The organism is Stagnihabitans sp. (genome assembly GCF_964946895.1).
This window is the reverse complement of the sequence record NZ_CBBQHX010000003.1, coordinates 113571-226033: the sequence shown is the minus strand read 5'-3', so window position 1 is coordinate 226033 and position 112463 is coordinate 113571. Positions and strand designations below refer to the sequence as shown.

Genomic DNA, 112463 nt, shown 5'->3' with positions numbered 1-112463 from the left:
ACTGCAAGTTGGCCTATGTGACACCCAGCCACCAGTTTCCGACCTCGATCACCATGACGCTGGAGCGACGGCTTGCCCTGTTGCGCGCAGCGTCCCAGCGGCGGTTTCTGATCCTTGAAGATGATTACGAAGCTGAAATGGAAAGTGCCGGGCGTCCGTCGCCCACCTTGCGCGCGATCGATACCGAGGGGCGGGTGATCTACGTCGGCAGCATGTCCAAGACCCTGTCGCCGGGTCTGCGCCTTGGTTTCATTGTGGCGCATCGCACCATAATCCGCGAGGCCCGGGCGATCCGCCGGGCCATGCTGCGGCACGCGCCGACCCTCTTGCAGGAAACCTTGGCGCTGTTCTTGCAGCTTGGGTATTACGACACCCATTTGCGTAAGCTGGTTCGGCGCAGGCAAGACCGCTGGCTGCGGATGGACACAGCACTTCGGGCGCATTTGCCCGGATTTGACGTGCAATCCAGCGGCGGCACCTCGTTTTGGCTGACCGGCAAGCCGGAGTTTGACGCCACCGTATTTTGCCAGAACCTGCTGAAGCGCGGGGTCATCGTCGATGACGGGCGCACGTTTTACATGCAGGGCGATCAGGGTCGATCCTTCCGACTGGCCACGGCCATGGTGGACGGCCCGCAGATCGACGAGGGCGTGCGGTTGATCGGTGCCGAGGCCGCCATCGCGGCCCCCTGATCTTTCTTGGCACCCCAAGCATGGAACCACGGCAGCACTGTATCCCGCCCCGGATGGCTTCCTGCTTAAAGCCGACTCCGTTCGGGGTCGTAGAACGGGGCAAACTGCACCCGTGCCGCGTGGCGATGGCAGGCAATCTCAACCTCCCACTGGCCGTCCCGCAGCCATTCGGCGGTTACGGGATGCGACGCCGCCACATATCCCATCGCCAGCGACAGATCGACTCGGTGGCCCCAAGCCCCCGAGGTGACAGAGCCGACGATCACGCCGTCGCGCAGGATGGGTTCTTCGTGGTACATCAGCGGTGCATCCTCGCCCGTCGTGGCCAGTGCAAGGTTGATCATCCTTTTGCACGGCGCGCCCATTGCCTTCTGGTCAAGGACAGCCCTTCGCCCGATGAAGGAAGGCTTTGCCATCGCCACGGCGAAGCCAAGGCCCGCCTCGGCCGGAGTATCCTCGTCGCCAATATCGTGGCCCCAATGGCGATACCCCTTTTCGATACGGCAGTTGTTCCAGGTGTGGAACCCGGCTGGCGTCAGCCCGTGATCCGCTCCGGCCTTCCACAGCGCGTCAAACACATGCAGGGCGAACTCAGCGGGGATGTAGATCTCATACCCCAACTCGCCCACATAGGTGATGCGGCTTGCGCGGACGCGGGCGTAGCCCAACTCGATTTCACGCGAGCTGCCGAAGGGGAAGGCGGCGTCCGACAGGTCTTCTCCGCTGACCTCCTCCAGCAAGGCGCGCGACTTCGGCCCCATCAGCGCCAGCATCGGCAAGCCCGAGGTGATGTCGGTCGCGATGCACAGGGCTTCCGGCGGGATATGGCGGCGCAGCCACGCGAGGTCGCGGGTCTGACCGCCCGCGCCCGTCACCACCATGAAGCTGGTGGTGTCCAGCCGGGTGACGGTGACGTCCGCCTCGATCCCGCCGCGCTCGTTCAGCCATTGGGTATAGACGATCCGCCCCGGTGCGACGTCAATCTGATTGGCGCAGATGTGGTTCAGAACGGCCAGACTGTCGCGGCCCTGCACCAGAAACTTGGCATAGGACGACAGGTCAAAGAGGGCGCAATCCTTGGCCATGGATTTCGCCTCATGCTCGGCATTCGGCCACCAGTTTTGTCGACCGTAAGAATACTCATAGTCGGGCGTCTGGCCCTTGAGGGCGAACCAGTTCGGGCGTTCCCAACCAAGGAATTCGCCGAAGACTGCGCCCAGATCGGCGAGCCGGTCGTGGAACGGCGACTTGCGGACGTGGCGGGCGGTCTGGTGCTGGCGATAGGGCCAATGCATTGCGTAGACGAGGCCGACCGTCTCGCGGCTGCGGTCGGCCAGGTAGCGGCGGTTGGATTGGAACGGGTGGATGCGGCGGATGTCCATGCCGTTCACGTCCACCGGAGGATGACCGTCGCGAATCCATTGCGACAGGACCAGCCCGGCCCCGCCCGACGACATGATGCCTATCGAGTTGAAGCCAGCCGCCACGAACAGGTTTTGCACTTCGGGCACCTCGCCCAGGTAATACCGCCCGTCAGGGGTGAAGCTCTCCGGCCCGTTGAAGAACAGCGAGATGCCTGCGGTTTCCAGCATCGGCATCCGTTTCACGGCGGATTCGAGAATGGGGACGAAATGGTCAACATCCTCGGGCAAGGTGACGAAGGCATGGTCATCGGCCACACCGGGCTGGCCCCAGGGTTTGGCAACAGGTTCAAACGCACCAATCAGCAACTTGCCCGCATCTTCCTTGTAGTAGGCGTATTCGTCGAACACTCGTACGAAGGGCATGTCGCGTGGCAGGTCCGGCAGCGGTTCCGTCACAGCATAGAAATGCTCCACCGCGTGCAGAGGGATATGAACACCCACGCTGCGCGCCAGTTGCTGTGACCACATGCCAGCCGCGATGACCAGTTTGTCGCAACGGATCGTTCCGGCATCGGTTTCCACCCCCACGGCGCGGCCGCCTTCGACCATAATCCGCCGCACGGTGACGCCTTCGCGCAGGCGCACCCCGGCCTTTCGCGCGCCCGCTGCATAGGCTTGCGTCAGGTCGGTGGGGTTGATCGTGCCATCCTTGGGCAGGAAAATGCCGCCCACAACGCCGTCCATCGCAAAATGCGGCAAGCGGCTGGCCACATCGCCCTTTGACAGCAGGTCCACCTGCAGCCCGAAGTTGCGCCCCATCGAAGCGCCGCGCCGCAACTCCTCCATCCGGGCTTCGGTCAGGGCGATGGAGATGGCCCCATTCTGCCGAAATCCGGTGGCCTGACCGGTCTCTGCCTCCAGCCCGGCGAAAAGCTCGGCCGAATATTGCGCCAGCTCCGTCAAGTTCCGGCTTTGCCGCAACTGGCCGACCAGACCGGCCGCGTGCCACGTCGTGCCGCTGGTCAGTCGGTGACGCTCCAGCAGCACGGTGTCGGTAACGCCGATCTTGCCAAGATGATAGGCGATAGAGGTACCAATCACCCCGCCACCGATGATGACCACGTCGGCATGTTGGGGCAGTGTCATGCCTTGGCCATGGCAAAGGCGCGCTCCAGCGCTTCGACGATCTGCGGCACATCGGACATCTGCACACAAAGCGGCGGGGTCATGCGCAGCACGTTCTTGAAGGTGCCGGATTTGGACATGATCAGCCCGGCGTTGCGGGTTTCCTCGAATATGCGGGCGGTCGCTTCGGGATCGGGTTCTCGTGTCTGGCGATCTTTGACCATCTCCATCGCCATCATGAAGCCCTTGCCCCGCACGTTTCCGATCACTGGGTAACGCTGCATCAGGTCTTCCATGTGGGACTTCAGCACCGCCCCAACACGGGCGGCGTTGGCGATCATATCATCGTCGCGGATCACCTGCAGCACGGCGCGGCCGGCGGCACAAGCCATCGGGTTGGCGCCGTAGGTGTGGAAGATGAACTTCTGCGCCATGTGTTCGGCCACCTCGCGCCGTGCCACGACAGCGCCCAAGGGAATGCCGTTGCCGATGCCCTTGGCCATGACGACGATATCGGGCACCACGCCATGCGCCTCAAACCCCCACATCGCCTCGCCGGTCTTGCCGAAGCCCGATTGCACCTCGTCCACGATCAGCAACCCGCCGCAGGCCCGCACCCGTTCGGCGGCGCCTTTGATGTAACCGTCAGGCAGGACAACGATCCCGCCATAGCCCTGCACCGGTTCAAGGATCATCCCCGCCAGATGGCCCGAGGTGGTATAGGCGATCGTGCGGTCCAGATCATCGAGATAGGCCTGCATGTTGTCGCCAAAGATGCCGCGATAGGTGTTGGGTTCGGCAGCAAAGCTGATGTTGGACAAAAGCCCGGTGTTGTGGCGGAAATTGCGCACCCCCGTCACCGATTGCGCGCCATAGGTGGCCCCGTGATAGGCATTGCGCAGGGCGATCACATCCTGATTGCGCGTAGCGATACGCGCCATCATCAAGGCCAGATCAATCGCCTCGGTGCCCGAGTTGGTGAAATGCACCACCCAGTCATGGCCCTTGGGCATGGTCGCCGCCAATTCCTCGGCCAGAAGGGCGGGCACCGGATGGTGGAACATCGTGGTGCAATGGGTCAGCTGTTCGACCTGCGCCTTCACAGCCTCGACCACCTTCGGATGCGAATGCCCGACCGAGATGCACAGGTTCATACCCAGAAGGTCGGTCAAGCGGTTGCCGTCCTCGTCCCAGACATGCTGCATGAAACCGCGCTTGATGATCAGCGGGTTCTGATAGGGCACAAAGGCGCGCTGCGTGGCCGCAAAATAGGTGTCGCGCTTGGCCAGAATGGTGTCGCGCGACCAGTCGATGGTGTCCGTCATGCTTCGTCCTTTCGCGTTGCCTGCGTATCGGCTCTTTCGGGGATCGCATCCGACTTGGCCTTGTACTTTGCCGCCTGCTTGCGACGGAATGCGTCATCGGCACCGGTCACGTCGAGCCAGTCAATCAGGCGCTCGCGGCGCGCAATCAGAAATCGTAGCATCGGCGCTCTCCACAGGCATGTGCACCACTTGGGTCATGGTCCTGTCAAATGGGAAGGGACAGATTGCCGGAAAATGCGGGACAGTTGGCGGGGCGCAAGCAAACGACACGCTGTCTGCGTTTTCCTTGCCCACTTTGGCAGGCAAGCTTCAGGACGCTCTGGTGGAACTGCCGGCCGAATGGCTTTCGTGAAACCTCATATCCTTCTTGCCGTCGCTGGCTGAAGCAAATGGCGTAGCCCAATCGGACCCTTTGCCTGTTCGTCGGTGGCGGTGCCTTTTCTGGGCGCGATTCAAGTCTCTCGCTCGGCCCATGATCCACATGTTCCGGAAACGTATCCTCAAGCGCCCGGTCGAACCGCTTTCAGTACTGTCCCGGCCGTCTCGGGGTCGCTGCCACGCGCGATCATCAGGGCGCCTGCGGCCATGCAGAAGGTCTGCGTTGCCTTCTGCAGCCGATCTTCCGGCGATCCATCCAGTGTGGCTGCGAGGCTTTCGATCATTTTTCTGACGCCAGTTCCAAAGACCTGCCGCACCGACCCGGTGCTGCGCAGGGCGTCGCCGGACAGGGCCGCCACGGGGCATCCGCCGCCAACATCCCCGACCATCCTTGGCGAGAGATAATGGGACATGAACTGCGGCAGCGCTTCGGCCCGGGGCGTCTGCACAAATCCGTCCTGCATCATGTCAAGCATGTCGGCGAAAGCATCCTCCAAGGCCGCGATCAACAGCGATTCCTTTGAGTCGAAGTGGCGATAAAAGCCGCCATGAGTTTTGTCCGCCGCCTTCATCACATCGCCGACGCTGGTGCTTTCGATGCCGCGTTCGCGGAACAGATGCGATGCGGCCTTGATAACCGTCTGATGAGTCTCGGCTTTAACCTCTCGCGATTGGCGCATCGAACCTCTCCAACGTCTTGCCATTTCAGTTTAGGTGATGATTGACATCTTAGCAATGCGACAATAAGATGATGTACATAATCTTAAATACGGAATCCTGGCCATGAAAACTGCACCCCTGTCACTCTGGAACAGGCTGATCGCTCTCTTTACGGCGCTCGATGCCATTTTGGAGGCGGCCCATGGATCGGTCGAAGGGCGAGTCTCCGGCCTGGAAGCACGGCTGGCGGCATGGGACGCCGGCTCAAATCACATCCCCAAAGAACAGCAGGAGCAGTCATGATGGTCATGCCCAAAATTCTTTTGACCGGCGCGACCGGCGGTGTTGGCGGACCGCTTGCGGCCGAACTTATGGCCAAGGGTCATCCGGTCCGCGCCATGGTGCGGCAACGCGATGCACGCAGCCAGAGGTTGGAAAAACTGGGGGTCGAGGTTGTCACGGGCGACCTTTATGACCCGGATCAAGTGTTAGATGCCCTGAAGGGTACGCAACGCGCCTTCTACCTGCCGCCGATCCGGCCCTATATGATCCAAAGCGCCGTTGCCTTTGCCGTCGCCTCCCGGGAGGCCAAGCTGGAACATATCGTCCAGATGAGCCAATGGACCTCGCATCGCGCCCATCCCGCCTTGATGACACGGCAGACCTGGCTCGTGGATCAAAGCTTTGCGATGATCCCAGGCGTAGCGCATACCATCTTCAACCCCGGCATGTTCGCCCACAACTTCCTGCGCACCATCGACATGGCAGCATTGATGGGTATCTATCCCGTGCTGTCCGGCGATGGCCGTGCAGCGCCTGTGTCAAACGAGGACATGGCACGTGTTGCAGCTGTGCTTCTATCTGAAGGCCCACAGCGCCACGCCGGCAAAAGCTACCGTCCGACGGGTCCGAGGTTGATGGACGCCCGCGACATGGCGGCGATCGTTGCCAAAGTGGTGGGGCACGGGGTCAGACCGGTCAACCTGCCGATCTGGATGATGGGCAAGGTTGCCCGGCAACAAGGCATCGACCCCTATGAAATCAGCGCATTTCGGTTCTACATGCAGGATATGCGTCAGGGTACCTTCGAATTCGAGGGCGGCGTGACCGACGTGGTCGAGGAATTGACGGGTACCTCAGCAGAAAGCTTCGAGACGACGGCCCGGCGTTACGCGGCCATGCCGTTCGCCAAGCAGAGCTTGGGCAACCGCCTCAAGGCCTTTGTCAGCTTCAATGCGACACTGTTCTACCGCGGGTACAACTTCGACAATTGGGATCGCCAGATGGCATTGCCGGTTGCGCAGAACCCGTCCATTTCGATCGAAGATGCGATGTGGCGCAAGGGACACGGGGCCCAGATGGCGGGACGAAGCGGCGTAGCTGCGCCAGAACGGCGCGAATACTCGGCGGCTTGATCCGTCCACCCTCCCCACAGATTCAGCCAAAAGGAATGCATCCGATGGACACACATGCTCAAACCCCCGACCCGTTCTTGCAATTCAAATCCGCTCAGCGCGAGGTTTGGGAAGACTTCGCCCTCAACGAAGGGGCCACGACACAACCGGCAGCGGATCTTGTCAAGTTTGCCGGGGTACAACCCGCGCAGACTGTGCTTGACGTAGGCTGTGGCTCCGGTGTGGTCGCGGTCACCGCAGCGCGACTCGGGGCGAAGGTCAGTGGATTGGACCTAACGCCCGCGCTGCTTGCCCGTGCCCGAGAACACGCCCTGATCGCGAAACTCGACATCACGTTTACCGAAGGAGACGCTGAAGCCCTGCCCTATGCCGACCGTACCTTCGACGTCGTGCTCAGCCAGTTCGGGCACATCTTTGCGCCGCGTCCGGATGTGGCGCTGGCAGAAATGCTGCGAGTGCTGAAGCCTGGTGGGCGCATCGCCTTCTCGACCTGGCCGCCCGAACATGGCACGGGTCAGATGTTTGCAATGCTGGGGAAGTACATGCCCCAACCGCCCGTCGGCGCCCCCACCCCAGCGCCCCCGGTGCTTTGGGGGGATGCGAACATAGTCCGCGCAAGGCTTGGCGATGCGGTCACTGATGTCAGGTTCGGGCGCGGCGTCATGGTGTCTCCGGCGCTAAGCCCAGAGCATGTGCTGGCGTTCATGGAAACCTCCTTCGGGCCCCTGAAGCGCCTTGTTGCCGGGCTTTCGGGTCAGTCCGACAAGCTCGCCCAGTTGCGAGCGGAGGCGGGGGAACTGATCAGCCGATCCTTCTCGGCCAACGCCATGCATCAGGACTTTTTGATGACTCGTGCCGTCAAGCGGGAAACCTGAGATGTCGCTTAGATGGCCGCTTTGGGGTGCGCCGCTTCGCAGCATGTGGCGATGACGACCGGCAGCTTTGGGCCGTCTCTGACTTTTCTGCTTCCGTTGCTTTTAAAGAAAATGCCTGCGCGCTTCGCTTGCGCAGGCATTTTTTCGTCATTTTATGCTTCGGGACACGCTTTGCCCCCACTTGGGACGATAGTGCCCCGATTTGGGAGCATCATTGCCCCTACCTACAACAACCGTCGTCGCGCTTCAGCTGCAGCCGCTCGTGCCGCCGCAGGTGTTGCACTTCATGCAGGTGCCGTTGCGCACCAGCGTGTAGTTGCCGCACTCGCCGCAGGGGTCGCCCTCGTAGCCTTGCATCTTGGCTTTGGTGCGCTGATCCATGCTGACGGTGCCAGAGGCCAGCGCCGTGGCACCAGTGGTGCGGGTGCTTTCCGGGATCAGCATCTGCAAGGCGCTTGCCGTGTCGCCGGCCAGCCCCATGCCGGTGAAGCCGGTCATGCCCATGCCACCCTGCATCACCACCAGATCCTGCGGCACGCGCTTGCGCAGATAGCCGGTCGAAGAGATCTGCTTGATCACCTCAAGGCCCCGGGTCGCCGCCGAGTCAGAGACCTCCGAGATGTTGCGCTTGCCCTCGTCATCGCCGCGGCCCAGATCGTCGAAGCTATGGCCCGTGGGTTTGACATGCGCGAGGTCTGTGCGGTCCAGGTAGCTGATCGCCAGTTCGCGGAAGATGTAGTCCAGGATCGACGTGGCGTTCTTGACCGAGTCGTTGCCCTGCACCATGCCGGCCGGTTCAAAGCGGGTGAAGGTGAAGGCCTCCACATACTCTTCCAAGGGCACGCCATATTGCAGCCCGACAGAGATCGCGATGGCGAAGTTGTTCATCATGGCGCGGAAGCCCGCACCTTCCTTGTGCATGTCGATGAAAATCTCGCCCAGACGCCCGTCGCCATATTCGCCGGTCCGAAGATAGACCTTGTGGCCGCCGACGATGGCCTTTTGCGTGTAGCCCTTGCGACGTTCCGGCAGCTTTTCGCGGTTGGTGCGGATGATTTCCTTGATGATGATCTTCTCGACGATCTTCTCGGCAATCACCGCCGCCTTTTCCTGATTGGAGCCGGAGGTCAGGATTTCTTCGGCTTCCTCATCATCCTCGATCAGCGCCGAGGCCAGCGGTTGGCTCAACTTCGACCCGTCACGGTACAGCGCGTTGGCCTTGATCCCCAAGCTGTGCGACAGTTCATAGGCCGCCAAAGTCTCGGCAATGGTGGCCGAGTTCGGCATGTTGATCGTCTTGGAAATCGCCCCCGAGATGAAGGACTGCGCCGCGGCCATCATGTAGATGTGGCTTTCCACCGACAGATACCGCTTGCCCTTCTTGCCGCAGGGATTGGCGCAATCGAAGACGTTGTAGTGGTGCTGTTTCAGGAACGGCGCACCTTCCAGCGTCATTGTCCCGCAGACGTGGTCGTTGCAGGCGTCGATCTGCGCCTTGGTGAAGCCAAGGTGGCGCAGAAGATCAAAGGTCGGGTCCGACAGCTTGTCCACCGGAATACCCAAGGTGCCCTTGCAGAAATCCTCGCCCAGCGTCCACTGGTTGAAGACGAAGCGGATGTCGAAGGCGGTCGGCAAGGCAGCTTCGATCTTTTCAATCTCACGCGCACCGAAGCCATGCCCCACCAGCGACGTGTGGTTGATTGCTGGCGCCTGCGCGATGGAGCCGTGGCCGACCGCATAGGCCACCATCTCGGCAATTTGATGGCTCGGATACCCAAGGGTCTCCAACGCGCCCGGAACCGACTGGTTGATGATCTTGAAGTAGCCGCCCCCGGCCAGCTTCTTGAACTTGACCAAGGCGAAGTCCGGCTCGATGCCGGTGGTGTCGCAGTCCATCACCAGACCGATGGTGCCGGTTGGCGCAATCACCGTGGTCTGGGCATTGCGGAAGCCATGCGCCTCGCCCAAGGCCAAAGCCTCGTCCCAAGCCGATTTGGCCAAGGCAACCAGCGTCTGGTCAGGGCAGTTGCGGTGATCCAGTGTGACCGGATCGACGTTCAGCCCTTCATAGGCCCCCGTGCCATGCGCCGCCGCCCGGTGGTTGCGGATCACGCGCAGCATATGCTGGGCATTGCGTTGATAGGACGGGAAAGCGCCCAGTTCCTTGGCCATCTCGGCCGAGGTCGCATAGGAAATCCCGGTCATCAGCGCGGTCAAGGCCCCACACAGCGCCCGGCCTTCCTTGGAGTCGTAGCCAAGCCCCATGTTCATCAGCAAACCACCGATGTTGGCATAGCCAAGTCCAAGGGTCCGGAAGTCATAGGACAGTTGCGCGATTTCCTTGGACGGAAACTGCGCCATCATCACCGAGATTTCCAGCGTGATCGTCCACAGACGCGTCGCGTGGATATAGGCTTCCGCGTCAAACTTGGCGTTCTTCTGGAAGGTCAGCAGGTTCATCGAGGCGAGGTTGCAGGCCGTATCGTCAAGGAACATGTATTCCGAGCAGGGGTTCGATCCGCGGATCGGGCCATCCTCCGGGCAGGTGTGCCAGGCGTTGACGGTGTCATGGAACTGGATGCCCGGGTCGGCGCAGGCCCAGGCGGCGTGGCCGATCTGGTCCCAAAGCTCACGGGCGGAAATCGTCTTGGCGACCTTGCCATCCGTGCGGCGGATCAGTTCCCAAGGCAAGTCTTCCTTGACCGCGCGCAGGAAAGCGTCCGTCACGCGGACCGAGTTGTTCGAGTTCTGACCCGACACTGTCATGTAGGCTTCCGAATCCCAGTCTGTGTCGTAGGTCGGGAATTCAATGCTCGTGAAGCCCTGCTTGGCATATTGCAGGATGCGGAAGGTGTAGGTGTCCGGGATCATCGCCTTCTTGGCGGCCTTGATCGCGGCCTTCAGCGCAGGGTTCTTTGCCGGATCGACCGAGTCCTCGGATGAACCGTCCCAAGTCCGGATCGCCGTGAAAATCTCGTTCAGCCGCGCTTCGTGCGACTTGGAGCCTGCGACCAGCGAAGCCACCTTCTGCTCTTCGATCACCTTCCAGTTGATGAAGGCTTCCACATCAGGGTGATCCATATCGCAGATCACCATCTTGGCCGCGCGACGCGTGGTGCCACCCGACTTGATCGCCCCCGCCGCCCGGTCCCCGATCTTCAGGAACCCCATCAGGCCCGACGACTTACCGCCGCCCGACAGCTTCTCCCCCTCGCCACGCAGGCTGGAGAAGTTGGTGCCGGTGCCCGAGCCATACTTGAACAGACGCGCCTCACGGACCCACAGGTCCATGATGCCGCCGTCACCCACCAGATCATCGCGCACCGACTGGATGAAGCAGGCATGCGGCTGCGGGTGTTCATAGGCGGACTCGGACTTGGTCAGCACCTTAGATTGATAATCGACGTAGTAATGGCCCTGCGACGGCCCATCGATGCCGTAAGCCCAGTGCAGCCCGGTGTTGAACCACTGCGGGCTGTTCGGCGCTGCCATCTGACGGGCCAGCATGAAGCGCATCTCGTCGTGATAGGCCTTGGCATCAGCTTCGGTGGTGAAATAGCCACCCTTCCAACCCCAGTATGTCCATGCCCCCGCCAGCCGGTCAAACACCTGCTTGGCCGAGGTTTCACCGACATAGCGCTTGTCAGAGGGCAACTGCTCCAGCGCCTCGACATCCGGCACATGGCGCCACAAGAAGCGCGGCACGCCCTTCTCAGAGACACGCTTGGTCACCGCCGGAATCCCGGCCTTGCGGAAATACTTCTGGGCGAGCACGTCGGCCGCGACCTGGCTCCAGCCCTCGGGGACCTCTACGGCTTCGTTGCGAAAGACAATCTTGCCATCGGGATTGCGGATCTCGGATGTGGTCAATTGAAACGCCAAAGCGCCATAGGCACCGGTGTCCGCCGTCGTGAATTTCCGCTCGATCTTCATGTGCCCCATCGCTCCTTGTTTTTTACGTCCCAAGGCAAGGTCACACCAAAACAGTCGCGCTCCATCCCCGGGCGCGTCCCTCTTCCATGAGGATTTCCGTTCAGCTTGTCCTGTCCCCGTCGGCGCACATCCTGTTTCCCGGCTTGGCCCCGACCCCTGCAAACTGACACCAGAGTTGGGGGCCAGCAACGGAAATTTTACATTTCCACCCTATATTTTGTGCTTGACGCTAAAGGCGTGTCTAGGTGTGGCGTTTTTGCAGTGCGGCATCGGCCTGTGGACAAAGAGGTGGATGAAACCGCGCAGGCTGTGGACACTTGGCTGAATTGCCAAGCGGGGGGCCTATTTGGCAGCAAAGGATAAGTTTGCGTGCGAAGATCACCGCGCAAGGCGGCGTTGATTCTGGCCCGTCACCTCGCCCTGCGGTTGATGAGGATAATCCCCACCGACACAAGCGCCGCCGCCCCGACGAGCGTGAAGGACAGCGACTCACCAAAGACCACATGGCCCAGAAGAATCGACAGGATCGGCGTCAGGAAGGAAAATGACGCCACGGTCGAGGCCGGATAGACCGACAGCAGCCACAGCCAGGTGATAAAGCCCCCCGCGACCACGATCCCGGCCTGAAACAGCAGCCAGACCCCGTCCATCGGGCTGACGTCCCGGATCAGCGGGCCGAAGAATGGCGCCACGGCCAGCAGAATCGGGGCCGACACCAGAACCATCCAGAACAGCTGCGCCTCTGGCCCTGCGTCGCGCAGGCGTGTGGTGCGCGCGATCATCGCGGTCCCCGCCCAGCCCCAAGCCGCGATCAGCGCGCAGAAATCGCCCAGCCAGCTGACCTGCCCCGACCCGCCGCGTGAGGTGATGGCCCAAGCGGTGCCCGCAAAGGCCAAGGTCAGGCCCAGGGCCTTGATCGGTGTGGCGCGCTCGCCGGGCAGGAAAAAATGCGCGGCAATCCCCATCCAGACCGGCATCGAATACATGATCAGCGCCGAATGCCCGACCGAGGTCAGATCGAGCGCGGTGAACAGGCCAAGGAACTCCACCGCAAAGACCGTGCCGATCAGCAGGCCCGGCCCCAGATCGGCCCATTTGATCCGGCCCAGAAGCCCGCGATACCACAACCAGCCGCCGACAAACACCACCGCCAGGGCCGAGCGTGCGCCCGCAAAGAACACCGGTTGCAGGCCCTTGTCGGCCAGCTTGATCACGATCTGGTTGAGCGCCAGAACCCCCGCAACCGCCAAAAGCGTGGCAATCCCCACCCCGTCCAACCTGTCCTTGCGCATCGCAGCCCCCATTTTGCGCCGCCACCCTTTCGCCGCCCGACCGCGATGGTCAAGCCATCAAACCTCTGGCAGGATCAGGCACTATGAAATAAAGCCATTGCGAACATCAGGAGCCGCCATGGCCGACATCATCACCCGCAGCGTGGCCAAGGGCCTGCGCATGACCGACCAGCGCCGCATCGTGGCCCGCGTGGTGGGCGAGGCGGAAGATCACCCCGATGTCGAGGAACTCCACGCCCGCGCCCTCAAGCTGGACCCGCGCATCTCGCTGGCCACCGTCTACCGCACGGTGAAGCTGTTCGAAGAGGCGGGCCTTCTGGACCGGCACGAATTCGGCGACGGCCGGGCGCGCTATGAAGATGCCGAACGTGACCACCACGACCACCTGATCGACGTGAACTCGGGTCAGGTCATCGAATTCGTCGACCCCGAGATTGAAGCCTTGCAAGAAAGGATCGCCGCCCGTCTGGGCTATCGGCTGATCGGCCACCGGCTGGAACTTCTGGGCGTACCGTCGAAAAAATGACCGCAGCCAACAACTTGCGCGGCATCCTTCTGATGGTGGCCTCGATGGCCGCCTTCGCGCTGGAGGATATGTTCATCAAATTCGCAGCCAAGGGCCTGCCAACCGGAGAGATCGTGCTGATCTCGGGCATCTTCGGCGTGCCCTTCTTCGGCTGGCTGGCGGCACGCTCCGGGCGCAGCATCTTCGTGCGCGGCGCCCTGCACCCCGCCGTCCTCTTGCGCGCTGCGGGCGAGATGGTCGGCACCCTCGCCTATATCACCGCACTTGCCTCAGTCCCCTTGCCCACCGTCTCGGCGGTCCTGCAGGTCATGCCCCTCGCGGTGACCTTGGGCGCCGCCTTGTTCCTGAAAGCCCCGGTCGGCTGGCGGCGCTGGACCGCCATCGCCGTGGGCCTTGCTGGCGTCCTGCTGGTGATCCGCCCCGGCTTTGACGGCTTCCGCCCCGCAGCCCTGTGGGTGCTGATCACCGTGGCAGGCCTCGCCGCCCGCGATCTGGCGACACGGGTCATCCCGCCGCATTACAGCGACGCGCAAATCTCGGCCTGGGGCCTGATGGCGGTGACCGCCCTTGGCGCCGGCATGATGATCGTCACCGGCCAGCACACCATGCCCGACGGCTGGCAATCCGCCGGCCTCGCCGCCATGGTCGTGGTCGGCGCCATCGGCTACTGGGCGATCACCGCCGCCAGCCGGACCGGAGAGGTCTCGGTCGTGGCGCCCTTCCGCTACACCCGCCTGGTCTTTGCCATCCTTATCGGCTTCAGCGTCTTTGGCGAACCCATCGACCTCTTCACCGCTCTGGGCGCCACCCTGATCATCGGTTCCGGCCTGTACTCCTTCGCCCGCGAACGCGCCCGCACCCGCAGCCTGACCCGGATGACCGCCCCAGCGGCGTCTTAGGCCGCTCAAATCGCCACAAGTCCCTCACATCTCTTCCCCTTGTTACAAACCCCGGCTAAAGGAGGGGCGAGAGCACCCTTTTGCCATTGGAGCCTTCCATGAGCACGATTATCGACATTCACGCCCGCGAAATCCTTGACAGCCGCGGCAACCCCACCGTCGAGGTGGATGTGGTTCTGGAAAGCGGCGCCTCGGGCCGCGCCGCTGTCCCCTCGGGCGCCTCGACCGGCGCGCACGAAGCGGTCGAACGCCGCGACGGCGACAAGTCCCGCTACATGGGCAAAGGTGTGCTGGAGGCGGTTGAAGCCGTCAACGGCGAACTGGCCGAAGCCATCATCGGCTTTGATGCCACCGAACAGGTCGGCATCGACCTCACCATGATCGAACTGGACGGCACCCCCAACAAGGGCCGCCTCGGCGCCAATGCGATCCTCGGCGTTTCGCTCGCGGTGGCCAAAGCCGCCGCCGAATTCACCGGCCAGCCGCTCTACCGCTACATCGGGGGCACCTCCTCGCGCATCCTGCCGGTGCCGATGATGAACATCATCAACGGCGGCGAACATGCCGACAACCCGATCGACATTCAGGAATTCATGATCCTGCCGGTCGGCGCGGAAAACGTCCGCGAGGCGATCCGCATGGGCTCGGAAGTTTTCCACACCCTGAAGAAAGAGCTGCAGAACGCCGGCCACAATACCGCTGTCGGTGACGAGGGCGGCTTCGCACCCAACCTGAACTCCGCCCGCGACGCGCTTGATTTCATTCTGAAATCCATCGAAAAGGCCGGCTACCGCCCCGGCGAGGACATCTACCTCGGCCTCGACTGCGCCGCGACCGAATACTTCAAAGGCGGCCGGTACGAGATGAAGGGCGAAGGCAAGTCGCTCTCCATCGAAGAAAACGTCGCCTTCCTCGCCGGCCTTGCCGCCGACTACCCGATCATCTCGATTGAAGACGGCTGCTCGGAAGACGATTGGGCCGGCTGGAAGCTGCTGACCGACACCTTGGGCAAGAAGATCCAACTGGTCGGCGACGATCTGTTTGTCACCAACCCCAAGCGTCTGGAAATGGGCATCAAGCAAGGCTGCGCCAACTCCATGCTGGTGAAAGTCAACCAGATCGGCACTCTGACCGAGACGCTGAACGCCGTCGATATGGCCCACCGCGCGGGTTACACCAACGTCATGTCGCACCGCTCGGGCGAAACCGAGGACAGCACGATTGCCGACCTCGCCGTCGCCACCAACTGCGGCCAGATCAAAACCGGATCGCTGTCGCGCTCGGACCGCCTGGCGAAATACAACCAGCTGATCCGCATCGACGAGATGCTGGGCGACATCGGCGAATACGCTGGCCGCTCGATCCTGAAGGCCTGATTTAAAACAAATTTTAGCGGCGCGCCCCGACCCGGCGCGCCGTTTGCGTTTCTGCACCCTCCGGTACAGCTGCACCGTCAGACCCTCAGGCGGGGATATCTGGCGAAGGCGGATGCAAGTATCTACTCTTCCCGCTTCGCATTCTCCAAATATCCCGCGGGGGGTCCGGGGGGCGCGAAGCCCCCCGGCGTGGGGCCTGGGCGCCCCGTTTCAGGCCAAGACGTCATGCCCAAAACCGCCCGGGCCGGAACGGGGCCAGCAGCGGGTCGGCACCCTTCCCCAGAACCTCTGCCGCCAGAAGCTCGGCCACCAGCGGCCCAAGCGTCACGCCCGAATGCATCACGGCCAGCCAAAGCCCCTCCGCCACCTGACCCACCGCCGGCAGCCCATCGCCGGGAACCGGGCGAAACGCCAGGGCCGCCTGATCGGCCATCAGGGCCGGGCCCTGAAACATGGCGTTCAAGCGATCCATTGCCGCCGCCAGCAGGGTTTGCGAGTCTGAAGGGCCGGCCTCTGCCCCGTCGGACTGGTGATGGGCGGCCAAGGGTGCGATCAGGCGGCCTGCCCGGTCCTGCCGCAGGTCGCCCGCTGGTGTGGCCAGAATGTGGTGCAGGCGCCGCGTTGCCGGCAGTGTGGTCAGGATCATCCCGGGCCGCGACAGCATCGGCACGCCGTAGCCTGCAGCGGCCATGAGGCCCGCAGCCCCGGTCCCCGCCGCCACGATGACCTGATCGGCAGCCATCATCACCCCGCCCGCCGTCTGCACGCCGCACACGGCCCCCCCGCGCGCCACCAGCGCCAGCGCGGGCCAACCGCACAGAACCTCTGCCCCCGCCGCCGCAGCCCTCGCCAGCAAGGTCCGCGTCAAGGCCGCTGCATCCACCGCGCCCTCTTGTGGCAGGCGCAGCGCAAGCGCGGGCGGCTGGATCAGCGCCGGCTCCAGCGCCGCGATCTCGGGTCGCGACACCTCTTGCACCGCATAGCCCAGATCGGCCAGGGCCGCCGCCATTGGGGCCAGACCCGCCGCATCCTCCCACCACAGACAGCCCGGCCACTCCCACAGATCGCCGCCAAGATCGCGCTGCAGGCGGTGATGCGCTGCCATCCCCGCCACGCGCAGCCGATGATGCGCCGGGCTGAGGTAAAAACTACCGTTGATCCAGCCAAATGACCGGCCCGAGGCTTGCGACGCCGGGTGCAGCGCCGCCTCCAGCACCGTCACCCGCGCCCCGGCCCGCGACAAATGCCATGCCAAAGCCGCCCCGGTCAGCCCGGCCCCGATGATCACGATACGGTCCATAGGACGAGTTTGGCATGCAGCGCCGGCCCTGTCGATAGGGCAGCGCAAGCTTGCGCATCACATCAGGAAACCAGTGCAACGCATTGCCACATATATGTCTTTCATAGCTCAGTTGCCGACACGCCTCCGCTCGGCCATACTGCGCCCATGGATCACGCCCCAGACCACAAGACCCTGATCGCCGCCCTCCCGGCTGACCTGCGCGACCGGCTGACGCAGCCGTCCACCGCCAAGGGCCTGGGCCATCTGGCGCTGCATCTGGTGGCCATCGCCGTCACCTCGGCCCTGATCTTCAGTCCGCTTTGGCCTTTTGCCCTGCCCCTGCAAGGCATCCTTCTGATCTTCCTGTTCACCCTGGAACACGAAACGACCCATCGCACGCCCTTTGCCTCACCCGCGCTCAACGACTGGATTGGCCGCGCCTGCGGCATGGTCCTGGTGCTGCCGTTCGAGTGGTTCCGCTATTTCCACCTTGCCCATCACCGCCACACCAATCTGCCCGGTCTTGACCCTGAACTGGACGGGCCCAAGCCCGCAACCCTGCGCCAGTGGCTGATCCATGTCTCGGGCATCCCCTACTGGAAAGCCGCTGTCGCGCTGCTGATCAGCCTGTCGCTTGGCCGCAGCCACGCGCCCTATCTGCCCGAGCGCGCCCTGCCCCGGATGCAACACGAGGCGCGGGTCATGCTGGTTCTTTACGCAGGCGCCGCCGTCCTTTTGGGGATGAAGCTGGTCTGGCTTTGGCTGATCCCGGTCGGTCTGGGTCAGCCCTTTCTGCGCCTGTATCTTCTGGCCGAGCATGGCGATTGCCCCTTCGTCGCCAATATGCTGGAAAACACCCGCACCACATTCACCAACCGCATCCTGCGGTTTCTGGCCTGGAACATGCCCTACCATGTCGAACATCACGCCTTCCCGACCGTGCCCTTTCACGCTCTGCCCGCCCTGCACACCGAAATTCGCGACCATCTGAAGGTCACCGCCAAGGGCTATGCCCGCTTCAGCCGCGATTATCTGGTCCGCCGCCTGTAGGCCGATTGTTCCCGTCACAAGTTTGAATTGGAACTGCCGCCCGCAATCCGATAAGCCGCCGCCATGACCTTGCAAGACACCCACCCGGACACATCGCGGGGCTTTGGCTTCGCCCTCTCGGCCTATTTCCTTTGGGGCTTTCTGCCCTTCTTCATGAAGGCCGTCGGCCACATTCCCCCACCCGAGGTCATCGCCCACCGCGTGCTGTGGAGCCTGCCGATCGCCGCTGTGGTCCTTTTGGCACGCGGCGAGTTGCGGGGCCTGCTGCCGATCCTGAAACGGCCTCGGATGCTGCTGATGGGCTGCGCCACGGCGGCGCTGATCTCGGTCAACTGGGGCATCTATGTCTGGGCCATTGGCGCAGGCCATGCGCTGGATGCGGCCTTGGGCTATTACATCAACCCGCTGTTCAGCGTCTTTCTGGGCGCGGTTCTGTTGGGCGAAAAGCTCAACACCCGGCAGATTCTGGCCATCGGTCTGGCCGCCTTCGCCGTGGCCCTGCTGACCGTCGCGGCGGGCAAACTGCCGGTGGTCGCCCTTGGCCTGACGGTCACCTGGGGGTTCTACGCCTACCTCAAGCGCCGCCTGCCCTTGGGCGCCAACGAGGGCTTCCTGCTGGAGATCCTGATCCTCAGCCCCTTCGCGCTGGCCTATCTGATCTGGGTTGGGGCCTCGGGCACCGGCCATTTCGGTGGCACAACCTCGGACACACTGCTTTTGATGTCCTGCGGCCTTGTCACTGCGGTGCCGCTGATGCTTTACGCCAACGGCGCCAAGGGATTGCGGCTGTCGACCATCGGCATCCTGCAATATATCGCCCCCACCATGATCCTGCTGATCGCGGTTCTGGCCTTTGGCGAGACCTTCGGTCTGGCGCAGATCATCGCCTTCCCGCTGATCTGGTCCGCTTTGGCGGTCTATACCTCGGCCCTGTTCGTCAAACGCTGAGGCGAGGGCCAAATAATCCGGCGTGATCCGTGGAAAGTCTTGCGGGCGCGCTGTCAACTTGGGTAGCCTGATCCAAATTGACCGCGAGTATTTTCATGACCCTGATATCCGGCACGAATTCCGCAGACAGCCTGAACGGGACCGATGGCAATGACAGCCTGATCGGCTGGGACGCCACAAACCCGGCGGGCAACACCGGGCCCGATGGCGACAATGGCACGATCCGCGGCGGGGACGGCGACGATTCGATCACCGGCGGGGCGGGCAATGACCTGCTGCTGGGGGGCACCGGCTCTGACTACATCCTCGGCGGGAATGGTGCCGACCTGATCTATGGCGGCACGGGGGCTGATGATCTGCGCTCTGGCGCGGGGGCGGACAGCGTGTATGGCGGCGCAGGAAATGACAACCTGGCCGGGGGCGAGTGGTCACGCGACACGGTTCAGGCCAGCGGGCTTCTGCTGGATGGCGGCTCTGGCATGGACCACATCTACCTCAATCTGCGCGGGGCCCAGTTCCACATCATCCTGTCGCTTGCCGACCCTTCGGTCCTGACCGGCAGCGCCGAGACGCTGCGTCTGGTCAACATTGAAAGCCTGTGGTGCGACTGCGGCGGCAACAGCGACCGTGTGACCGGCGGTGCGCTCAACGATCAGCTTTATGGCAACAACGGCTCGGACAAGCTGACGGGTCTGGCCGGCGACGACATGCTGTACGGCGGGGTTGGCAATGACACGCTCAGCGGTGGCGTGGGCAACGACACGGTGGACGGCGGCAATTCCAATGACCGCATCTACGGCGGTGCTGGCAATGACACCCTGACCGGAGGCCTTGGCCGCGATGCAATTTTTGGCGGCGTCGGCAACGATGACGTCTTCTGCGGCAGCGCCAGTGCCACCAAGGCCGAGAATTCCGCCGATGTGATAACCGGCGGTGCCGGAGCCGACAGCTTCCACTTCACTTTCCGCGCCGCCTATACCGTGACCGTGGCCGACAAGATCACAGACTTCAGCCCTGCGCAGGACAAATTCCTGCTCGATACCGGCGGGCTGGGCGGACTGTCTTCTGGCACCAGCCTGACGGCCGACCAGTTTGCCCTTGGTACCGCGGCGGGCGATGCCAGCGACCGGGTGATTTACGATTCAGCCTCGGGAAACGTCTGGTTCGACCCCGACGGAACCGGGGCTGGCACAGCACAACTGTTCGCGCAAGTCACGCCGGGGCTGACCCTGTCCGCCGGCGATTTCCACATCCTTTAGGACAAAGCGCGCGGCAGCGGCGGCAAGTCCGGCGCCTGCAGGCCGGCGAAGGGGTCGGCCCATGCCGGCAGCGCCATCAGCCTGCCATACCACGCCGCCACCGCCGGATAATCCTGCAGGGGCAGACCTGCCACATCATTATAGGGCAGATACGCCGCCATCCGGAAATCGGCATAGCTCAAACCGCTGTCGAGCAGGAACTCCCGCCCGGCCAGATGGTCCTGCAACTGCGCCGCACTGGCGTGAAAGCGCTGCGTCCCCTCGGCCACGGCCGCCGGGTCCACCGGGCCAAAGCCATAGCGCTGCTTGGTGCCATATTCGAAATGTACCATGTCGATGGCATGCATGAAGTTTGCCTTGGCCCAACTGATCCAGCGGATCATCTCGGGCATCTCGTCGCCCATGCGCCAGAAGTCCGCACCCGCCTGCATCGACAAGCGGCAGGCAATCGCGTCCACCTCCCACAACGGGCGACCGTCCTGCAGCAGGATCGGCAGCAACCGCGTCGGGTTCAGCGCGCGAAAGCGGTCCGACTGGGCCGGATCAAACGGAGCCGCGAATTCGAAGACCACATCAGCGCGCAGATGCCGGGCCACCGCCACACCCAGCCGCGGATTGGGATTGCGCGAGAAATACAGGATGGCGGTCATGGTGGTTCCCTTGATGTGATATCAATTACCGGACGGGCGCTGCATGGTAACAAAAAAGGCACCCCTCAAGGCGCCCCCATTCAGCCCGCTTGGCCCGTAGGGTGGGGTTGAACCCCACCCTACCTTACCCTGCCACCGCGTAGGGTGGGGTTGAACCCCACCCGTCTTAAAGCCCCAACTTCTGCGCCACCAAGGCACCCACCGCCGCCGGATTGGCCTTGCCACCGGTGGCTTTCAGCACCTGACCGGTGAACCAGCCCGCCAGCTTTGCATTCACCTTGGCCTTGGCCACCTGATCGGGGTTGCCCGCAATCAGCGCATCCAGTGCGGCCTCGATGGCCCCCAGGTCGGTGACCTGCTTCATGCCATGCTTGGCGGCCTGCTCTGCCGGATCGCCGCCCTCGGTCCACAGAATCTCGAACAGGTCCTTGGCCATCTTGCCCGAAATCTCGCCCGAGCCGATCAGATCCAGCACGCCGCCCAGCTGCGCGGCCGACAGGGGCGAATCCGTCACCGCCTTGCCTTCCTTGTTCAGCCGCCCAAACAGCTCGTTGATCACCCAGTTCGCCGCCATCTTGCCGTCGCGGCCCTTGGCCACCGCCTCGAAGAACGCCCCCGAATCCAGTTCGGCCGTCAGCACGTTGGCGTCATAGTCGGTCAGACCATAATCGCCCATGAACCGCGCCTTCTTGGCGTCCGGCAGTTCCGGCATCGTGGCCGCAATGTCATCGACCCAATCCTGCTCGATCTCCAGCGGCAGCAAATCGGGGCACGGGAAGTAGCGGTAATCATGCGCCTCTTCCTTGCTGCGCATCGACCGCGTCTCGCCCTTGTCCGGGTCATACAGCCGGGTTTCCTGCGTGACCGAACCACCATCCTCGACAATCGCAATCTGGCGCCGCGCTTCATAATCAATGGCTTGCTGAATGAACCGCAGCGAGTTCATGTTCTTGATCTCGCACCGCGTTCCCAGATGCGAGAAATCCTGAGTCGCCTGATACTTCTCATACTGCCCCGGCCGGCAGACCGACACGTTCACATCCGCCCGCAAATTGCCGTTCTGCATGTTGCCGTCACACGTGCCCAGATACCGCAAGATCTGCCGCAGCTTGGAGACATAGGCCGCAGCCTCCTCCGGCCCACGAAGGTCGGGGCGGCTGACGATCTCCATCAGCGCCACGCCCGTGCGGTTGAAGTCGACGAAGGACATGGCAGGGTCCATGTCGTGAATGCTTTTGCCCGCGTCCTGCTCCAAGTGAATCCGCTCGATCCGCACCAGACGCGCGACACCCGGCCCCATCTCGACCAGCACTTCGCCCTCGCCGACGATGGGATGATACAGTTGCGAAATCTGATAGCCCTGCGGCAGGTCGGGATAGAAATAGTTCTTCCGGTCAAAGGCGGATCGCAGATTGATCGCGGCCTTCAGTCCCAAACCGGTGCGGACCGCCTGTTCCACGCAGAATTCATTGATCACCGGCAGCATGCCCGGCATCGCCGCATCCACGAAGGCCACGTTCGAATTCGGCTCCGCCCCAACCTGCGTCGAGGCCCCCGAAAACAGCTTGGACTGCGAGGCGACCTGGGCGTGGATCTCCATCCCGATCACCAGTTCCCAGTCCGATTTGGCCCCGGCGATGACTTTGGGGGTGGGTGCGGTGTAGGTCAGGTCAAGCATGCAAGCCTCCGAAGGTTCACGGTCTTTTAGGCAGGGCGGGGGGGCGGTTCAAGGGCCATGGCGGCGGAAACCTGCCGACTTGCACAGGTTAGCGGCCGCCAAAGGTTGGCGAATCCGATTCTCACCTGCAAAAGCCACGGGTCGCACACCCCGCGACGGCAAAACCACGGTTCAATGTTACGTTTCGTTTCAATCCTGCTGGCCCTGTCACTGGCTTTCGTCTCGGCTCCGGTCGAGGCCAAGGCCAAGAAAACCGCTCTGCCAGCCATGCGCTGGGACAACGCCCCCAAGGCGTCAGAGTGGACGACGGAAGCACTGCAGCAGGTGGCTGACCATGACACCGAATTGACCGGCACGGTTCCTGACGATATCGCCGTCTATTGCCCGGGTTACGCCAAGGCCAGCAAGGACGAGCGGCGCGCCTTCTGGGTCGGGCTTCTGTCGGCCACCGCCAGCTATGAAAGCGGCTTCAACGCGGCTGCGGTCGGCGGCGCCGGGCGCTATGTCGGGCTGATGCAGATCTCGGTGCCGACGGCGCGGCTTTATGGCTGCGATGCCACCTCGGCCGCCGGCCTCAAGGATGGCTCGGCCAACCTGTCCTGTGCGGTGGATATCGTGGCACCGCATGTCGCGGCGGATGGCATGGTTGCTGGCAAGGGCAACCGGGGCATCGCGCGCGATTGGGGTCCGTGGTCCAAGGCCAAGACGCGCGCCACCATCGCCGCCTGGACCAGCCAGCAGGCCTACTGCCAACCCTGACCACAGCGCCCGGGTGTTTGACCGCCCCGCGGCAGGCAACCGCGGGGGGCCCACGGACCCCCACAGCGTTCATTCAGCCCAGCATCCGCCCCACCATCTCGCCCAGATCACGGCTCAGCCCCGGCGTGGCGGCAATCCGCGCCAGCTCCACCTTGGCCAAGGCCTGCCGCCCCGCATCATAGCGCGTCCACGTCTCGAACGCCGTCGACATCCGCGCCGCCGTTTGCGGGTTCAACGGGTCCAGCTTGATCAACCAATCCGCCAGCAGCCGATACCCCGCGCCCGAGACATGGTGGAACCCCGCATGGTTGCCCGACAGCGCGCCGATGACCGACCGGAAGCGGTTGGGGTTCTTCCAGTCAAACAGCGGATGCCGTGTCAAGGCACCGGTCACTTGCGCGGCCTTGTCAGGGGCAGCGGTGATGATCTGCAGGCCGAACCACTTGTCCATCACCAGCCGCTCGCCCGTCCAGCGCCCTTCGAAGCGGGCGACTTCGGCCGCCCCCGCCCCGTTGTCCAGAAGGATGGCGAGGGTGCCAATCTCCTCGGTCATATTCGTCGCCGCCTGATGCGCCGCCGCCACCGGGCCAAGGTCCAGCCGCGCCAGCAGCCCCAAGGCCACCAGCCGCAACGCCCTTTGCCCGGCCTGCGCCGCATCCGGGCTGAAGGCCCCCGCCACCGGAGCCGCCAACCCGGCCAGATTGGGCGCAAGCCTTTCCGCCAGCGCCCTGTGCAAAGCCCGTCGCGCATCCCTGATCGCCGCAGGGTCCGGCACCCGCCCCGCCGCCACAAGGGTCGCGGCCATGTCGTCATCGGTTGGCATCCGCAGCGTCAGCGCCCGGAAGGCCGGGTCCAGCGTGTCATCCAGCGCCACCCGCGCCAGCCCGTCCAGCAAAGGCGCGGCAGAGGCATTGCCCATCAGCACCTCTTTCGCCAAGGACCGCCCCGCCTCCCACCGATTGAACGGGTCGGTGTCATGCGCCAGAAGAAAGGCGCGTTCGGTGGCCGCAACCTCGCGCTGCAACACCACCGGAGCCGAGAAGCCCCGCAGGATCGAGGCCGTCGGCCGGCTCGCTAGCCCGGTGAAGTCAAACGACTGCTGCGCCTGCGTCAGTTCCAGCACCGTCGTCGGCACCACCTCATCCCCATTCGGGTTCAACAGGCCAACCGCCACCGGGATCACCTTGGCGTCCTTCACCGGCTGTCCCGGCGTCGGCGGATTGTCTTGGCTCAGCGTCAGCCGGAAGGTGCCACTTTCCGCCAGCCACTCTTCAGAGACCGAAACCTTCGGCGTGCCCGCTTGGCTATACCACCGCTTGAACTGCGTCAGGTCGCGCCCGGTGGCGTCTTCAAACACCTTCAGCCAGTCTTCAATCGTCGCCGCATCGCCGTCATGCCGGTCGAAATACAGATCCAGCGCCGCCTTGTAGCCGTCATCCCCCACCAGCCGCTTCAGCATGCCGATGACTTCCGAGCCCTTTTCGTAGACTGTCGCCGTGTAGAAATTGTTAATCTCGACAAAGCTTTCGGGCCGCACCGGATGCGCCAAAGGCCCGCCATCCTCGCGGAACTGCCGGGCGCGGAGCGTCAGCACGTCCTCGATCCGCTTCACCGCCTGAGACCGCATATCCCCGGTGAACTGCTGATCGCGAAACACCGTCAGCCCTTCCTTCAGGCACAGCTGGAACCAATCCCGGCAGGTGATCCGGTTGCCGGTCCAGTTGTGGAAATACTCATGCGCGATGACACCTTCGATCCGGTTGTAATCGTCATCCGTTGCCGTCTCGGGCGAGGCGAGAACCAGCTTCGAGTTGAAGATGTTCAGCCCCTTGTTCTCCATCGCGCCCATGTTGAAGTCATCAACCGCCACGATGTTGAAGATATCCAGATCATATTCCCGGCCATAGACCTCTTCATCCCAGCGCATCGAGCGGATCAGCGAATCCATCGCATAGGCGCAGCGCGTCTCATCCCCGCGCCGGACGTAGATGTTCAATGCGACATCCCGGCCTGACATCGTCGTGAAGCGGTCCGGATGCGCCACCAGATCGCCGGCGACCAAGGCGAACAGATAGGCAGGCTTCGGCCACGGGTCATCCCATTCCGCCCAACCCGCGCCCTGCCCCACCGGGTTGCCGTTCGACAGCAGCACCGGCAGGTCCGATTCAATGCGCACCTTGAAGGGTGCCATCACATCGGGCCGGTCCGGATAGAAGGTAATGTGCCGGAACCCCTGCGCCTCGCACTGCGTGCAGTAAATGCCGCCGGACATATACAGGCCTTCCAAGGCGAAATTCCCCTCCGGGGCAATCTCCACCTCGGTCTCCAGCGTGAAATCGCCCGAGGGCAGCAGCGCCGCCGGAATGGTCAATCCGGTGTCGTCCGGCGTCACGGCCAAGGCCACCCCGCCGATTGACGCCGCGATCAGCCGCAGATCCTCGCCATCCAGCCGCAGATCAAGCCCCGAGCCTCGCGCCGGGTTGGGGGACAAATCCAGCCGCGCCAGCACCCGCGTCGTCTTGGGCGCCAGCCGGAAGGTCAGCGAAACGCCCCTCACGACATGCGTGAAGGGCTGATAGTCGGCAAGGTAAACGGTCTTGGGGCTTTCGGCGTTCATCGGGGCCATCCTTTGTTGTCAGGAAAGCTAGCCCCGCGAACGCCGAAAGAAAAGCAACGCCGACAGAAAAGCGATGCGGTCCGAAAGGTCAGAGCTTCTCGGCAATCGCGGCGAGTTTGCCCAAAGTCTCCAGACCCTTCGCATCGGCTTGATAGCCCATCGCCGCCGTCTTGGCCTCGGCGTTGGGCATGGTGATGGTCTGGCTGATCCGCGTGCCGCCCGGCTCGGGGGCAAGGGTGACCACAACCTGCATCGGCTCGCCGTCCACATCGGAGTCCATCAGGAACTCGATCCGGTCCAGCCGCATCACCTGATAGCGGTGGCGGTTGGCCCAGGTCTGGCCGTGGCCCACCATGTCAAAGCGCCAGATGCCGCCCTCGCGCAGGTCGATCTCTTTGGTCACGCAGGAAAATCCCTCTGGCCCGAACCACTTGGGCAGGATTTCCGGATCGGTCCAGCAGCGCAGCACCGTGGCCGGCGGCGCCTTGATCAGCCGCGAGATGGTGATCTGCCGCGCCTCAAGCTCCTGGGCATAGGCCTCCAACTGGCCGGCCACGGTGCCCCAGCCGTCAAAGAAGCCCATCTTGCGGTGATTCTCGGCGGCCTCCTTGCTGCGGTGCCGCACCACGGCGCGGTAGCGGGTGACGCCGGGTTCCAGGTCCTCGAAGGTGATGATGGCGGTCATGAAAGGTTCAGGCGCGGGCTTCCAGCCGGCGGTGTAGGTGTCGGTGAAGACCAGCTTTTCACCCGGGATCACCTCCAGATAGACGCCGTTGTTCTCCATCAGGGTGCCGTCGATATCGAAGGTCGTGTTGCAGGCGCCCCCCGCCCGGACATCCAGAACGCAGGAGGCGATCTTGTGCGGCTTGGGCACAAACCAGTGCGGCAGATGCTTGGGGTCCGTCCAGCAGGCCCACAAGAGCGCGCGCGGCGCCTTCAGGTCGCGGACCAGTTCCAGGTCAAATTCGGGATCAAGCTCTGTTGTCATGGTCGTCCTCCGCCATCAATTGCGCCACATAGTCTTCCAGGCGATCCGTTCGCGCCTCCCAGATCGCGCGCTGCTCGGCCAGCCATCCCATTGTCGCCTCCAGCGTTGCGGGCACCGCCCGGCAATAGCGCACGCGCCCGGTCTTCTCGGTCGCAATCAACGCCGCCTCTTCCAGCACCGCCAGATGCCGCATCACCGTCGGCAAGGCCAGCCCGGTCGGCCGCGCCAGATCGCTGACCGGCACCGCCCCCTTGCCGATCCGCGCCAGCATCGCACGCCGGGTCGGGTCCGACAGGGCCTGAAAGATCAGCGACAGATCAGGTTCATACTTAGCCATAAGACTAAGTAACAGATCCACGCCGCGCTGAGAAGCCCCTTTTTCTGCCCGCATCCTTGCTGGGAAATACCCCGCGGGGGGCCCGCTTGCGTCGATGGGTGTCAGTCCACCACCGGCAAAGCCTGCGCCTTGGCAAAGGCCGCCAGCACCGCTTCGGCGCCGTGATGTTCGGCCAGCACCATGATCCGGAAACGTATCCGCGCCAGTTGGCGGTAATGGCCCAGCCAGGCGGCGTTCAGCACCGCCCCGCCAATCGCCCCCACCACCGGCACCGCCGAGGCGGCCAGCCGCTGGCCCAGCACCGGCACCAGGCGGGGTGCGGCACGCGCAATCCATCCCGACAGCGTCGGCCCCGCCAGCGCCAGACGCCCCGAGACGAAGGCCGGGTCCAGCACCTCGGCCGCCGCAATCGGCCGCCCGCTGGCCAGAATATCGACAGAGGCCATCCGAACCCCGGCGCGGTCGGGGTCCAGACCAGCGGCCCGCGCCTCCTCGCGGATCGCCTGCAGGAACAGGATCAACGCCAGCGGCATCTCGGCCATAGCACCGGCCAGACCGGCAGCGCCGCCCGCCGCCCCCGAGGCGATCACCAGCCAGCGATGCCCACGCGGACCCAGATCGGGCGCGCGGGCCGCAAGACCCAGCCCGACCAGCAGCGCCTGTCCGACCTGCGCTTCCACCCGTTGGCGGACCTGCACCGGAATGCGGGTCCACTGCGCTTCCAGCCCCGCGCCAAGATGGCGGCTGCGGGCAACCAAAGAGCTTTCCAACCTGGCATGGGCATGGGCCAAGGCAGTGACTTCAAGATCAAGGTCGTGGCCGATCAGGGCGGGAAGCTGGGTCATAGGCTGAATATGGGGGGGCTTGCGGCAAACGCAAAGCCCTCCCCTGCGGGCTGCGTCCGAACTGGCAAAGCTTTGCCCCCGGGGCCAGGTCCTGTCCAAAGGCGCGCGCAAAGCGCGCATTGCCTTTATCTCGCCTCTGGCGTGCCGCCAACCGGCTCGGGTCAAGACGCTCCGCGGGGCGTATTTGGGTAAAGAGCCCGCGAAAGCGCGATCAGGCGCCCGTGCTTTTGCTCACCGGCCCGCGCACCTTGTCCCAGGCCCCGGCCTTCAAGGCCAGACCCAGCACGCGGTCGGGGTTGGTGGGCGGCGGCATCTCGACCGCCTCCAGCTTGCGAAAGCCGAAACGGCGGTAATAGGGCGCATCGCCGACCAGCATCACCCGTTCCCAGCCCAGACGGCGCGCCTCGGCCAGGCTTTCGTTGATCAAAAGGCCGCCCAGACCCTCGCCCTGAAAGGTCGGGTGCACCGCGACCGGCCCCAGAAGCAGGGCATCCTCGCCGCCCACTTCGACCGGCCAATAGCGGATTGCGGCCACCAGAACGCCATCGGCCCGCAGGGTCAGGCACAGCGCGGCCACCGTCGGCACTCCGTCCCGCAGCCGGTAAGACGACAGCGCGGTCCGCCCCGGCGAGAAGCACAGGTCATAAAGCGCCTCTACCTCCCACCAGTCGGCCTCGGTCTCTTCTTCCAGCTGGTACAAGGCGCCTCCAGATCGGGCCGCAGGGGGGAATCATCTGGAAACGCGGGTAACATGGTCACATGTCAGGATCAAATCGGTTCCGCATCGGCCCGGTTGCGCCCGGCGGGCGCCGCCCGGCGGGCGTCACAGCGTGACCACCACCTTGCGCGCCGAAACCCCTTGCCGGTGACGGTCCAGCGCGGACTGAAGGGCGCCCAGACCCTGCCCTGCGATCAGGGGCGCGGGGGCCGGCACGAAGCGGCCCTCGTGCAGCGCCAAGGGCAGAAAGCTGTCGAAGATCACGCGGGCCAGATCGCTGCCCGCCAGTGCCGTGCCATAGATGACCGAGGTCCTGATGCCCAGCCGGCGTCCGCGCAGCCACAATCCGCCACCGCCTTTCAGCATCATCGGCAGCATCCGGGTCAGCAAGGCCCCCAGACCGGGTCGTGCCGGCAGGCTGTCAATGTCGATCGGAAAGGTCGCCAGCGCCAGGCGTCTGGGTCCGGCGCAGCCGCTCAGCACCGTCATGCAGGCAGCGGCCGAGCCTGTGCCCATGGCCAGCGCCCCGGCCAGCCTGCGACCCTGCAAGGCGCGCAGGATGTCCGCCACCACGGTCGGGCTGCGATGGTCAAACACCTCAGCCGCGCCCAGCGCCTGCATCAGGCCAAGGTTTGCCGGTGCGGCCGTCGTCACCACCCGATAGCCCGCCGCCCGCGCCAACTGGATTGCATTGCACCCGACGCTGGTGGATCCGCCCCAGATCAGCACCGTCTGCCCCTGATCCTGTGGCTGGGCCGAGGGCAGGCGCAGCGCCAGTTGGTCCGCGGCAAAAAGCCCGCTCGCCGCCGTGCACAGGCCAAGCGGCAGCACACAGGCCGCCTCGAAGCTGATGTCGTCCGGGATCGGGCTGGCCATCTGCTGCAAGACCACCGTGTACAGCTGGAATGCCCCTTCCGCCGCAAGGTTTCTGGACTTGTCCATCCCGGTCGCCGTGCCCAGCACCCGGTCGCCCGGCGCAAAGCGCGTGACATCAGGGCCAACCGCCACCACCTCGCCCGCCAGATCATAGCCCAGGATCGCCGGATATAGGATCCAGCCGAACATCAGCTTGCCCATCTGCTGCTTGTATCGGTCCACCGGATTGACCGCGACAGCCCGGTTGCGCACCACGATCTGCCCCGGCCCCGCCACCGGATCAGGCGCCGCAGCCACCGTCAACGGATCAAACGGCGTCAGCGCCCAGGCGGCTTGATTGCGGCTCATCGGGTTCTCCTATCAATGATAGGCTTTGACCTATCGTTGATAGGTTGCCAAAGCAAGCCCGAAGCGGCATCCTGCCCGCCATGACAGAGAAACGGCCAGATCTCGTGCAAGCCCCCCCCGTCAAGCCAGGCCGCCGCGAGGCGATCCTTGCCGCCGCCACCACGCTGTTCAGCCGGCACGGCGTGCATGCCGTCACCACGCGGCAGATCGCCGCCGCCGTCGGCATCTCGCAGCCCTCGCTTTACGCGCATTTCCCGTCCGTTCAGGCCATCCAGGCCGAGGTCAGCACCCGCGCCTTCGCCCTGCTTGAACGGCTGTGCACGCCCGAGCCCGGCGCCAGCCCGCAAGACCAGTTGCAGCAGACCGTGGCCAGCTATTTCACCTTCGGCCTCGGCCATCCCGACGCCTACCGCATCGCCTTCATGCTGGAACACCCGAAATCGGTACACCCGAACTCTGAAGGCGGGCTCCGCGAAGCCGCAGGCCTCGCCGCCACCGACCATCCCGGCCCGCGCATCTTCGGCCACCTGTGCCGGATCGTGGCCGCCCTGCGCCCCGATCTGACCGGGCCAGACCTGCTGATCCGCGTGCAAAGCCTGTGGGCCACGCTGCACGGCCTTGTCTCGCTTCTGATCGCCCGCCCCGATTTCCCCTGGGCCGCGCACGACCGGCTGATCGCCGAACACAGCCGCCTTGCCTGCCGCATGATCCTGCCCCAACCCTGAAAGCCCCCGATGTTCTACACCCCTTCCGAAGACCAGCCCCGCAACGGCGGCCTGCCGCATTCGCCCTTCAACGCCATCGTCTCGCCCCGCCCGATCGGCTGGATTTCCACCCGCGGGCCGCTGGGCGACAACCTTGCCCCCTATTCCTTCTTCAACGGCGTGGCCTATACCCCGCCACAGGTGGTCTTCGCCGGCACGCTGAAGGATTCGATCCGCAACATTCAGGACTCGGGCGTCTTCGCCACCAATGTCGTCTCGCGCGCGCTCTGGCTGCAGATGAACGCCACCTCGGCGCACCTGCCCCGCGACGTGGACGAGTTTGCCGCGGCCGGGGTGGAAAAGGCCGAATGCACCACGATCAACTGCCCCCGCGTGGCCCTTGCCCCCGCAACACTCGAATGCCGCCTGCAACAGGTGGTGACGCTGGAAGGCGGCGCGGATTTCCTCGTCATCGGCACCGTGACCGGCATCCACATCCGCGACGAATACCTGACCGAGGGCCGCTTCGACACGGTCAAGGCGCAGGTCATGGCCCGGCTGGGCTATATGGACTACCTGCAAGTCACCGACCTGGTCGAGCTGAAACGCCCCAAGTGATCCGGCTTGCCCTTGTCCTGACCCCGCGGTGCGGCCCCGCCTTGGGCCAATCCGCCGAACCAGACCACACCCCGATGATCAAGCCTGCCCTGCCTGCCGGCTTGCCCCGGGTTGCCCCCCGGCCTGCCGGATCAGTGCCGGCCTTGGTGCGCGCGATCAGGACATCCTGAAACGCGTCGCAGACCGCGGCACGATCCCGCCCGAGGATCAGGCCCGAACGCCGCCCGGCACACTCACCGGGCACATCTTCCGGAACTGCCGTGTGCAGATGACGATCACCGGCCCGGCCTCGCTTGCCCTCCTCGGCACCGATGACGCCGATTGCCCGGGCGCCGCCCATGTCTTCACCCAAGTCAGCCCGCTGCACTTTGACCTCGCCAGCGGTGGCAGGGTCGACCTTTTCACATGACCGCCGCCCGATCTCGCCCCTGGCACACCCGCAGACCCCGGCACCGCGGACGCGCCCCTACGCCCCCGCCCTGCGCACAGCCCTCGCCCAACCTTGCCCCCCCCCGCACCCCCCGTTTCATCTGTTCGCAAATATCCCGGGGTGAGCGCCCCCTTGGGCGCGAGGGGCAGCGCCCCTCTGCCCGGCCAACAAGCTTGAACAAGACATACACAAAAGACACAAAATCATTCTATTTCAGAGTCTTTAATGGACCCGCCCGCCCTTCACGCCCCCGGACGGCCCAGGATCACCGACTTCGCCGCCAGATCGCCGCCGCGCCACAGGTACAGCGCCGCCAGCGGCTCTGCCCCCACCCGCATCGCATGCGGCACCCAGCTGGCATGGTGGATGGCCTGGCCCACCGGAACCGTCACAAAGTCGCCATGGCCCTGTTGCCACGCGGCCGCGCCGTGGATCGGCAGATAGACCTCCTCCGCCTCATGGGCATGGGCGGGATAGACCACGCCCGGCGCCAACAGCAGAACCCCGCAGGCAATCCTTTCGCTGGCCATCGGGCCGCGCAGGCCGATGAACTCGCTCCAGCCATAGCCATTCAGGAAATCAGCCCCGAAATCGCCAGAGCCATAGGTCTGCCGCCACTGCAACTGCGGCGCGGCAGCGCGGATTGCCCCCATGACCCCCTCCGTGCCCATCTGGTCCAGCCAGCGGCACACCGGCAGGCTGACGGGCTCCAATACCCGGTGCCGCCCCAATTGCGGCCATTCCGCCAGGATCGAGGCCGCTTCAGGCACCTCGGCAAAGGCCGCCCGCACGGCCCCCAACAGCTCATCCATTCCCGCCCCCTACATCCTTGCCCAAGCACCCTAGCGCAACCCGCCCGCCCGTCGCAGCGCTTTTTTGACTTGGTCCCCGTCGTGCACACCGGACACGCCCGCCCAAGGATCGGGCGCCAGCAAGCGTCACCCTTCCCCCCGCCGCGCGGCGGCCCCGTCCTCGCGCACCCGTCCTCGCGCACCCGATCCCCGCACATCCTCCAACTCCGCCCGCCCAGAAGGCAGCGCGCCACAGGCTGTCCGCAAGGCCCCAACGCACCGGTTCCCCGCAACCTGCAGCGCAGTCCTGCGCGACGGTCAGGCAACAGGTCTGACGGCAAGGCCACACACCGGCATCCGCCCAGCGCCCAAACGACCAAATCGGCACGGCCCCGCCTCACCCGGCGTCCCGCTGATCCCGCAAGACCCAGCCGCCGCCCGCCTGACCAAATCAACCCGCACCCGCCGCTGGCCGCGCTGACGCTCAGGCCCGCGCCCTCTGCCCCCGCCACAGGCCAGCCCGCTCCGCAGCCGGCCGGCCGGCAATCATGAACAATTCCCTAACAAAATTCATAATATCACGTCCAATCCATAGGTTATCCAAGATTGCACGCGTGCAATCCTCGAATGTCACACCCCGCCCCTTCCCTTTCCAAACGCCTGCACTATCGTTGCGCCATGCCGTACCAATGGTCCCCTCCCGCCCCGCCCGAGGAACCGCAGCGCCTCACGCTGTGGGCCCATCATTCGCTGACCAATCGTGGCCTCGTGACCTTCCTCGGCCTGACCGCCACCCTGTTTCTGTTGCCCCTGCTCAGCCAGATCGGCAACCCGACCCTGTGGGTCCTGCTGCCCTTCCTGCTCTGCGCCCTGGGCGGCGTCTGGTGGGCGCTGGACCGCAACACCCGCGACCGCGCGATCACCGAAACGCTGATGCTGGCCCCCCACCGCATCGCCCTCCTGCGCGAGGGCCCGCACCGCAAACGCCACTCCTGGGAGGCCAATCCCCACTGGGTCCGCCTGTCCTTGCACCCCACTGCCGGGCCCGTGCCCAACTACCTGACCCTCGGCGGCAACGGCCGCGAGGTCGAACTGGGCGCCTTCCTGACCGAAGCCGAGCGCATCGCCCTGAAAGCCGACCTCGAAGCCCGCCTCGCGCAAATCCGCTGAAGACCGCACAGAAATCCGCAAGGCTGCGCCCGCTCCGGCCTGCGGCACACCAGGGCAAGACCAGCAGACCACGCAACGCCGCAGGTCACCTGCGCCCCTCAATTGCTCCTTTGGAAATACTCTCGGGGGGCACGGGGGGCAGACGGCCCCCCGCCGCAGCCCAAGGCGACCGCCGTCCGGACCGGCGCCGCGGCGCGCGATTGATCGCGCGCCGCCGTTGGCCTCAGCCCAGCCGTGCCTTGATCAGCGCGCCGACCGCGCCGAAATCCATGCTGCCGGTATACTTGCCCTTCAGGACCGCCATCACCTTGCCCATGTCCTTGACCGAGCTGGCCCCGACCTCGGCCACCGCCGCCCCGATCGCCGCTTCCACTTCGGCGGCGGTCAGCTGTTTGGGCAGGAATTCTTCAATCACCCGGATCTCGGCCGCTTCCTTGTCGGCCAGATCCGGCCGCGCGCCTTCCAGATAGACCTTCACCGATTCCTGGCGCTGCTTGACCATCTTGGCCAGAACCGCCAGTTCATCGGCATCCGTGCTGTCCTTGCCTTCGCCCCGCAGCGCAATCTCGCGCTCCTTCAATCCGTTCAGCATCAGCCGCAGCGCCGAGAGCCGGTCCGCCGCCTTGGCCTTCATGGCCTCCTTGATTTCCGTCATCAGGTTGTCGCGCAGCGTCATTTCCGTCCCCTTTTTTCCCGTCCTCCGACCATATCCGCACCACGCCCGTCACGCAACCAAGGCGCCAATTTTCAACCCCTTGAATTCTCGCGTTTTTACCAAACACTGCGTCCCTTGACCCGGCCCCCCCCAACCCTTAGGTTCCGCCCGTTTGCCGCCACCCAGGCCTCAAGGGAGTCGCCCCATGTCCAATCCGTCCGAAAAACCCACCGCCTGCCTCGCCTTGGCCGATGGCACGCTGTTCTTCGGCCGCGGCTTTGGCGCCGTGGGCGAGACCGTGGCCGAACTGGTCTTCAACACCGCGATGACCGGCTATCAGGAAATCATGACCGACCCCTCTTACGCCGGTCAGGTCGTGACCTTCACCTTTCCCCACATCGGCAACACCGGCACCACCGCCGAGGATGATGAAACCGCCCTTCCCGTTGCCGCCGGCATGGTGGTGAAATGGGACCCGACCGAACCTTCCAACTGGCGCTCCACCGGCGAGTTGCAGCAGTGGATGGCCGCCAAAGGCCGCATCGGCATCGGCGGCCTTGACACCCGCCGCCTGACCCGCGCCATCCGCCAGCAGGGCGCGCCGCATGTGGCTTTGGCGCATGATCCGTCGGGCAACTTCGACATCGGCGCGCTGGTGGCCAAGGCGCGGGCGTGGAAGGGCCTTGTCGGGCTTGATCTGGCGAAAGACGTGTCATGCACGCAATCCTACCGCTGGGATGAGAAAACCTGGGCCTGGCCCGAGGGTTACACCAAGCGCGAAGGCCCCGGTCTGCGCGTCGTGGCGATCGACTATGGCGCCAAGCGCAACATCCTGCGCTGCCTCGCCTCCTCCGGCTGCGAAGTCACCGTCCTGCCCGCCACAGCCACTGCCGAGGATGTGCTGGCGCTGAACCCCGAAGGCGTCTTTCTGTCGAACGGCCCCGGCGATCCGGCCGCCACCGGCGTCTATGCCGTGCCGATGATCCAGGGCGTGCTGAAGGCTGATCTTCCGCTGTTCGGCATCTGCCTCGGCCACCAGATGCTGGCCCTCGCCCTCGGGGCCACCACGGTGAAGATGAACCACGGCCACCACGGCGCCAACCATCCGGTCAAGGACCTGACCACCGGCAAGGTCGAAATCACCTCGATGAACCACGGCTTCACGGTGGACAGCCAGACCCTGCCCAAGGGCGTGTCCGAAACGCATGTCAGCCTGTTTGACGGCTCCAACTGCGGCATCGCCGTTGATGGCAAGCCGATCTTCTCGGTCCAGTACCACCCCGAAGCCTCGCCCGGCCCGCAGGACAGCTTCTACCTGTTCGAGCGGTTCGCCGCCGCCATCCGCGCCCGCCGCGCCGCCTGACCCGGCGCAGCGATCCGGGATCACGGCGGACTTATCCACACCCGTTGTGGCAAAGTCCGCAATTTGAGCCGTATTGGCGCCGCTGCGTTAATCCGGCCTTAACCTTTCCCCGCCGATCCTGAGCCCCTCAGGATCAAAGGGGATCGGATGTCCGCCGTCGCGCGCAAGATCAAGCTGCAGCCTGTCGGCGCACCCTATGTGCCCGGCCAGCGCGTCCTGCATCCCTACCATCCGCAATCCTACCCCATCGCCGCCCCGCCGCTGCCCGAGGCGGATCAGCGGCTGGCCATCCACCTGCTGCGCGACGGGGTCCTTGCCCCGCATGTGCTGCTGCAAGCCTTGGCCCGGCTGTCCGAACGACCGGACGGCCGGCTGATCGACCTGATGCTCGACCATGGTCTGGTGGCCGAAGACAGGCTCTACGCCGCCCTGCACCGCTTGACCGGCATCGGCCCGGCCGACCTTTCCTTGCCCCCCGACCCCCGGCTGATCGACCGTCTTGATCCCGCCTTCTGCCTGTCGTACCGGCTCTTGCCCCTGCGCAGGGTGGGCGGCGCCACCCTGATCGCCGCCGCCGACCCCGAGGCTTTTGCCCGCCACCGCGATCGTCTGGAACTGACCTTCGGCAGCATTCTGCCCGCCCTCGCCCCCACTGCGCAGATCGAGGCCGCCCTTCTTGGCGCACGCGGCCCGGTTCTGGCGCGGGCGGCGGAAACCATGGTGGCGCTGGACCAAAGTTGCCGCAGCTATCGCAAGGCCAGCCGCACCACGCTGCACGCCCTGATCGCCGCCGCCTGCGTGGCCCTGCTGGCCATCCGCCCCATCCTTGCCCTCCTGACGCTTTGGGCGGTCATTTCGCTTGGCCTTGCCACGGCGATGAAGGCGGCAGCCTTCGTGGCCTCCCTGCGCGCCAAACCGCCAGAGGCGGCCAACCCCGCGCAGCTTGCCCGCCTGCCGGTGGTTTCGGTCATGGTGGCGCTTTACCGCGAAAGCGACATTGCCGCCCGGCTGGTCCGGCGTCTGGGCAAGCTGGATTACCCGCGTGATCTGCTGGACATCGTCCTTGTCGTCGAGGAAGAGGACCACCTGACCCGCAAGGCTCTGGCCCGCGCCGATCTGCCCGGCTGGATGCGCATCGTCGTAACCCCGGCGGGCCGGGTGAAAACCAAGCCGCGGGCGCTGAACTTCGGCCTGACCCAGTGCAAGGGCTCCATCGTCGGCGTCTACGATGCCGAAGACGCGCCCGACCCCGATCAGATCCGCAAGGTCGTCGCCCGCTTCGCGCAACGCGGGCCAGAGGTGGCCTGCCTGCAAGGCGCCCTGGACTTCTACAACCCGACCAAGAACTGGCTCGCCCGCTGCTTTACCATCGAATACGCCTCGTGGTTCCGCGTCGTCCTGCCCGGCCTTGAACGCCTTGGCCTGCCCCTGCCCTTGGGCGGCACCACCCTGTTCTTCCGGCGCGAGGTCCTGGAGGCGCTTGGCGGCTGGGACGCCTATAACGTGACCGAGGACGCCGACCTTGGCATGCGTCTGGCCCGCCACGGCTACCGGACCGAAATTCTGCCCACCACCACGCTGGAGGAAGCCAACTGCCACGGCCTGCCGTGGGTCAAGCAACGCTCGCGCTGGATCAAGGGCTACATGATGACCTACCTCACCCACATGCGCAGCCCCGCAGCCCTTTACCGCGAACTTGGCCCGAAAGCCTTTGCCGGCTTCCAGATCCTGTTCCTCGGCTCGCTTTCGCAAGCCCTGCTCGCGCCGCTCCTCTGGTCGCTGTGGTTCTTCTTTCTGGGGCTTGGCCACCCGCTTGCCGGGATGATCAGCCCGGGCCTGATGACGATCCTGACCGGCTTCTTCATGGGGTGCGAACTGCTGAACATCGCCATAGGCTGCCTTGGCCTCAAACGCGCCGGCCACAAGATGTCAGTGCTCTGGGTTCCGACGCTGACCCTTTATTTCCCGCTGCAGGCCTTCGCCGCCTACAAGGCCGCATGGGAGATGCTGCACAACCCCTTCTACTGGGACAAAACCACCCACGGCGCCTTCCACTGACCTGCCCAATCCCCCGCAGCCCAACCGCATCCCGCGCACCTCCCGGGCTCCCTTAATCCGACGGGCAGACAAGCGCCTGCCCCCCGTTGGAGGGTTTTCAGCGCAGACTGGCGCGGCCCGAGGCGGGCGCGACCCGCCCTGACCAAGCGTGGCGCGGAAGATCCAGATGTTTGGCAGACCAATCCCGGCCGCTCTACCTAACCCGCAACTCCCCGGCATCGACCCGAAGCCGCGTCTCGTAAGCCTTTGAAATATGGGCCTTCAGCGCCTGATAGGCCGCGTCGCCATCCCGGGCCTCGATCGCCGCCACGATCTTGTCATGCTCGGCCAAGGCCGGCCCGTCCCGGCCCTCGGCGGCAAACGACGTGTTGGTCATCAGGGCCATCGACCGATGCACCAGATCCAATTGCTGCACCAAAAACCGGTTGTGGCTGGCCAGATGGATCTGCTTGTGAAACCGCTTGTTGGCGCGCGACAAAGCCCGCGGATCGCCGCCCAGCAGGGTCTTGTCCTCTTCGACCATCGAGCGCAGCACCCGGCATTCTTCGTCCGTCGCATGCCGCGCGGCCAACCGCGCCGCCAGCCCCTCCAACTCGGTGCGCACCGCGTACAACTCTGCCAACTGGTTGTGATCCAGGCTGGCCACGATCAGACTGCGCCCGTCGCGCGTCAGCATGGCCTGCGTCTCCAGCCGCTGCAGCGCTTCGCGCACCGGGGTGCGGCTGACGCCGAAGCGCTCGGCCAGTTCGGATTCCACCAATCGGTCGCCGGGCTTGTAAAGCCCCCCCTCGATCGCTTCCAAAATCAGCGTATAGGCATCCTTGGCCATCTTCACCCCTCATCCCTTGGCCGACCCTACCCCCGCCGCCCCCCATCGACAACCCTCGCCCGCCCCGCTACCCTTGCCCCATGCGCGCACAGTTCCACCACGTCACGACCTGGGTCTTCGACCTCGACAACACGCTCTATCCCCCGCAATTCCGCCTCTTCGACCAGATCGAGGTGAAGATGACCGCTTGGGTCATGCGCGAATTGGGCGTCGGCCGGACCGAGGCGAACCGCCTGCGCCAGCATTACTGGGACACCTACGGCACCACGCTGGCCGGTCTGATGCGCGAACATGGCGCCGACCCCGCCCCCTATCTGGAGGAGGTGCATGACATCGACTTCACCCTCCTGCCGCAGGACCCCGCCTTGGCCGAAGCGATCCGCGCCCTGCCCGGCCGCCGAATCATCTACACCAACGCCTGCGTGCCCTATGCCCAAAAGGTGCTGCAGGCGCGCGGGCTGTCCGGCCTGTTCGATGCGATCTACGGCATTGAAAACGCCGGCTTCCTGCCCAAACCCGAACGTGCCGCGTTCGAGGCGATCTTCGCCGCCGATGGTCTGAACCCCGCACAGGCTGCGATGTTCGAGGATGATCCGCGCAACCTTGCCGCCCCGCATGCCATGGGGATGCGCACCGTGCATGTCGCGCCAAAGCCGCACAAATCCCTGCACATTCACCACCATACCGACGATCTGGCGGGCTTTCTTGCAAAAGTGATCTGACCGCAGCCGCCTGCGACAGACCGTCATGCTGCATCGCGGCGAAATCCTGCTATGACGGCGCCAGAAGGAGCCACCTCATGTCCCAGACCGCCACCTACAGCCAGTTCCCCCTCGTCACCCCGCTCGTCCGCCTTGTCACCCATCGCTTTGCGCCCCTGGCCCTGCTGGTGGTGCTGCTGGTGGTCGCCCTGATCGCCGCCGTGGTCGTCTACGGCCCGGTCGCCCTGACCCTGACCGCCGTCGCGCTGGTCCCGGTGATGTTCGTTGTCCTGATCGGTTTCTCGCTGCCCTAAGCCTGCGACGCTTTAACCCTTCGCTTTGCCAGCCCATCGTCCTACATTTCCGGCAACGGAGGCGATCATGCGCAGCACATCTGACATCCTGATTTCCGGCGGCGGTGTGGCGGGCCTGACCGCCGCAGCAGCATTCGGCGCGGCCGGGTTCACCGTGACCTGCGTCGAGCCCACCCCCCCGGTGACCGAGGCGGCCGCCGCAGGGGCCGATCTGCGCACCACGGCCTTCCTGAACCCCTCCCTCCCGGTGCTGGAGGCGGCGGGCCTATGGCAGCGCCTGTTGCCCCACGCCGCCGCCCTGCAGATCATGCGGATCGTCGATGCCGGCGGCGCCGCGCAAGAACCCCGCCAGATCAAGGACTTCGACGCCGCAGAGCTGTCAGACCAACCCTTTGGCTGGAACCTGCCCAACTGGCTTTTGCGGCGCGAGATGCTGGCGCGTCTGGCCGAATTGCCCAACGTCACCTTCCTGCCGGGCCTGTCGACCACCGCCCTGATGACCCGTCAGGACAGCGCCACCGTCACCCTGTCAGACGGCCGTCAGGTCGAAGCCAAGCTGGTCATCGCCGCCGATGGCCGCAACTCCACCATGCGCGCCGCTGCCGGGATTGGTGTCAAAACCTTCCGCTACGGCCAGAAGGCGCTGACCTTTGCCGTCACCCATGCGCTGCCGCACCAGAACATCTCGACCGAGATTCACCGCACCGGCGGCCCCTTCACCCTCGTCCCCCTGCCCGATCTGGACGGCAAGCCCTGCTCTGCCGTCGTCTGGATGGAGCGCGGAGCCGAGGCGCTCCGCCTGTCCGCCCTGCCGGAGCCAGAGTTCGAGGCCGCGATCAACGCCCGCTCTTGCCAGATCCTCGGGCCGCTGACGCTGGTGTCAAAGCGGCTTCTTTGGCCGATGATCGCGCAACTGGCCCACCGGATGTCCAGCCAGCGTCTGGCCCTGATGGCCGAGGCGGCGCATGTCGTGCCGCCCATCGGCGCGCAGGGCCTGAACATGAGCCTCGCCGACCTGAAATGCCTGCTTGCCCTCGCCCAGACGATGCCCTTGGGCAGCGACCAGATGCTGCAAGCCTACCACCGCCGCCGCCACGCCGAGATCACCGCCCGTGTCTATGGCATAGACGCGCTCAACCGCGCCTCGATGGCCGAAACACCCTTCCTGCGCGACCTGCGCGCGGTCGGGCTGACCGCCCTGCACGCCATCGCCCCGGTGCGCCGCACGCTGATGAAGGCGGGTCTGGGACTGCGCTGACAGCGCTTGGCCTGCCGGCAGAGGCCTCCGGCGGCAGGATTTGGCAAGGCGCAATTGGGCCGCTTGCCGCCCCGCCTTGCCCAACTGCGCCCGGTCCCGCAGCGCGGGCACCGCGACCGCTGATTCGCAGATCATGGTTAACCCTTCGCGAAGGCCGGGCGCGTAGAGACAGAAGGAAGACGCGGGCAAGACAGAAAAAAGACCCCCGGATCCTCGGGGGTCTTTCTGGTTAAGGCAGCGATCTCAGGCGCTTAGGGCGGCATCCAGCCCAGCGGTCAGACGGGCCACGGTGGCGTCTACATCCTTGAGTTTGTCCAGCCCGAACAGGCCCAGCCGGAAGGTGCGGAAATCCGCGCCCTCACCCACCTGCAGCGGCACCCCGGCGGCGATCTGGTAACCCGCAACGCGGAACTTGGCGCCGTTCTGGATCTCGGGGTCCTCGGTATAGCTGACCACGACGCCGGGCGCCTGATAGCCCTCGGCGGCCACCGACGTGATGCCCCGCCCCGCCAGCAAGGCCCTGACCGCCCCCCCCAGAGCCCATTGCGCGGCCTTGGCCTCGGCAAAGCCAAGCGCCTTGGTTTCCAGCATCGCATCGCGCAGCCCGACGATGGCCTCAGTGGGCATCGTGGCATGGTAGGCATGGCCGCCCGCCTCGTAAGTGGCCATGATCGCACGCCATTTCTTCAGATCCAGCGCGAAGGAGTTAGAGTTGGTCTCGGCCAGACGCGCCTCGGCCCGGGGCCCCAGCACCACGATCCCGGCGGCGGGCGAGGCCGACCAGCCTTTCTGCGGCGCCGAAATCAGCACATCAACCCCAGTCGCCGCCATATCGACCCAGACGCAACCGCTGGCGATACAGTCCAGCACGAACAGCGCCCCCACCTCATGTGCAGCGGCGGCAAGTTCGGTAATATACTGATCCGGCAGGATAATTCCCGAGGATGTCTCGACATGCGGCGCGAAAACCGCCTCGGGTTTCACCTCGCGGATCTTGGCCACCACCTCTTCGATCGGCGGTGGCGCAAAAGGGGCCGGGGCGGCATTGCCCGACCGCTTGGCGAGGATCACATGGGTTTCACCGGCAAACCCGCCCGCCTCGAAAATCTGCGTCCAGCGGTAGCTGAACCAGCCGTTCCGCACGATCAGAACCTTGCCCTTGCCGAATTGCCGCGCCACGGCTTCCATGGCGTAGGTGCCACCTCCGGGGATCAGTGCGGTGGCGGTGCCCTTGTAGACCTCTTTCAACAGGCCAGAGACGTCGCGCATAACCCCCTGAAATCGCTGCGACATGTGGTTCAGCGAACGGTCGGTGAACACCACCGAGAATTCCTGCAGGCCCTGCGGGTCGATATGGTCGTGCGGCAATCTCATGCAAACTCTCCCTCGTTTGGGGCAGCCTAGCGCATTCATCCGCGCCCCAAAACCAGAATCCTGCCCAGATCTTGGAGGCAATCGGCCTGGCCCAAAGCCGGCCCGGGTTGAAAAACCACTCGCAATCCTTGACAGAACCGCCCCAAATCCCTCGGCAGCGGTTGCATCGCCGCCCAAAACCGTTAGAACCCCCGCCAAAGCCCGCGATCAGAACCCACGCGGCAGATAACTGCGAAAAAGGAGGATGCGATGCGCGTCTATTATGATCGTGACTGTGACGTAAACCTGATCAAGGAAACCAAGGTCGCCATTCTGGGCTACGGCAGCCAAGGCCACGCCCACGCGCTGAACCTGCGCGATTCGGGTGCCAAGAACCTGGTGATCGCGCTGCGTCCGGGTTCCGCCTCGGCCAAGAAAGCCGAAGCCGAGGGCCTGAAGGTCATGGACATCGCCGCCGCCGCCGCCTGGGCCGACCTGATCATGTTCACCATGCCAGACGAACTGCAGGCCGACACCTACAAGAAATACGTCCACGACAACATCCGTGACGGCGCCGCGATTGCCTTCGCCCACGGTCTGAACATCCACTTCGGCCTGATCGAGCCGAAGCCCGGCGTTGACGTCATCATGATGGCCCCCAAGGGCCCCGGCCACACCGTGCGCGGCGAATATGTCAAAGGCGGCGGCGTGCCCTGCCTCGTGGCCGTCCATCAGGACGCGTCGGGCAAGGCGATGGAGCTGGGTCTGTCCTATTGCTCCGGCATCGGTGGCGGCCGTTCGGGCATCATTGAGACCAACTTCCGTCAGGAATGCGAAACAGACCTCTTCGGCGAGCAAGCCGTTCTGTGCGGTGGTCTGGTCGAACTGATCCGCATGGGCTTCGAAACCCTGGTCGAAGCCGGTTACGAGCCGGAAATGGCCTATTTCGAATGCCTGCACGAAGTGAAGCTGATCGTGGACTTGATCTACGAAGGCGGCATTGCCAACATGAACTACTCGATCTCGAACACCGCCGAATATGGTGAATATGTCTCGGGTCCGCGGATTCTCCCCTATGCCGAAACCAAGGCCCGGATGAAAGCCGTTCTGGAAGACATCCAGTCGGGCAAGTTCGTGTCCGACTTCATGCAAGAAAATCAGGTCGGCCAGCCGTTCTTCAAGGCCACCCGTCGCCGCAATGACGAGCATCAGATCGAAAAGGTCGGTGAAAAGCTGCGCGCCATGATGCCCTGGATTTCCAAGGGCAAGATGGTCGACCGCGCGCGGAACTGATCGCCGGACGGACACCGGTAGGGTGGGGTTCAACCCCACCCTACGAGAACGACGGGCCGGAGGGAAACCTCCGGCCTTTTCCATTCACGGCTTCGTGTCACAAAACCGCAGGTCATTCAGGCAGGTGTCAGGTTCGAAGGTCAGACAGGTGGCAGGCCGGTGACGACGCCGCCGGTGACCGCAAGACCTGAAGCCCAACCAACCGAACCCGGAGTTTCCCATGATTGCCAAGCTTTCCGCCGCAGCCCTTGTTGTGATGCTTGCCGCCCCGGCCTTTGCCGGCACCACCGCCGCAACCGCGACCTGCTCGAAAAACCCCGCTTCGAGCTTCAAGCCCCAGTCGGACCTGACCGCACTGCTGAAGACGCAAGGCCTGACCGTCGTGAAGATCAAGACCGAGAATGGCTGCTATGAAGCCTATACCACGGATGCCAAAGGCAAGAAGGCCACCCTCGGCTTCAATGCCGAAACGCTGGAGCCGGTCGCCAATGCCGAAGCCGGCGAGGGCTGAGCCGCGGGTTTCGGCTGTCCCGGACGCGCATCTCCCCCCCATGATGGTGCGCGTCTGGGACCCTTTGGTGCGGCTGTTCCACTGGAGCCTTGTTCTGGGCTTTGCCGTGGCCTGGTTCAGTGCCAATCGATCCGAGGATCTGCACACCTGGGTCGGCTATGCGGCGGGCGGATTGATCCTGCTGCGGCTGATCTGGGGCATCATCGGCACCCGCTACGCACGTCTGTCCAGCTTCGTGACCGGGCCGGGGACGATCGTCCGCTACCTTGTGGCGATCCTGAAAGGCCGTGAGGCCCGCTATATTGGTCACAATCCCGCTGGTGGGGCGATGGTTCTGGCGCTGATGGCGGGTGTTCTGGGGCTGGGGGTGACCGGCTGGATGCAGTTCACCGATGCCTATTATGGCGAGGATTGGGTGACCAATCTGCATTCCCTGATCGCGCATGGTCTTTTGGTGCTGATCTTAGTGCATCTGGGCGGCGTGGCTCTGGCCAGCTTGCGGCACCACGAAAATCTGGTGCGGGCGATGATCACCGGGCGGAAGCGAAAACCACAAGGCGATGATATCGCATGAAAAAGGGCGCCCCAACCGGGCGCCCTTCAACTGTGACCGGGCCGGGCGGTCAGGTCAGGCTTACGGCCAGCACGACACCACCACCGTCATCCCGCGCGCTGCGGCATTCAAGGCATCCGGCGTGGCCTTGTCAGCCGCAGCCTTGGCGTTCAGCGTCAGGGCGGGGCCTTGGGCATTGGTCAGCGCCTCGGTCAGGTCGGCGGCGGTGGCGGCAAAGGCCACACCGGGTGGCAGTTGCTTGGCCGCAGAGCCATCGGCCGGCAGCAGCATACCGACCACCGCCCCGCTGGCATCCAGCACCGGGCCACCCGCATCACCGGGCAGGGCTTGCAGGGCCAGACGCGCCAGCCCCGTCTCGCCGTTCAGCCCCTGCCCCTCTGCCAGCGTGCCGCGCGTCAAGACTGGCGCAGGCAGGCGGTCTTCGTAGCTGTAGCCCGACACCGCCAGCCCTGCCCCAACCTCGGGCGCGGTGGCGGCGAATTCGGCCACCACCTTGGGCGACAGCGCCACATCCGGCGTCAGCACGGCGATGCCGCGTGCCTTGTCCTCAAACGTCACCTTGGCGGGCAGATTGCGCTCCAGCGTGATCGAGCCGCATTGATCCACGGCTGCCGAGGTCGTCAGCACCGCGCCCTTGGCGTCGATGAAGAAGCCCGAGCGCGAGAGTTTCGGCTTCTTGACCGCAAGCCCTTCCAGCAAGCCCCGCTTGACCGCATCGGCCAAGGGCACCAGACCCGGGTCCATGGCCTGATCGCCGCTGGACCGGAACGAGGCCTGGATCAGCGGCAGGATGCGCTGCATCTGGTCGGACTTGGCCGCATCCCAAGACAGAAGATAGCCCTTCACATTGCTGCCGACGATCTGCGCGTAGACCAGCGTCTCGATCTTGTCGTTGCGGCCCTTGATGGTGAAGGAAGTATCGCCCAAGGCACGTTCGCCGTCGGAAGGAACAATTTCCAGCGACTGCATCACATCATAAAGCCCGGCCAGACTGGCCGTGGTGCCCGGTTCCGAGATCAGCATCGCCGTGACACCGGACCCGTCCTTGCCGCCATAGCGCACGAAGGGCGGGGTGTAGCGGTCGAACTGCAGCATCGCCATCGGCAGCGAGATTTCAATCGCCGCCTCCGGTTCGGTCACGGTTTGCAGGCCAAAGACCGATTCCTCGGACTTGTACCCATCGACAAGGGTCTTGCGCTGACTGGTGGTCAGAACGCCGGTTGCTTCAAGCCCCTGCGCCGTCTGCCATTTGGCCATCGAGGTGCGGGTGGCGCCGCCGATGTTGCCGTCGACCTTGCCGTCATAAAAGCCAAACCAATGCAGTGCTGCCTGCAAATCCTGCCGGCTGGCGCTATCCAATGCCGCTTCGCTGGCTTTGGCCTGCTTGACGGTTTCATCTGGCGGTGCGGCGACAGCGGTCGTCGCGGGTGCCGTGGTGGCCGGCGCTGCGGTCGCGGGCGCAGTTGTGGCTGCCGTGCTGGCGGCGGGCGCCGGTGTGGTGGCACCTTGGGCACCCACCGGCCAGAATTGATCGCCAAAGGTCGACCCGTCCGAGATGTAGCTGTCCGCCGGGATCACGTTCTGCGCCGTCAGACTGGCCAGTTGCTGCACCGCCTGATCCGAGGTGAAGGGACCCAGTGCAATGCCATACCAGCCCGATGCCAGGTGATAGCCCTCGACCTGCGGAAACATCGCGGCATAGGCGCGGGCCCGGTCGGTGGCCGTGTTCAGGTCTGGCTGTGCTTCGATCTGCACCCAGACCTTGTCTTGGGCCACCGCAGGCTCCACAAACCACAGGGTCAGCAGCCCCAGCAGAACCCCCCAAATCCTTATCGAAATCCGCATCGTGAACGACCCTTTTTACCCGCTCTGCACCGGAAAGAGGCTCTGCGGCCCCTGCTCTGGCGTCATCCTGGCCCGACACTAACACGCCGTCCCGCAGATGCACCCCCAAATTGCCAGCCAATTGCGCGGGAAAACCGCGCAAGCTTTGGCTGGCCACATTGACCCTGTGCCCGCCCTTGCCTATGGAGAGGGCCTGTCGCGAAGAGGCTCAGATGACCGTCACCGCCCCCAACCCGCCCCGCAGCTTTCAGGAAATCATCCTGCGCCTGCAGTCCTATTGGGCCGCCCAAGGCTGCGCCGTCCTGCAGCCCTATGACATGGAGGTCGGTGCCGGCACCTTCCACCCGGCGACCACGCTGCGCAGCCTGGGCACCAAGCCTTGGGCCGCCGCCTATGTACAACCCTCGCGCCGCCCGACCGATGGCCGCTATGGGGAAAACCCCAACCGGCTGCAGCACTATTACCAGTATCAGGTCATCATCAAACCCTCGCCCGCCAACCTGCAAGAGCTGTATCTTGGCTCTTTGCGCGCCATCGGCCTTGACCCCGCCCTGCACGACATCCGCTTTGTCGAGGATGACTGGGAAAGCCCGACGCTGGGCGCCTGGGGCCTTGGCTGGGAGATCTGGTGCGACGGCATGGAAGTCTCACAATTCACCTATTTCCAGCAGGTCGGCGGCCATGACTGCCGCCCGGTCTCGGGCGAGTTGACCTATGGGCTGGAACGACTGGCCATGTATGTGCTGGGCATCGACCATGTCATGACCATGCCCTTCAACGATCCGGCCGCGCCCATCCCGCTGACCTATGGCGACATTTTCCGCCAGACCGAAGAAGAGTATTCGCGCCACAACTTCGATGGCGCCGACACCGCCCAACTGCTGCGCCATTTCGAGGATGCCGAGGCCGAATGCCAGCGCCTGCTGGACTTCCCGCCCGAGGACCCGAAATCCGGCAAGCGCATCATCATGGCCCATCCGGCCTATGACCAGACCATCAAGGCCAGCCACCTGTTCAACCTGCTCGATGCGCGCGGCGTCATCTCGGTCACCGAACGCCAAGCCTATATCGGCCGTGTCCGCGCGCTCGCCAAGAAATGTGCCGACGCTTTCCGCCTGACGGAAGCCGGCAAGGACGCAGCCATCGCTGAGACTGGGGTTTCAGCGTGAATGGCAAGCTTGTCGCAGGGTCTATCGTGCTGATCGCGGCCCTCGCGGGCATCGGGGGCTATTGGCTGCAGGAATATGCCTTTTACACCAAGGCCGATTTCACGCCGGGCCAGGAAATCCTGCTGACCCCGGTCGCCTCTGCCACACCTGAAGCGATCCCGGTCAAAGACCTGCAAGGCATCGACGCCTCCTCCTCGCCGCTGCGCTTTCGGGCCTGCTTCACCACGCAACTCAGCCTTGCCACCCTGACCGAGACTTACACGGTCTATTCCGGCCCGACCCCGCTGAACGGCCCCTCGTGGTTTTCCTGCTTCGATGCGGGCAAGATCACCGACGCGCTGGCCTCTGGCGAGGCGGTGGCCTTTCTGGCGCAAGCCAATGTCGTCCCCAATGTCGACAAGGTCGAAGTAGACCGTGTCGTTGCGGTTTTCCCCGATGGCCGGGCCTTTGCCTGGAACCAACTCGCCCCCGGCGTGGAGCAATAGATGCCTGACCTTCTGATCGAACTCTTCTCCGAGGAAATCCCGGCCCGCATGCAGGCCAAGGCCCGCGAGGATTTCAAAAAGCTGGTGACTGACGGTCTGGTCGAAGCTGGCCTGACCTATGCTTCGGCTGGCGTGTTCTCGACGCCCCGCCGCCTTGCACTGTCGATCGACGGCCTGTCGCCCGAAAGCCGCCCCGTGCGCGAAGACCGCAAGGGCCCCCGCGCCGACGCGCCCCCGGCCGCCTTGGAAGGCTTCCTGCGATCCACCGGCCTGACGCTGGAACAGCTGGAACGGCGCGAGGACAAGAAAGGTGGCGTCACCCTCTTCGCCGTCCTTGAAAAGCCCGGCCGCAAGGCACCCGAGATCATCGCCGAGGTGCTGGAAGCCACCATCCGCACCTTCCCCTGGCCCAAATCCATGCGGTGGGGCTCGGGCAATCTGCGCTGGGTCCGCCCGCTGCATTCGATCCTGTGCATTCTGGTGGACGAGGCTGGCGCGCAGATCGTGCCGCTGTCGGTCGACGGCATCGCCTCCACCAACACGACCGAAGGCCACCGCTTCCTCTCGCCGGGCCGCTTCCCGGTCACCTCGTTTGACGACTATGTGGTCAAGCTCAAACGCGCCCATGTCGTGCTGGATTCCGCGGAACGGGAGGCCGCCATCTGGCAAGGTGCCGCAAACCTCGCCTTCGCGGCAGGCTGGCAGGTGGTGGAAGACAAGGTCCTGCTGACCGAAATCGCCGGCCTCGTCGAATGGCCCGTCCCCCTGATGGGCCGCATCGGCGAAGAATTCCTGCACCTGCCGCCCGAGGTCCTGCAAACCTCGATGAAGGAACATCAGAAGTTCTTTTCCGTGCGCAACCCCAAGACCGGCCGGATCGAGGGCTTCATCACCGTCGCCAACACCGAAACCGCCGACCACGGCGCGACCATCCTGAAGGGCAACCAAAAGGTCCTGTCCGCCCGCCTGTCGGACGCCCGCTTCTTCTGGGAAAAAGACCTCCGCGTGGCGCGTGAAGGCATGACCGAATGGCTGGAAGGCCTCAAATCCGTGACCTTCCACAACAAACTTGGGTCCCAACACGCCCGCATCGACCGCATCGCCACCCTCGCCCAGCAAATCGCCCACCTCGTCGACGCCGACCCCGTCCTTGCCAAACAAGCCGCCCTGATCGCCAAAGCCGACCTGCGCTCTGCCATGGTCGGCGAGTTCCCCGAACTCCAGGGCCTGATGGGCATGTACTACGCCAAAGCCGCCGGCCTCCCCGAGGCCGTGGCCAACGCCGCCCGCGACCACTACTCCCCCCTCGGCCCGACCGATACCGTGCCAAGCGACCCGGTTTCCGTCGCGGTTGCGCTGGCCGACAAGATCGACACCCTGACCGGCTTCTGGGCGATTGATGAAAAGCCTACGGGCAGCAAAGACCCCTTCGCCCTGCGGAGAGCGGCCCTTGGGGTTATCCGCTTGGTTCTGAACAACAAACTGCGGATTGACCTGCGCGCCATTCGGATCAGTGCGGATGCGGCATTTCCGGAGTCGATCAAGTCCGGCGAAGAGGTTGCCGAAGGCGGCAAGGCGGGCGACGATAGCCTCCTCTCCTTCTTCCACGACCGCCTCAAAGTCTTCCTCAAAGACCAGGGCATCCGCCACGACCTGATCGACGCCTGCCTTGCCATGCCCGGCAATGACGACCTCACCCTCCTCGTCAAACGGGCCGAGGCATTGGCTGCGTTCCTGAAAACCGAAGACGGCCCGAACCTGCTGCAAGGCTTCAAGCGCGCCACCACCATCCTCGCCCAAGCCGAACAAAAAGATGGCGTCGAATATTCCTACGGCGCTGACATCAAGTTCGCCGAAACGCCAGAAGAACGCGACCTTTTCCTCAAACTCGACATGGCCGAGGCCACCATCGCCCCCGCCGTCGCCCGCGAAGACTTCAACGAGGCGATGTGGGCCATGTCTGCCCTGCGTGCGCCGATCGACGCCTTCTTCACCGCGGTCCAGATCAACACCGACAACGCCATCGTGCGGCGCAACCGCCTGAACCTTCTTCACCGCATCCGGGCCATCTGTTCGGGCGTGGCCGACCTGTCCAAGATCGAAGGCTGACCCCTTCATTCAGGTCCAAATATCCCACGGGGGCGCGGGGGTGTGAAACCCCCGCCGTTTCCGACGCGGGGAGATCGGTCCCCAAGGCCCCAGGGTCGACCGAATAACCTGCCCTCGGTGCTTGCGCCAAACCTCGCAAGGTATATCCTGCAGCCGCAAACACATGGTGCCGCAGTGCAGAATACCGTCCCGTTCCCCATCGACTATGCCGAGATCACGCCAACGACCCAGATGAAGGCCGAGGCGCATGGCTGGCGGGCGAAATGCCTGCAGCGGCTGATCCGGCTGGACCTGCCGGTGCCCAAGACCGTGGCCCTGCCCGCCGCCACCGTACGTGCCATTGCGCAGGGCACGCCCGTCGATACCGCCGCCATCCTCGCCCATTTCGGGCCGAACCCGCTGGTCAGCGTTCGACCCTCGCCAGCCAATCCCAACTGGGGCGGCCCCGGCACGATCCTCAACGTCGGCATGAACGCAGCACGGCACAAGGCCTTGCGCGAAACCCACGGCCAAAGTGCCGCCGACGCCATATATCTGCGCTTCGTTCAGGCCTATGCCACCCATGTCGCCCGGCTTGACCCGGATCTGTTCTCGGCCGGTCTGAACAACTCCGAGGCCCTGCGCGAGGCCTTGCGAACCTACGAGCGGGAGATGGACGAGCCTTTCCCCGAAGACCCTGCCCGTCAGCTGACCGAAGTCCTGCGCTCAATGGCCCGTGCCTGGGAGGGCACCTCGGCCCGCCTGCTGCGGCAGGCCAAGGGCGCGCCCGAGGATGCAGCCCTTGGTCTGGTCGTCCAGCAAATGGCGCAAGGCATCGGGCAAGGCCTGTCGGGCGCGGGCGTCATCCAGTTCGTCGATCCGGTCACCGGTCAGCCCCAGGTCACCGGGCGCTATCTGGGTCAGGCGCAAGGCCGCGCCGCCCTGAAGGAAACCGATGCGCTGTACCTGACCCGCGACAAGCGCGGCCCCTCGCTGGAGGATCTGTCGCCGAAGCTCTTCGCCAATCTGATTGCCTATGGCGCCGCGAGCCGGGCGCGGTTGCGCGAAGAGATGCAGATCGAATTCACCATTGAAGACGGCAGGTTGTCGGTGATCGACGCGATCCGCGTGCCGCGTTCGGCCCGGGCTGGCTTGCGGATCGCCGTGGCTTTGGCCGATGATGGCATCATCTCGCGCAACGATGCCATTTTGCGGGTCGAACCGCGCAGCCTGACCGAACTTCTGCACCCGCAGGTTGACCCGCGCGCCCCGCGCGACGTGGTGGCCAAGGGCATCGCGGCCTCTCCGGGGGCGGCCACCGGGCGGATCGTGTTTTCCTCGGCTGCGGCGCAGGCGTCGCGTTCGCGGGGCGAGGCCTGCATCCTGTGCCGGCGCGAAACCCAGCCCGAAGATATTCGCGGCATGCACTCGTCGGCCGGCGTGTTGACCGAACGCGGCGGCACCACCAGCCACGCGGCGGTGATCGCCCGCGGTCTGGGCGTGCCGTGCGTGGTGGGGGCCTCAGGCCTGCGCGTCGACAGCAAGGACAAGAAGATCACCGCCCCAGACGGCCGCGTCTTTGTCGAGGGCGACCAGATCACCGTCGATGGCACGACCGGAGAAGTGCTGGCCGGCTCTGCCGTGATGCTGGCCGCCGCCCTTGACGATGCGTTCCGCAAGCTCTTGTCGTGGGCCGATGCAGTGCGCGACATCGGGGTGCGCGCCAATGCCGACACGCCCGCCGATGCCGCGACCGCGCGGCGGTTCGAGGCGCAGGGGATTGGCCTTTGCCGGACCGAACACATGTTCTTTGACGAAGACCGGCTTGTGGTGATGCGCGAGATGATCTTCGCCAACACCCCGCAGGATCGCGCCGCAGCATTGGCCCGCCTGCTGCCGATGCAGCGCGCCGACTTCGTGCAACTGTTCTCGATCATGCAGGGCCTTCCCGTCTGCATCCGCCTGTTCGACCCGCCCTTGCACGAATTCCTGCCGCAAAGCCGCGAAGGCCTGCGTGAACTGGCCGAGGCGCTGGACCGCCCGCTGTCCGAAGTGACACGCCGGGCCGAGGCCCTGTCGGAAGCCAACCCGATGTTGGGCATGCGCGGCGTCCGCCTGGGCGTGGTCCTGCCCGAGATCTACGACATGCAGGCCCGCGCGATCTTCGAAGCGACGGTCGAGATCGGCAAGCAAGGCGCCACGGTGGTGCCCGAGATCATGATCCCGCTGGTGTCAGCCCGCCGCGAGGTGGAACTGGTCAAGTCCCACATAGACGCCGTGGCCGCCGCAGTCCGTGCCAAATCCGGTGTGAATTTCGACTACAAGCTGGGCGTCATGGTGGAAACTCCACGCGCCGCCCTACGCGCGGGCGAGATCGCCCAGCACGCGGCCTTCCTGTCCTTCGGCACCAATGACCTGACCCAGATGACCTATGGCCTCAGCCGCGACGATGCTGGACGGTTCATGTCGACCTATGTCCAGCAGGGGGTTTTTCCCGAAGACCCGTTCCATTCGCTGGATGTGGATGGGGTCGGAGAGTTGCTTCACATTGGCGCGGAACGCGGTCGCGCAACGCGCCCGGACTTGACTTTGTCGATCTGCGGCGAGCATGGCGGCAACCCCGAATCAATCGACTTTTGCCGCAAGGCCGGGTTCGATTACGTGTCCTGCAGCCCCTACCGGGTGCCTTTGGCCCGGTTGGCGGCGGCGCATCTGGCTTTGGCCGATCCTGTGGCGGAATGAAATACCACCACAATATCATGGGATTGCCGAAAGCTCCTCATGTAATATCTTAAGATTTTCGGCGGATTTCCGCGCAAATTGACGCAAAATGCGTGATATTTCCGCCACGCGGGTGGACCGACCCGGTTTTCCCAATTAGCCCGTTTGACCGTCGTCTGCTGATGCCCCGAAAAGGCACAGCAGACGGCTTGGAGAAACAACCGGGAACAGTAGACAATGCGCTTGCACCTCTGCCGGACGATGGCCACGATGGCCATGATTGTCCTGACGGGCGCGGCCTTCGCCGATGTGACGGTGAGCCAGTCCAATACGCCGACCAAGGCCATGGGGGCCCAGTTCGCCTCGCTGCTGGAAGCCGAACATGACACCGTGAACGCCCTGCCCGAGGCGCAGTTGGCGCTGCTGGCCAAGGGGCCCGAGGCCCCGGTCGGCGGCACATCCGGCAAGCCGGTGCTGATCGCCTACACCGATGACTGGCTGGCCACCCTGCCCGCACCGACGGGCGATGGCGAATGGGATTGCCTGCGCCGCGCGGTGTACTTTGAAGCCCGGGGCGAAGACATCGACGGGCAGTTCGCCGTGGCCGAAGTGATCCTGAACCGGGTCGATGCGCCGGGCTTTCCCAAGACCGTGTGCGGCGTGATCCATGCCGCAGGCGGCGGGACCTGCGCCTTCTCTTACACCTGCGACAACATCTCGGACGACATGCATGACCCGGTCGCCATCGACCGCGCCGGCCGCATCGCCCGCGCCATGCTGGACGGCGCACCGCGCAGCCTGACGTTGGGGGCCACCTATTTCCACGCCCGCTGGTCACGCCCCGGCTGGGGCCACGTCGTCGAGACGGCGGCGATTGGCGGACATCTGTTTTACCGAATGGCCTCCTAGGGTCGCCTCCCTTGCACAAGCGGTCGGCTTCGGGCATGGCAGCCGCAGGGTCCGGCGCTAGGGTGATCCTGCAGAATTGCCGTCACGACCTTGGGGGAGGGCACCATGACCTCAGACATCCGCCTTGCCTTCGCCCATCCCGAAGAGCGCAGCCTTGCCTCTGCCAGTGCGGACCCGCGTGACAGGATTTCCCTGCGCGATCATGTGGTCGAGGTGGATATCGGCGCTTTCCAGAAGGAACGCGGCCACCGCCAGCGCATCATGTTCAACGTCGTGGTCGAGGTGCGCCCCGCGCCGCAGCCGTTGAACGACGATGTAGACCGCATCCTGTCCTATGACCGCATCACCGAGGCGATTGCCGAGGAACTGGCCGCCGAACGCCTGAACCTGCTGGAGACCCTTGCCGAGCGGGTGGCCGAACGCATCTTGGCCGAGCCGCAATCCATGCGCGTCTTTGTCCGCATCGAAAAGCTGGATATCGGCCCTTATAAACTGGGCGTCGAGATTGTCCGCTCCCGCGCAGAGGCGGCGCTGAAGGTGGTGGGGCAGGATGGCAAGGAATCTGCGGTGCATCCGCTGGTGGTTTTCCTCGACAACTCTGCCATCGCTGCACCCGACCTCGCGGCGCGGCTGGATGTCTTGGTGGCGCGCGGATTGCCAGTGATCCTGACCGTCGGCCTTCCCGACTTGCCCCGTCCCGAGACTGGCCACAAGCCAACGCAGCGCCGGGTGGACCTGCTGGCGATCGAGCAGAACGCCTGGGTCCTGGCCGCCCGCGACCCGCGCTGCGTCGTGATGGAAACCCGGACGGAAATCGATTGGGCGGTCAAGCGCGGCCAGATGATGGTCTGGGCGCCGTCCAAGATGGTTCTGGATGCAACGGATGGCCCGCAATCGCGTGATCCGATGGTGCTGGCCCTTTGGCTGGCCGAGGTCATGGCGGCGGAGCGTTTGATTGTTCACGGAACTGTTGCACTTCCGGCAGGAAGCCGCGTGAAGGTCGAGCAGGCCTGAGCGGCACACTTGCCCCCCCGTCCCTTCCCGCCTAGTCAGACCGCATGAAATATCTGCGCCCCATCGTCCAGTCCGACCCTGCCCGCCCTGCGGACTCCTTGCCTTTGGCCGGTGGGTCGCTGTGGTTCGACCGGGTCGAGGTGCTTAGCCGCACCCAGGCCCCCCGGGTGATTGCCGCCCACAACCTGCCCATTGCAGACCAGCAGCGCCTGTCCGATCCGCGCCCCGATTTCGGAAGCCTGCGCCTGAATACGCCGCGGATCATGGGGATCTTGAACATCACGCCCGACAGCTTTTCCGACGGCGGCCTGTTCTTGAAGCCTGACGCGGCGGTGATGCAGGCCCGCCTGATGGCGGCCGGGGCCGAGATCATCGATATCGGCGGCGAAAGCACCCGTCCCGGCGCGGCGGACGTTGCCGTGGACGAGGAAATCACCCGGACCGCCCCGGTGATCCGCGCGCTGCGCGACGGTGGGCTGGACCTGGCCATTTCCATCGACACCCGCAAGGCCGCCGTGGCAGGTGCCGCATTGGAGGCAGGGGCCTCTTGGGTCAACGACGTGACGGCCCTGCAGTTTGATTCGGACATGGCCGCGCTGGTCGCCGAAAAGGGCGTGCCGGTGATCCTGATGCACTCGATCGCCACCCCCGCGACCATGCAGGACGACCCGCGTTATGACGACGTGCTGCTGGACGTCTATGACGCCCTTGCCACCCGCGTTGCCGAGGCCGAAGCGGCCGGCATCCGGCGCGACAATATCGCCGTCGACCCCGGCATCGGCTTTGGCAAGACACTGAGCCACAACCTCGCCCTTTTGCAGCGCCTCAGCCTGTTTCACAACCTTGGGCTTCCTGTCCTGCTGGGCGCCTCGCGCAAGCGGTTCATCGGCACCATCGGCGCCGAGGCAGAGGCCGCGCGGCGGATGCCCGGCTCGCTGGCGGTGGCGCTGTGGGGCGTGGCGCAGGGAGTGCAGATGATCCGTGTCCATGATGTGGCGGAAACCCGGCAGGCCCTGTCCCTTTGGCAGGCCAGCAGCACAGGAGAAGCGCGATGAGCCGCAAGTTGTTTGGCACCGATGGCGTGCGTGGCCGGGCCAACACCTATCCGATGACCGCCGAAATGGCTTTGCGGCTTGGCGCGGCGGCAGGTCGTTATTTCCGCCGTGATGGCAGTTCGGCCCATCGGGTGGTGATCGGCAAGGACACGCGGCTGTCAGGCTACATGCTGGAAAATGCCCTGACGGCGGGCCTGACCTCGACCGGCATGAACGTCTTGCTGCTCGGCCCGGTGCCGACCCCGGCCGTGGGGTTCCTGACGCGGTCGATGCGGGCGGATCTGGGGGTGATGATCAGCGCCTCGCACAACCCGCACCAGGACAACGGCATCAAGTTCTTCGGCCCCGATGGCTTCAAGCTGTCCGACGAGGCGGAAGCGGAAATTGAAAGCATCGTAGCCGGGGACATCCTTCCGGCCGAGCCCGAAAAGATTGGCCGCGCCCGCCGGATCGAGGATGGCCGGGGCCGCTATCAGGAATTCGTCAAGACCACCTTCCCGGCGGGTTTGACGCTGGATGGCTTGAAGGTTGTGATCGACTGCGCCAATGGCGCAGCCTACAAAGCTGCGCCCGAAGTGCTGTGGGAACTGGGCGCCGAGGTGATCCCTGTGGGGGTCAGCCCAAACGGCACCAACATCAATGACCGCGTCGGCTCCACGCATACCCAGACCGCGGCAGAGGCCGTCGTGGCGCATGGCGCCCATGTCGGCATCTCGCTGGATGGCGACGCCGACCGGGTGATGATCCTGGACGAGACGGGCCACGTGGCGGATGGCGACCAGATCATGGCGCTTCTGGCCGCCCGCTGGGCCGACGAGGGCAAGCTGAAAGGCGGCACACTTGTCGCCACCGTGATGTCCAACCTTGGGCTGGAACGTTTTCTGACCGGACGCGGCTTGCGGCTGGAGCGGACCGCCGTGGGCGACCGCTACGTGGTGGAAGCGATGCGGCGCGGTGGCTGGAACCTGGGCGGCGAGCAGTCGGGCCATATCGTGATGACCGACTATGCCACCACAGGCGACGGACTGATCGCGGGCCTGCAATTTCTGGCCGAGATGGCCCGCACCGGGCGCGTCGCCTCTGAACTGGTCAAGCAGTTCGAGACCGTGCCGCAGCTTCTCAAGAACGTGCGTTTCACCGCCGGTGCCAAGCCGCTGGAGATGGCCTCGGTTCAGACAATCATCGCCAGCAACGCGGAAAGAATAGCCGGCAAGGGCCGCATCCTGATCCGCAAATCCGGCACCGAACCGCTGATCCGCGTCATGGCGGAATGTGAGGACTCGGGCCTGCTGGCCGATGTCGTCAATGAAATCGTTCTGGCCGTTCAGGCCGCCGCCGCGATCTGACGCTGCGATTGCACGCGTGCAATCAGCACATAAAACAACAAAAACAATAGGTTGCGAAATTCTGTCAACCTATTGTTAACCCGCGCCCTTTCCCTTCGCCTTCTGAAAATATCCCCGGGAGGGTCTGGGAGGGCAGGCAGCCCTCCCAGCCTTGGTCGCGCAAACCGCGGCCAGCCGCCCGATCAGACCCCGATCAGCCGACGTGGTACAGCGAGGCGAACAGACGCGGATCCAGGCTTTCGGCGGCAAAGGTCGGACCCTCGGTCAGAACCGAGACCGCGTCATGGCTGTGCAGGCTTTCCTGATGGCTGGCCACGATGCGGAAGTCGCGGATGCGCGCGTCGTTTTGCAGGACAAGGCAGAAGCTGCGGGCCGCATCTTCCACGAAGATCGGGTTTGCGGCATTCAGTTCGGCGAAGGCCTGTTCATCCTCGCGCTTGACCATGACCTGCGTCTCGGTCGGCACGCCCGAGCGGGCGATCTCGATCAGGTCTTCGAACCACAGGATGTCCGAGCCCACCACCTCGACCGAAATCCGCGCGACCGAGCGTTGCGAATGCGGCGTGGCCAGTTGGCCCCGGGTACGGCGGGCATGTTCGGACAGTTCCAACGAGCAGGGGCAGGTCGAGGAATAGACGAAGTCCAGATGCACGATCCGCTTGCGCACCCCGGCTGTGTCGACCAGTTCCAGCGCGATGTCATAATATTGCCAGCCCGACAGGCCCGAGCGCAGGCTTTCCACCTTGACCGGGAAGGAAAACCGCATCTGGATGCGCGCATCGAACGAGCCCAGATCGCGTTTGTAGTCTTCCAAAGCGTGCTCGATCACCTGGAACGAGAAATCGCGTTCGGCATGGGCATAGAACGACCGCATGATGCGGCTCATGTTGATGCCCTTCTTTTCCGCCTCAAGGCTGACGGTGCCGGTGACCGAGGTTTCCAGCATGACATCGCCGGCATCGCGGGTCCGGTAGCGGATCGGCAGGCGGAAGTTGGAGATGCCGACGTGCTGGATGACCTGCTTGGCCCCGACGATCAGGCTGGCGGGGCCGTTCTGCAGGTCCGGCAGGCCGTCCTTGTAGGCGTCATCGACGCGGAAGGCCTGCGGATAGTCGCGGCTCATCACCGGATAGCCGTCGCCGATCAGCGCGCCCACAGAAGGGTCCAGCGCCACGATGTCGGCTTCACTGGCGCGATCCGCCCAAAGACGCAGGGTCGCCAAAGCGGCCAAAGCCTCGGCCCGGCCCGGTTTGCGGTCCAGTTCAGGGTCATGGATGTTCATGGCAGCGCTTCCTTATGCAGTTGGTCGCAGGACAGGGTATATAGGGCTGCGGCCCCGGTTTCCAAATCCTTACCGAAGTTCTACGCCCCAAAGACGACAACGGATCATCGGGCGGGCGGTTTTCTGCCCGTCCGACGCTGTATCTTTTGATACCGCGGGCTGCGATGCCGTCAGATCGCGGCCAGACCGGTCTGCAGATCGGCGATCAGGTCGCCCACGTCCTCCAGCCCGACCGACAGGCGGATCATGCCGGGGGTAATGCCCAGCTTGGTCTTCTGTTCGGGCGAAAGGCGCTGGTGGGTCGTGGTGGTCGGGTGGGTTGCGATGGACTTGGCGTCGCCCAGATTGTTGGAAATCTTGATGATTTCCAACGCGTTCATGAAGCGGAACGCAGCATCCTTGCCACCCTTGAGGTCGAAGGTCACCAGGGTGCCGCCCGAGCCCATCTGGTCCATCGCCAGATCATGCTGCGGGTGGCTGAGAAGTTCGGGATAGATCACCTTGGTGATGCGGGCATCCCCTTCCAGCGCCTTGGCGATGGTCAGCGCGCTCTGCGCCATCGCGCGGCAACGCAAGTCCAGCGTGACCATGCCGTTCAGCATGAGCCAGGCCGAGAAGGGAGAAATCGAGCCGCCGGTGTGCTTCATGTAGGGTTCCAGCACCTTGCGGATGTAGTCCTTGGTGCCGCAGACGACCCCGCCAAGCGCCCTGCCCTGCCCGTCGATGTGCTTGGTGGTGGAATAGACGATGACATCCGCGCCCTGTTCGACGGCCTTGGAAAAGATCGGCGTGGCGAAAACGTTGTCGACGATCACCAGTGCGCCGACCGTGTGGGCGATGTCCGCAACCGCGCGGATGTCGACCAGTGCCAGCGTCGGGTTCGACATCGATTCGAAGAACACCGCCTTGGTGCCGGGGGTGACGGCGGCGCGCCACTGGTCCAGATCGGCACCATCGACGAAGGTCACCTTCACGCCGTAACGGGTCAGGACCTCTTCCAGGATATAAAGGCAGGACCCGAATAATGCGCGGGAGGAGACCACATGGTCGCCCGCCCGCAGCAGCGCGGTCAAAGCGCCCGAAACGGCGGCCATGCCCGAGGCCGTGGCGAAGGCGTCTTCGGTCCCTTCAAGGGCCGCGATACGCTCTTCGAACATGCGGGTGGTGGGGTTGCCGTAGCGGGCATAGATGAATTCGTCGTCGCCGGCTTTGATGAAGCGGGCTTCGGCGGATTCGGCGTCCGGATAGACGAAGCCCTGGGTGAGGAAGATCGCCTCTGCCATCTCGCCATACTGGCTGCGGCGGCTGCCTTCGTGCACAAGTTTCGTGCGGGTGTTCCAGTCTTTGCTCATCGTCCGGCCTCCTCGGCGCAATCAATTCCGAAACCGGAAAGCATGGGGAGTGCACGGGACGCTCTGACCATTTTAGCGGTTTGTTTAACGTGGCCCGCAATCCGGTTACAAATCGCCACGGGACGTGCTTAGCGCGGGCGGGCGGGAAGGTCAACGGCCCCTGCTTGGCAACAATTTCTCTGCGAAAGATTCAAGGCGCGGTTATTCGCAGAAAGATCGTGGCGGTCAGGAGCGGCCGAAGCCCTTGGCGTAGGCCTCGTCCACCGTGCGCACCACTGCCAGCAGCAGACGGTGCAGCAGCGCGGGCAAGAGCCCGAAGTAGATCAGCCAGCCCGCCAGCGAGGCCTGATGGATCAGCGTCTCGTTCAACAGGACCAGCGTCAGATAGCACACCGCCAAAACCCGGCTCATCATCGGGTCTGCGCCGCGCGGACGGTTTCCGGGCAGGAAATGCCGCACCATGGCATGGCGGCCGTCAATCACGTCCAGCAGATAGAGGCAGGCGTTGACGCCGAAATAGACCGACAGGAAACGCTGGCACCACAGGGGCTCGCCCTTCCAGATCAGCACGGCCAGGGCCGCAGGGGCGATCAGCAGGGCAAGGGTCAGCGCACGCCGGTTGGAGATCCGGCCATGCAGGGTCGAGATCGTGCCATCCGCCCGCATCACCACCCGCAGGCCCATCGCCAGCACGAAGGCAGCCATGAAGGCCTCGCGCTCGGGCATGGCGATGCCGCGCAGCACGGCCCAGACAAGTGCCATCACGATCAGCGGCAGCATGATCGTCCAAGGCAGTCTGGTGCCGCGCCGGAACAGGGCGGCAAAGCCCCGCAAGGTCAGAAGGATTTCGTTCAGCATCGCCGCCCCCGCACAAATACCTGCGCAGGGGTGCCACAGGATTTGGGCAAGCTTATGGCAAAACGCCCGGACGTCGCGGCGCTTCAGCCTTTGTCGGCGGGGGGCAGGGCGTATTTTTCCAAGAGCCGGGCCTGGGTCAGCAGGAAGGCGAACATGGCCAGCGTCAGGCCGACCGCCTTGAACATCAGCCAGGTGCCGTCCGAAAAGTTGCGCCAGACCACCTCGTTCACCACGGCGAGGCCGACGAAAAAGAGGGCGATGCGGCGGGTCAGGATCATCCAGCCCTCGGCCTGCATGGGGATCGCATCCTCCATCACCAGTCTGAGGTAGGATTTGCCCTGCAGCAGGCCCCCGCCAAGGGCTGCGGCGAAGAAGACGTAGATGATCGTCGGTTTCATCTTGATGAAGCGCGGGTCGTTGAACCAGACGGTCAGCCCGCCCATGAACAGAACCACGACCAGCGTGATGATCTGCATCGGCGCAATCCGCCCGGTCAGCCGCCAGAGGCCGAAGATCGAGGCCGCGAAGATCACCACGAACACCGCCGTCGAGACGATGAACCCCGAATAGGTGGTGCCCGCGAGGGTCACGCTTTTGTCTTTCAGGAACCAGTAGCCCAGCAGGAACAGGACCAGCGGCCCATATTCCAGCGCCAGTTTCAGCCGGTTGTCATAGGGTCTCGGTCCCCCTGCCTTAGGATCGCTCATCCCGCACCCTCCATCACGATCGCACCCAATGCGATCAATCCCATCAGCGCCACACGCCAGCCGCCTACCTTCTCGCCCAGAACCAGCCAGCCAATCAAGGCGGCAAATAGGGTCGAGGTTTCACGCAGGGCCGCAGCCTCGCCCACCCGATCCAGCCGCGTCGCCATCATCACCGCGCCAAACGAGAAGAAGGCCACGAAAGCACCGAAAATCCCACGTTTGACAAGGGGCGGGATGCGGTCTGCCGACAACGTGATCCAGCGCCGCCAGGTGATGACCGGGATGAAGACCCCGTCGATCATGAAGAACCACGCAAGAAAGGTGAAAGGGTCGGCGGTGGCGCGGATGCCCCACGCGTCATAGGTCGTATAGGCCGCGACAAAGCCCCCGGTCAGGAAGGCAAGACCAAGGGCGGGCAGCAGGCTTGCCGCCTGATTGCCCAAGGTCCACAGCGAATGGCCCGCCAGCCCGAAGATGCCTGCCAGCAAAAGCGCAAGGCCAAGCCACTGCAGCGGCAGGAAATGTTCGCCGAACACCAGTCCGGCAAACAGCACGGTGAAGAAGGGCCCGGTGCCGCGCACCACCGGGTAGACCACGGTGTAGGGCGCCCGGTCGTAGGTCATGGCTTGCGCGATCTTGTAGCCGGCGTGGATCAGGAAGGCGCCGGCGAAGATCGGCCACATGTGCGGCTCGGGCCACGGCACAACGAACAGCGCGAAGGGGGCGGCGATCAGGCCATAGCTGGCGTCAATCGCGGCGCGGGTGATCCAGGGGTCATCGCGGCCCTTTTGCAACGCGCCGAACAGGGCATGCAGGACGGCGGCCAGCAGGGCCAGACCAATGGCCAGCCGGTGGCCTTGCGGCGTGCCGACCTGGGAAAGCAGCCAGGCTGTCATCTGCGCTTAAACGTCGCGGCCGACGAGGGCGTTGGCGAAATCCTGCGGGTCGAAGGGGGACAGATCGTCAATCTGCTCGCCCACACCGATGGCGTGGATCGGCAGGCCGAACTTGTCGGCCAGGGCCACCAACACGCCGCCGCGCGCGGTACCGTCGAGTTTTGTCATCACAAGGCCCGAGACATCGGCGATCTTGCGGAAGATTTCCACTTGCAGCAGGGCGTTCTGGCCCGTCGTGGCATCCAGCACCAGAAGCGTGTTGTGCGGGGCGGAGGGGTCTTTCTTGCGCAGGACGCGGACGATCTTGGCCAGTTCCTCCATCAGGTCGGCGCGGTTCTGCAGCCGGCCCGCCGTGTCGATCAAAAGCAGGTCGGCACCGTCGGCCTGCGCCTTGGTCAGGGCATCGAAGGCAAGGCTGGCGGGATCCGAGCCTTCGGGCGCGGTCAAGACCGGCACGCCGGCGCGCTGACCCCAGATTTGCAACTGTTCCACAGCGGCGGCGCGGAAAGTGTCGCCTGCGGCGATCACCACGGATTTACCGGCGGCCTTGAACTGGCTGGCCAGCTTGCCGATCGTCGTGGTCTTGCCAGAGCCGTTGACCCCCACCACCAGCACAACCTGCGGCTTTTGCGGATAAATCGGCATCGGGCGGGCGACCGGCTCCATGATGCGGGCGATCTCGGTTGCCAGCGCCTCTTTCAGATCGGCGGTCGAGATGCGCTTGCCAAAACGGCCCTCGGCGATGTTGGCGGTGACGCGCAGGGCGGTATCAACGCCCATGTCGGACTGGATCAGCAACTCTTCAAGGCTTTCCAGCATGGCATCGTCGACAAGGCGGCGCGTCTCGTCGCGGCCCAGAAGCCTGCCGATCAGGCCCGGCTTCTCGGGCGGTGTCTGGGCGGCGTCGGCCACCAAGGCCTCCAGCCCCTCGCCGATCTTGTCGGAGGAGCGAAAGAGCTTGTCGCGCAGCTTCTTGAAAAAGGACATGGGCTGGCCCCGGATGGTTTGCCCTCACCTAGGCCGCACGGCGGGCGGATGCAAGCGGGGGGATGGCGGGCGCATTCCCCTTTGGCGCGGCATGCACTAGATTTACGCCATGAAAGCCCTGTCCGTGCCCGCATCCGTGCCACTGTTCGCCCTTGCCGCCATCAGCCCCCTGGGGGTGCTGGTTATGGCCTGCCTGTGGGGCGGGATCTGGGTCTGGATGGCCTTCGTCTCTATGGCGGGCGCCGTGGTGGCGCTGGATGTCGCGGTGCCGATGGTGGCGGGCCCTGCGCAAGAGCGGGAGTTTCCCGCCGCAGACCTGCTGCTGGCGGTTCTGGCGGTGGGGGCGCTGCTGGCCTTGCCGCTGGTGGTCTGGACGGTGGCGGGACCTTCGGGGCTGGGCGCGGGCGCGAGGGTGGCGCTGTTTCTGGCCGGTGGCCTGTGGTTTGGCCAAGTGGCCCATCCGGCGGCGCATGAGTTGATCCACCGCCACGGACGGGTTTTGTACGGGCTGGGCGGTGCGGTGTATACCGCGCTGCTTTTTGGACACCACGCCTCTGCCCATCGGTTGGTGCATCACCGCTTCGTGGCGTCGGGCGCAGACCCCAATTCGGCGCGGGCGGGGGAAGGCTATTACCGCTTCCTGATCCGGGCCTGGGGCGGCAGTCTGCGGGCGGGGTGGGCGGCCGAACAGGCGCTGCGGCAGGGCAAGGGGGGCAATCCCTATTGGGTCTACGGCGCTGGCGCGCTGCTGGCGCTGGCTTTGGGTTATGGCCTTGCCGGCTGGCCGGGGCTGATGGTCTGGGCCGGACTTGGCGGCCATTTTGGTGCGCAGGTGCTGCTGTCGGATTACGTGCAGCATTACGGGCTGAACCGCCGCAGGCTCTCGGGTCGGCTGGAGCCGGTGGCAGGCGCGCACAGCTGGAATGCGCCGCACCTGTTTTCCAGCGTCCTGATGCTGAACGCGCCGCGCCATTCCGATCATCACGCCCATCCGGCGCGGCCCTATCCCGCCCTGCGGCTTGACCCCGGGATGCCGATGCTGCCCTGGCCCCTGCCCCTTGCCTGCAGTCTGGCGCTGTGTCCGCCCCTGTGGCGGCGCGCGATGCGGCCATTGCTGGCGCATTATGCGCCGCAAAAGCCCTGACCTGACCTGACCTGACCTGACCTGACCTGACCGCGGCCGAGCTTCGGCAGGGACCGACGCTCGCCAAGGCGTGACTGGCTTTTGCGCCTGGGTTTTGGCACAATAGCGCCATGAACCGCTTCGCCCTGACCCTCGCGTGCGTTTTACCCCTGCCCGCTTTGGCGGACCCGCCCATGGCGCAACTGGGCGCGCCGCTGTCGGCCTCGCAGTTTGAGGCCTATGCTCTTGGCAAGACCTTGACCTATGGCGCGGGCGGCACGGTCTGGGGGCAAGAAGAATATCTGCCAGGGCGTCAGGTGATCTGGGCTTTCACCGATCAGCCCTGCGAATATGGCACCTGGACCGAGCAGTTGACCGCCGACAAGGCGCCGATGATCTGCTTTGTCTACGCCGACAATCCGGACACCAACTGTTGGCAGTTCTTCAAGGGCAAGACCGGACTGGTCGCCCTGTTCATCGGCGACACCCAGACGGCCCTGTCGGAAGTGGACGAGACGAGCAAACCGATGCAATGCCCGGGGCCAAAGGTCGGGGTTTAGCCGCAGCGCGCTCGGCGGACCCGGCTGGGGGGCATTCTGCCCCCCAGACCCCCCTGAGGATATTTGGGAACACATGAAAGACGTTAGAAAAGCGAACCCTGGACGGGCTTCGGCGGGGGCGCCTTTGGTTTCTTGGCCGAGGATTTCGGGGTCATGCGACCGTCCTGAAACTCGATCTCCAGCACTTGGGCCTTGTCAGCCTGCGCCGCGGTGGTGACGACGGCGCCGTCGCCCCAGACCACGGCGTAGCCGCGCCGCAGGGTTTCGGCATAGCCAAGGGTCTGGCGCGTGCGGTCCAGCGCGTCAAGGCGGGCGGTCAGGTCGGTCAGGCGTTTGGGCACGGCGGCGTCGAGGCGCTGGGTCAGGGCGGCCAACTGGTCGCGGTGCTTGGCGATGTCACGGGCCGAGGTGGCGATCAGGCGTGACAGGGCCGGGGCAAGGCGGGAGGCCCATTTGTCCAAGGCGGTGGCGGCGCGTTCCAGACGCAGGTCGGCGCGGGCGTTCAGGCCGGCGGTCTGCTGGGTCAGGCTGACACGCTGGCGCTGGATCAGGCTGGCGAGGATGGCGGGGCGCAGGGGGGCCGAAAGCGCCTCGAACCTGGAGCGCTTGCGGGAGGTGGCAAGGCTGAGGCCGCCGCCAAGGCGCTGGGTTGCGGCATCAAGGCGCTGACGTGGGGCTGCCAGAAGCGCGTCGAGCCGGGGCAAGGCGCGGGCGAGGTCGCGCAGGCGCTGGTCGCGGCGATCCAGCCCGGTGCGGCTGGCGCGCGACCCTCGGGCCGCAAGGTCGGCGAGGGTCGCCAGCAGGTCGGCGCGGACCGGCACGGCCATCTCGGCGGCGGCGGTGGGGGTGGGCGCGCGCAGGTCGGCGGCGTAGTCGATCAGGGTCGTGTCGGTTTCGTGGCCGACCGCCGAAATCAGCGGAATCTGCGAGGCGGCGGCGGCGCGGACCACGATTTCCTCGTTGAAGCCCCAGAGGTCTTCAAGGCTGCCGCCGCCCCGTGCCACAATGATCAGATCGGGGCGCGGGATCGCGCCGCCGGGGACGATGGCGTTGAAGCCACGAATGGCGGCGGAAACTTCGGCAGCACAGTTTTGTCCCTGCACCGCGACCGGCCAGATCAGGACATGACGCGGGAAGCGGTCGCGCAGGCGGTGCAGGATGTCGCGGATGACGGCACCGGAGGGCGAGGTCACGACGCCGATCACCGTTGGCAGGTAGGGGATGGGTTTCTTGCGGGCAGGATCGAACAGTCCCTCGGCCTGCAGCGCGGCCCTGCGCTTTTCCAGCATGGCCATCAGGGCACCGGCGCCGGCAGGGGCGACATCCTCGACGATCATCTGGTATTTCGACTGGCCGGGGAAGGTGGTCATGCGCCCGGTGGCTATAACCTCCATCCCCTCCTCTGGCCGCACCTGCATCTTGGACAGCTGCCCCTTCCACGAGATGGCGGCGATGACGTTGCGGTCATCTTTCAGGTCGAAATACAGGTGGCCCGAGGCCGGGCGGCTGACGCGGCCCACCTCGCCCCGCACGCGGATCAGGCCGAACTCGCCCTCAATGATGCGTTTGACCGCGCCGGACAGTTCCGAGACGGTGTATTCCGGGGAATTGCCGGGGCGGGCGGGGGGATCGTCGTCTTCGAACAGGGCCATGGGTCCGTTTTGCCTTGGGGCGCAGGGAAAGGCAACCTTGGGTTAGTCGCTGCTGCCGCCGCTGTCGCCCCCACCACCGCCGTCGCCTCCACCTGAATCGCCGCCACCGCCGTCGCCCGCGCCACTGTCGCCACTCCAGTCATTGGCGATGCCGTCGGCAAGTCCGCCGCCGAGGCTGTGGCCGTGGGCGCTGTGCGAGGTGCCACCGGCTTGGCTTCCTGGCCCCACAAGCCAAGTGTCCTGATAGCCGGTGCCCGTTTCGCTGCCCTGCCAGCGCCTGCCGCCGGGGCGGCGCAGCCAGAGCGACAGGGCAAGGCTGCCGACCGCCAAGATCAGGAGGAGACCAAGTCCGGGCCAAAGGCTTGCCACCGTCAGCAGACCGAGGCCTGACAGCGCCCACAGAATTGGGCGCGGGCGGCTGAGCCATGCCCTCGGGCTTTCGCCGCGGCGGGTTCGGGCTTTGCTCATCGGACGACCTCGCACACTTGCCCCTTGGACGGCTTGACCTTATGAGGCCCCTATCCCTTTGCCAAGACGGAGCGCGCCCATGAACATCCTCATCCTTGGAAGCGGCGGGCGGGAACATTCCCTGGCCTGGGCAATCAAGCAGAACCCCAAGACGGATCGTCTTGTGGTGGCGCCGGGCAATGCCGGGATTGCCATGCTGGCAGAGGTGGCGGACTTCGACATTCTGGACGGGGCGGCGGTGGTCGCCTTCTGCGCGGAAAACGCCATAGACTTTCTGGTGGTGGGGCCAGAGGCGCCGCTGGCCGCCGGTGTGGCGGATGCTGCGCGGGCGGCGGGCATCCTGACCTTCGGGCCCAGTGCGCAGGCGGCGCGGCTGGAGGCATCGAAAGCCTTCACCAAGGAAATCTGCGATGCCTGCAAGGCGCCGACGGCGGGCTATGCGCGGTTCACCGAAAGCGGTCCGGCCAAGGCCTATATCGCGGCACGGCGCGCGCCGATCGTGGTCAAGGCCGATGGACTGGCGGCGGGCAAGGGCGTCATCGTGGCGATGACCGAGGCCGAGGCGCTGGACGCCATCGACGACATGTTCGGCGGCGAGTTCGGGGCTGCCGGCGCCGAAGTGGTGATCGAAGAGTTCATGACAGGAGAAGAGGCCAGCTTCTTCATCCTGACGGATGGCACCAACGCCCTGCCCGTCGGCACGGCGCAGGATCACAAGCGGGTGGGCGATGGCGATACCGGGCCGAATACAGGGGGGATGGGGGCCTACTCCCCTGCCCCGGTGCTGAGCGAGGCCATCCAGAAACAGGCGATGGACGAAATCGTGATGCCCACCATCCGCGAGATGGCGCGGCGCGGGACGCCCTATCAGGGTGTGCTTTACGCAGGCCTGATGATCGAGAACGGCCGGGCACGGCTGGTGGAATACAACGCCCGGTTCGGCGATCCGGAATGTCAGGTGCTGATGATGCGGCTGGGGGCGCAAGCGCTGGACTTGCTGCTGGCCTGTGCCGAGGGGCGGCTGGATCAGGCGCGGGTCAACTGGGCCGACGATCATGCCCTGACCGTGGTGATGGCCGCCAAGGGCTATCCGGGGGCCTATCAGAAAGGCTCGATCATCCACGGGCTGAAGCGTTTGCCAGAGGACAGCCGGCATATGTGCTTTCATGCCGGCACGGTCGAGAAGGACGGGCAAATCCTGTCCAACGGCGGACGGGTGCTGAACATCACGGCGCGGGGCGGCTCTTTGGAAGAGGCGCGCAACCGGGCCTACGCGATGCTGGATCATCTGAACTGGCCCGAGGGCTTCTGCCGCAGCGATATCGGCTGGCGGGCGTTGTAAGCGCTGGCCGGCTGACCAGATTTCGACACCTGCGATTGCGCAGGATCGATTGCGGCGGACGGACACGTTCGGTTTGTGGACCACGAACGCCACACCGGGTGTGGCCGGGTGGATAGGGCCGCACTGACGGTCGGCGAGGTCTTGATCAAACCGCACACAAGCCTCTTGATGTCTTGCGTGAGGATGTCAGGGTAAAATTCTGGAAAGGCTGCAATTTTCAGCCGCCTGTCGCGTCTGCGCGGCCCGTCTGGGTCTTTCGCGCGCGGCAGTCCCTGCGATAGTCTTCAAAAGATCACCGTCGGAAAGGAGCCTACCATGATCATCCGCGACAAGCCGGGCCTGATGCAGATCCTGTTCGCCGTGCGTGGGTCGGTGCTGCCACACATCGGGCTGTCGCTGATCACCTTGGCGGCAATTTCCGCCGGGGCTGTGGCCTTTGACCATTGGGTGATCGCCTTGCCGCAATCGGCAGCGACACCCTTTTCGGTGATGGGGGTGGCGCTGTCGCTGTTTCTTGGCTTTCGCAACAACGCCGCCTACGACCGCTGGTGGGAAGCGCGCAAGCTGTGGGGCGGGCTGCTGGTCGATCTGCGCGCCCTGTCGCGCGAGGCCGAACTGTTCCTGCCCAAGGCCGAGGCCCGGCAGGTGCTGCGTCTGGCGCTGGCCTTTGCCCATCTGCACCGCTGCCAGTTGCGCGGATTGCCGCCCGACGCGGCGGCGCGGGCCTGGAGTGGCGAGGTGGCAACCTCGGGTGCGGCCTTGGACGCGATCAATGGGGTGCTGGCGCAGGCGCGGCGCATGGGCGGGCTGGACGGCTTTGGCGCAAGGTCGCTGTCGCAGCGACTGGGCTCGATGGAACTTGGTCAGGCGGGGGGAGAGCGGATTGCGGCGACGCCGCTGCCTTATGTCTATTCCCTGCTGATCTTCCGCACGATCTATTTGTATTGCCTGCTGATCCCCTTGGCGCTGATCGGGTCGGAAGGCTGGATGACCCCGGTCTTTACCGGGCTGATCGCCTATGTGTTTCTGGGTCTGGCCGAGGTGACCGAGGAACTGGCCCATCCTTACGGTGCCACCTCCAACGCGCTGCCTTTGGACGCAATCTGCCGCACGATGGAAATCAGCCTGGCGCCGCATCTGGACATGGAACCGCCCAAACCCTTGGCACCGAAAGATTTCTTCCTCAGCTAGGCCTCTTGCCCGCGCCAGACGCGCAAGGGGCCAAGGCGGGGGCTTTTCTTGGTCTGGTGGCGATCCATCCGGCTGAGGATGTCGCGCAGGAAGGCCACCGCCTCGACCGCGTGGGGGCCCTTGTTCAGCATGACGCATTCGGCGCGCTGGCTCATGGCGGCATCGGTCACCTCGGCGCGGCTGGCTTGGCCGTCGCGCACCATGCCCTCCAGCACCTGCGTGGCCCAGATCACCGGAACCTGGGCGGCTTCGCAGAGCCACAGGATTTCCTCTTGAATTTCCGACAGCCGGTCAAAGCCGATTTCCACGGCCAGATCACCGCGCGCGATCATCACGCCCACCGGCAAGGTGCCACCGGCTTCCAGGATCAGTTCGGGCAGGTTGCGCAGGCCCAAGGGGGTTTCGATCTTCAGGACAATGCCCGGCAGCGTCCGGCCCGGAGGGGTGCGGTCCGTCATGGCGGCGATCAGGGCGCGGACATCCGTCACGGTCTGCACGAAAGAGAACGAGACGACATCGGCGTGGCCGACCACGAAATCCAGCGCCGCCAGATCGTCTGGCGTCAGGGCATCCACGCGCAGATTGGCGCCGGGCAGGTTGACGCCCTTTTCAGGCTTGATCTTGCCGCCCTTTTCCGGCGCCCGCGTCACGGTCAGCACCGCGGCCCCGTCCTTGACGTGATCCACCTTGGCCCAGATCCTGCCGTCGTCGATCGAAACCTCGGCTCCGGGTTCGAGGGCATCGACCAAAGCCTCGTGCGAGAGGGTGGCGCTGAACAGCGCCTTTGGCGCGTGTTTCAGGTCCCGGACGAGGGCGAACTGATCGCCCGGCACAAAAGCATGCTTGGCACCGCCCGCCTTCTTGCCCGCAGAAATCGCCGTCACGCGGAATTTCGGCCCGCCAAGGTCCATCGAGATTGGGAAGTGCCGCCCTGTCGCAGCTTCGATGGCACGCAGATGGGCCACTATGGCGCCCCAGACTTCGGGGCTGTCGTGGGCGCAGTTGATCCGCACGCAGTCCAGACCGGCATTGACAAGCGCAGCGATCAGCGCCCCGCCGTCGGTGCCCGCCTCGGTCGGCAGGGTCACCATGACGCGGGTGCGCGGGTCGCCCGGCTCTTGCGCGCCAAACAGGGCGTCGCGACGGGCGGCCAGCACGCTGTCGCCCTCGGAAAAGGCCTGACGCGGCGGGAAATCGCGCGGCGGGGCGCCAGCGATGCGCGACAGCGCCGCCACCACCGCCTGAACCGAGGCACCGACATGCGCATCCAGCCGCCCCAGCGTCGAGAGGCCCAGCGTGGACAAAGGGCCCTGCAGGCTGGACAGATCGGCGCGGCGCAACGCCAGCCAATCGGCCATGTTGGCCGCCGAGGCGGCAAACTCGGGCCGCCGGATGCGGGGGGTCCATGCCGCAACGCTGGCCGCGGCCTGCGCCTGCATCCGGGTCTGCAACAGGGTCAACTCTGCCAAAAGCGTGCGGGCCAGATCTTGCGGGTCGGTCGAGGTCAGGGTCATCGGGGTCATCCTTGGCAGGGGCTGCCCCGGTCTAGGCCGGCTGGCACAGGTCCGGGTTGCGCCAGATCAAGATCGGATGCGATGTCACGGAAGTTTCACACATCATCATTGCGGTCCGGTCGGGCGCTTGCCCCTGCCCCGGCTTCTGCTATGAAGCAGCCGATTTTGGACGAGACCGCTGCAAGGCGGAACACGGGGCGAAAACATGCCAGTTCTGGTGATGAAATTCGGAGGCACTTCGGTAGCGGACCTGTCGCGCATCGAAAATGCCGCCAAGAAGGTGCAGGCCGAGGTGGCCCGTGGCTATGACGTGATCGTCATCGTCTCGGCCATGTCGGGCAAGACGAATGAACTGGTCGGCTGGGTCGAGGGCACTTCGAAACTGTATGACGCGCGCGAATATGACGCCGTGGTCGCCAGTGGCGAGAATGTCACCGCTGGCCTGATGGCGCTGCGCCTGCAGGAAATGGGTGTGCCGGCCCGGTCCTGGCAAGGTTGGCAAGTGCCGATCAACACGACCTCGGCCCATTCCTCGGCCCGCTTCGTGTCGATCCCGCGCGAGAATATTGACGCGAAATTTGCCGAAGGCTTCAAGGTCGCCGTGGTGGCAGGCTTCCAGGGCGTCAGCGCCGAGGGGCGGATCACCACGCTGGGCCGGGGTGGGTCTGACACCACCGCCGTGGCTTTCGCCGCCGCCTTCGCCGCCGAACGCTGCGACATCTACACCGATGTGGACGGCGTCTACACCACCGACCCGCGCGTGTCCGAAAAGGCCCGCAAGCTGGACAAGATCGCGTTTGAGGAAATGCTGGAACTGGCCTCGCTGGGTGCCAAGGTCCTGCAGACCCGTTCGGTCGAACTGGCGATGCGCTACAATGTGCGCCTGCGGGTGCTGTCCTCATTCGAGGATACTGACGAAACTTCCGGAACTCTGGTCTGCGACGAGGATGAAATCATGGAATCGAAAGTCGTCTCTGGCGTGGCTTTCAGCCGCGATGAAGCGAAAATGACCCTCGTGCGGGTGGAAGACCGGCCCGGAATCGCGGCGGCGATCTTCGGGCCGCTGGCGGATGCCGGCGTGAACGTCGACATGATCGTGCAGAACATCTCGGAGCAGTCCGATCCTTCCGACAAGCGCGCCTACACCGACATGACCTTCTCGTGCCCGACCAATCAGGTCCTGCGCGCCAAGAAAGCCATCGAGGATGCCCAGGCCGAAGGCAAGTTCGCTTATGCGCAGCTGATCACCGACAGCGATGTGTCCAAGGTTTCGGTCGTGGGCATCGGGATGCGCAGCCATGCGGGCGTGGCTGCCAAGATGTTCGCCTCGCTCGCGGCAGAGAATGTCAACATCAAGGTCATCGCCACGTCCGAGATCAAGATCTCGGTCCTGATCGACCGCAAGTACATGGAACTGGCCGTGCAGGCGCTGCACGATGCCTTTGATCTGGACAAGGCGGGCAACTGATCCCGTTCGACAGATCGCAAGGGCCGCAGCCTGTCTGCGGCCCTTTTGCTTTGCCTCAGACCCCGGCAGCCATGGCCTTGTAGGCGGCGCTGCGCTCTTTCGACCCCTCGGCCGAGCGCAACAGGACGACCTTGGTGGCGCTGACGATGGCGGCGGCCTTGGCGTTGACGGCACCGGGATTGGCCACCGGGGTCAGGGCGCGGTGGGAATGGCTTTTGCCGGAACTGACCTTGGCCGCCGGTTTGGCCGCATCCGCGTTCGAGGTGGCCAAGGCGTGCAACTGGGCCGAGGCGTCAAGCAGGGCCTTGCGTGCGGCAGCGTAGCCGCCTTTGGCGGGCAGGGATTTGGCGGCAGTGGCGAATTGGTCGCTTAGGCAATCGGCCTTGAAGCTGGGGTCCGCCGCGCCGCAGAACCGTCTGCCCGAAGACAACGCGTCCGTCACGGTGGCAGTTTCTTCATCGGTGATGTCGATGGCGTCATCGGGAACATCGGCCGTCATGTCCGCCGTATCGGCCGGCGCGGCATCGCCCGCCGAAGGGTCAGCGCCGTCCGATCCGTCATCCTGCACCAGAACAAGGGGCAACATGGACAACCCGTCAGCCCGTTGGCGTCCGACCGGGGCCTGAGCAACAGACGACAGCGGCCAGGCCAGACCTGCGGCCAGACACAGGATCAAAAAGGGCTTGTGCAACATTGATTTTCACCTTGAGCATAAGAACCGGCGTGATGCGACAAAGGGCAAGGCGGAGGAACAGGCAGCGGCGGGGATGATCCCTGCCCGGAAGCTTAAGAGCAGACAGGTCATCACGCAATCGGGCATGGGTTCGGGGCCTGCGGCGACGCTTTTTCCTGCGGCAGACGGCTGGCGTTCCGCCTTCAACAGGGATTTGACGGCGGGCAGGATAAAAACTGTGCCCCGGCCCCTTTCGCAATTGTCAGAAGGCGGCGATAACAGGGTTAATGCTCCGCGGGAATGCCGGGGCGAGGGCAAGGGAACCAGATGGGCGAACGGAAGGAAAGCGACAGCCGCAAGCTTTTGCGCCGTTTGCGCGATGTCCTTGGCACGCCGGCCAAGGGTCAGGACCGACTGGACCGCATCACCCATATCATCGCGGATTCGATGGGGACCGAGGTCTGCTCGATCTACCTGTTCCGCGACGCGGAAACCCTGGAACTCTGTGCCACTGAAGGGCTGAAGAAAGACGCCGTCCACAAGACTCGGATGAAGCTGGGCGAGGGGCTGGTGGGCCGCGTGGCGCGTCTGGGCCAGCCGGTCAACACCGCCAATGCCCCCGCCGAAAAGGGCTTTCGCTTCATGCCGGAAACGGGGGAGGAAATCTATTCCTCGTTCCTGGGGGTGCCGATCCAGCGGGTGGGCGAGAAGCTGGGCGTGCTGGTCCTGCAATCCAAGGACGCACGCAGCTATGCCGAAGAGGACATCGATGCGATCGAGGTCGTGGCGATGGTCCTGGCCGAGATGGCCGAACTTGGCGCATTTGGCAATGACGCCGGTCTGGCCCTGCACCGCCAGCCGATGCTGTTTCGCGGCACCACCGGGCAGGAAGGTGCAGCCGAGGGCCGGGTCTGGCTGCACGAGCCGCGTGTCGTGGTCACCAATCCGGTGGCCGATGACCCCCTGACCGAAATTGACCGCATCCGCGATGCGGTCGGGGTGCTGCGCGTCTCGGTCGATGACCTTCTGGCGGCGGAAAGTCTGGACAAGGAACAAAAGGCCGTGCTGGAGGCCTATCGGATGTTCGCCCATTCGCGCGGCTGGCTGCGCCGGATGGAAGAAGACATCCAGCGCGGCCTTTCGGCTGAGGCTGCAGTGGAAAAGGAACAATCCGCCGCAAGGAACCGGCTGGAGCAGGTCGAGGACGCCTATCTGCGCGAGCGGCTGCATGATCTGGATGATCTGTCCAACCGGCTGTTGCGCATCCTGACGGGTCAGGGCCGCGACACCGGCGCGTCGATGCCGGAAAACCCGGTGCTGGTGGCGCGCAACATCGGGCCGGCGGAACTGATGGACTATGGCCGCAAGCTGAAGGGCCTTGTGCTGGAAGAGGGCTCGGTCGGCTCTCATGCCGCCGTGGTGGCGCGGGCCTTGGCCATTCCGATGGTGATCCATGCCAAGGGCATCATCAGCGAGGCGCTGAACGGCAATGCCATTCTGGTCGATGGCGATCAGGGCATCGTGCATCTGCGGCCCGAAGAAACCATCGCCCGCAGCTTCCGCGACAAGATCGCCATGCAGGCCGAAGCACAGTTGCGCTATGCCAGCTTGCGCGATCTGCCCGCCACCACGCAAGACGGGGTGACGGTGGAACTGCACATGAACGCCGGGCTGATGGCCGATCTGCCCTCGCTCGTCGGGTCTGGGGCCGAGGGGGTGGGTCTGTTCCGCACCGAGTTGCAATTCCTGATCCGCAACAAGATGCCGCAGCGGTCGGAGCTGGCCTCGCTTTACGCCCGCGTGATGGATGCCGCCAAGGGACGCCCCGTGGCTTTCCGCACGCTGGACATCGGGTCCGACAAGGTGCTGCCCTATATGAAGCCCAATGACGAGCCCAACCCGGCCATGGGCTGGCGGGCCATCCGGGTCGGGCTGGACAAGCCGGGCGTCTTGCGGATGCAGGTGCAGGCCCTGCTGCGGGCGGCCAATGGGCGGCCCCTGCAGGTGATGTTCCCCTTCGTCAGCGAGTTTGGCGAGTTCAAGGCGGCGCGCAGCCATGTGCTGCGCGAGATCCACCGCGAGCGCAGTCTGGAGCATGTGGTGCCCGAGGATGTGAAGATCGGTGCCATGCTGGAAATGCCCTCGCTGGCCTATGCGCCCGACGAGTTCTTCCGGCTGGCGGATTTCATCAGCATCGGCGGCAATGACCTGAAGCAGTTCTTCTTCGCAGCGGACCGCGAGAATGAACGGGTGCGCAAGCGCTATGACGTGCTGAACGTGTCGTTCTTGTCCTTCATCGAACATGTGGTGCGCCGCTGCGCGCCCTATGGCACCAAACTGTCGTTCTGCGGCGAGGATGCCGGTCGCCCGATCGAAGCCTTGGCGCTGGCCGCGATGGGCCTGCGGGTGATGTCGATGCGTCCGGCCTCGATCGGCCCGGTCAAGGCGCTGCTGCGCGTGGCTGATCTGGGCGAGGCGCGGGCGGTGATGGATCGGGCGCAGGCGGATGGCGAGGAATCGGTGCGGCCTGCGCTGATGGAATATCTGGCAGGTCTGGATATCTGAGCCTTGCGCTTGCGGCCAGCCGCCGGGGGTTTCACACCCCCGGACCCCCGTGGGATATTTGGACCTGGATGAAGGGGGTTCGCGGAGGGGGATTTTCATCTGCCGCGTGATTGTGCTTCTGGTTTCCGGGCGGCAATCGCCAAGGGGCTTTGCTTGCGGTTTTGTGCGGAACCCTGTCTGATATCCCTGCCCTATCTGGAGATGTGCCATGGCCCGTGTGATCCGTGCTGAGCTTGCGGTGGAAGATGTTCTTGCCCGCTTTGTCGAGGAACAGGCCTTGCCGGGATCTGGGGTGGAGGCTGCGGCGTTCTGGGCCGGCTTCTCGGCGCTGGTGCATGAGATGGGGCCGGTGAACCGCGCCCTGCTGGCCAAGCGCGAGGATTTGCAAGGCAAGATCGACGCCTGGCACATCGCGCACCGGGACCGGCCGCATGATCCGGAGGCCTACGCGGCCTTCCTGCGCGAGATCGGGTACCTGTTGCCGGAAGGCGCGCCGTTCCAGATCGAGACGACCGGGGTGGACCCCGAAATCGCTTCGGTTCCCGGGCCGCAACTGGTGGTGCCGATCACCAACGCCCGCTATGCGCTGAATGCGGCCAATGCGCGCTGGGGCAGCCTGTATGATGCGTTCTATGGCACGGATGCGATGGGCAGCCAGCCGCCGGCGGGCGGCTACGAGCGGGGGCGCGGGGCGCGCGTTGTGGCGCGGGCGCGGGTCTTTCTGGATGAGGCGTTTCCCATTGCCGGGACCAGCCATGCCGATGTGCGGCGCTATCACGTCAAGGACGGCGCGCTGCTGGTGGACGAGATGCCGCTGGTTTCGCCTGAGAAGTTCGTCGGGTATCGGGGGAATCCGAAGGCTCCGGACTCGATCTTGCTGCGCAACAATGGCTTGCATGTCGAACTGGTCTTTGACCGGGCCCATCCGATTGGCGCAAGGGATCAGGCGTTGCTGGCCGATATCGTGCTGGAAAGTGCCGTTTCCGCGATCATGGACTGCGAAGACTCGGTGGCTTGTGTCGATGCCGAGGACAAGGTGCAGGCCTACGCCAACTGGCTGGGGCTGATGCAGGGCAGTTTGGCGGCCGAATTTGACAAGGGCGGGCGCAAGATGATGCGCCGGCTGAACGAGGACCGGACCTTCACCGCCCCGGACGGGGGCACTGTCACGCTGAAGGGACGCGCGCTTTTGTGGATCCGCAACGTGGGCCATTTGATGAGCAACCCCGCGATTGTGGACCGCGACGGGCTGGAGGTGCAGGAAGGCCTGATGGATGCCGCCATCACCGTGCTGATCGGCAAGCATGATCTTTTGCGGTCGCAGGGCCTGCGCAACTCGCATCACGGCGCGATCTATGTCGTGAAGCCGAAGATGCATGGGCCGGAGGAAGTGGCCTTTGCAGATGCCGTCTTTGCGCGGGTCGAGGATTTTCTGGGCCTGCCGCGCCACACCGTGAAGATCGGCGTGATGGACGAGGAGCGTCGAACCTCGGTCAACCTGAAGGAATGCATCCGGGCGGCCTCGCATCGCCTGGCCTTCATCAACACCGGGTTTCTGGACCGGACGGGCGATGAGATCCACACCTCGATGGAGGCGGGGCCGTTCAGCCGGAAGGACTTCATCAAGCGCAAGTCGTGGATCGGCGCCTATGAGAACCAGAATGTCGACATCGGGCTGGAATGCGGCCTGAGTGGCCGCGCGCAGATCGGCAAGGGCATGTGGGCTGCACCGGACCTGATGGCCGCGATGCTGGAGCAGAAGATCGAGCATCCCAAGGCCGGGGCCAATTGCGCCTGGGTGCCCTCGCCCACCGCGGCCATCCTGCATGTGTTGCACTACCACAAGATCGACGTCTTTGCCGTGCAGCGCAAACTCGCCGCCGGGGGCCGCAGGGCTTACGTGGAAACGCTGCTGGAAATTCCGCTGGCCAGCTATCGCAAATGGAGCGAAGCCCAGGTGCTGCGCGAGGTCGAGAACAATGCGCAGGGCATTCTAGGCTATGTGGTGCGCTGGATCGATCAGGGGGTTGGCTGTTCGAAGGTGCCGGACCTCAATGACGTGGGGTTGATGGAGGATCGGGCAACCTGCCGGATTTCGTCACAGCACATCGCCAACTGGTTGTTGCATGGCGTGGTGACTGCGGCGCAGGTCGAGACAGCCTTGCAGAAGATGGCCGCGCTGGTCGATCGGCAGAACGCGGGCGATCCGGTCTATCAGCCGATGGCGCCGGGGTTTACGGGCATCGCTTACAAGGCGGCGCATGATCTGGTGTTCAAAGGGCGGGTGCAGCCTTCGGGCTATACCGAACCCTTGCTGCATGCCTATCGGCTGGAGCGCAAACGCGCCTGAGGGGAAGGGTCCCGCTCTATTCTGCGAAAGACCGGGACCCCGTCAGCCAAGGTCCAAGGCCAGCGCATGCAGGCGCTTGTAGACGTCGCCCAAAGCCGCCTGCACGGCGCGGTGGCGGGCAAGGCGGCCCATGGGTGCCAATTCGGCGGCCCGAAGCCTGACGGCAAAGTGGCTTTCGCCTGAACCATCGTCGCCCGAATGTCCGGCGTGGCGGTGGCTTTCATTGACCACGTCCAGTTCCGACACGGTGAAGGCCGCCCGCAGCCGAGCCTCCATTTCATCCTTTATCGCCAATTTCGTCTTACCCCCTTCAATCCGCTGCCAAATGCCCTATCCTTGACGCCCCGAGTCGGAAAGGCCTTACGATGTCCAGTCGCCCCCCGTTTGAGTTTGATATCCGCGTTTCGTCTGACAAGGCGAAGCGCAAAACGGGCCGCCGCGGCATGTCCGGCGCGTCGGAAGCGGCCAACCGGGCCTGCGATTTCCCCAGTTGCAAGGAAAAGGGCGCTTACCGCGCCCCCAAGTCGCCTGACCATCTGAACGAGTTCTTCTGGTTCTGCCGCGACCATGTGCGCGAGTATAACCTGAAGTGGAACTTCTTCGGCGCGGCCACGGATGAGGAATTCCAGAAGCTGCTGGAAAAGGACCGGCTGTGGGAGCGCGAGACCACGCCGTTCAGCCGCAAGGACGATGGCCGCTCGTGGGCGCGGCTGGGGGTCGAGGATCCGTTGGACATTCTGGGCGACAAGGCCACGCAGAACGCAGCCAAGCCGACCAGCAATGCCACGCGCAAATTGCCGCCAACCGAGCGCAAGGCGCTGGAGATCATGGACGCGCGCGACACCTGGACCAAGACCGAAATCCGCAAGCAGTACAAAAGCCTGGTCAAGGACCTGCACCCCGACATGAACAAGGGCGACCGGTCCGACGAGGAGCGGTTGCAGCAGGTGGTCTGGGCCTGGGACCAGATCAAGGACAGCCGGTACTTCAAGGAGTAGCGACAAGCCCCTTGCCTGCCCGGGTGGATGTCAGTCCTGCGCCGGTGCCCTTACGCCTCGCATGGGTCCCACGGGTCGGCCGCACGGCCTGTGGCGCGAGGCTGTGGGCCGGCGCCCGGTCAGGCGGTCCTGCGGACGAAGTCGTATTTCAGCAACCACATCAGCACCCGCTCGACAAAGATGTCGCGCAGTTGGGTGGCCTTGCAAAGCGCCTCGACCGTGTCATGACCGGACTGGACGGCGGCGTAGATCGCAGCGATCTGGGCGGGCTCGGCGAAGATGCGGTTGAGGCCCTGATAGTTGCGCAGGGCCAGCACCTCGGCCAGATCGGGCAGGCCGCTGCGGTCCGGGGCATGGAAGCGCTGGGTCAGAAACTGGGCGGTTTCCGTGGGGTACCCGGCAAACAGCAGCGAGGGCGAGGGCGCCACCGGCAACGAATAGCCCCGGATGCGCAGGGCCTTGGACGTGGCCGCCTTTTTGCGGGAGATCTGTTCGGCCCACAGCGCCTGCATCTGCGGAATGACTGCTTTCCAGTCATAAAGGCCTTGCGCACGTTTCAGCGCCGCCTGCCCCATCTGCGCCCGCAGCGCAGGATTGGCGGCAAGCGCCACGATCTTGGCCTTCATGTCCGCCATGTCGAGTTCGGTCATCGCCGAGACGGCAGCACAATATTGCGGATAGTCGTCGATGCCGCCCTGCAGGCGCAGGCTTTCGTTGGCCAGATGCTGGGGCCCCAGCATCCGGGAGGTGACGCGCAGGCCCACGTCGGGCGTGATCGTGTCCTTCAGACCATCCCAGTCCGAGCCAAGGACCGGCAGTCCCGCCGCCATCCCCTCCAGCGGCGCAAGGCCGAAGGTTTCCTGAATGTTGTCGATCATGAACAGGAAGACATCGGCGCCAGACAGGGTGGCGCGGCGTTCTTCCGCCTTTTCGCCGTCCAGCAGAAGGAAGCCCACATCGGGCATCAACCGGGCAGCGCCCTCTTCAAAGACCTTGCGGGCATAAGGCTGGCGGAAGATGCCGCACATCGCGACGTGCATCTTCACGCCTGCCGGCACCTCGCGTGCTGCGGCCTGCATCGACAGGAAAATCGGGATCGGGTCGAACTTTTCATGCGGAGACAGCCGGGCGATGGTGGAGAAGACCACATCGGTCTCTGCCGCGCCCAGACGTTGGCGCAGATCGGCGCGGGCGGCCGGATCGCGGGCGAAATCCTGGGTGTGGATGCCCAAGGGGATCACCGGGAACATCGGGCGGGCGGGCGGCACGCTGCCGAACCGGTGGCGGATGTGGTTGTCGATCAACTCCATCTGGGTCAGCACCGCGCCCTGCACCGCGTTGGAGGTGCAGATCACCGCATCCCATTCCATCACCGGGGCCATGCGGGCATCGAAGAACCCCTGCATGATGCCCGGAGTCGAGGTCGTATGGGTCAGCCCGCAGATCGCCCAGGCCCCCGAGCCGTGATCGGCCCGGCGCCAGGCCTCGCCGGCGATGTTGGCGGCGGGGTAATACAGCGCCTCGACCGGGGCGATGCCTTGCGGGCGCACCAGACCCACCGGGCGCAGGGCCTTGTCCGGGCGATGCGCCTTGATCAGCGCTGCCACCTCATCGGCTTCGCTGCCGGATTTGGTCAGGATGACAAACTCGTCAACCTGACCGTGCCTGAGAAACCCCTTCAGGAAGGACTCCCCCGCCACACGGCGGCCGTTGATGCCTTTGACATCGGGACGATAGCCGTCGGAGGCGTAAAAGATTGCCGCATTTGCCGTCATTTGGGGTGCATCCAAAGCCAGGGGGTCGGGCCGGCCCGCCATTCCCAAAGGGCAAGCAGGCGGTCAAGGTCAGAGAGCTGTTCCATCCAGTCCGGCAGCGCCTGCGGCGCAAGGCTGCGGTCGATGCGCCGGATGTGGTGGGTGGCAGCAAAGCGGGCCGTCAGCGCGGTGCTGATCCCGGGGGTGAGGCAATCATGGCATTCCACCAGAATGCGGGCATGGCGCAGGCCCGGCGCAGCGGCAGGGTCCAACAGGTCCATCTCGGCCCCTTCGATGTCGCAGATCACCACGGTGTCGGCGGACGCGGCAACGTCGAATGCGGCATGCGAAACCAGTCCGCCCACCACAACCCGGTCCGCCACGCCATTCAGCGCGATCAGGGCCTGACACCGTTCCCGCGCCGCAGGATCGGCGTCGTGGGCCATGATGCGGGCCTGTGGCAGGCGGCGGGCCAGACCTACGGCGTAATAGCCCTCGGCACAGCCCACATCGAGGATCAGGCTTGGGGCGCTGGCGACGATCTCTTCGATCACCGGGGCAAGGGACACCTCGTAACAGCCCAGCAGGCGGGTGCATTGCGACCCTTCCGACGCCGCCACGGCATAAATCATCCCGGCGAAGGGACCCGACAGAACCGTCGTCCCGGACTTGCGCACCAGCGTGTTGACGATCAGTTGCGCCCGCCATTTCGCCAGATGACGCAAGGCGAGATACAACGCGCGCTCTGACACGGGCTGGTCAGCCAGAGTGCGCAGGGTCTGTGTGGTCAAATGGGTAAAGTCTGAGACGGGCAAGGCGCTTGCTTCAAGTTGTTTGCCTATCGTTAGCCGCAGCCTTGCGGCGTGTAAACCGCGGCGCGCAGGCGCCCTCGCCCCTTGCAGCCCGTCCCCTAATGGTTCACAGATGACGGGCAACTTATTTGGGCCGAAAACGATGCTGGATACCGCTGTGAAACCCACCGAAGAAATCTCTGTCCGCGAGGTTTTCGGGATCGACACCGACATGAAGGTCAAGGGCTTTGCTGACCGCACCGATCGCGTGCCCGAGGTGGACCCGACCTACAAGTTCGACCCCGACACCACCTTGGCCATTTTGGCGGGCTTTGCCTATAACCGCCGCGTGATGATCCAGGGCTATCACGGCACGGGCAAATCCACCCATATCGAGCAGGTCGCCGCCCGTCTGAACTGGCCTTGCGTCCGCGTCAACCTTGACAGCCACATCAGCCGGATCGACCTGATCGGCAAGGACGCCATCAAGCTGCGCGACGGCAAGCAGGTCACGGAATTCCACGAAGGCATCCTGCCGTGGGCGCTGCGCAACAACGTGGCCATCGTGTTCGACGAATACGACGCCGGTCGCGCCGACGTGATGTTCGTCATCCAGCGCGTGCTGGAGCATGACGGCAAGCTGACCTTGCTGGACCAGAACGAGATCATCACGCCCTCGCCCTATTTCCGCCTGTTCGCCACCGCCAACACGGTCGGTCTTGGCGACACCACGGGCCTGTATCACGGCACCCAGCAGATCAACCAGGCCCAGATGGACCGCTGGTCGCTGGTCGCCACGCTGAACTATCTGTCCCATGATGCCGAAGCCGCGATCATCCTTGCGAAGTCGCCCCACTACAACACCGACAAGGGTCGCAAGACCATTTCGCAGATGGTAACCGTGGCCGACCTGACCCGGACCGCCTTCATGAACGGCGATCTGTCCACCGTCATGTCGCCGCGCACGGTGCTGAACTGGTCGCAGAACGCCGAGATCTTCCGCAATGTCGGCTATGCCTTCCGCCTGTCCTTCCTGAACAAATGCGACGAACTGGAACGCCAGACCGTGGCCGAGTTCTATCAGCGCTGCTTCGGCGAAGAACTGCCGGAAAGCGCTGTCAGCATGGCGATGAAGTAAGGGGCTCAGGCCCAGTTGAAATCCTCGGACAGACCGGGATGCGCACTCCATGGCAGGAGCGCCGCATCTTGGTCTGCCTGTCCTGCGGTCGGCGGTTCTGCATCGGCAAAGATCAGGTGGGCGGCCGGCAAGACCGGATGGGATGCCGGGCCCAGCACCGGATTGCTGCCGGACTTGCCGTCGGACACAATGCTGAACGCATTGCCCGCCAGATCGCCCGCCACAGGCAGCCAAAGTCGCCGCCCTTGGCGCCGGTCACGGTCAGAACGCCGTTCACCAGATCTGCGCGGACCGCCATGACACCGGAAAGGTCGATGACGTCCTCGGGCGCAAGCTCGGTGATATCGCCGCTGAACCTGCCCGGAGCCGCAAGGTGCAGCACGCCGTGACCGGCTGCGCAATGGATGGTGTTGGCAGAGCCTCCGTCAAGCACCAGCGTCGCGCCGTCCGTGATCGTCAGCCTGCCCCCACCCGTCACGGCTACCGTCATGGTCAATGTGCCGTCTGAGGCCGAAACCGTGCCATCCGCCGTCTCTTGGACGGCCCCAGTCAGCGTCCCTGCCCAGCTTAGCCTGCGATGCAGCCCACACCCAACCGTCCCACCACACCGGACGGCACCGCGTCTACCGCAAGCCTTGCGAGCCACACATCCACCTCGGCCCCGTCGCGCATCTCAAGGCTGCCAGTGACGTGGATGCGGTCGGCATCCACCCAGAGCACCGGCGTCTCAACCTGACCCGAGGTGACCTCAAGGCTCATCTGCGTGTCGGCACTGCCCCGAACCGTCAGCGCCGAGGAGCCCATACCGGCATCGCGGGTCGTCAGGTTGCGGCCTTGCAGCCGATAAAGGCGGAACTTGCCCTCCGCCTGCCCGATCACCAGATTGTCCGCCGTGGTGGGCGTAAAGCGCGTCGCCACCCGCATGGGTCAGGCTGCCACCACGCATCAGGACATGTCCCTGGGCGCCTTCAAACAGGCCGCTTTGCAGGTTGGTCTGCAGGCTGCCCTGCCGCAAGTCAAAGTCACTAGTGCCGTAATATCCGGCGATCAGGCTGCCGCTGATGATTTGCAAGGCGCTGGCGCTGGCCTCGCCCAGGATGAGATGGCCATGGGCGGCTTGTGCGGACTGGGAAAGGATCAGGGCTCCGGTTGCGATGGTCAGGGTGCCACCAAACGGGCGATAGGTGCCATGGCTGTGGGCCGCATCGCCCACCACCAGATTGCCCGACATCACCGTGTTCTTGCCGTGGGTCTGAACAAAGGTGCCAGAGGTGGCCGCCCCGATCACCTCAGCCGTGGCGTGCAGGGTGCCGCCGGTCAGATCATAGGTGCCACTCTAGCCCGCGGCCCCTGCGCCAAGGACAAGGCCTGACCCGGTCACGGCATCGACCCCACCGTTTTGCGTCAGATGCCCCCTACGGAAGCCGCCGACCACCTAGGTGGCCACGTTCAGCGCCCCTTCTGCTGGACAGAGGTGCCAAGGCCGCTGGCAGACAGACCCAGCGTCAGGCCGGTGCAGGCGGCGGTATAGGTGCCACGGGTTCGGGTGTCGGTGGCCGCACTCCCCGGCTGCACCACAATGAACGCGTTGAACGCGCCCGCCGTCACGGTGCCGCCCGACTGGGTCAGCACGCCGCCCACAAGGTCCAGGCCCTGCACGTTCAGGCCGGTGCCGGTATTGACGGCCAAGGGACCGCTTGTCATTGCCTCCAGTCCGCCGCTGATGATGCTGCCCGCCAGATCAAGATCGGCCGCCGGGCCCCTGCAGCCCGCGCCAGCCCTGCCGTTGTTCTGGCTATTCGGTCCGCCCATGGTGCGGCCCCGCGTCCTGCGGGGCTTGGGTCAGGCTACTGGACTGTCACTTGGGCCCGAGCCCAACCTTGGCCGATTGAGTTGGGTCGGCTGGCGATCTTCAGCGCCTTGGCTGTGTCCGGTTCAGGCGGGACAGCCCGTGGGACCGTGCCGGTGCGACGTGCTGCCGGGAGGCGTTCGCGGGGCATCCGGTGCCCGACAAGGACCTGCGGCCCGCAGGACGGCACGGCCGATCGGCGACCGCTCCCGCCTCCCCGGTCGATCCTGGCAACGGGGTCCACCGCAGCCCGGATCAAACTTGCGGAAAATCCGCGGCGGGTCTAGGGTTTTTGGGTCAAGCACATGGTGGTGAAACGGTCCGGGCCCGCGCAGGCGAGGAGCGATGATGGCAATCTCGGGTGACGGCGGCGACAATCATCTTATCGGCGGGGACGGCGTGCCCCCCGGCGCGGATGACGATATCTTCGGTCTGGGCGGCGATGATCTGCTGGAGGGTCTTGGCGGCGACGACCGGCTTTATGGCGGCGACGGCGCCGATGTGCTGATCGGCGGCAATGACCATGACGAGCTGTACGGTGGGGCGGGCGACGACCTGCTGAACGGCGGCGGCGGCACCCACACCCAGTTCATCAGTCATCCCGGCCAGCAGCCCAACCCGACCGAGGTGCTTGACGGCGGCGCGGGCAATGACACCATGGTGATGCACTACGCCAACTATGTGCTGACGGATGCGCCGGACAAGGCGCTGGCCTTCGCGCTCGACATTACGACCGGCGCGAGTCAGGCCGTGGTCACCTTTGGCCCGCACAGCGCCGCGCAGAAGGCCGAGTCCTTCACCAGCATCGAGGCGCTGGATTTCAGCGGGCCGGAAGGCTCTGACGACATTCACGGCGGGGCCTTGGCCGATACCATCCTGGGCAATGGCGGCAATGACACACTCTACGGTGGCGCGGGCAATGACCTGATCGGCGACAGTTCCGGGCGCATCAAGGCCGATGGCGGCGATGGCATCGACACGCTGCAGCTGGTCCGGACCGACACGCTGGCCATAAGTGTCGTCGCAGCGCAGGGCAGCCTCGTGGTGGGCGGGATCAGTGCGGGCCGGTTCGTGCATTTCGAGAACCTGATCCTGTCGACCGGCATTGGCGACGACACGATCACGGGCTTTGTCAACGGCACCAACATCCTGTCCGGCGCCGCTGGCAATGATCAGATCACCGGCGGCGCCTTGGCGGATCAACTGTATGGCGGGGGCGGCGATGACCTTTTGACGGGCGGGAACGGCGCTGATGACATGGACGGCGGCACCGGCAACAACACGCTGTACGGTGGCGCAGGCAATGACACGCTGGGCGTTTCGGGTGGCGGCGCGCTGGATCATCTTTACGGCGGTGCTGGGAACGATCTGCTGCTGATCGACCTGACCACGGTGCAGGCCGGGGCCAGCTATGATGGCGGCACCGGCCATGACATCCTGATCACCCGGGCGTTCGACACGGCGACGCATGACCTCACCGGCGTCTCCTTGGCCGGGGTCGAGCGGCTGGAGGACGGTCAGGGCTTTTTCGGATCGGGCTTCGTCGTCAGACTGACGGTGGCGGAGGTCGAGCAGGTCACCTCCATCAGCTATGCCAACGACGGCATCGCCTTTGCCGACAACGCTGCCGCCGTGCTGGCAGGCGATATCACCGTGCGAAACCTGTACCTTGCCGATGGCGGGCAAAGCCTGGATCTGACGGGCCTGACTGGCCGGGTGAGCCAGATCTATGGCGGTGGCGGCAATGACACGGTGAAAGGCTATTACGGCGCGACGGTGCAACTGGGGCTGGGCAACGACAGCTTCGCGGGCGATCTGGGCGGCGATGTCGTCTATGGCGGCACCGGCAACGACACGCTGAGGGCGGGCGCGGCGGGACAGGACTTCTCGGGTGATGACGGGCGCGACCTGCTGTTCGGGGCGCTGGCGCGCGATACGTTGCTGGGCGGTCTGGGCGGGGACAGGCTGTACGGCGGGGGCGGCGATGACCGCCTGACCGGGGGGCAAGGCCATGACAGTCTGCACGGCGGCGCGGGGTCCGATACCTTCATCTACACCAGCCCGACCGAGGGCGGAGACGTCATCTTCGGGCTGGAGGTCGGCGACCGGCTGGCCTTCCAGTCGGGCGCCTTTGGGTCCGTGCCGCTGGGCGCGCTGGACCCGTCGATGTTCGTGGCCCGGCCTGACACGCAGGCGCAAGACAGCAACGATCACTTCATCCTGCGCACCACCGATCACACGCTGTGGTATGACGCCAACGGTTCTGCATCGGGCGGCCTGACCGAGATTTCGGCGTTTTCGGGCGGAACCGAGCTGACGGCGGGAAATATTCTGCTGATCTGACCCGGGGCAGCTTCCACCCGGGCCAAGCCGGGCGTGGCGGGAGAAGGACGGGTCTCGCGCGCCAGATGGGGCGAAGGGGTTTGGCATGCTGCATCCCCACGTGGGGCCAATCCCGGATCACAAGCCCATCGCCCCGAACCGCTTCGGCCCCTACCGCTTCACCGTGACGGAACCCGGTCGTTGCGCGGACCCCGCGCCTCCGGCCTGGTTGGGTCACGCGGCATAGAACGCCAGGAACATGGCGACCGTCGCCGCCGCGTTCCGGGCGATTTCGGCGTCGTTTGGCGGTTCGGCCATCTGCCCGAACAGACGGCGGCGAAACAGGCCGGCGGTGGACAATTCAACAAACTGGGTGGCGGCAAAATGGGTATCGGCCATGTCGAGCGTGCCCTTGGCCGCTTCGGTCGACAGAAATGCTGCCAGCAGACGCGTGGTGCGCATCGCGCCCCGGTCAAAGAAGCGCAGTCCAAGGTCGGGCATCCGCTCGCTGACGCCGATGACGATGCGGTGCGCCCGGATCACGGTGTCCGAACACAGCACCCGAATGATCGCCTCGGCGAGCGCGTGCAGTTTGTCGGCCATCGGCCCCGGCACCTCCAGCGCGGCTTCGATCCCGGCGAACAGAGCGCTGCGTTCGCGTTCGATCAGCGCCTCGAACAGGTCTTCCTTGCTGGAGAAGTAGACATAGATCGTGCCCTTCGACACGCCGGCTTCGCGCGTGATGTCGTTCATGCAGGCGGCATCATAGCCCATGCGGGAAAACACCCGATGCGCGCCCGACAGGATCTGGTCGCGCTTGGTCTGATCATGCCCGGCCGCCGGGCGACCGGAGCGGACGCCACTTTGTGATGCACCTAGATCATCCGCCGGGGTCATTTACGTCTCGATCCAAATAAATCGAACCGTTCAGTTCGATTCCAATTGATTTTGCGGCGGGAGCGTCCTAGCTGCCCTATCGAACCAACCGGTTCGATGCCAATTCAGAGATAGTCCCATGTCGCTTGACGATCAACCCCAGCCTTCCTTCGCATCGGCCAGCGCGCAATCTGCCGCAGGTCGGGCCCCGACCGGCGTTGCAGCTCCGGTGAAAAGCCGTCGCAAGCCGATCCTTCTGGCGGGGGTGGCCGTGGTTCTGATCGGACTGGGTGCCACTTATGGCAGGGCCTACTGGCAGGATGGCCGCTTCATGGTGACCACCGATGACGCCTATGTGCAGGGCAACATCGCGCAGGTGTCGGCCAAGATCCAAGGCTATGTCAGCGACATCGCCGTGTCGGAAAACCAGATCGTCGCGGCAGGCGATGTCTTGGTGCGGCTGGACGATGGCGATTACAAGATCGCGCTCGATCTGGCGCAAAGCAAGATCGCCACCCAGACCGAGACGCTGAAGCGGATTGATGCGCAGACCGCTGCGGCCAAGGCGGCGGTGGAGCAGGCGCAAGCCCACAAGGATGCGACCGACGCCGCCCTGCGCAACGCCAAGACCGTGGCCGACCGCGCCCACAACCTTGCCACCACCAAAGCCGTGGCACAGGCGCAGGTCGATACGGCGGATGCAGCGCTGGATCAGGCGGTGGCCGATGTTGCCGGGGCCAAGGCCCAGATCGCCAGTGCGCAGGCGAACGTCGCCGTCATTCAGGCCGAATACACGGAAACCCAAAGCGGCATGAAGGCGCTGGAACTGGCCGTGCAGCAGGCGCAGCGCAATCTGGACCTGACGGCCTTGCGCGCGCCCTATGCCGGCACCGTCACCCACCTGACCCCGCAGCGCGGGGATCTGGTCAGCCCGGGGCAAATCCTGGGCGCTATCGTGCCGACCGATCAGCTTTACGTCGAGGCGAACTTCAAGGAAACCCAACTGGCCGGCATCAAGGCCGGGGCCACGGCCCAGATCACCGTCGATGGCATCGCGGGTCAAAGCTTTACCGGCACGGTCACCTCGATCTCTCCGGCAACCGGGGCGATGTTCTCGCTGCTGCCGGCGCAAAATGCGACAGGCAACTTCACCAAGGTCGTCCAGCGCGTGCCGGTGCGGATCAGCCTGCCTGCGGCGGTTCTGGCCAGCGGCCAGATGCGTGCGGGCCTTAGCGTGGTGGTCGACGTCGACAGCCGCACCCCTGCCGGCAACTGACGCATCGCCATGGCCCGTCCCGCACCCGTCACCACGATCAGCAAACGCCGGGTCTTTGCCTTTTTGGCGATGGTGTTCGGCATGTTCATGGCCATTCTGGACATTCAGGTCGTCTCGGCCTCTTTGGCCGAGATTCAGGCTGGACTCAGCGCCAGTTCGTCTGAAATTTCTTGGGTACAGACCGCCTATCTGATCGCCGAGGTGGTGATGATCCCGCTGTCGGGATTCCTGAGCCGGGTCTTGTCGACGCGGCTGTTGTTCACGATCGCGGCGGCGGGCTTCACGATGTCCAGCCTTTTGTGTGCCACGGCCACCAGCCTCGATCAGATGATCGTCTATCGCACCCTGCAGGGTTTTCTGGGTGGCGGCATGATCCCCAGCGTCTTCACGGCAGCCTTCACGATCTTCCCGAAGTCGAAACAGGCCATCGTCTCGCCGATGATCGGGCTTGTGGCCACATTGGCGCCGACCATCGGCCCGACGATCGGCGGCTATCTGAGCCACACGCTGTCCTGGCACTGGTTGTTTCTGGTGAATGTGATGCCGGGCATTCTGGTGACCATCGCCGTCTGGCTGCTGATCGACTTCGACAAACCGAACTTCGCCCTGTTCCGCAAGTTCGACTGGATCGGCCTTGGGGCGATGATCGCCTTCCTCGGCTCGTTCCAATATGTGCTGGAAGAGGGGCCGAACAATGACTGGCTGAACGACCCGACCGTCTTCAGCTTTTCGGTGGTGCTGCTGCTGGGCGGTCTGGTGTTCTTCTGGCGGGCGTTCGCGGTAGAGGAGCCGGTGGTTGACCTGCGCGCGTTCAAGGATGTGAACTTCGCCTTCGGGTCGCTGTTTTCCTTCGTGATGGGCTCGGGACTTTACGGGCTGACGTACCTTTACCCGCTTTATCTGGGCCAGATGCGCGGCTATGACAGCCTGATGATCGGCAAGACCATGTTTGTCAGCGGCTTGGCGATGTTCTTCACCGCCCCTTTCGCAGGCTTTCTGTCCAGCAAGGTCGACACGCGGATCATGATCATGGTCGGCTTTCTCGGCTTTGCCTACAGCAGCCTGATGCTGACCGGCATCACGCCCGATTGGGACTTCACCGAGCTTCTGGCACCGCAGATCCTGCGCGGCGTGTCCTTGATGCTGTGCATGGTGACGATCAACAACCTGGCCCTTGGCACTTTGCCGCCCGAGCGGATGAAGAATGCCTCGGGCCTGTTCAACTTGACGCGGAACCTGGGCGGCGCGGTGGGGCTGGCGTTGATCAACACCGTTCTGATGCAGCGCGGCAAGCTGCATTACACCCGTCTGGCCGAGGATGTCAGCTGGACCAACGCCGAAGCGGTGCGCCAGTTGAACATGATGGCGCAGGGTCTTGCCGCCAAGGGCGTGAACGGCCCCACCGGGGCGGTCGCGCAGATGGTGGGCCGTGTGATGCAACAGGCGCGGATGCTGTCGTTCATCGATGTGTTCTATGTGCTGGCCGTGCTGTTCGCCTCGCTCGCAGGCTTCGCGCTGATCCTGCGCAAACCCGGCGGACGGGCGGCAGCCGGACACTGATCCTTAGGCGCTGCACCCGTCCTGGCCGACCCTGCGTCGGCCAAGTCGCTTCGGGTCAGCTTCGGGTCAGCTTCGGGCGGCCTGACCCGCGGCACGCAGAGCGGCTTCAAGCGCGGCAATGCGGGCGTCCTTTTCGGCGATCAGACGCATGGCATCCTGAACCTCGATCCGAAGCGGGATGTGTTGCGGGCAGTTCGCGTCCCAAGCATCCAGATGGAACAGGATCGCCCGCTCTGCCCGGGCGCGGGACCCCTTGGGCAGCAAACGGGCGACAAGGTCGGAGTCTTCGCGCATTTCGGCCCGGCCCCAAAGCTTGACGCGCTGGCGGGTGGCATAGTCGATCAGGAAAAGATGGGCCTTGGGAGAGTCTGCCAGATTGCCCAAGGTAATGTACTGCCGGTTCCCGGCATAGTCTGCAAAGGCCAGGGTGCGCGGGTCAAGGACCTTGAGGAAACCCGCCGGACCGCCGCGATGCTGGATATAGGGCTGGCCCGCCCTGTTGACCGTGGCAAGAAACACGCTGGTCTGGCCAGAGATGAAGGCCCCCAGCGCTTCAGGGATCTCGGCCTGCCAATCCTCCGCCTCCGCATAAGCCCGACGCGAACCCATGCGGGTCTGCAGCGCCTTGACGCTGGGGCTGAAGGCGATGTCGCGGATTTCCGTCAGATCCTCCACTCCGACAGGCCGAGGGGGCCCTTGGGCCTTGGCCGTGACGGCCAGTGGAAAAGGCGGCCCGCCCCGACAATCGGCAGTTCGCGGATCAAGGCGTCGCGGCCTGCGCTCCCATCCTGCGCCGCAGTGAACCGGATCGGGGCGGCGTGGCTGGGCTCCGTTCGGCCTTGGCGGTGGGGCCAATCACGGGCAAGGCGCGCGGCGGTGCGCGGGCGGTCTTGTGCGCAGACCGCGCTGGCGCGGCGATCGTCCGGCGCCAGCGCCGATGTGATGGCGCAGACGGCCCAGATGGCGGGACGAGCGGCCAGAACCTTTGCCCAGTTGCGTCCAAGGTCGCCTTCGGATCGGGCCAGCGCCCTCTGGGCGGGATCGCGGCTGATCCCGGAATCCGCGGTCCTGCGCGCCTGCGCTGCGTTGGTTTGGGCAAGACCGCGGGAGTGTTTGGGGCGGGTCATTGGGGCCTCCATGGCCCGCCCGAAGGGGCGGCGCGAGGGGTGCAAAGGATGGGGTTACAGCGCGCTGGCCAGCGGGAAGTCGATCTCGGTGCCGGCAACTTCGTTGATGTAGTTGGTCAACGTGTTCAGCGCGACGTGCAGAACCACTTCGATCACCTGACCATCGGTGAAACCGGCCGCCTTGACCAAGCCAAGGTCGGCATCCGTCACATGGCCGCGCGCTTGGGCCACAGCCACGGCAAAACGAAGCGCCGCATCGGCCTTGGGGTCAGACGAGCGGCCGCGACGGGCGGCAAGGATCTCGGCGGGATCGACCTTGAACAGGGCGGCGAAATGGCCATGGGCGGACAGGCAATACCGGCAACCGTTCACCTCGGCCACCGCCAGGGCGATGCGTTCGCGCAGCGCGGCCGAAAGCGTGCCCTTGGCCAAGGCGCTGTTCAGACCAAGATAGCCCTCCAGCCCCGCCGGGCTGTTGGCCATGACGCGGAACAGGTTCGGGACCGAGCCGATCTGCGCCTTGACCGCCTCCAGCAGGGGTTGGGCGGCAGCCGGCGCTTCGGCGAGGGAGGCGGGGGTGGATAGGCGGGACATCGGCATCTCCTGAGGTTGCGATATCCTTCAGATAGGGCCTTTGCCGAAACGGAAGTATCCGGCATATTCGGCAGACCTCCTACCGAAATATGGAAGGCCAACATGGACCATTTCGATGCGATGGCGCTTCTGGTGCAGGTGGCCGAGGCGGGCAGCCTTTCGGCGGCGGGGCGGCGGCTGGGATTGCCCTTGACCACGGTCAGCCGTCGGATCGCCGATCTGGAGGCGCATCTTGGCGCGCGGCTTCTGATCCGGTCGAACCGACGGGCCGAACTGACCGCGGCAGGAACCGCCTATCTTGCGGCCAGCCGCCGCATTCTGGCGGATGTTGCCGAGGCCGAGGCCGCCGCTTCGGGCGCCTATCGCGCTGTCCGGGGTGAGGTGACGGTGACCGCGCCGGTGGCTTTCGGCCGGTTGCATGTCTTGCCGCTGGTCGCGGAATTCCTGCGCGCCTGGCCCGAAGTCGTGGTGCGGCTGATGCTGTCGGACCGGCTGGTGCATCTGGCCGATGACCATGTCGATCTGGCGGTGCGGATCGGCCACCTGCCCGACAGCCGCCTGAAGGCGCTGAAGCTGGGCGAGGTCCGCCAGGTGACAGTTGCCAGCCCCGCCCACCTGTCCGCCGCCGGCACGCCGCAGACCCCGTCTGACCTTGCATCCCGGGCCTGTATCGCTTTCGCGGGCCTGGGCCTGCCCGAACGTTGGCACTTCCGCAACCAGACGGTCGAGATCCGCCCCCGCCTGACGGTGACGACGGCCGAAGCCGCATTGGACGCGGCAGAGCTTGGGCTTGGGGTGACACGCGTGCTGTCCTATCAGGCCGAGGGTCGCCCCCTGCAGCGCATTCTGGACGCCTTCGCCCCCGATCCCGTCCCCGTAAGCCTGGTCTATGATGCGCAGGGTGGCATGCCGATGAAGCTGCGCGCCCTGATTGGTGCCCTGCATCCGGGCTTGCGGCAAAGGCTGGCAGCGTCTGCCTGACCAGCACCGCAACGCGGGTCGGTCAGGCTGCGACGTGCAAGGCTTCGAAAGATGGATCCGCTGGGTACGATGACGTCCTGCGCCGGAACATGCCGGCGCAGGTCAGATGCGCTTACTGGCCCGGGCCGATCTGCTTCATGAAATCGGCATTGTCCCAATAAAGCCACTCGTGATCCATCTTGCCATTCGCCCAGTGGCCAACCGTGACCATGCCCAAGGCAAAGGCCTTGCCGCTGGCCGGAATGGTCTTGCCGCCGCCAATCGGCATCGGCTGGGTGAAGGTCCCGGTCATCACGCCCGTCGCCGTCGTCCAGGAGCCGGAGCCGAAGCGGATCGGATGCTCCTTGATCGCGATATCCGGGGCGAAGACGAACAGCGCCTTCAGATCCTCGATGTGCTTCTGGATGCCCTTGGTCTCGTGGCCATCGGGCCAGGTCACGACGATGTCGTCGGCGTGGCTTTCGCTCAGACGATCCCATTTCTGGTTCGAGAAGACGTCGAAATCCAGCGTATCGAAGACCTTCAGGTTGGTTTCCACCGCAGGTGCCTGCGCTTCAGGGGCGGGCGGCGGGGTGACCGGGTTCGGCCAAGGGCTGTCGGCCATGGCTTGGTTGGCAACAAGGGCGACAAGGCTGGCAAGCAGGGGCAGGGTTTTCATAGCGGTCTCCAGTTCGGCGGTTGATCTGCTGCCGATGAACAGAGCCTATTCGCTCGACCGGACCCGATAAATGTTGTCCACATTGATTGATTGCTGCGATTTGCGTAAGAATGCCGCGATGGATATCCTCAATGCAATGTCGGTTTACGTGGCGGTGGTCGAACAGGGCAGCCTTGTGCGTGCCGCCGAACATCTGGGCGCGTCCGGTGCAGCCGTCTCGCGCCAGATTGCTGCGCTGGAGGATCACTTGGGCGCGCGCCTGCTGAACCGCACGACCCGGCGGCTGTCTGTCACCGAGGCCGGGCAGGCCTATTTCAGCCGCGCCAAGCAGATCCTTTCGGACGTGGCCGAAGCAGAGGCTTTGGCCGGCACCAGTGTCGCGCAACCTGCTGGCCTTTTGCGGATCAGCGCGCCCCTGTCCTTTGGTGTGAACCGTCTGTCGCGCTGGTTGCCGGATTTCATGGCCGCGCATCCCCGGCTTCGGCTGGACCTTGACCTCACGGATCGCCAGATCGACCTGGCCACGGATGGGGTTGACGTGGCGGTCCGGATCGCGATGCAACCGGCCTTTACCAACGTGATCGCACGCAAGATCAGCCTGGTGCGCCGGGTGGTCTGCGCCGCTCCGGATTATCTGGCGCGCCGGGGCTGTCCGCTGCTGCCCGCTGACCTTGTACACCACGACACCCTCTGCTTTTCGCACCTGTCGACCGGCGACCTTTGGGCCTTCCACGACGGATCGGGCCGTCAGGTCGAGGTTCGCCTGCGCCCCGCCCTGCACGCCAGCAGCGGCGACATGCTGTGCGAACTGGCGGCGCGCGGGGCCGGGATCATCAACGAGCCCGATTTCATGGTGGCACCCCATATCGAGTCCGGCGCGTTGGTGCCAATCCTGACGGACTGGCAAAGTGACGGTTTCAACGTCTATGCCCTGTACCTTAGCCGCAAGTTCCTGTCGGCCAAGGTCCGGGTGTTCATCGACCATCTGCACCGGATGGAGGGTGTCACCGGTCCCTGAACCAGCCATTGCCCGGCACAGCTGCCCGCCACGGCTGCCCGAACTGGCATCTGCGAAAAGACCCATGCTGCAGCAAATCCGGACACCTCGCCGGAGTGCCTCCCGCAGCACGAACCAAGGCGAATGTCAGACCCCCGAGGATGTGCCACGGTGACCTTGCGCAGGTCAGCGCCTTGGCGTTGCGATCATCCCGCAAGCCAACCCCAGCTCGTCGTTGACAGGGGCGATATTCAGCATTACGCATTGTAATACAGATTACTGAAAGTAATATGAAATGACGGCGAAGCCCCGGCCATATCGTCAAGTCGCCCGCGCGGCATCAACGGAATTCACCCGCGACCGGGTTGTCACCGCTTTTGATGCCGCCATGCGCGACCGGCAGATGGATGACATCACGCTGGACCAGATCGCGGTGGCGGCAGGAACGACGCGGCAAACCGTGATCCGGCTGTTTGGTGGCAAGGACGGCCTCGTGCAGGCCTTTGTCGAACACTTTGACCTTGGGGTGAAACAGCGCCGGGTGATGCCCGCGGAAGCCTCGCACCATCACGTGGCAGAGGCGCTGTTCGAGGACTACGAAGAGATCGGCGATTTCGTCATCCGCATGCTGGCGCAAGAGGAGCGGCATCCGGTCCTCAGCATCTGGCATAACACCGGCCGCGCATACCATCGCATCTGGATCGAGCGCAGTTTTGCGGGCGCATTGCCGTCCGAGCCCGATGCCCGCGAGGCCTTGGTCACCCAATTGGTGATCGCGGGCGACGTCTACACCTGGAAGCTGCTCCGCCGCGACTTCAAGCTTTCGGTCGAGGCGGCCCTAGCCATCATGTCATCCATATTTGCCAAACTTTTGAAACAGGATTGAACTCATGCCCTATGATTTTCTACTGACCAATCTGGATGCCGGCGGCAGCGTGCCAACCTTCGCCACGGTGATCCGCAGGCTTCGGGCGCGGGGTCATACCGTCCGGACACTGATCGACGACTCCGCCAGATCCGAGATGGAAGCCGCAGGTGCGATCTTCGTGCCTTGGACAACGGCACCGAACAAGCGCGATCACAGTCTGGCAGAAGACCCGGTGAAGGATTGGGAGCCGGGTGAACCCGGTGGCGACCTTCTACGGGTTCTGGACCATATCACCATTGGCCCCGCAGCGGCCTACGCAGCCGATACCCTGGCCGAGTTGCGCCGCAAGCCTGCGGATGCGGTCATCTCGCTTGACCTCTTGTTCGGGCCGATGCTGGGCGCCAAGGCCGCCGGAGTGCCTTTCGTCAGTCTTGCCACGCAGATCAGCATGTTCGTGGCCATTCCCGGCGTGCCGCCCGTTGGCCCCGGATTGCTGCCCGCAACTTCGGACGAAGAGAAGGCCTCGGCCGCCGAAGTGGCCGGTTGGCTTGCCGGCCGGATCGACGAGCGCCTGCCTGTCCTGAACGCGGCCCGCACGCAGTTCGGCCTGCCCGCCCTGACCGAGGGGCTGGCCCATCCGCGTGAAGCCGACCTGATGCTGATCGCCACCAGCAGCGCCTTCGATTTTCCCGCCGAGAGCCTTCCGGACCGGATGGCCTATGTCGGCCCGCTTCTCGACCCTCCGACTTGGGCTGCGGACTGGACCTCGCCCTGGCCTTCCAACGATGCGCGGCCGCTGATCCTTGTGGCGATGAGTTCGACCTTCCAGAATCAGGCCCCCACCATTCAGGCCGTGCTGACCGCTGCCTCGGACTTGGCCGTGCGCGTGCTGGTGACGCTGGGTCCGGGGCTTGACGGCGCGTCGTTCGACGTCCCCGGCAATGCCGTCGTCGTCGCCTCGGCGCCGCATGACCAAGTGATGCGGCAGGCGTCGCTTGTCGTCACCCACTGCGGCCACGGCACCGTGATGCGGGCGCTTGCGAACGGCTGCCCGATGCTGTGTCTGCCGATGGGACGGGACCAGAACGACAACGCAGCCCGCGTTGCCGCCCGTGGCGCTGGCATCCGCCTGGCGCGGGATGCTGACGCAACCGCGTTGCGGACCGCCATGGGGACAGTGCTGGACGATCCCGCCTTCGCCCGCTCGGCCAAAGCGCTTGGCGCAGCCGTGGCCATGGCAGAGCATCCGGATGCGCTGGTCGAGTCTTTGGAGCGGCTGGTTCTTGATGCCCGGCAGCGTGCCGAAGTTGCATCACTGCAGACGGGTTTGGCCCTCTGATCCTTTGACCTCAAGGTTCGGTGCCGCTGGGTTGGGGCCCCTGCCCTGCGCCCGCCTGCGGCCCGCGACCGCAACGGCTGGCCAATCCAGCCACGTTGGCAGGGCAGGTTCTGCAGCGGGGATGGGAGGCGTTGGCTTGGCCGCAGGGCAGGATTACAAGGGTCGTTCGAAGAAGACGAGCCAATCTGCCACGTCTGGCGGCAGGTCTGCATAGGCCGGAATGGGCTGGAATCCCATATGGGAATAAAGCGCGATGGCTGCGGTTTGCGCCTTGCTGGTATCCAGACGCATCTTGTGGAAACCAGCCGAGCGGGCGGCGGCGAGGATCTGATCCGCCAGGTGCAGGCCAAGACCGCGCCGCTGGAACCGGGGCAGCACGAACATCCGCTTCATCTCGCAGACCCCCTGCCCCAGATCGCGGAACGCGACGCAGCCCGCGGCTTCGCCGGCAACCCGGCCCAACAGCAGCGCCCCTTTGGGCGGCGCATAGGGGCCGGGCAGATCGCGCAACTCGGCCTCGAACGCCACCTTGTCGAAATAGCGGTCGATCAAATGGCGATCTGCCACATGAGTCTCGCGATGCCACGCGACAAAAGCCCGGAACAGGCTGCGCACCGCATCCAGCTGGTCAGGACGTGTCGCCAGTTCGATGCGCAGCATGTCAGGTCCCTTTCGTGGGCAGCAAGCCTCAGGCAGTGGCCTCGAAGTAGAAGTAGGGGTCCAGCACCCGAACTTCGGCAATCGTGTCCACCGGCAGGCCGTTGCGGCCCGCCACACGGCGCACCGCCTCGGGCGAGGGGGCGTCGTAGATGCAGAAGGTCTTGCCCTTGTCCGAGGTCACATAGGAATGCACCCAGGTTACATGATCCTCGGCATTCTTGTCCACCACCGACAGGCAGGCCTGCGCCCCACCCGCGTTGGAGGGAATGTGCAGTCCACCCGGAAAGGTGCGTTCCACCATATAGCGCGGCATTCTTGATCTCCGTTCATTGATGTGTCGGTTTCAGGTTTTGTCGTCTTGACCTGCTGAGTGTAGGGCCGCCCATGCCCCGCCCGCATCCGCATCGCTCGCCCATTTTATCGGGCGGACTTGCCCATATTGCGTAACTTGGGTGATGCTTTTCCGATGGGACCACACGCTCGCACGTGCCAACCCCCTTCGGGCCGGGGCGGCAGCGCTTAGTTCGTCATCTTCATGGAATCGCAGGACACCGTGGGATTGTCGTCGGCGAATGTACCCATCGGATTGGTCTTCCAAGCCCAGACCTGCATCTCGTAGAACTCGGGCAAGCCATAACTGTTGGGGGCGCCGTTGTAGTTCATCATGTGGCCCTGCAAGGCAACCGGCCCCTTGAGGCTGATGTATTCGACGGCAATCAGCGCCAGCTTGCCGTCGGGCATCGGTTCATACATCACCGCCTGCGGCTTGGCGATGTCGAGCACGCCACCCTTGATCAGGTCGCCGTTGACGTAGTGGATGCCCATGCCGCCGCCCATCGGGCTCGCGTCGCAGGGGATCGGGGCATAGCCTTCCTTGACCGCAACGGCCACATCGCTGAAGCGGTCGTTCGCGGCGCGCACCGCGTCTGCCAGGGGATTGGGCGTCTCGGCCCGGGCCCCGCACGCGGCAGAGGTCACGGCAAGGATCATGGTCATCGCAAGGAACGTGTTGGACTTCTTCATCATGTACTCCTGAAGGATGTGCCCCTGCGGGCTCTGTCGGGTTTGACCGAATGTTCGGCGTCAGTGTGTGTGGCTTAAGTGTCCGGCCCAGACTCGGGCCGGCTGGTTCCGTCTTGCGCTGCCGTCATGTGCCCGGGCGTGGGACCGCCCGCAGGTGGCGATTGAGCCTGTCCCATATCCGTGCACACGGATGCCCGGCCCCGGACCTCAATCCGGTGCGGCTGCCATGGAAGACAGGATGGGACCACGGCCGAAGGTGCGTTCGAACCTGTCGCGCGGCATGTCAGTCTCCGGTTTTGGGTTGGGTCATTGCGACAGGACAGGTTTACCCCTTGGTCCAACCGCCGGCATCGGCAGGCCCCGCCTATTTTGCCGGGACGCCCTGCCCATTTTGTCGGACGACACCCAGTTCTGCGGCAGCGCGTCCCGCCTCTTGCCGGTTTTCCAGCCCAAGTTTGGCCAGCAGGGCCGAGACGTGATGGTCCACCGTCCGGATCGAGATCACCAGCGCGTCGGCAATTTCCCGGTTGGACAGCCCCTCCGAGACAAGGCCCAGCACCTGCACCTCACGCGCGGTCAGCCCCTGCGGGTTGGCCCGCGTGCTGGCGCGCTGGCCACGCGGAATGCTGCGCAGACCGGCCTCGCGCAGCTCTCGGCGCACCTTGGCCGCGACCCTTGTGGCACCCAGACCATCCAGCAGGGTCAAGGCGGCCACCTTGTCCGGCGGGCCACCTGTCAGCAAGGCCAAGGCCGCGTCATAGGGGCAGCCCTGCGCCACAAACGCCTCGGCCGCCTGCGCCACGGCGCCGCCTTGCAGCATGGCATGGGCCGGCGGAGCACCGTCGACCTGCACCGCCTCTCCGGCCAGCCGCAGCCAGAAGGCGAACCGGGCGGTATGAACGGGGTCCTTGCGGCGCAGCGACAGGTCAAGTCCACGCCGGGCCAGGATGCGCATCTTGTCGGTATCACCGGCAAGCCATGCCGCTTCGGCCAGAGCCGCCCGAACCGGATCGATCGTCAACACCGCACCCGTCGCCTCAGCCAGGGCATAGGCCTGCGCCAAGGCCTCCTCTGCGCCGGGGTCGCCACGCCGCAGCCGCACCAGCCCCAGCACCGTCAGCGGCACGATCCGCTGAATGGCCACATTGGTCGAACGCAGGATCGCCTCGGACAGATCGGTCGCCTCGGTCCACAGGCCCCGGTCAAAATGAAACAGGCAGGTGCCGCATCGCATGCAGTCCATCCAGGAATCGAGACCCTGTGCCGTGGAATAGGCCAGACCTTCCGCAAGATAGACCTTGGCCCGGTCATGCTGGCGATACAGGATCGCTGCGTCGGCAAGGTTGGAATAGGCCCGGCAGACATCCTCGCCCATGTCCATTTTCAGGCCCCGACGCAGGCTGTCCTCCAGATCCGCCCAGCCCTGCGGGTCGCCCATCTGCAAGCGCGAGCTGCCAAGGTTGGTCAGCGCGTGAACCCGGACCTCTTCCAGCCCCAAGGTGTCCGCAAGGACCAGGGCCCGGTTCGCCCAGTCGATCGCCTCGGCCTCCTGACTGCCCAGCATCAGAAGCTGTGAAAGATTGCTCTGTGCCCGGCCAAGCTCTCGGGTGGGGACGCCGCTGTCCAGCGCAGCCACCGCGGCTTCGGCTTCCACCATGGCTTCGGCGTTGCGACCCAGAAACCAGTAAAGCCTTGAAAGCCAACGGTGGTTTTCCGAGATCTTCCGTCTGTCGCCCATGGCCTGACGCAGCGCCAGCGCGGCCTTGCGCTGGGGCACGGCAGGCTCGATATCGCCCGACAGATAGGATTCATGGGCGTGAAATTCCAGCAGCGCCACGCGTTCGGCTGGCCCAAGCTGATCGGCATGCCGCAGCGCGCGGGCAAGGTGCATTGCCGCTTCACGATGCGCCCCCATCGCGGCGGCTTCCTGCGCGGCCGCGGCAGTATTGGCCAGTACGGTAACCACATCTCCCGCCCGGTCCGCATGGTGCAGCCTTTGGGACATCGACATCGGGGGCATGCCCTGCAAGGCCGAGACGGCAAGCACACGCGCATGCAGCCCAGCCGCCGTGGCCGCAGGCAGGGCCGCCTCAAGCGCCTGTCGGGCCAGGTCATGGCGGAACTGGGCATGGGTCTCGGTCACCAGCAACAAACCGGTGCGCAGGCAATCTTCCAGCGCATCCGGCCCGGGTGCCAAGGCACAGCGCAGCAGCGCCAGCGGCACCTGCCCCGGCACGACCGAGCAAAAGTCCAGCACATCGCGCGCGGCATCGCTCAGGCCGGTGGCCCGCGCCAAGGTCGCCGCGCGCAACGTCGGCGGCAGGTCTTTGGACGGGCTGGCCAGAAGTTCGGTGACAAAGAAAGGATTGCCCCGGGTCAGATCGTAAAGGTCGCGGGGACTGCCCCGCTGGTGCGCCAGATGATCCACCGCCGCCTTCGACAGCGGTGGCAACGGCACCTGATGCGTCAACCTGCTGGGCAAGCTGCCCAGAAGCGCCCACAACGGATGCCTGCGGTCCAGCGCGTCATCGCGGTAGGTCAGGATGATGACCCCCTGCACCCTGTCCAGTCTGCGCCCCAGAAACCGGATCAGGTCCAGGGTTGCCGCGTCCGCCCAGTGGACATCCTCAAAGACAAGAACAGTCCTTTCCCCCCGGACAGGATCGGCCTTCGGCCCGATCGCCTGCAAGACGGCCGCGAAGATATCCAGATGCGGCGCGGCACCCGTCAACAGCGCCGACAGTTTCCCCCCCCAGCATCGCGCCAATATCCCGCAGCGCCCCCAGGGGTTCGGGGGTCGTCAGGTTCTCGCACTGGCCCAGCACCAACCGCGCCTGGCCGGCCGTGCGTTGCTGAAAGCGTCGCAAGACCGATGACTTGCCGATCCCGGCCTCGCCATAGACCTGAACGATCTGCCCACCCGCGCGCCCACTTGCGGCCAGGGCCGCCTCCAACCGGGCAAGTTGGCCCTCACGTTCCAGCAATACATCCATGTACAGGACCTGAAATCCGGTTTCCGGGTCGGCTTGAAACGCCAAAGCAAAGGCCGACCTCTTGACACACTAACGCAGATTTCGACGCGGCCAACAGCAAATCTTGACGTGGTCCACTAGGGCCAGAAACGTTGTCAAGACCGGACCGGGCCGTGCATCCCCCGAACTGTCCAGACCTTTGCCATCGCCGCGCGCCCCGAACCTGACATTGACGAACTGCCCCCGGATGCCGACTGCGAACCCGGCGAAGCGCTTGACCCGCGTAACTGGCCGAACCAGTCCTGAACCGTATCTTTACCCAAAACGAAAGGCGTAGAGACCGTTGCGCAACGCAGGACAGGCGCTCGATGCAATCACGCGATTTCAGGTTGCGGGTTTCTTGTGGGGCAAATGCCCACATTTCCTAAATTGGTCCATGATTTCAATGGTGAATGGCGGACAGAGAGGGATTCGAACCCTCGAGACGGTTCCCCGCCTACACACTTTCCAGGCGTGCGCCTTCGACCACTCGGCCACCTGTCCGTTGGCGGGTTCTTACACGCGGCTTGATGGGGGATGCAAGGGGGGCAGGCGGGAAAGTTTGGGCTTTGGGCGGTGGTCATGGCACGGGTAACCTGACCTGAAGCGCCCAGATGGACGGACTGACCCGAGGGTTGCCCTTCGCCGCTGCAGCGAACCGAGGCTTGCAGTCATGGTGCGAGGGCGGCAGCTCCGGGCCAATGAGGTTTCGACGGGTTCAGGTCGCGCAGCCCAGCCCCGGCTATGCTTTCGGTCCGGATCGCGTCACGACGAGGGCAGAGGCCAGCCGTCAGGGCTGCCATGCCGCAGGATCAGGCGGCCGCGCCACAGGCCCGCATCACGCGCCGGCGCGCCCTAGACCAGCTCCAGCGTGACGCGGCGGTTCTGGCGGCCCTTCTTCTCGATCTTGCCGATTTCAACCCGCCCGATCTCGCCGGTGCGGGCCACGTGGGTTCCGCCGCAGGGTTGCAGGTCGATCTGGCCCGCCCCCTCGCCGATGCGGATCAGGCGCACCCGGCCCTGCCCCATCGGCGGACGCACCGACATCGTCTTCACAAGGCCCGGATTGGCCTCCAATTCGGCATCGGTGATCCAGTCTTCCGTCACCTTGAGGTCGCGGTCGACCAGCCGGTTGAGCGCCACCAGCCATGCCGCGACATCGGCGGGCGCCTCGGGCATGTCGAAATCCAGCCGCCCGCGCTCGGGTCCGATCTGGCCGCCGGTCACCGGCAGCGGGATCACGACCGACAGAAGATGCAGCGCGGTGTGAACGCGCATCAGGCGATAGCGGCGGTCCCAGTCGATGCGCTGCAGCAGCGGGGTGCCCACCGGTGGCATGGCCCGCGCTTCGGCCGGCACCAGCGCCACGCCACCGCCCTCGACCTTCACCGCCGTGGCGATCTGCAACTGGCCACCCTGCCATTCGATCATGCCACTGTCGCCGGGCTGCCCCCCCCCCGTCGGATAAAACACCGAGGCCGAGACCACGATGCCCCCCTCTGGCGTATGGGCGGTGACCGTGGCCTCGGCCTCGGTCAGATAGCTGTCGGCACGGAACAGAAGCTGGGTCATGGGGCGAAGGGGTCCTTGGGGGCGGCAGGCGGAACTGGGGCCGTCAGACGGCGGGCGGCATCGGGCAAGGGCGCGCCCAAAATTGCCTCGACGGCGGCGATATTGGCCGCTTCTTCGGCCACGGCATCGGCCTCAACGGCGGCATCATTGGCGAGGCGCTGCAGATAGTCGCGGTGCGCCGCGGTGAAGGGAATCTTTTCGGCGGCAAAGCGGGTGGCGATCTGGTGGTTGATCTCGGTCCGCACCTCGACCTGAAAGTTCACGTCGCGCAGGATGACGCGGATTTCGAACTGCATCACCTCGCCGACAAAGCCCATGAAGGCCACCAGCGGCGGCGGCGACAGCAAGACCAAGGGCTGGGCCTCGGCAATCTCGCGCAGGATTTTCGCCACGCGGCGGCTGTCCTCGGTATAGGGCACGCCGACCACCACGATCAGCCGTCCGGTCAGGCTGAACCTTGTCCAGTTGGTGACCCGGCCCGAGATCAGGTCAGAGTTCGGCACGATCACATCAGACCGGTCAAAGGTCTGGATGCGGGTCGAGCGCACGGAAATGGACGCCACAATCCCCTGCACCGGTCCCACCTCGATCCAGTCGCCCTCCGACACCGGGCGTTCGATCAGCAGGATGATGCCGGACACGAAGTTCGACACGATGGTCTGCAAACCAAAACCGATGCCGACCGACAGAGCGCCAGCAACGATCGCCAGCCCGGACAGGTCGATCCCGGTGGAGTTGATGGCGACCAGTGCCGAAATCAGGATGCCGACATAGCCAAGGCCTGAGACGATCGCGTTCTGCCCGCCCTGGTCCAGACTGGTGCGCGGCAGGATCGAGCTTTTCAAGGCGCCCTGAAACAGCCGGGTCAGCGACAGGCCAATGGCGAAGATGACGGCGAAGAACAGGAAATCGGTGGGCGAGATCCGCGTCTGCCCCAGTTGATAGCCTTCCTGAAACCGCGTCCACAACTCGGTCAGGTCCGACGTGCGCGCGCCCCAGATCAGCGCCACCACAGGCAGCGTGGCCAAGGCCAGACCGAAGCTGATCAGCACCGGGGCCAGCGCGTCCTGATCGGTCTCGGTCCGCATGACCAGCGCGTAGACATCGCCCACCAGCCGCTGCACCAGATACAGCATCGCGGCCAGACCCAGCGTCATTGCCGCCGGAAAGATCACCGCAGACGCCGCCGAGATATAGCCGACGGCCGCCAGCACCGGACCCACCAGCCCGAAAATGATCACGCCGCGCGCCAGCAGGGACACCAGCCTTGCGCGGTAATTGGCCCGGCCCTCGTCCCCCTCGCCCGCATAGGCGTGGCGCATCAACTGGCCCAAGCGCACCAACAGCAGCGCGCCAATCAGGATGATCGGCAGGCTCAGAACCGAGGTGGCGGCATCCGTCACCTCGATTTCCGCCATCGCCACCCGCCGCAGCAAGGCCACAGCCAACAGCACCCCGAAAGACGAGGTCAGAAACCGCCCCTCGGCCCGCCGGTCGGGGGCCAGATCCATGATCGCGCCGGCCGTGTCATTGACCGGAAAGACCCGAACGCCCAGCCAGACGGCGGCAAACAGCGTCAGCCCGATCTGGCCAAGGGACCCGGCAATCTGCAACCCCACGGGCCCCAGCATCGACGACAGCTTCAACGCCTCGGCCAGTGCGATAAAGCCCAGCACCGGCACGAAGATCACCGCCAGCGACGCGACAAAATTCCAGATCCGCCGCCCCCGCGCGCTGGCGGGGCCGTGCAACATCAACAACAGCCGCTCGGTCCAGTCGCGGCCACGCCACAGGATGGCTACGGCAAAGACCAGCAACGGCAGGATCAGCAGCAGATTGTCGAAGAACTTGGCCCGCGCCAGCGAGTCCAGCGCCCGGGTCGAGGTCTCATCCCACAGCGTCATCGCGGTCTGGGTCAGCGCGGCCAGCGCGTCGCTCCAGTTGCCGGGATAAAGCGGATTGGGCCACAGCTTCAAAAGCTCGTCGGCCTGACGTTCGCGCATGACCCGGTCGATCTCGCGGATCAGGCCATCGGCACGCCGATAGGCCTCGTCCGCCGCAATGCCGGGGGCCTGCAGGCGGCCCATCTGCGCACCAAGTTCCGCCCGGCGCGAGGCGATTTCCGGCTCTTCGGTGGTGCCATCGGCGGGCACCGGACCCAGCGCCGCGATCTGGTCCTTCAGCGTGGAAATCCGGGCAGAGTTCGCACTTTGCGCGCCCAGCAACTGCTCGCGCCAGCGCGTCAGTTCAACCCGCAGGTTTTCCAGCGCCTGATTGGTCAGGCTGGTGTTGGTGATGGCGGCCTCGGCCCGCGTGGCCATCCGTTCCCAGCCCTGATAGTCCAAGGCCCCGCTGCTGGCCCCCCCGCTGGCCACCGGCTTCGGCTTGGCCCCGCCCTGCGGCGCAAAGCCGCCCGAGGTGGGGGCATTGGTCGCATCCGGCGTCGTGGTCTGGTCGGTGGCCTGCGGCGCGCGCTGTTTTTGGGGAACCAGCGCCCCGGAACTGTCGGCCTGCACCTTGACGGCAGGCTGTCCCGGCGCCGCCCCGCCCGAGACGGCGCCGCTGTCCTGCGCCAGAACCGGCGCGGCCAGCAGCACGGCCAGCACGCCGCCGGCCAAAGCCCTGGCCAGATGGCGTCTCATCTGGCCGGGCCCTGTCATGCGTCCTCAAACACCGTCGGAATGTTCGACGGCGCCCGGTCCAGCCATTTCGGCACCGGCAGGCCCTTTTCCTTCAGGAAGGTCGGGTTGTAGAGCTTGCTTTGATAGCGGTTGCCATAATCGCACAGGATGGTGACGATCGTCTTGCCCGGCCCCATCTCAAGCCCCATGCGGATCGCGCCGGCAATGTTGATGCCCGAACTGCCGCCAAGGCAGATCCCCTCATCCTCCAGCATCTCGAAGACCAGAGGCAGCGCCTCGGCATCCGGAATGCGGTAGCTGTAATCCGGCGTGAAGCCTTCCAGATTGGCGGTGATCCGCCCCTGCCCGATGCCTTCGGTGATCGAGGTGCCGGGGCTTTCGAACTTGCCGGTGGTATAGAAGGCATGCAGCGCCGCACCTTCGGGATCGGCCAGACCGATCTTCACGCCCTTGGGCTGCAATGCCATGCCGACACCCGCCAGCGTCCCGCCCGAACCCACGGCGCAGATGAAACCGTCGACCTTGCCACCGGTCTGGTCCCAGATCTCGGGGCCAGTCGTCTCGATATGGGACTGGCGGTTGGCCACGTTGTCAAACTGGTTGGCCCAGATTGCGCCATTGGGTTCGGTCCGCGCCAAGGCCTCGGCCAGACGGCCCGAATAGCGGACATAGTTGTTGGGGTTGCGATAGGGAACGGCCGGCACCTGCACCAGTTCGGCCCCGGCCAGCCGCAGCATGTCTTTCTTTTCCTGAGATTGCGTCTCGGGAATGACGATGACGGTGCGGAACCCCATGCTGGCACCCACCAGCGCCAGGCCAATCCCGGTGTTGCCCGCCGTGCCTTCGACAATGGTGCCACCCGGCTTCAACAGGCCCTTGGCCACGGCGTCCTTGATGATGTAAAGCGCAGCCCGGTCCTTGACCGACTGGCCCGGGTTGAGGAATTCACATTTGCCAAGGATGGTGCATCCGGTCAGCTCCGACGCCCGCTTGAGCTTTAGAAGCGGCGTGTTGCCAATCGTGTCAGCCAGATCGCTATGGATGCGCATGGAAGTCCCCTCAATCCTTGTCCCCTGTTGTGTAGCCACGCCTTGGGCGAAACTCAAGCAAGCGTGGCCATTTGTTGCCGGCCCCGGATCCAAAGGCGCGCGCAAGGCGCGCAAGGCTTTTGTCTCGCCTCTGGCGTGCCGCCAACCGGCTCGGGTCAAGACGCTGGGCGGGGCGTCATTGGCAAGGCGCAAGGGCACAGGTTCTGCCCTTGCGCCTTGCCAATGGCGCGCAACGGGGTCAGCCTCAGGGGATCGCAGGCCCGCTGCGCTGCGACCGGGATCGCACGACGCCGCAAGACCGTCGATTCGCAGCCGCCGGTGCCTTTGCCACCGATGCGACGCCTCTGGGCGGGATCAGACCTGCGCAACCACGGGCAAAGGCCGCCATTGCCCCTTCCCATCCCGCGCGTTCCCCGCTATAGCGCCCCGGTCGCGCCATGCACCCTTGGAGGATGGCGGACTATAACAGGAGAATACCTATGGCACGCCAGATCAATGATCTGAACGTCGAGGTCCGTGCGGGGACAGGCAAGGGGGCCGCCCGCCAAGCTCGCCGTGATGGACTGGTACCGGGAATCGTTTATGGCAACGGCCAAGAGCCGATTGCGATCAACGTCGGGTACAACTACCTTGTGAAACACCTCAGAGCCGGTCGCTTCCTGCAGACCCTGTTCAACCTGAAGGTTCCGGGCCATGACGACGTGCACGTCGTCTGCCGTGGCGTTCAGCGCGATGTGGTCCGCGATCTGCCGACCCACGTGGATTTCATGCGCCTGAACGATGCCTCGCGCATCGAACTGCACATCCATGTGACCTTCATCAACCACGATGCTGCCCCGGGCCTCAAGCGCGGCGGCACGCTGACCGTGGTGCATCCGGAAATCAACCTTGAAGTGCTCGCGGGCGATATCCCCGATCACGTCACCGTCGATCTGACCGGCAAGAACATCGGCGACGTCATCCACCTCAGCGACATCATCCTGCCCGAAGGCGCCAAGCCGATCGTGGAGAAGAACTTCGTGGTCGCCAACATCGCGGCTCCGGCCGGTCTGGTGTCGGCGGAAGCCGAAGCCTGATCGCTTCAGGATTGATCGTGACAACGGGCGGCAATTCATTGCCGCCCGCTTTCTTTTGGCTAAACTGGCTTCGGCCAGACTGGCCTTGGCTAAACTGGCACCCAGCGCAGCCCGCATCGGCAGGGGACACATGAAACTCTTCGTTGGTCTGGGCAATCCGGGGCCCGAATATGCCGGGCACCGCCACAACATCGGCTTCATGGCGCTGGACCGCATCGCCGCCGACCATGGCTTCGGCCCCTGGCGGAAGGCCTTTCACGGGCTGGTGTCCGAGGGCCGACTGGCGGGCGACAAGGTCATCCTGCTCAAGCCCGACACCTTCATGAACAACTCCGGCCAAGCGGTGCAGGCCGCGGTGACCTTTCACAAGCTGCCGCTGGCCGATGTCGTGGTCTTCCATGACGAGTTGGATCTGGCCCCCGGCAAGCTGCGCCACAAGCTGGCGGGCGGACATGCCGGGCATAATGGCCTGCGCTCGATCCACGGTCATCTGGGTGAGGCCTATGCACGCGTGCGCCTTGGCATCGGCCATCCCGGCCACAAGGACGCCGTCGCGGGCTATGTGCTGCACGACTTCGCCAAGGCCGATCGCGACTGGCTGGAACCGCTCCTGCAAGGCCTTTCGGACGGGGCCGAGGATCTGGCGCGCGGCGACGAGGCCAAGTTCATGAACACCGTCGCCCTGCGCACCACACCACAGCGCAAGCCCCCCCGCGAGGCGCCCGAAACGGGACGGCCCGCGCCGGTCAAAGTTCAGGCCCCGGTGGAAGAACCCACGCCAAGCCCTTTGTCTGCCTTGCAAAAACTGGCGCAGAAATTTCGCAGCTGATGGCAAGGCACGGCCGCTTTGCCGCTCCTGCCTCTTCCCAGCCGGTCGCCCTTTGACGCCGGCGGGGGCCGTCTGCCCCCGTGCCCCCGAGAGTATTTGCCAAGGAGCAAGCGCAAGAAAAGGGCCCTTTTCCCTTGCACCGTGCCAAATACGCTGCGGCAGTTCGCCGGGCGCCGCCCGCGGGGGGGCGCTACGGGTCCCCCCGGCCGCAGCCGGAAGGGACAATCCGCCCCCATGTCCTCAAGCGCCATCCTTGGCGCCGAACAGGCCCGCCAAGGCGCGGCTTACCGTGGCCGACACCCCCGGCCGCTCCACCGCGACAAAGGGCAAGGGCCGGCAGATCTCCATCGCGGCCACCCCCACCCGCGTTGTCAGCGCGCCATTGACCACGCCCTCGCCAAAGCGCCTTGACAGCCGGGACAGGATGCCGCCCCCGGCAAAGGACCCCAGCAGATCATCGGTCAGCGCCACCGCCCCGGTGGCCACCAGCGACAGGAACACCCGCCGCAACAGGCGCCACGAGCCCAGCGACCCTGCCCGTCCGCCATAGATCTCGGCCACCCGGCGGATCATCCGCAGGTTTGACACCAGCGCCGTCGCCACATCCGCCAGCGCCAGCGGGATCAGCGCCGTCACCGTCGCCACCTGCCGCGCGGCCGCCTCCACCTCGGCCTTGGCAAGGTCATCGAGGGGCAGGATCAGTTCGACCTCTGCCAGCCGCAACAGCGCGTCGGCGTCCAGCACCTCGCCCTGTCGTTCGGCCAGCCGCGCCCGCGCCCAGGCCATCGGCTCGCGCTTGGCATAAAGCGCCTCCAGCCGCCCCAGCACAGCGCGCGCCGCCGCCAGATCGCCCGCCTCGGCCGCATGGATCGCCTGCAGCCGGATGCTGTCCAGCCGCGACAGGCGCAAGAAGGCCAGCACCTCTCCTGCCACCAGCACCAGAACGATCCCCAAAGCCAGCACCAGCAGCACGGTTGCCAAGCCGCCCAGCCAGGGATTGGCGGCAAAAAGCCCGGCGACAAAGTTCCACGCCGCCACCGTCAGCACCAGCGAGAACAGACTGCCGAACACCCATCCCGCAAAGCGCGTGAACGCCGAGGCGCGGCGCGAGGCCAGACGCCGCACACCCTCCATCGCGCGCCCCTGCGGCGTCTCGATGAAGCTTTCGGGCGAAACGTCGCCCTCGACCTCGATCAGCGCCGGGCCTTTCAGCTTGTCTTCAGGATGCAGCGCCATCGCGTCTCCATTCCAGCCTGACATCGGGCAGGCCCTCGTCATTGTCGCCATCGGTGCGGCCAACCTCGACAAAGCCCAGCGCGGCATAAAATGCCCGCGCCGCATGATTGGCCTCAAAGGCCCAAAGCCGCAGCACAGGTTCCTCAGCCATGGCCTCTGCCATCAACGCCCGACCGTAGCCTTTCCGCCGGGCCTGCGGTGCCAGATACAGCGCATCGACCTCCGCCCCCTGCCGTGACAGGAACCCCAAGGCGGGCCGCCCGATCACCCGCAGGGTCGACAGGCGGAAAAGTTCGCCCAGGAACCCCAAATCCTGCGCCCGCGTGTGCCGTTTCGGCAGCCAGGACGTATCGCGGCACCAATCGCCCAGGATCTCGGCCAGCCTGGGCAGATCGCTGTCTTCGGCGGCGCGGATCACAGCCGGTCTCCGATCAGAAACTCCGCCGCCCGGTCCAGCCGGATATGCGGCGGCCCCTCCCCCGGCTTGCGCATCGCCCGCGACGGCGCAAAGCCCATCAGCGCGAAATCCGCGTCCAGCCAGGTCTCGGCCCCGTCCCGCGCCGGGGCCAGGATGCGGCCGGGATCGCCCGGCAATTCCCCGGCATACATCGCCACCACCCGGCCATCCGCCAACCGCCCGCGCACCGCGTCCAGCGTCTCGCCCACGCGTGTGATCTCTTCCTCTACCGTCGTGCGCAGGCTGGCCAGCGACAGGGCCATTGTCTCGGCCCCGGCGAAATCGGCCCGCGCCTTGGCATCGCGCAGCAGCGCCCCGGTGATCGCCGTCAAGGCGGCATGCTGACGGTGGTGCAGATGGTCCGCCTTGGTCGCGGCAAACAGGATCCGCTCCACCCGCCGCCCGCCCAGGATCCAGTCCAGCCAGCCATTCTGCCCGGGCCGAAACGCCGCCAGCACCTCGGCCATGGTGCGCCGCAGGTCTTCCACCGCGCGCGGCCCCTGATGGATCGCGCCCAGCACATCGACCAGCACCACCTGCCGGTCGATCCGGGCAAAGTGATCCTTGAAGAAGGGCCGCACCACCTGCGCCTTGTAGGCCTCGAACCGCACCTGCATCTCGGCGTAAAGACTGCCGCGCCCCGCCGTCGCGGGCCGGGGCAACGGCGCAAAGGTCAGCACCGGAGACCCCGCAAGATCGCCCGGCAGCAAGAACCGCCCCGGCGTGCAATCGGCCCAGCCCGCCGCCCGCGCCGCCTCCAGATAGCCGGTGAAGCTGGCCGCCAAGGCCATGGCTTTGGGCTCGTCCAGCGCCAAAGCGCCATCCTCGGCCCGCGCCAGGGCCATGAACGCCGCCGCCTCCGCCCGCTTGGCAATCCGGCCCAGCACGCCTTCCGCCCAATCCTCGTAAGACTTGTCCAGAAGCGAGAGGTCCAAGAGCCACTCGCCCGGATAATCGACGATATCAACATGCAGCACCCTTGGCCCGGTCAGGCCGCCCAGAAACCCGCGCCCCCGGACCCGAAAGCTCAGCCGCAACTCGCTCACCGCCCGCGTCGACTGCGGCCAGCGCGGCGTATCGCCGGTCATCGCCGCCAGATGATCTTCAAAGGCAAAGCGCGGCAGCGTCATGTCAGGCTGCGGCTGCAGATAGACCGCCTCGATCCGGTCGCGCGCGGTCAGTTGCGGCATCCGCCCCCGCTCCAGCAAATTCGCCACCAGATTGGTGATGAACACCGTCTTGCCCGCCCGGCTCAAGCCCGTCACCCCCAGCCGGATCACCGGAGCGGGCAAGGCCAAGGCCTCAAGCCCGCGCCACAGATCG

103 protein-coding genes, 1 tRNA gene and 1 riboswitch (2 of these 105 cut by a window edge) are annotated in these 112463 nt (G+C 65.1%); of the genes, 51 read left to right on the top strand and 53 right to left on the bottom strand.

Translation table 11 applies throughout. From position 1 onward, the window contains the following. Positions 1–692 carry the end of a MocR-like pyridoxine biosynthesis transcription factor PdxR gene (pdxR, locus tag AC1Y2B_RS03390; protein WP_482251646.1) on the top strand. It extends 775 nt beyond the left edge of the window, so 692 of the gene's 1467 nt are visible here — the last part of the coding sequence; the start codon falls outside the window, past its left edge; it ends in the stop codon at positions 690–692. A gap of 65 nt (positions 693–757) precedes the next feature. Here the strand turns inward: pdxR and AC1Y2B_RS03385 are convergent, their stop codons facing one another. The 4 genes from AC1Y2B_RS03385 to AC1Y2B_RS03370 all read right to left on the bottom strand — a co-directional run bounded on the left by AC1Y2B_RS03385 (position 758) and on the right by AC1Y2B_RS03370 (position 5564). Further along, the gene (locus AC1Y2B_RS03385; RefSeq protein WP_482251645.1) at positions 758–3202 is read right to left on the bottom strand and encodes a GcvT family protein; all 2445 of its coding nucleotides are present in this window, start codon (positions 3200–3202) and stop codon (positions 758–760) included. Continuing rightward, complete coding sequence (locus AC1Y2B_RS03380; protein WP_482251644.1) at positions 3199–4506, bottom strand: aspartate aminotransferase family protein; 1308 nt, start codon at positions 4504–4506, stop codon at positions 3199–3201. Before AC1Y2B_RS03380 ends, AC1Y2B_RS03385 begins: the two co-directional genes overlap by 4 nt. Then, positions 4503–4667 carry a hypothetical protein gene (locus tag AC1Y2B_RS03375; RefSeq protein WP_482251643.1) on the bottom strand — a complete coding sequence of 55 codons (165 nt, stop codon included), beginning with the start codon at positions 4665–4667 and terminating at the stop codon, positions 4503–4505. Before AC1Y2B_RS03375 ends, AC1Y2B_RS03380 begins: the two co-directional genes overlap by 4 nt. 339 nt (positions 4668–5006) lie before the next feature. Beyond that, complete coding sequence (locus AC1Y2B_RS03370; protein WP_482251642.1) at positions 5007–5564, bottom strand: TetR/AcrR family transcriptional regulator; 558 nt, start codon at positions 5562–5564, stop codon at positions 5007–5009. Positions 5565–5667: 103 nt separating this feature from the next. On the opposite strand from AC1Y2B_RS03370, the gene AC1Y2B_RS03365 reads away from it, so the two are divergent. The 3 genes from AC1Y2B_RS03365 to AC1Y2B_RS03355 are packed head-to-tail and all read left to right on the top strand — an operon-like array spanning position 5668 to position 7834. After that, positions 5668–5847, top strand: a complete 180-nt coding sequence (locus AC1Y2B_RS03365) for a hypothetical protein (protein WP_482251641.1) — start codon at positions 5668–5670, stop codon at positions 5845–5847. Beyond that, positions 5796–6959 carry an NmrA family NAD(P)-binding protein gene (locus AC1Y2B_RS03360; RefSeq protein ID WP_482251640.1) on the top strand — a complete coding sequence of 388 codons (1164 nt, stop codon included), beginning with the start codon at positions 5796–5798 and terminating at the stop codon, positions 6957–6959. The genes AC1Y2B_RS03365 and AC1Y2B_RS03360 overlap by 52 nt, the downstream gene beginning before the upstream one ends. Before the next feature lie 44 nt (positions 6960–7003). Continuing rightward, positions 7004–7834, top strand: coding sequence for a class I SAM-dependent methyltransferase (locus AC1Y2B_RS03355; RefSeq protein ID WP_482251639.1), 831 nt, complete (start codon positions 7004–7006; stop codon positions 7832–7834). Positions 7835–8080: 246 nt separating this feature from the next. Here the strand turns inward: AC1Y2B_RS03355 and AC1Y2B_RS03350 are convergent, their stop codons facing one another. After that, a complete protein-coding gene (locus AC1Y2B_RS03350; RefSeq protein ID WP_482251638.1) occupies positions 8081–11767 on the bottom strand; it encodes a vitamin B12-dependent ribonucleotide reductase in 3687 nt (1228 codons plus the stop codon). Positions 11768–12177: 410 nt separating this feature from the next. Beyond that, positions 12178–13059: a DMT family transporter gene (locus AC1Y2B_RS03345; RefSeq protein ID WP_482251637.1), complete on the bottom strand. Its 882-nt coding sequence runs from the start codon at positions 13057–13059 to the stop codon at positions 12178–12180. A gap of 118 nt (positions 13060–13177) precedes the next feature. Between AC1Y2B_RS03345 and AC1Y2B_RS03340 the strand changes: the two genes are divergently transcribed. The 3 genes from AC1Y2B_RS03340 (at position 13178) to eno (ending at position 15860) form a co-directional block, all read left to right on the top strand. After that, entirely contained in the window at positions 13178–13585 is a 408-nt protein-coding gene (locus tag AC1Y2B_RS03340) for a Fur family transcriptional regulator (protein ID WP_482251636.1), read from the top strand. Beyond that, a complete protein-coding gene (locus AC1Y2B_RS03335; RefSeq protein ID WP_482251635.1) occupies positions 13582–14484 on the top strand; it encodes a DMT family transporter in 903 nt (300 codons plus the stop codon). The genes AC1Y2B_RS03340 and AC1Y2B_RS03335 overlap by 4 nt, the downstream gene beginning before the upstream one ends. Before the next feature lie 98 nt (positions 14485–14582). Continuing rightward, a complete protein-coding gene (gene eno / locus AC1Y2B_RS03330; protein WP_482251634.1) occupies positions 14583–15860 on the top strand; it encodes a phosphopyruvate hydratase in 1278 nt (425 codons plus the stop codon). A gap of 223 nt (positions 15861–16083) precedes the next feature. On the opposite strand, the gene AC1Y2B_RS03325 is transcribed toward eno, so the two are convergent. After that, a complete protein-coding gene (locus AC1Y2B_RS03325) occupies positions 16084–17160 on the bottom strand; it encodes an NAD(P)/FAD-dependent oxidoreductase (protein WP_482251633.1) in 1077 nt (358 codons plus the stop codon). Positions 17161–17307: 147 nt separating this feature from the next. Here AC1Y2B_RS03325 and AC1Y2B_RS03320 point away from each other — a divergent pair, with 147 nt between their 5' ends. From AC1Y2B_RS03320 to AC1Y2B_RS03310, 3 genes are all read left to right on the top strand, one after another. After that, positions 17308–18192: a fatty acid desaturase gene (locus AC1Y2B_RS03320; RefSeq protein ID WP_482251632.1), complete on the top strand. Its 885-nt coding sequence runs from the start codon at positions 17308–17310 to the stop codon at positions 18190–18192. A 63-nt stretch (positions 18193–18255) separates the two neighbouring features. Then, complete coding sequence (rarD, locus tag AC1Y2B_RS03315) at positions 18256–19140, top strand: EamA family transporter RarD (protein WP_482251631.1); 885 nt, start codon at positions 18256–18258, stop codon at positions 19138–19140. 95 nt (positions 19141–19235) lie between these two features. Next, a complete protein-coding gene (locus tag AC1Y2B_RS03310) occupies positions 19236–20399 on the top strand; it encodes a calcium-binding protein (RefSeq protein WP_482251630.1) in 1164 nt (387 codons plus the stop codon). Here the strand turns inward: AC1Y2B_RS03310 and AC1Y2B_RS03305 are convergent. Together AC1Y2B_RS03305 and gatB are read right to left on the bottom strand one after the other, a co-directional pair. Then, entirely contained in the window at positions 20396–21049 is a 654-nt protein-coding gene (locus tag AC1Y2B_RS03305; protein WP_482251629.1) for a glutathione S-transferase family protein, read from the bottom strand. The two genes, AC1Y2B_RS03310 and AC1Y2B_RS03305, sit on opposite strands and share 4 nt — an antisense overlap. Before the next feature lie 166 nt (positions 21050–21215). Beyond that, positions 21216–22727 (bottom strand): Asp-tRNA(Asn)/Glu-tRNA(Gln) amidotransferase subunit GatB, encoded by a 1512-nt coding sequence (gatB, locus tag AC1Y2B_RS03300; protein ID WP_482251628.1) that lies wholly within the window; start codon positions 22725–22727, stop codon positions 21216–21218. A 174-nt stretch (positions 22728–22901) separates the two neighbouring features. Between gatB and AC1Y2B_RS03295 the strand changes: the two genes are divergently transcribed. Next, positions 22902–23486 (top strand): transglycosylase SLT domain-containing protein, encoded by a 585-nt coding sequence (locus AC1Y2B_RS03295; RefSeq protein ID WP_482251627.1) that lies wholly within the window; start codon positions 22902–22904, stop codon positions 23484–23486. Positions 23487–23559: 73 nt separating this feature from the next. Here AC1Y2B_RS03295 and pepN read toward each other — a convergent pair whose 3' ends face one another. The 6 genes from pepN to AC1Y2B_RS03265 all read right to left on the bottom strand — a co-directional run bounded on the left by pepN (position 23560) and on the right by AC1Y2B_RS03265 (position 30215). Continuing rightward, entirely contained in the window at positions 23560–26103 is a 2544-nt protein-coding gene (pepN, locus tag AC1Y2B_RS03290) for an aminopeptidase N (protein ID WP_482251626.1), read from the bottom strand. A gap of 88 nt (positions 26104–26191) precedes the next feature. Next, positions 26192–27091: an SRPBCC domain-containing protein gene (locus tag AC1Y2B_RS03285; RefSeq protein ID WP_482251625.1), complete on the bottom strand. Its 900-nt coding sequence runs from the start codon at positions 27089–27091 to the stop codon at positions 26192–26194. Further along, a complete protein-coding gene (locus AC1Y2B_RS03280; protein WP_482251624.1) occupies positions 27075–27428 on the bottom strand; it encodes an ArsR/SmtB family transcription factor in 354 nt (117 codons plus the stop codon). Before AC1Y2B_RS03280 ends, AC1Y2B_RS03285 begins: the two co-directional genes overlap by 17 nt. 101 nt (positions 27429–27529) lie before the next feature. Continuing rightward, positions 27530–28273 carry an EcsC family protein gene (locus tag AC1Y2B_RS03275; protein WP_482251623.1) on the bottom strand — a complete coding sequence of 248 codons (744 nt, stop codon included), beginning with the start codon at positions 28271–28273 and terminating at the stop codon, positions 27530–27532. A gap of 211 nt (positions 28274–28484) precedes the next feature. After that, the gene (locus AC1Y2B_RS03270; RefSeq protein ID WP_482251622.1) at positions 28485–28973 is read right to left on the bottom strand and encodes a GNAT family N-acetyltransferase; all 489 of its coding nucleotides are present in this window, start codon (positions 28971–28973) and stop codon (positions 28485–28487) included. A gap of 123 nt (positions 28974–29096) precedes the next feature. After that, positions 29097–30215 (bottom strand): zinc-binding alcohol dehydrogenase family protein, encoded by a 1119-nt coding sequence (locus tag AC1Y2B_RS03265; protein ID WP_482251621.1) that lies wholly within the window; start codon positions 30213–30215, stop codon positions 29097–29099. Between the two features lie 104 nt (positions 30216–30319). Here AC1Y2B_RS03265 and AC1Y2B_RS03260 point away from each other — a divergent pair, with 104 nt between their 5' ends. The 3 genes from AC1Y2B_RS03260 to AC1Y2B_RS03250 all read left to right on the top strand — a co-directional run bounded on the left by AC1Y2B_RS03260 (position 30320) and on the right by AC1Y2B_RS03250 (position 31946). Next, positions 30320–30940 (top strand): TetR/AcrR family transcriptional regulator, encoded by a 621-nt coding sequence (locus AC1Y2B_RS03260; protein WP_482251620.1) that lies wholly within the window; start codon positions 30320–30322, stop codon positions 30938–30940. A gap of 9 nt (positions 30941–30949) precedes the next feature. Beyond that, a complete protein-coding gene (locus AC1Y2B_RS03255; RefSeq protein ID WP_482251619.1) occupies positions 30950–31537 on the top strand; it encodes a flavin reductase family protein in 588 nt (195 codons plus the stop codon). 262 nt (positions 31538–31799) lie between these two features. Next, positions 31800–31946 (top strand): hypothetical protein, encoded by a 147-nt coding sequence (locus tag AC1Y2B_RS03250; RefSeq protein WP_482251618.1) that lies wholly within the window; start codon positions 31800–31802, stop codon positions 31944–31946. Positions 31947–32209: 263 nt separating this feature from the next. Here AC1Y2B_RS03250 and AC1Y2B_RS03245 read toward each other — a convergent pair whose 3' ends face one another. After that, entirely contained in the window at positions 32210–32779 is a 570-nt protein-coding gene (locus AC1Y2B_RS03245) for a dimethylsulfonioproprionate lyase family protein (RefSeq protein ID WP_482251617.1), read from the bottom strand. 657 nt (positions 32780–33436) lie between these two features. Between AC1Y2B_RS03245 and AC1Y2B_RS03240 the strand changes: the two genes are divergently transcribed. Next, positions 33437–33928 carry a DUF2244 domain-containing protein gene (locus AC1Y2B_RS03240; RefSeq protein ID WP_482251616.1) on the top strand — a complete coding sequence of 164 codons (492 nt, stop codon included), beginning with the start codon at positions 33437–33439 and terminating at the stop codon, positions 33926–33928. Positions 33929–34151: 223 nt separating this feature from the next. Here AC1Y2B_RS03240 and AC1Y2B_RS03235 read toward each other — a convergent pair whose 3' ends face one another. Then, positions 34152–34604 carry a GatB/YqeY domain-containing protein gene (locus AC1Y2B_RS03235; RefSeq protein ID WP_482251615.1) on the bottom strand — a complete coding sequence of 151 codons (453 nt, stop codon included), beginning with the start codon at positions 34602–34604 and terminating at the stop codon, positions 34152–34154. 184 nt (positions 34605–34788) lie between these two features. Between AC1Y2B_RS03235 and carA the strand changes: the two genes are divergently transcribed. Beyond that, positions 34789–35946 carry a glutamine-hydrolyzing carbamoyl-phosphate synthase small subunit gene (carA, locus tag AC1Y2B_RS03230; RefSeq protein ID WP_482251614.1) on the top strand — a complete coding sequence of 386 codons (1158 nt, stop codon included), beginning with the start codon at positions 34789–34791 and terminating at the stop codon, positions 35944–35946. 147 nt (positions 35947–36093) lie between these two features. Next, entirely contained in the window at positions 36094–38004 is a 1911-nt protein-coding gene (locus tag AC1Y2B_RS03225) for a glycosyltransferase (RefSeq protein ID WP_482251613.1), read from the top strand. 193 nt (positions 38005–38197) lie between these two features. Here the strand turns inward: AC1Y2B_RS03225 and AC1Y2B_RS03220 are convergent, their stop codons facing one another. Then, positions 38198–38833 (bottom strand): GntR family transcriptional regulator, encoded by a 636-nt coding sequence (locus tag AC1Y2B_RS03220; protein ID WP_482251612.1) that lies wholly within the window; start codon positions 38831–38833, stop codon positions 38198–38200. An 80-nt stretch (positions 38834–38913) separates the two neighbouring features. Here AC1Y2B_RS03220 and AC1Y2B_RS03215 point away from each other — a divergent pair, with 80 nt between their 5' ends. From AC1Y2B_RS03215 to AC1Y2B_RS03205, 3 genes are all read left to right on the top strand, one after another. After that, complete coding sequence (locus tag AC1Y2B_RS03215) at positions 38914–39555, top strand: pyrimidine 5'-nucleotidase (RefSeq protein WP_482251611.1); 642 nt, start codon at positions 38914–38916, stop codon at positions 39553–39555. 77 nt (positions 39556–39632) lie between these two features. Next, the gene (locus AC1Y2B_RS03210; protein WP_482251610.1) at positions 39633–39848 is read left to right on the top strand and encodes a hypothetical protein; all 216 of its coding nucleotides are present in this window, start codon (positions 39633–39635) and stop codon (positions 39846–39848) included. 64 nt (positions 39849–39912) lie between these two features. Further along, positions 39913–41106, top strand: a complete 1194-nt coding sequence (locus AC1Y2B_RS03205; protein WP_482251651.1) for a UbiH/UbiF family hydroxylase — start codon at positions 39913–39915, stop codon at positions 41104–41106. A gap of 243 nt (positions 41107–41349) precedes the next feature. Here the strand turns inward: AC1Y2B_RS03205 and AC1Y2B_RS03200 are convergent, their stop codons facing one another. Then, positions 41350–42480 carry an aminotransferase class V-fold PLP-dependent enzyme gene (locus AC1Y2B_RS03200; RefSeq protein ID WP_482251609.1) on the bottom strand — a complete coding sequence of 377 codons (1131 nt, stop codon included), beginning with the start codon at positions 42478–42480 and terminating at the stop codon, positions 41350–41352. Between the two features lie 249 nt (positions 42481–42729). Here AC1Y2B_RS03200 and ilvC point away from each other — a divergent pair, with 249 nt between their 5' ends. The 3 genes from ilvC (at position 42730) to AC1Y2B_RS03185 (ending at position 44837) form a co-directional block, all read left to right on the top strand. Beyond that, a complete protein-coding gene (ilvC, locus tag AC1Y2B_RS03195) occupies positions 42730–43752 on the top strand; it encodes a ketol-acid reductoisomerase (protein WP_482251608.1) in 1023 nt (340 codons plus the stop codon). A gap of 220 nt (positions 43753–43972) precedes the next feature. Continuing rightward, the gene (locus AC1Y2B_RS03190; RefSeq protein ID WP_482251607.1) at positions 43973–44263 is read left to right on the top strand and encodes a PepSY domain-containing protein; all 291 of its coding nucleotides are present in this window, start codon (positions 43973–43975) and stop codon (positions 44261–44263) included. A gap of 40 nt (positions 44264–44303) precedes the next feature. Beyond that, positions 44304–44837, top strand: a complete 534-nt coding sequence (locus tag AC1Y2B_RS03185) for a cytochrome b/b6 domain-containing protein (RefSeq protein ID WP_482251606.1) — start codon at positions 44304–44306, stop codon at positions 44835–44837. 60 nt (positions 44838–44897) lie between these two features. On the opposite strand, the gene AC1Y2B_RS03180 is transcribed toward AC1Y2B_RS03185, so the two are convergent. Beyond that, the gene (locus tag AC1Y2B_RS03180; RefSeq protein WP_482251605.1) at positions 44898–46682 is read right to left on the bottom strand and encodes a serine protease; all 1785 of its coding nucleotides are present in this window, start codon (positions 46680–46682) and stop codon (positions 44898–44900) included. Between the two features lie 212 nt (positions 46683–46894). Here AC1Y2B_RS03180 and AC1Y2B_RS03175 point away from each other — a divergent pair, with 212 nt between their 5' ends. From AC1Y2B_RS03175 to glmM, 8 genes are all read left to right on the top strand, one after another. Then, positions 46895–47851, top strand: coding sequence for a glycine--tRNA ligase subunit alpha (locus AC1Y2B_RS03175; protein ID WP_482251604.1), 957 nt, complete (start codon positions 46895–46897; stop codon positions 47849–47851). After that, complete coding sequence (locus tag AC1Y2B_RS03170) at positions 47848–48336, top strand: DUF6446 family protein (protein ID WP_482251603.1); 489 nt, start codon at positions 47848–47850, stop codon at positions 48334–48336. The genes AC1Y2B_RS03175 and AC1Y2B_RS03170 overlap by 4 nt, the downstream gene beginning before the upstream one ends. Beyond that, complete coding sequence (gene glyS, locus AC1Y2B_RS03165; RefSeq protein WP_482251602.1) at positions 48337–50445, top strand: glycine--tRNA ligase subunit beta; 2109 nt, start codon at positions 48337–48339, stop codon at positions 50443–50445. A 231-nt stretch (positions 50446–50676) separates the two neighbouring features. Next, positions 50677–53166: a putative PEP-binding protein gene (locus tag AC1Y2B_RS03160; RefSeq protein ID WP_482251650.1), complete on the top strand. Its 2490-nt coding sequence runs from the start codon at positions 50677–50679 to the stop codon at positions 53164–53166. A gap of 216 nt (positions 53167–53382) precedes the next feature. Continuing rightward, the gene (locus tag AC1Y2B_RS03155) at positions 53383–54054 is read left to right on the top strand and encodes a cell wall hydrolase (RefSeq protein ID WP_482251601.1); all 672 of its coding nucleotides are present in this window, start codon (positions 53383–53385) and stop codon (positions 54052–54054) included. 105 nt (positions 54055–54159) lie between these two features. After that, positions 54160–55068 carry a dihydroneopterin aldolase gene (locus tag AC1Y2B_RS03150; protein ID WP_482251600.1) on the top strand — a complete coding sequence of 303 codons (909 nt, stop codon included), beginning with the start codon at positions 54160–54162 and terminating at the stop codon, positions 55066–55068. Positions 55069–55112: 44 nt separating this feature from the next. Beyond that, on the top strand, positions 55113–56123 hold the full coding sequence (folP, locus tag AC1Y2B_RS03145) for a dihydropteroate synthase (protein WP_482251599.1): 1011 nt from the start codon (positions 55113–55115) through the stop codon (positions 56121–56123). Further along, a complete protein-coding gene (gene glmM / locus AC1Y2B_RS03140; RefSeq protein ID WP_482251598.1) occupies positions 56120–57469 on the top strand; it encodes a phosphoglucosamine mutase in 1350 nt (449 codons plus the stop codon). Before folP ends, glmM begins: the two co-directional genes overlap by 4 nt. 193 nt (positions 57470–57662) lie before the next feature. Here glmM and folE2 read toward each other — a convergent pair whose 3' ends face one another. The 6 genes from folE2 to ftsY form a co-directional block, all read right to left on the bottom strand. Next, positions 57663–58751: a GTP cyclohydrolase FolE2 gene (gene folE2 / locus AC1Y2B_RS03135; protein WP_482251597.1), complete on the bottom strand. Its 1089-nt coding sequence runs from the start codon at positions 58749–58751 to the stop codon at positions 57663–57665. A gap of 170 nt (positions 58752–58921) precedes the next feature. Then, on the bottom strand, positions 58922–60103 hold the full coding sequence (gene metZ / locus AC1Y2B_RS03130; RefSeq protein ID WP_482251596.1) for an O-succinylhomoserine sulfhydrylase: 1182 nt from the start codon (positions 60101–60103) through the stop codon (positions 58922–58924). Between the two features lie 51 nt (positions 60104–60154). Continuing rightward, positions 60155–60232: riboswitch (SAM riboswitch) on the bottom strand. A 96-nt stretch (positions 60233–60328) separates the two neighbouring features. Next, positions 60329–60961 carry a hypothetical protein gene (locus tag AC1Y2B_RS03125; protein ID WP_482251595.1) on the bottom strand — a complete coding sequence of 211 codons (633 nt, stop codon included), beginning with the start codon at positions 60959–60961 and terminating at the stop codon, positions 60329–60331. Between the two features lie 83 nt (positions 60962–61044). Beyond that, positions 61045–61668, bottom strand: coding sequence for an inner membrane-spanning protein YciB (locus AC1Y2B_RS03120; protein ID WP_482251594.1), 624 nt, complete (start codon positions 61666–61668; stop codon positions 61045–61047). Beyond that, entirely contained in the window at positions 61665–62564 is a 900-nt protein-coding gene (locus AC1Y2B_RS03115) for an EamA family transporter (protein WP_482251593.1), read from the bottom strand. Before AC1Y2B_RS03115 ends, AC1Y2B_RS03120 begins: the two co-directional genes overlap by 4 nt. A 6-nt stretch (positions 62565–62570) precedes the next feature. Further along, the gene (ftsY, locus tag AC1Y2B_RS03110) at positions 62571–63551 is read right to left on the bottom strand and encodes a signal recognition particle-docking protein FtsY (RefSeq protein WP_482251592.1); all 981 of its coding nucleotides are present in this window, start codon (positions 63549–63551) and stop codon (positions 62571–62573) included. A gap of 109 nt (positions 63552–63660) precedes the next feature. Here ftsY and AC1Y2B_RS03105 point away from each other — a divergent pair, with 109 nt between their 5' ends. Continuing rightward, entirely contained in the window at positions 63661–64695 is a 1035-nt protein-coding gene (locus AC1Y2B_RS03105) for an alkane 1-monooxygenase (RefSeq protein ID WP_482251591.1), read from the top strand. A gap of 110 nt (positions 64696–64805) precedes the next feature. Further along, entirely contained in the window at positions 64806–65234 is a 429-nt protein-coding gene (locus tag AC1Y2B_RS03100) for a hypothetical protein (protein WP_482251590.1), read from the top strand. Positions 65235–65317: 83 nt separating this feature from the next. Here the strand turns inward: AC1Y2B_RS03100 and xseA are convergent, their stop codons facing one another. Then, on the bottom strand, positions 65318–66886 hold the full coding sequence (xseA, locus tag AC1Y2B_RS03095) for an exodeoxyribonuclease VII large subunit (protein WP_482251589.1): 1569 nt from the start codon (positions 66884–66886) through the stop codon (positions 65318–65320). A gap of 42 nt (positions 66887–66928) precedes the next feature. Next, positions 66929–67354 carry a hypothetical protein gene (locus tag AC1Y2B_RS03090; RefSeq protein ID WP_482251588.1) on the bottom strand — a complete coding sequence of 142 codons (426 nt, stop codon included), beginning with the start codon at positions 67352–67354 and terminating at the stop codon, positions 66929–66931. A 79-nt stretch (positions 67355–67433) separates the two neighbouring features. Here AC1Y2B_RS03090 and purD point away from each other — a divergent pair, with 79 nt between their 5' ends. Together purD and AC1Y2B_RS03080 are read left to right on the top strand one after the other, a co-directional pair. After that, complete coding sequence (purD, locus tag AC1Y2B_RS03085; RefSeq protein ID WP_482251587.1) at positions 67434–68696, top strand: phosphoribosylamine--glycine ligase; 1263 nt, start codon at positions 67434–67436, stop codon at positions 68694–68696. 315 nt (positions 68697–69011) lie between these two features. Further along, positions 69012–69887, top strand: a complete 876-nt coding sequence (locus AC1Y2B_RS03080) for a bestrophin family protein (protein WP_482251586.1) — start codon at positions 69012–69014, stop codon at positions 69885–69887. Here AC1Y2B_RS03080 and AC1Y2B_RS03075 read toward each other — a convergent pair. Then, on the bottom strand, positions 69884–71401 hold the full coding sequence (locus tag AC1Y2B_RS03075) for a pyruvate kinase (protein ID WP_482251585.1): 1518 nt from the start codon (positions 71399–71401) through the stop codon (positions 69884–69886). The two genes, AC1Y2B_RS03080 and AC1Y2B_RS03075, sit on opposite strands and share 4 nt — an antisense overlap. A 205-nt stretch (positions 71402–71606) precedes the next feature. Here AC1Y2B_RS03075 and AC1Y2B_RS03070 point away from each other — a divergent pair, with 205 nt between their 5' ends. Then, positions 71607–72869 carry an aspartate kinase gene (locus tag AC1Y2B_RS03070; protein ID WP_482251584.1) on the top strand — a complete coding sequence of 421 codons (1263 nt, stop codon included), beginning with the start codon at positions 71607–71609 and terminating at the stop codon, positions 72867–72869. A 55-nt stretch (positions 72870–72924) separates the two neighbouring features. On the opposite strand, the gene AC1Y2B_RS03065 is transcribed toward AC1Y2B_RS03070, so the two are convergent. Further along, positions 72925–73563 carry a hypothetical protein gene (locus tag AC1Y2B_RS03065; RefSeq protein ID WP_482251583.1) on the bottom strand — a complete coding sequence of 213 codons (639 nt, stop codon included), beginning with the start codon at positions 73561–73563 and terminating at the stop codon, positions 72925–72927. Positions 73564–73869: 306 nt separating this feature from the next. Between AC1Y2B_RS03065 and ptsP the strand changes: the two genes are divergently transcribed. Together ptsP and AC1Y2B_RS03055 are read left to right on the top strand one after the other, a co-directional pair. Continuing rightward, complete coding sequence (ptsP, locus tag AC1Y2B_RS03060; protein ID WP_482251582.1) at positions 73870–76107, top strand: phosphoenolpyruvate--protein phosphotransferase; 2238 nt, start codon at positions 73870–73872, stop codon at positions 76105–76107. Positions 76108–76315: 208 nt separating this feature from the next. After that, positions 76316–78457, top strand: coding sequence for a malate synthase G (locus AC1Y2B_RS03055; RefSeq protein WP_482251581.1), 2142 nt, complete (start codon positions 76316–76318; stop codon positions 78455–78457). A 42-nt stretch (positions 78458–78499) separates the two neighbouring features. Here AC1Y2B_RS03055 and AC1Y2B_RS03050 read toward each other — a convergent pair whose 3' ends face one another. After that, positions 78500–78751 carry a BolA family protein gene (locus tag AC1Y2B_RS03050; RefSeq protein WP_482251580.1) on the bottom strand — a complete coding sequence of 84 codons (252 nt, stop codon included), beginning with the start codon at positions 78749–78751 and terminating at the stop codon, positions 78500–78502. A 71-nt stretch (positions 78752–78822) separates the two neighbouring features. Here AC1Y2B_RS03050 and AC1Y2B_RS03045 point away from each other — a divergent pair, with 71 nt between their 5' ends. Next, positions 78823–79455 carry a DnaJ domain-containing protein gene (locus tag AC1Y2B_RS03045; protein WP_482251579.1) on the top strand — a complete coding sequence of 211 codons (633 nt, stop codon included), beginning with the start codon at positions 78823–78825 and terminating at the stop codon, positions 79453–79455. A gap of 119 nt (positions 79456–79574) precedes the next feature. Here the strand turns inward: AC1Y2B_RS03045 and AC1Y2B_RS03040 are convergent, their stop codons facing one another. Next, entirely contained in the window at positions 79575–81230 is a 1656-nt protein-coding gene (locus AC1Y2B_RS03040) for a glycosyltransferase family 4 protein (RefSeq protein ID WP_482251578.1), read from the bottom strand. After that, positions 81227–82000 carry a methyltransferase domain-containing protein gene (locus AC1Y2B_RS03035; RefSeq protein WP_482251577.1) on the bottom strand — a complete coding sequence of 258 codons (774 nt, stop codon included), beginning with the start codon at positions 81998–82000 and terminating at the stop codon, positions 81227–81229. The genes AC1Y2B_RS03040 and AC1Y2B_RS03035 overlap by 4 nt, the downstream gene beginning before the upstream one ends. 163 nt (positions 82001–82163) lie before the next feature. On the opposite strand from AC1Y2B_RS03035, the gene cobS reads away from it, so the two are divergent. Further along, positions 82164–83138: a cobaltochelatase subunit CobS gene (gene cobS, locus AC1Y2B_RS03030; protein WP_482251576.1), complete on the top strand. Its 975-nt coding sequence runs from the start codon at positions 82164–82166 to the stop codon at positions 83136–83138. A 112-nt stretch (positions 83139–83250) separates the two neighbouring features. On the opposite strand, the gene AC1Y2B_RS03025 is transcribed toward cobS, so the two are convergent. Together AC1Y2B_RS03025 and AC1Y2B_RS03020 are read right to left on the bottom strand one after the other, a co-directional pair. After that, on the bottom strand, positions 83251–83628 hold the full coding sequence (locus AC1Y2B_RS03025; RefSeq protein ID WP_482251575.1) for a hypothetical protein: 378 nt from the start codon (positions 83626–83628) through the stop codon (positions 83251–83253). 77 nt (positions 83629–83705) lie between these two features. After that, complete coding sequence (locus tag AC1Y2B_RS03020) at positions 83706–84062, bottom strand: hypothetical protein (protein ID WP_482251574.1); 357 nt, start codon at positions 84060–84062, stop codon at positions 83706–83708. Between the two features lie 28 nt (positions 84063–84090). Here AC1Y2B_RS03020 and AC1Y2B_RS03015 point away from each other — a divergent pair, with 28 nt between their 5' ends. Continuing rightward, complete coding sequence (locus tag AC1Y2B_RS03015) at positions 84091–84510, top strand: hypothetical protein (RefSeq protein ID WP_482251573.1); 420 nt, start codon at positions 84091–84093, stop codon at positions 84508–84510. Positions 84511–84587: 77 nt separating this feature from the next. Here AC1Y2B_RS03015 and AC1Y2B_RS03010 read toward each other — a convergent pair whose 3' ends face one another. Next, positions 84588–84950 carry a hypothetical protein gene (locus tag AC1Y2B_RS03010; protein ID WP_482251572.1) on the bottom strand — a complete coding sequence of 121 codons (363 nt, stop codon included), beginning with the start codon at positions 84948–84950 and terminating at the stop codon, positions 84588–84590. Positions 84951–85335: 385 nt separating this feature from the next. Between AC1Y2B_RS03010 and AC1Y2B_RS03005 the strand changes: the two genes are divergently transcribed. Beyond that, a complete protein-coding gene (locus AC1Y2B_RS03005; RefSeq protein ID WP_482251571.1) occupies positions 85336–87330 on the top strand; it encodes a calcium-binding protein in 1995 nt (664 codons plus the stop codon). An 85-nt stretch (positions 87331–87415) separates the two neighbouring features. Continuing rightward, on the top strand, positions 87416–87556 hold the full coding sequence (locus AC1Y2B_RS03000; protein ID WP_482251570.1) for a hypothetical protein: 141 nt from the start codon (positions 87416–87418) through the stop codon (positions 87554–87556). Here the strand turns inward: AC1Y2B_RS03000 and AC1Y2B_RS02995 are convergent. Continuing rightward, entirely contained in the window at positions 87544–88206 is a 663-nt protein-coding gene (locus AC1Y2B_RS02995) for a TetR/AcrR family transcriptional regulator C-terminal domain-containing protein (protein WP_482251569.1), read from the bottom strand. The two genes, AC1Y2B_RS03000 and AC1Y2B_RS02995, sit on opposite strands and share 13 nt — an antisense overlap. A 118-nt stretch (positions 88207–88324) precedes the next feature. Between AC1Y2B_RS02995 and AC1Y2B_RS02990 the strand changes: the two genes are divergently transcribed. Next, on the top strand, positions 88325–89461 hold the full coding sequence (locus tag AC1Y2B_RS02990; protein ID WP_482251568.1) for an HlyD family secretion protein: 1137 nt from the start codon (positions 88325–88327) through the stop codon (positions 89459–89461). Positions 89462–89470: 9 nt separating this feature from the next. Beyond that, complete coding sequence (locus tag AC1Y2B_RS02985) at positions 89471–91021, top strand: DHA2 family efflux MFS transporter permease subunit (RefSeq protein ID WP_482251567.1); 1551 nt, start codon at positions 89471–89473, stop codon at positions 91019–91021. A gap of 66 nt (positions 91022–91087) precedes the next feature. On the opposite strand, the gene AC1Y2B_RS02980 is transcribed toward AC1Y2B_RS02985, so the two are convergent. Genes AC1Y2B_RS02980 through AC1Y2B_RS02970 form a run of 3 tightly spaced genes read right to left on the bottom strand, consistent with a single transcriptional unit; the run spans position 91088 to position 92742 of the window. Further along, on the bottom strand, positions 91088–91696 hold the full coding sequence (locus AC1Y2B_RS02980) for a pyridoxamine 5'-phosphate oxidase family protein (RefSeq protein WP_482251566.1): 609 nt from the start codon (positions 91694–91696) through the stop codon (positions 91088–91090). Further along, the gene (locus tag AC1Y2B_RS02975) at positions 91684–92148 is read right to left on the bottom strand and encodes a hypothetical protein (RefSeq protein ID WP_482251565.1); all 465 of its coding nucleotides are present in this window, start codon (positions 92146–92148) and stop codon (positions 91684–91686) included. Before AC1Y2B_RS02975 ends, AC1Y2B_RS02980 begins: the two co-directional genes overlap by 13 nt. A gap of 54 nt (positions 92149–92202) precedes the next feature. After that, positions 92203–92742 (bottom strand): carboxymuconolactone decarboxylase family protein, encoded by a 540-nt coding sequence (locus tag AC1Y2B_RS02970; protein WP_482251564.1) that lies wholly within the window; start codon positions 92740–92742, stop codon positions 92203–92205. A gap of 102 nt (positions 92743–92844) precedes the next feature. Between AC1Y2B_RS02970 and AC1Y2B_RS02965 the strand changes: the two genes are divergently transcribed. Then, positions 92845–93723: a LysR family transcriptional regulator gene (locus tag AC1Y2B_RS02965; protein ID WP_482251563.1), complete on the top strand. Its 879-nt coding sequence runs from the start codon at positions 92845–92847 to the stop codon at positions 93721–93723. 112 nt (positions 93724–93835) lie between these two features. Here AC1Y2B_RS02965 and AC1Y2B_RS02960 read toward each other — a convergent pair whose 3' ends face one another. After that, positions 93836–94381, bottom strand: coding sequence for an ester cyclase (locus tag AC1Y2B_RS02960; protein ID WP_482251562.1), 546 nt, complete (start codon positions 94379–94381; stop codon positions 93836–93838). 118 nt (positions 94382–94499) lie between these two features. Here AC1Y2B_RS02960 and AC1Y2B_RS02955 point away from each other — a divergent pair, with 118 nt between their 5' ends. The 3 genes from AC1Y2B_RS02955 (at position 94500) to AC1Y2B_RS02945 (ending at position 97585) form a co-directional block, all read left to right on the top strand. Beyond that, positions 94500–95399: a LysR family transcriptional regulator gene (locus AC1Y2B_RS02955; protein WP_482251561.1), complete on the top strand. Its 900-nt coding sequence runs from the start codon at positions 94500–94502 to the stop codon at positions 95397–95399. A 274-nt stretch (positions 95400–95673) separates the two neighbouring features. Continuing rightward, a complete protein-coding gene (locus AC1Y2B_RS02950; protein WP_482251560.1) occupies positions 95674–96264 on the top strand; it encodes a TetR/AcrR family transcriptional regulator in 591 nt (196 codons plus the stop codon). 4 nt (positions 96265–96268) lie between these two features. Continuing rightward, positions 96269–97585: a nucleotide disphospho-sugar-binding domain-containing protein gene (locus AC1Y2B_RS02945; protein ID WP_482251559.1), complete on the top strand. Its 1317-nt coding sequence runs from the start codon at positions 96269–96271 to the stop codon at positions 97583–97585. A 153-nt stretch (positions 97586–97738) separates the two neighbouring features. On the opposite strand, the gene AC1Y2B_RS02940 is transcribed toward AC1Y2B_RS02945, so the two are convergent. The 9 genes from AC1Y2B_RS02940 to AC1Y2B_RS02900 form a co-directional block, all read right to left on the bottom strand. Further along, positions 97739–98245, bottom strand: a complete 507-nt coding sequence (locus tag AC1Y2B_RS02940) for a GNAT family N-acetyltransferase (protein ID WP_482251558.1) — start codon at positions 98243–98245, stop codon at positions 97739–97741. Between the two features lie 28 nt (positions 98246–98273). Continuing rightward, positions 98274–98558, bottom strand: coding sequence for a DUF4242 domain-containing protein (locus tag AC1Y2B_RS02935; RefSeq protein WP_482251557.1), 285 nt, complete (start codon positions 98556–98558; stop codon positions 98274–98276). Between the two features lie 206 nt (positions 98559–98764). Then, positions 98765–99268, bottom strand: coding sequence for a hypothetical protein (locus AC1Y2B_RS02930; protein WP_482251556.1), 504 nt, complete (start codon positions 99266–99268; stop codon positions 98765–98767). 364 nt (positions 99269–99632) lie between these two features. Continuing rightward, positions 99633–101999 carry a LuxR C-terminal-related transcriptional regulator gene (locus AC1Y2B_RS02925; RefSeq protein ID WP_482251555.1) on the bottom strand — a complete coding sequence of 789 codons (2367 nt, stop codon included), beginning with the start codon at positions 101997–101999 and terminating at the stop codon, positions 99633–99635. After that, the gene (locus AC1Y2B_RS02920; protein ID WP_482251554.1) at positions 101896–102261 is read right to left on the bottom strand and encodes an AAA family ATPase; all 366 of its coding nucleotides are present in this window, start codon (positions 102259–102261) and stop codon (positions 101896–101898) included. Before AC1Y2B_RS02920 ends, AC1Y2B_RS02925 begins: the two co-directional genes overlap by 104 nt. A 432-nt stretch (positions 102262–102693) precedes the next feature. Continuing rightward, positions 102694–102783, bottom strand: a tRNA-Ser gene (locus AC1Y2B_RS02915). A gap of 351 nt (positions 102784–103134) precedes the next feature. Next, the gene (locus AC1Y2B_RS02910; protein WP_482251553.1) at positions 103135–103851 is read right to left on the bottom strand and encodes an alanyl-tRNA editing protein; all 717 of its coding nucleotides are present in this window, start codon (positions 103849–103851) and stop codon (positions 103135–103137) included. Further along, positions 103848–106493 (bottom strand): DUF3772 domain-containing protein, encoded by a 2646-nt coding sequence (locus AC1Y2B_RS02905; RefSeq protein ID WP_482251552.1) that lies wholly within the window; start codon positions 106491–106493, stop codon positions 103848–103850. Before AC1Y2B_RS02905 ends, AC1Y2B_RS02910 begins: the two co-directional genes overlap by 4 nt. A gap of 14 nt (positions 106494–106507) precedes the next feature. After that, complete coding sequence (locus AC1Y2B_RS02900) at positions 106508–107542, bottom strand: cysteine synthase A (protein WP_482251551.1); 1035 nt, start codon at positions 107540–107542, stop codon at positions 106508–106510. Positions 107543–108021: 479 nt separating this feature from the next. Between AC1Y2B_RS02900 and AC1Y2B_RS02895 the strand changes: the two genes are divergently transcribed. Together AC1Y2B_RS02895 and pth are read left to right on the top strand one after the other, a co-directional pair. After that, positions 108022–108618 carry a 50S ribosomal protein L25/general stress protein Ctc gene (locus AC1Y2B_RS02895; RefSeq protein WP_482251550.1) on the top strand — a complete coding sequence of 199 codons (597 nt, stop codon included), beginning with the start codon at positions 108022–108024 and terminating at the stop codon, positions 108616–108618. Positions 108619–108748: 130 nt separating this feature from the next. Further along, positions 108749–109447 (top strand): aminoacyl-tRNA hydrolase, encoded by a 699-nt coding sequence (gene pth, locus AC1Y2B_RS02890; protein ID WP_482251549.1) that lies wholly within the window; start codon positions 108749–108751, stop codon positions 109445–109447. A gap of 240 nt (positions 109448–109687) precedes the next feature. Here the strand turns inward: pth and AC1Y2B_RS02885 are convergent, their stop codons facing one another. The 3 genes in view from AC1Y2B_RS02885 to AC1Y2B_RS02875 are tightly spaced (each overlapping or abutting the next) and all read right to left on the bottom strand, a layout consistent with a single transcriptional unit that may run on beyond the window. Next, the gene (locus tag AC1Y2B_RS02885) at positions 109688–110683 is read right to left on the bottom strand and encodes a YcjF family protein (protein ID WP_482251548.1); all 996 of its coding nucleotides are present in this window, start codon (positions 110681–110683) and stop codon (positions 109688–109690) included. Then, complete coding sequence (locus AC1Y2B_RS02880; protein WP_482251547.1) at positions 110667–111101, bottom strand: GNAT family N-acetyltransferase; 435 nt, start codon at positions 111099–111101, stop codon at positions 110667–110669. The genes AC1Y2B_RS02885 and AC1Y2B_RS02880 overlap by 17 nt, the downstream gene beginning before the upstream one ends. Next, positions 111098–112463, bottom strand: partial view of a YcjX family GTP-binding protein gene (locus AC1Y2B_RS02875; protein ID WP_482251546.1) — the 3' portion only. The gene runs 23 nt beyond the window's last position; the window shows 1366 of its 1389 coding nt (coding positions 24–1389); the start codon falls outside the window, past its right edge — the gene reads right to left on this strand; its stop codon occupies positions 111098–111100. The genes AC1Y2B_RS02880 and AC1Y2B_RS02875 overlap by 4 nt, the downstream gene beginning before the upstream one ends.

Coding starts and splice junctions, on each gene's coding strand:
- AC1Y2B_RS03040 (WP_482251578.1), bottom strand. CDS start 81,230: ATGACGGCAAATGCGGCAATCTTTTACGCCTCCGACGGCTATCGTCCC.
- xseA (WP_482251589.1), bottom strand. CDS start 66,886: ATGGCCCTGTTCGAAGACGACGATCCCCCCGCCCGCCCCGGCAATTCC.
- AC1Y2B_RS03045 (WP_482251579.1), top strand. CDS start 78,823: ATGTCCAGTCGCCCCCCGTTTGAGTTTGATATCCGCGTTTCGTCTGAC.
- AC1Y2B_RS03200 (WP_482251609.1), bottom strand. CDS start 42,480: ATGAGATTGCCGCACGACCATATCGACCCGCAGGGCCTGCAGGAATTC.
- AC1Y2B_RS03340 (WP_482251636.1), top strand. CDS start 13,178: ATGGCCGACATCATCACCCGCAGCGTGGCCAAGGGCCTGCGCATGACC.
- AC1Y2B_RS02995 (WP_482251569.1), bottom strand. CDS start 88,206: ATGACCCCGGCGGATGATCTAGGTGCATCACAAAGTGGCGTCCGCTCC.
- AC1Y2B_RS03385 (WP_482251645.1), bottom strand. CDS start 3,202: ATGACACTGCCCCAACATGCCGACGTGGTCATCATCGGTGGCGGGGTG.
- AC1Y2B_RS03305 (WP_482251629.1), bottom strand. CDS start 21,049: ATGACCGCCATCCTGTATTTCTCGCGCAATCCCAATCCGCGGCTGGGT.
- AC1Y2B_RS03265 (WP_482251621.1), bottom strand. CDS start 30,215: ATGAGCCGCAATCAAGCCGCCTGGGCGCTGACGCCGTTTGATCCGTTG.
- AC1Y2B_RS03325 (WP_482251633.1), bottom strand. CDS start 17,160: ATGGACCGTATCGTGATCATCGGGGCCGGGCTGACCGGGGCGGCTTTG.
- AC1Y2B_RS03155 (WP_482251601.1), top strand. CDS start 53,383: ATGCGCTTGCACCTCTGCCGGACGATGGCCACGATGGCCATGATTGTC.
- AC1Y2B_RS02935 (WP_482251557.1), bottom strand. CDS start 98,558: ATGCCGCGCTATATGGTGGAACGCACCTTTCCGGGTGGACTGCACATT.
- AC1Y2B_RS03070 (WP_482251584.1), top strand. CDS start 71,607: ATGCCAGTTCTGGTGATGAAATTCGGAGGCACTTCGGTAGCGGACCTG.
- AC1Y2B_RS03210 (WP_482251610.1), top strand. CDS start 39,633: ATGTCCCAGACCGCCACCTACAGCCAGTTCCCCCTCGTCACCCCGCTC.
- AC1Y2B_RS03280 (WP_482251624.1), bottom strand. CDS start 27,428: ATGGCTAAGTATGAACCTGATCTGTCGCTGATCTTTCAGGCCCTGTCG.
- folP (WP_482251599.1), top strand. CDS start 55,113: ATGAAATATCTGCGCCCCATCGTCCAGTCCGACCCTGCCCGCCCTGCG.
- folE2 (WP_482251597.1), bottom strand. CDS start 58,751: ATGAACATCCATGACCCTGAACTGGACCGCAAACCGGGCCGGGCCGAG.
- AC1Y2B_RS03255 (WP_482251619.1), top strand. CDS start 30,950: ATGTTCTACACCCCTTCCGAAGACCAGCCCCGCAACGGCGGCCTGCCG.
- AC1Y2B_RS03320 (WP_482251632.1), top strand. CDS start 17,308: ATGGATCACGCCCCAGACCACAAGACCCTGATCGCCGCCCTCCCGGCT.
- AC1Y2B_RS03090 (WP_482251588.1), bottom strand. CDS start 67,354: ATGAGCAAAGCCCGAACCCGCCGCGGCGAAAGCCCGAGGGCATGGCTC.
- rarD (WP_482251631.1), top strand. CDS start 18,256: ATGACCTTGCAAGACACCCACCCGGACACATCGCGGGGCTTTGGCTTC.
- AC1Y2B_RS02920 (WP_482251554.1), bottom strand. CDS start 102,261: ATGGATGTATTGCTGGAACGTGAGGGCCAACTTGCCCGGTTGGAGGCG.
- gatB (WP_482251628.1), bottom strand. CDS start 22,727: ATGCTTGACCTGACCTACACCGCACCCACCCCCAAAGTCATCGCCGGG.
- AC1Y2B_RS03310 (WP_482251630.1), top strand. CDS start 19,236: ATGACCCTGATATCCGGCACGAATTCCGCAGACAGCCTGAACGGGACC.
- glmM (WP_482251598.1), top strand. CDS start 56,120: ATGAGCCGCAAGTTGTTTGGCACCGATGGCGTGCGTGGCCGGGCCAAC.
- AC1Y2B_RS03370 (WP_482251642.1), bottom strand. CDS start 5,564: ATGCGCCAATCGCGAGAGGTTAAAGCCGAGACTCATCAGACGGTTATC.
- AC1Y2B_RS03065 (WP_482251583.1), bottom strand. CDS start 73,563: ATGTTGCACAAGCCCTTTTTGATCCTGTGTCTGGCCGCAGGTCTGGCC.
- AC1Y2B_RS03075 (WP_482251585.1), bottom strand. CDS start 71,401: ATGACCCTGACCTCGACCGACCCGCAAGATCTGGCCCGCACGCTTTTG.
- AC1Y2B_RS03375 (WP_482251643.1), bottom strand. CDS start 4,667: ATGCTACGATTTCTGATTGCGCGCCGCGAGCGCCTGATTGACTGGCTC.
- AC1Y2B_RS03235 (WP_482251615.1), bottom strand. CDS start 34,604: ATGACGCTGCGCGACAACCTGATGACGGAAATCAAGGAGGCCATGAAG.
- AC1Y2B_RS02975 (WP_482251565.1), bottom strand. CDS start 92,148: ATGACCCGCCCCAAACACTCCCGCGGTCTTGCCCAAACCAACGCAGCG.
- AC1Y2B_RS03105 (WP_482251591.1), top strand. CDS start 63,661: ATGAAAGCCCTGTCCGTGCCCGCATCCGTGCCACTGTTCGCCCTTGCC.
- AC1Y2B_RS03010 (WP_482251572.1), bottom strand. CDS start 84,950: ATGGGCGGACCGAATAGCCAGAACAACGGCAGGGCTGGCGCGGGCTGC.
- AC1Y2B_RS03335 (WP_482251635.1), top strand. CDS start 13,582: ATGACCGCAGCCAACAACTTGCGCGGCATCCTTCTGATGGTGGCCTCG.
- AC1Y2B_RS03220 (WP_482251612.1), bottom strand. CDS start 38,833: ATGGCCAAGGATGCCTATACGCTGATTTTGGAAGCGATCGAGGGGGGG.
- AC1Y2B_RS02965 (WP_482251563.1), top strand. CDS start 92,845: ATGGACCATTTCGATGCGATGGCGCTTCTGGTGCAGGTGGCCGAGGCG.
- ftsY (WP_482251592.1), bottom strand. CDS start 63,551: ATGTCCTTTTTCAAGAAGCTGCGCGACAAGCTCTTTCGCTCCTCCGAC.
- AC1Y2B_RS02985 (WP_482251567.1), top strand. CDS start 89,471: ATGGCCCGTCCCGCACCCGTCACCACGATCAGCAAACGCCGGGTCTTT.
- glyS (WP_482251602.1), top strand. CDS start 48,337: ATGCCTGACCTTCTGATCGAACTCTTCTCCGAGGAAATCCCGGCCCGC.
- AC1Y2B_RS02970 (WP_482251564.1), bottom strand. CDS start 92,742: ATGTCCCGCCTATCCACCCCCGCCTCCCTCGCCGAAGCGCCGGCTGCC.
- AC1Y2B_RS03295 (WP_482251627.1), top strand. CDS start 22,902: ATGTTACGTTTCGTTTCAATCCTGCTGGCCCTGTCACTGGCTTTCGTC.
- AC1Y2B_RS03245 (WP_482251617.1), bottom strand. CDS start 32,779: ATGGATGAGCTGTTGGGGGCCGTGCGGGCGGCCTTTGCCGAGGTGCCT.
- carA (WP_482251614.1), top strand. CDS start 34,789: ATGTCCAATCCGTCCGAAAAACCCACCGCCTGCCTCGCCTTGGCCGAT.
- eno (WP_482251634.1), top strand. CDS start 14,583: ATGAGCACGATTATCGACATTCACGCCCGCGAAATCCTTGACAGCCGC.
- AC1Y2B_RS03000 (WP_482251570.1), top strand. CDS start 87,416: ATGCTGCATCCCCACGTGGGGCCAATCCCGGATCACAAGCCCATCGCC.
- AC1Y2B_RS02955 (WP_482251561.1), top strand. CDS start 94,500: ATGGATATCCTCAATGCAATGTCGGTTTACGTGGCGGTGGTCGAACAG.
- AC1Y2B_RS03160 (WP_482251650.1), top strand. CDS start 50,677: ATGAAGGCCGAGGCGCATGGCTGGCGGGCGAAATGCCTGCAGCGGCTG.
- AC1Y2B_RS03150 (WP_482251600.1), top strand. CDS start 54,160: ATGACCTCAGACATCCGCCTTGCCTTCGCCCATCCCGAAGAGCGCAGC.
- AC1Y2B_RS03100 (WP_482251590.1), top strand. CDS start 64,806: ATGAACCGCTTCGCCCTGACCCTCGCGTGCGTTTTACCCCTGCCCGCT.
- AC1Y2B_RS03120 (WP_482251594.1), bottom strand. CDS start 61,668: ATGAGCGATCCTAAGGCAGGGGGACCGAGACCCTATGACAACCGGCTG.
- AC1Y2B_RS03240 (WP_482251616.1), top strand. CDS start 33,437: ATGCCGTACCAATGGTCCCCTCCCGCCCCGCCCGAGGAACCGCAGCGC.
- AC1Y2B_RS03190 (WP_482251607.1), top strand. CDS start 43,973: ATGATTGCCAAGCTTTCCGCCGCAGCCCTTGTTGTGATGCTTGCCGCC.
- AC1Y2B_RS03350 (WP_482251638.1), bottom strand. CDS start 11,767: ATGAAGATCGAGCGGAAATTCACGACGGCGGACACCGGTGCCTATGGC.
- AC1Y2B_RS03020 (WP_482251574.1), bottom strand. CDS start 84,062: ATGCGGGTGGCGACGCGCTTTACGCCCACCACGGCGGACAATCTGGTG.
- AC1Y2B_RS03175 (WP_482251604.1), top strand. CDS start 46,895: ATGACCGTCACCGCCCCCAACCCGCCCCGCAGCTTTCAGGAAATCATC.
- AC1Y2B_RS02900 (WP_482251551.1), bottom strand. CDS start 107,542: ATGCGCATCCATAGCGATCTGGCTGACACGATTGGCAACACGCCGCTT.
- AC1Y2B_RS03285 (WP_482251625.1), bottom strand. CDS start 27,091: ATGACAACAGAGCTTGATCCCGAATTTGACCTGGAACTGGTCCGCGAC.
- AC1Y2B_RS02930 (WP_482251556.1), bottom strand. CDS start 99,268: ATGAAGAAGTCCAACACGTTCCTTGCGATGACCATGATCCTTGCCGTG.
- pth (WP_482251549.1), top strand. CDS start 108,749: ATGAAACTCTTCGTTGGTCTGGGCAATCCGGGGCCCGAATATGCCGGG.
- AC1Y2B_RS02905 (WP_482251552.1), bottom strand. CDS start 106,493: ATGAGACGCCATCTGGCCAGGGCTTTGGCCGGCGGCGTGCTGGCCGTG.
- metZ (WP_482251596.1), bottom strand. CDS start 60,103: ATGAGCAAAGACTGGAACACCCGCACGAAACTTGTGCACGAAGGCAGC.
- AC1Y2B_RS03225 (WP_482251613.1), top strand. CDS start 36,094: ATGTCCGCCGTCGCGCGCAAGATCAAGCTGCAGCCTGTCGGCGCACCC.
- AC1Y2B_RS03055 (WP_482251581.1), top strand. CDS start 76,316: ATGGCCCGTGTGATCCGTGCTGAGCTTGCGGTGGAAGATGTTCTTGCC.
- AC1Y2B_RS02945 (WP_482251559.1), top strand. CDS start 96,269: ATGCCCTATGATTTTCTACTGACCAATCTGGATGCCGGCGGCAGCGTG.
- AC1Y2B_RS03125 (WP_482251595.1), bottom strand. CDS start 60,961: ATGCTGAACGAAATCCTTCTGACCTTGCGGGGCTTTGCCGCCCTGTTC.
- AC1Y2B_RS03080 (WP_482251586.1), top strand. CDS start 69,012: ATGATCATCCGCGACAAGCCGGGCCTGATGCAGATCCTGTTCGCCGTG.
- AC1Y2B_RS02960 (WP_482251562.1), bottom strand. CDS start 94,381: ATGAAAACCCTGCCCCTGCTTGCCAGCCTTGTCGCCCTTGTTGCCAAC.
- ilvC (WP_482251608.1), top strand. CDS start 42,730: ATGCGCGTCTATTATGATCGTGACTGTGACGTAAACCTGATCAAGGAA.
- AC1Y2B_RS03185 (WP_482251606.1), top strand. CDS start 44,304: ATGATGGTGCGCGTCTGGGACCCTTTGGTGCGGCTGTTCCACTGGAGC.
- AC1Y2B_RS02950 (WP_482251560.1), top strand. CDS start 95,674: ATGACGGCGAAGCCCCGGCCATATCGTCAAGTCGCCCGCGCGGCATCA.
- AC1Y2B_RS03345 (WP_482251637.1), bottom strand. CDS start 13,059: ATGCGCAAGGACAGGTTGGACGGGGTGGGGATTGCCACGCTTTTGGCG.
- AC1Y2B_RS03180 (WP_482251605.1), bottom strand. CDS start 46,682: ATGCGGATTTCGATAAGGATTTGGGGGGTTCTGCTGGGGCTGCTGACC.
- AC1Y2B_RS02940 (WP_482251558.1), bottom strand. CDS start 98,245: ATGCTGCGCATCGAACTGGCGACACGTCCTGACCAGCTGGATGCGGTG.
- AC1Y2B_RS02990 (WP_482251568.1), top strand. CDS start 88,325: ATGTCGCTTGACGATCAACCCCAGCCTTCCTTCGCATCGGCCAGCGCG.
- AC1Y2B_RS03355 (WP_482251639.1), top strand. CDS start 7,004: ATGGACACACATGCTCAAACCCCCGACCCGTTCTTGCAATTCAAATCC.
- AC1Y2B_RS03015 (WP_482251573.1), top strand. CDS start 84,091: ATGTCCCTGGGCGCCTTCAAACAGGCCGCTTTGCAGGTTGGTCTGCAG.
- ptsP (WP_482251582.1), top strand. CDS start 73,870: ATGGGCGAACGGAAGGAAAGCGACAGCCGCAAGCTTTTGCGCCGTTTG.
- AC1Y2B_RS03215 (WP_482251611.1), top strand. CDS start 38,914: ATGCGCGCACAGTTCCACCACGTCACGACCTGGGTCTTCGACCTCGAC.
- AC1Y2B_RS03275 (WP_482251623.1), bottom strand. CDS start 28,273: ATGACCCAGCTTCCCGCCCTGATCGGCCACGACCTTGATCTTGAAGTC.
- AC1Y2B_RS03365 (WP_482251641.1), top strand. CDS start 5,668: ATGAAAACTGCACCCCTGTCACTCTGGAACAGGCTGATCGCTCTCTTT.
- AC1Y2B_RS03005 (WP_482251571.1), top strand. CDS start 85,336: ATGGCAATCTCGGGTGACGGCGGCGACAATCATCTTATCGGCGGGGAC.
- cobS (WP_482251576.1), top strand. CDS start 82,164: ATGCTGGATACCGCTGTGAAACCCACCGAAGAAATCTCTGTCCGCGAG.
- AC1Y2B_RS02885 (WP_482251548.1), bottom strand. CDS start 110,683: ATGGCGCTGCATCCTGAAGACAAGCTGAAAGGCCCGGCGCTGATCGAG.
- AC1Y2B_RS03380 (WP_482251644.1), bottom strand. CDS start 4,506: ATGACGGACACCATCGACTGGTCGCGCGACACCATTCTGGCCAAGCGC.
- AC1Y2B_RS02910 (WP_482251553.1), bottom strand. CDS start 103,851: ATGACCCAGCTTCTGTTCCGTGCCGACAGCTATCTGACCGAGGCCGAG.
- AC1Y2B_RS03025 (WP_482251575.1), bottom strand. CDS start 83,628: ATGACGGTAGCCGTGACGGGTGGGGGCAGGCTGACGATCACGGACGGC.
- AC1Y2B_RS03115 (WP_482251593.1), bottom strand. CDS start 62,564: ATGACAGCCTGGCTGCTTTCCCAGGTCGGCACGCCGCAAGGCCACCGG.
- purD (WP_482251587.1), top strand. CDS start 67,434: ATGAACATCCTCATCCTTGGAAGCGGCGGGCGGGAACATTCCCTGGCC.
- AC1Y2B_RS02895 (WP_482251550.1), top strand. CDS start 108,022: ATGGCACGCCAGATCAATGATCTGAACGTCGAGGTCCGTGCGGGGACA.
- pepN (WP_482251626.1), bottom strand. CDS start 26,103: ATGAACGCCGAAAGCCCCAAGACCGTTTACCTTGCCGACTATCAGCCC.
- AC1Y2B_RS03360 (WP_482251640.1), top strand. CDS start 5,796: ATGGGACGCCGGCTCAAATCACATCCCCAAAGAACAGCAGGAGCAGTC.